Raw genomic sequence first — 115,343 nt, 5'->3', positions numbered from 1 at the left:
CCGTCGGCTCGACCGCTCCACGAGCCGGGTCCCGATCCGCCGCTCCAGGTCCCTCAGGAGCTGGCTGACGCGGCTCTGCGAGACGTAGAGCCGCTCGCCCGCGCGGCCGAAGTGCAGTTCGTCGGCGAGCGCGATGAAGCACTCCAGCTCCCGTATCTCCAGCACCGGTGTCCCCTCATCCATGAGCCCCGCTCATTCAAGGATGAGATCTTCGCCGTTGTTCCCGACAGGGCCCCGGCGAAGGCTTGACCTCATGAAAGCCACCTCGGTTCCACGCTCCCTGCCTCTCCCCGTCCTCACCGTCGCCGCCACCACCTTCTCCGTCGTCACCACGGAGATGCTGCCGGTCGGCCTCCTCACCTCGCTCTCCTCGGGGCTCGGCGTGTCCGACGGGACCGCGGGCCTGACCGTCACGCTGCCCGGCGTGGTCGCGGCGCTCGCCGCCCTGCTGCTGCCCGTCGCCGTGCGGCGCGCCGACCGGCGTACGGTGCTGTGCGTCCTGATGATCCTGCTCGCCGCCGCCAATCTCCTCTCCGCGCTCGCGCCCGCCTTCGGCGTGCTGCTCGCCGCGCGGGTCCTCGTGGGGGTCTGCATCGGAGGCGTGTGGGCGATCGCCGCCGGGCTGGGCCCGCGGCTCGTGCGCGAGGAGGCCGCGGGACGGGCCACCACAGTGATCTTCAGCGGGATCGCCGTGGCGTCCGTGCTGGGCGTCCCCGCAGGTACGTTCCTCGGTGAACTCGCGGGCTGGCGCTGGGCGTTCGCCGTGATGGGCGCGTTCGCGCTCGCGGTCGCCGGGCTGCTCGCCGCCGTGCTTCCCGCACTGCCCGCGTCTGCGGCCGTACGACTGGGCACGTTCCCCGGGCTGCTGCGGAACGCGCGGCTGCGGGCGGGGCTCCTGGTGGTGCTGCTCCTGGTGACCGGGCACTTCGCCGCGTACACCTACGTACGACCCGTCCTGGAGCGGGTGCCCGGCCTCGGCGCCGGGCTGATCAGCGGGCTGCTCCTCGTCTACGGGGTCGCGGGCATCGCCGGCAACTTCGCGGGCGGCGCGCTCGCGGCCCGCGACCCGCGCCGGGCGCTGCTCGCCATCTCCGCGGGACTCGCCGCCGTGGTCCTGCTGCTCGGGCCCGCGGGCGGCTCGCTCCTCGTGTCGGTGGCGCTGCTCGTCGGGTGGGGCCTGGCCTACGGCGGGGTCTCCGTCTCCGCCCAGCAGTGGGTCCTGGCCGCCGCGCCCCGCGCCCGCGAGGCGGCGTCGGCCCTCTTCGCCGGGGTGTTCAACGCGGCGATCGCCCTGGGCGCGCTGACCGGCGGCCTGGTCGCGGACGGCCTCGGGACCACGGACGTGCTGTGGCTCGGGGGCGGACTCGCGGCGCTCGCGCTGCTCGTCGTGGCGTACGCGAAGGGGGCGGGCACCGACCGGATGTCAGTGCCCGCCCCCGACGGCGTACGTACCGGGAAGCGCGTCAGCCCTTGAGCTCGGCCGCCACCAGCTCCGCGATCTGCACCGCGTTCAGCGCGGCGCCCTTGCGGAGGTTGTCGTCGGAGATGAAGAAGGCGAGGCCGTTCTCCACCGTCTCGTCGTTCCGGATGCGGCCCACGAACGCGTCGTCCTTGCCCGCGGCGACCAGCGGGGTCGGGACGTCGGTGAGGACGACGCCTTCGGCCTTCGCGAGGATCTCGGCGGCGCGCTCGGGGCTCAGCGGACGCTCGAAGCGGGCGTTGACCTGGAGGGAGTGTCCGGTGAAGACCGGCACGCGGACGCAGGTGCCGGAGACCTTGAGGTCCGGGACCTCGAGGATCTTGCGGGATTCGTTGCGGAGCTTCTGCTCCTCGTCGGTCTCGTTCAGGCCGTCGTCGACGATGGAGCCGGCCATCGGCAGGACGTTGTACGCGATCGGCGCCACGTACTTGTTCGGCGCCGGGAACTCGGTGGCCGAGCCGTCGTGCGTGAGCTTGGGGCCGTCGTCACCGACCTTCTTGACCTGGTCGAACAGCTCGTCGACACCGGCGAGACCCGAGCCGGACACGGCCTGGTAGGTCGCCACGACGAGCGCGGTGAGCCCGGCCTCCAGGTGCAGCGGCTTCAGGACCGGCATCGCGGCCATCGTCGTGCAGTTCGGGTTGGCGATGATGCCCTTGGGGCGGTTCGCGATCGCGTGCGGGTTGACCTCGGAGACGACGAGGGGGACCTCGGGGTCCATCCGCCAGGCCGAGGAGTTGTCGATCACTACGGGGCCCTGCGAGGCGACCTTCTCGGCCAGCGCCTTGGAGGTGGCGCCGCCCGCCGAGAACAGGACGATGTCGAGGCCGCTGTAGTCGGCCGTGGAGGCGTCCTCGACCGTGACACCGTCGAGCTGCGAACCGGCCGAGCGGGCCGAGGCGAACAGACGCAGCTCGTCCACCGGGAAGTCCCGCTCGACGAGGATCTTGCGCATGACCGTGCCGACCTGACCGGTGGCTCCGACGATTCCGACCTTCACAGGGACTTCCTCCGTATGTGCATGGGCATAGGCATTGGCCTGTGCGTTCCATCATGCGTCTGTCCACGGCCGCCTTGTCCAATCCATTGTCCGGAGTTCGGGATGTCACATTCCCGTGGCCCCCGCGTCGAACGTTTCGGCCGCTCCCGGCGTCCTAGGGGAAACGCGGGGACGGGAGGGTGTCTTGCTGCGCGGAAAAACGCGACGGGACCGGCGGGACCATACAGATCGGCCTGATCCGCTCGACGCGGCCCAGGAGGACCGGGTGCGGGCGGTGCTCGCGCTCGGCGGTGTGCCGCACGCGGATCTGCCCGACGGGGTCCAGCAGGTCAGGCTCAAGCTCCTGGAGCGGGCGGCGGACGGGCGGGACGCGCCGCGTGACGTGTCCGCGTGGGCGGCGGTGGTCGCCTCGAACCTCGCCATGGACTGGCACCGGGCGCGCCGCAGGCAGGAGCGGCTCGGTGAGCGGCTCGCCGTGCTGTGGCGGGAGGCGACGGACGAGGACGGGGCGGAGTCACGGGCGCTCTCGATGGCCGTGACCCAGGGCCTGGACGCGCTGCCCGACACCCAGCGGCAGGTCGTCGTGCTGCGTTTCTACGCCGATCTGCCGGTCCGGGCGATAGCGGATGAACTGGGCATCCCGGAGGGCACGGTCAAGAGCAGGCTGCATACGGCGGTACGGGTCCTGCGGACGCGGCTGCACGAGGGCGAGGTGGTGTGAGGGTGTCCCAGGACGACCACGAGGAGCGCGGCATGTACGACGCGCTGATGCTCGCTCTCACGGACGAGCCCCTGCCCGAGGCCGCGCGCCAGGACCCGGAGCTCGCGGCGGAGCACGCCGCGGCCGTGGCGGACGTCGCACTGCTCCGGGAGCACATCGGGGTGGCCGGCCGCGCGCTCGCGGCTCCCGCACCGGAACCGGAGCCGGACCGGCCGGCGGCGGTACGCCCCGCGGGCGTCCGACGGCGGCGCGTCACGATGGCGCTGGGCCTCGCCGCGGCCACGGCGGCCGTCTCGCTGGTGGGCGGGGCCGCCTGGCTCGCGATCGAGAGCGGGGGCGGCCTCAGCAAGAGCGCCGACTCCGACGCGGCGAAGGGGGCGGCGCCGGAGGCCGGGGACGACGACGGGGCGGGGAGCGCGGACGGGGACGGGGGCGGCAACGCGGACCAGAAGTCCGGGGCCTACGTGCCCTGCGCCCGGCTCATCGTCGAGGGCACGGTGGAACGGGTCGAGCCGGTGCCCGGCGGTGTCCAGGAGCGGATCGTCCTGGACGTGACCCGCTACTACAAGCCGAGCCGGGGGGCCGGGCAGATCACCTTCGTGATGGACGTGAACGTGGACCCGCGCCTGCGGCCCGGCGACCGGACTCTGATCGGCATCCCGAAGGGGGAGGCGTCGCCGGACATCTGGTCCAACAAGAAGGCGGACATCGCCACCGACCGGGCGTGGATCGAGCGCGAACTGCGCCAGGAGAAAGACCAGGGGAAGGGCAAGGAGACGACGTGCTGAGCGGGAGCCGAACACGCACGTCGGCCGGGCCGGATACCTCCGGCCCGGCCGACGTTCTCGGCAGGAAGGGGACCGCTACGGGGTGACCTTCTCGATCAGCACGCTGCCGGTGCCCGCCACCGTGCCGCGCCCGTTCAGGAGGGACACCTCGCCGAACAGCTGACGCCCCTCGGCCGCGGGTGCGTCCGCCGCGACCTCGGCGGAGACCTGCGCCGAGGCGCCGTTCGCCAGCTTCACCGGCGCCGACTCGTCGACCTTCACCGAGCCGAGCGCGCCCGAGAAGAAGACGTCACGGTAGTCGTACGCGGTGGTGCCGGACGGGATCGAGTAGCCGGCCACCTCGATCTCGTACGTGCCCGCCGCGGGCTTGTTGATGCTGACCGACTCCTCGGAGTCGCCGTCCGCCGACGAACCGACGACCGCCCCGTCCTTGGAGACCGACAGGTCGAGGTCGGCGGCGGTGTCCGCGGGCGAGCCGATGGCGACGTCGAGCCGCTCCGCGCCCTCGGGCACGACCACGGTCGTCGTCTGCGTCTCACCCTGCTTGATCGACGGCTTGGCCGCCTTCGCGGAGCCGAGCGGGCCGCCCTTCAACTTGCCGTCCACCGCGGCGAAGTCGTTGGTGACCTTCCAGGAGACGGGCGCCGGAGTACCGACCTTCGCCTCCGGAACCGTCTGCACGGCGGGGTCGAAGGCGACACCCAGCGTGGAGACGTCCAGCTTGTAGGGGTTGTCCAGGAGCGGGGACGTCCTGCGCGACTCGACCTCGATCTCCCACACGCCCGGCTGCGGCTCGGGGTACGAACGCAGGTCGGGGCGGCAGGTGTTGGCCGGGTTGTCGTAGTTGGCGTAGCACGTCAGCGACGACGTCGAGTCTACCGGGACGCCGTACGGGTGCACCGCGATGAACCGCGTCTGGCTCTTGTCCTTCAGGCCGCCGAGCGCCACCTCCAGGGACTTGGCGCCCTTGGGGACCGTCACGAAGTACGACTCGGTGCTGTTGCGCTGCACGGAGTCGGACGCCGAGAAGGTGTACGCGGGCTTGGCGAGCGGCTTCGAGACGACGACCGTCGACATGATCTGCTGGTCGATGCCCTCGGCGCGCTCGTCGTCGACGGTCAGGATCGCGCTGTGCAGACCGGCGGACTTGGCCTTCGCCTGCACCTTGACGGTGACCGGCTTGTTCAGGGGCAGCGTCACCGCGCCCTTGCCGAGCAGCTTGAAGGTGCCCTCGTGGTTGTTGACGAGGTCGAGCTCGTGGCGGACACCGCGGTCCGGGCCCGAGGTGCGGGTGATCGTGACGTCGTACGTCCGCTTCTGGCCGGTCTTCAGACCGCCCTCGCGGTCGTAGATGCCGGTGCCGGGCTTCTTGAGCTCCTGCTCCAGAGCGGTGTCGACCGGGGCACTCACCGTGTACGTGTGCGCCTTCGCGTCGTCCTCGATGGCGTTCCAGGCGTCGACCACGTTGATCAGGCCGGTGCCCTGCGCGTACGCCTGCTCGCCGCTGATGCGGTCCGCGGTGGAGGTGAGGGCGGTGCGCAGCTTCGCCGGGGTGAGGTCGACCTTCTCCCGCTTCGCGGCGGAGAGCAGCAGCGCGGACGCGCCCGCGGCCTGCGGGGACGCCATCGACGTACCCTGCAACATCGAGTAACCGGCGGGCAGTTGGTAGCCGGCCTCGGCGACCGGGGAGCCCGGCAGCCAGGTCTGCGTGGTGTTGATGGCCGAGCCGGGCGCCGAGATGATCGGCGCGAAGCCGCCGTCCTCACGCGGGCCGCGCGAGGAGAACGGCATCATCGCGTACTTCTTCTCCACGGCGGAGCCGTAGTTGGCGGCCCAGGTCTCCTTGGAGATGGCAGCGCCGACGGAGATGACCTTGTCCGCGAGGCTGGGGTCGCCGATGGTGTTCGCGCCGGGGCCCGAGTTGCCCGCGGAGATCACCAGCTGCACGCCGTAGGTGTCGATGAGGCGCGTGTAGAGCGCGGCGCGCGCGTTGTTGCCGTCGTTCAGCGCGGGGAGGCCGCCGATCGACATGTTCACGATGTCGACGCCGCGCTTCGTCACGAGGTCGATCATGCCCTCGGTGAGCGCGACGTTCGTGCAGCCGCCGCTCCAGGTGCAGGCGCGCGAGGAGACCAGCTTGGCGCCGGGCGCCGCGCCGTTCATCTTGCCGCCGAACAGGCCGTTGGCCGCGGTGATGCCCGCGACGTGCGTGCCGTGCTCGGACTCGATGACGCCGATGTTGACGAAGTCGGCCTTCTTGCCGACCCAGTCGCCGCCGTACGGGTCGGTCGGGACGTCCTTGCGGATCTCGACGACGAAGGGGACGCGCTCGACGACGTCGGTCGCCGGGTCGTCCTTGCCGAAGTAGGCGACCTGGTGGCCGTCCTTGTACGGCTTCATCGTCTCGTCGTCGGTGAAGTCGTTGTTGTCGTTCAGGTCGACCCGCACGGTGCCGGCGGCCGGGTCGTACAGGACGCCCCAGCTGTCGGTGGTGTCGCCGTCGCGGTTGATGTCGCCCTTGGCGTCGCCGCCGGTGGTGGCCGACTCGCGGAAGCGGTTGACCTGGAAGGTGCCCGCGGGGGCCTTCCACGTCTCGCTGTCCCAGGTGAAGACGGGGCCCGTGACGGGGTTGGTCATCCGGCGCCAGGTGCCGTCGGCGTCCACGATCGGGTCGGTCGCGGTCACCCAGTCGGTGATCTTCCGCTCGCCCGTGGTGGTCTTCTGGAGCGCCGGGTGGCCGAGGTCGACGCCGGAGTCCAGGATGCCGATGGTGGTGCCGCGGCCGTCCGCCTTCGGGTGCTTCTTCACGAAGTCGACGGCGCCCGTCTCGGAGGACGGGTTGTACGGGTTCTTCGCCGGGGTGTTCCTGCCGGGCCCGGCGTACGTCCCCTCGGCCGCCTTCTTCGCGCCCTTGGCGCGGTCCGCGGCGGGTGTCGGGTCGTCCAGTTCGATCTCGTGCCGCAGGTCGATGCCCTGCACGGACGACAGCTTGCCCGCCGCCTCGATGGCGGCCTCGGCCTTGCCGGTGGGCACGGTGGCGCGTACGTAGCCGAGCTTGTCGTACGTCCGGCCGACGGAGCCGCCCTTGACGGCGTCGAGCTGGTCGGCGACCTGCTCGGTGGCGCCCGGCGCGGTGGCGACCATCATCGTGACGGTCTTCTCGCCCTCCGCCTGCGCTTCGGCGAGGAGGTCGGCGTCGGCCGAACCCAGCTTCTTCGCGGCGGACTTGGGGGTGGTCTGGCCCCCGGGATCGCCGGGGCCCCCGTCGGCCGCGAGGGCCATGGGTATGGGCCCGGCGGCGGAGAGCGCGGCGGTCAGGCCGACGGCTATCGCGAGACGGGTCGTGCGTCTAGCACTGGATCTGTGCATCAGCATCCCTGTACGTAAAGGTCGAAAAGGTCCGGAATCCGGAACCGGATGACCGCTCAGCTTTACGTAAGTGACAGCTGTTTGGGGAGAGTTGTCGGGCCACGATCGTCGCGTGACGCAATCCCGCCATGCGCCATCGGCGACATAGCGGGTGATTTTCCCCGGGACCCTAGGCCTCGCGGCCGCGCGCGTAGTGGCGCGAGGCCTTCGCCCGGTTGCCGCAGGCGGCCATGGAGCACCAGCGGCGCGTGCCGTTCCGTGACGTGTCGAAGAAGTGCAGGATGCACGCGTCGTGGGCGCAGGGCCTGATCCGGTCCGGCGCGGTGGCCAGCAGCGTCAGATAGTCCCGTGCCGCCAGCCAGGCGGCGCCCCAGGCCTGGTCCTTGAACTCGGGCTCCTCGCCAGGGCCTTCGGCGGACAGGGTCGCCCGGATCCGGCCGTGCCCGAGGATCTTGTTGACGCGGGTGATCCCCGCGGCGGCGTCCGGTCCGTCCACGACGGCGGAGATCGCGTCGCGCGCCCGCACCACGTTCCGCAGTGTGGCCTCGTCCGCGCCGAACCGGTCGAGTCCGTTGGCCCCGAGCCAGAGGGCAAGTCCCTCGGTGTCGGTCAGCAGGTCCTGGCGTGCGCCGTCCGCCATCCACCGGGTGTTGAGCAGGTCGAGGGAGAGCGGCTCGCCGACGAGCGGGCGGGGGTCGCGGGGCGTGGCGGTCATGGTGACTCCCTTCGAAGCTAACCAGTAAAGGGTACGTGACCGGTTGACGCTTCCGAGTCTAACCACTAACGTCACACTCAACGGTTAGCCCGCGTGGGGCGGGCCACCGTCGACAAGGGGAGAGTCATGACCGCGACCAGCACGCTGCGCACCGGCCACGTCGGTCTGAACGTCACGGACATCGAGCGCTCGCTCGCCTTCTACCGCGACGTCATCGGCTACGGCGTGCTCGGCGAGGGCAAGGAGGAGGGCCGCAGGTACGCCTTCCTGGGGCAGGACGGAACCCTCGCGCTCACGCTCTGGCAGCAGGCCGACGCGGCGTACGCGGCGGGAAATGCCGGGCTGCACCACCTGGCGATCGAGGTCGAGACCGCCGACCAGGTCCGCGAGCACGAGCGGGCCCTGCGTGCGTACGGCGTGGAGTTCGCCTACGAGGGAGTCGTGCCGCACGGCGAGGGCGCCGCGTCCGGCGGCATCTTCTTCCACGACCCGGACGGCACCCGCCTGGAGATTTTTTCCGGCGTGGGCGCCTCGGGGTCGGCTCCGGTGGCGGATGCGCCTACCTGCGGGTTCTTCTAGGACCTGACCCGCCCGCTGCGCGGCGGAGTGTGGTCGTCTGCGGGCTGTCCCCGGCTGGTCGCGCAGTTCCCCGCGCCCCTTCGGGCGTCGTTCCCCCCGTGCCCCTTCGAGCGCTCACCCGGCAGGAGTGTCATGACCCCGAACGCCCCCTATCACCAGGGCTCCCGCGCCGTTCAGGACCTCGTCGGCGTGCGGGAACTGGCCGACCACGTGGGCCGGTCCATAGGTGACGGCATCCGGCCCGTCGCCGCCGCCTTTCTGGAGCTGCAGCCCATGCTGGTGATCGGCGGGGCGGACCCGGCGGGCGCCGTGTGGGCCTCGCTGCTCACCGGCGCCCCCGGGTTCGTGCGGGCCACGGGACCGCGGCAGATGTCGATCGCGGGCGGCCCCGGCGCCGCCGACCCGCTCGCGGCGGCCCTCACCCTGGAAGCAACCCCCGTGGGCACCATCGCCCTCGACCCGCGCACCCGGCGCCGCATGCGCCTGAACGGCCGGGCCCGCCCGACGGCGCGCGGCCTGGCGATCGAGGCCGACCAGGTCTTCTCGAACTGCCCCAAGTACCTCCAGAAGCGGGAGCCGTTGCCCGGCAGGCGCGCGGCCGGACCCGAAGCTCCCACCCGAGGCGCGGCACTCACCCCGGAGCAGCGCGCCCTCGTCGCCGCCGCCGACACCTTCTTCATCGCCAGCGTCCACCCGCACGGCGCCGACGCCAGCCACCGCGGCGGCAACCCCGGCTTCGTCCGAGTCCTCTCGCCCACCGAACTCACCTGGCGGGACTATCCCGGCAACGCCATGTTCCTGACCCTCGGCAACCTCACCGCCGACCCCCGCGCCGGCCTCCTCTTCCTCGACTGGACGACCGGCACCACGCTCCAGCTCACGGGCACGGCCCGCACCACCCACGCCGACGACGGGTCCCGCACGCTCCGCTTCACCCTCACCGAGGCGGTGGAGACCCTCGGCGCGAGCCCCTGGAGCTGGACCACTCCGGAGTACTCCCCTGCCAATCCCACCCAAGGGGACTAGCGTCACTCTGTGCACAAAGAGCTCCGGGTGGCGGCCTACGCCGTATGCGTGCAGGACGGGCAGCTGCTCCTCGCTCGCTGGGTGGCGGGCGACGGCAGCAAGCGCTGGACGCTGCCCGGCGGCGGGATGGACCACGGGGAGGACCCGTACGACACGGTGATCCGCGAGGCCGACGAGGAGACGGGGTACGTCATCGAGCCCCGCGCACTGCTCGGCGTCGACTCGCTGCGCCGCCGCTACCCCCGCAAGCTCGGAGCCGTCGCCGACTTCCACGGCCTGCGGATCGTCTACGAGGCGCGGATCACCGGCGGCGAGCTGCGCCACGAGCAGGACGGCTCCACCGATCTCGCGGCCTGGCACGCGCTCGACGCCGTCGCCGGTCTCGACCGGGTCGGCCTCGTCGACATCGGGCTCGACCTGTGGCGGACCCGGCCCGCCGACGGACACCTGGCGGCGCCCTCCTGAGACTCCGCAGCGCCTCCCCTTCCCCGGAAGATGAACGTGGAGTGACCGCCTCCTCTCGCCCCGGAGAGGGGTGCGTGACCGCGGAGGGTGCCCGCTGATCCACGTACGGTGATCGGCGTTGCCCGTTGCGGTCTCGTTAACGTGCAGGTCATCCCCGATGCCAACGATCCAGTACGAGCGGGAAATTCGCCTGGTGCGCAGCTCCCGCGACCACTGCCGACGCGTTCGCAACCGGGGAGACCGCGCCATGTCGCGCACACGCACCGTGGCCACCGCCGCCCAGACCGCCGCCCACAACGCCCTGTCCGCCGTGGACCGCCGGGCCTTCCTGGCGACCACCGGAGCCGTCTCCCTCTCCGCGGGCATCGGCTACGCCCTGCGGCCCGGCACCAGCCATGCCGCCCCCAGCAGACCCGCCCCCGTCGCACTCTCCCGGCAGGCGCCCGCCGCACCCCTGGCGCCCTACCGGGGCGGCACCACCCTGGGCGCCGTCGCCACGCCCCGCGGCGTCTCCGGCTACCGGCGGCTCGGCGACGGCCCCGCCTGGGACCGTGTGGTCCGCGGTGATCTGGCCGCCGCCAAGAACGGCCGCGAGGGCCGGCGCACCCCGCTCGCCGCGTTCGTCCAGTTCACCGACCTGCACCTGGTCGACGTACAGCATCCGCTGCGGTACGAGTATCTGCGCGCCCAGACGGCGAGCGCCTGGCGCCCCCAGGAGGCCCTCTCGGTGGCCGGCGCGGTCGCGCTCGTCGAGCGGGTCAACGCGCTGCGCGGCGCGCCCGCCACCGGATCGCCGCTGCACTGCGTGGTCACGACGGGCGACAACACCGACAACAACTCCCGCTCCGAACTCGACTGGTTCCTCAAGACCATGAGCGGCGGACGCATCAACCCCAACACCGGTGACCCGCGCCGCTACGAGGGCGTCCAGGACAGCGGCCTGAAGCTGTACTGGCACCCGGACGACGACCTCCGCGACTCCGACAAGGCCCTCGGCTTCCCGCGCGTCGACGGCTTCCTCGAAGCCGCGCTCCGCGAGGTCAACAGCCCCGGCCTCGGGCTCCCTTGGTACTCGACCGTCGGCAACCACGACGCGCTGCCCGGCGGCTGCTGGGGCCCCGGCGACTCGTACTTCTCCGAATTCGCCGTCGGCGGGCGGAAGTTGATGTCGCTCGACGAGCCGCGCGGCGCCGCCCTGTGGAAGGCCGTCAAGAAGGGCCGCGACCCCAAGGGCGCGCAGTTCAAGGAGCTCCTGAAGAGCGAGGCGCGCCGGATGCGCTCGGTCACCCCGGACGAGAGCCGCGCGCCCTTCACCCCAGCCGAGTACGTCAAGGCCCATCTCGACCCGGCGTACAAGGGCCACGGTCCCGCCGGGCACGGTTACACGCAGGAGAACCTCGACGCGGGAACGCAGTACTACTCCTTCCGCATCAGCGACGACGTACTCGGCATCAGCCTGGACTCGACGGACCCCGGCGGCCATTACGAAGGCTCGCTCGGCACATCGCAGATGGACTGGCTCGAACGTGAGTTGAAGGCGAACGAGGAGAAGGACGGCGGCGGGTCGTACGTCATCGTCTTCAGCCACCACACCAGCCGGACCATGCGCAATCTGCGCCAGGACCCGGCGCGCCCGCGCGAGGGCAGGCACGGCGGCGACGAGATCATCGCCCTGCTCGCCCGCCACCGTTCCGTCCTGGCCTGGGTCAACGGACATAGCCACAAGAACGACATCACGGCGCGCCAGACCCCGGACGGCTCCTTCTGGGAGATCTCCACGGCCTCGCACATCGATTTCCCGCAGCTGGCCCGCGTCGTGGAGCTGAGCGACAACCACGACGGCACGATCTCCCTCTTCACCACCCTCATCGAGTCGTCGGCCCCGCACCGCACGGATTACGCCGACCTCTCCCAGACCGGCCTCGCCGCGCTCTACCGCGAGCTGTCCTTCAACGCCCCTGGTGCCAAGCCCGCACTGGGCGGCGACCCGGGCGACCGGAACACGGAACTCATCCTCAAGAAGGGCTGAAACCAGCTCAACCCGCGTGCGTCGGTCAACCTCCCCACCCGGCCCGCGAGTCCCTCCGGCCGTCCGAACGGCTTGATCAGAGCCGTGAACAGATGGGGGAGACATGTCAGCAGCACGCAGGAGAGGGCTTACGGGCGTGGCAGCGGGGGTGGCCATGGCCGTCGCCGCGGGGGCGTTCGCGGCACCCGCCCTCGCCGGGGCGCCCGGCAGCGGGCAGCACGGCGGCGGCCACGGCGACCGGCACCGGGCGACGCAGAAGGCGATGGAAGCGGCGGTCAACGAGACCGCCCCCGGCGTGACCGCGCAGGTCGGGGACAAGCACGGGACCTGGGACTCGGCCGCGGGCATCGGCGACCTCCGACGGCAGAGCCCGCGCGGCGCCCACGACCGCTACCGCGTGGGCAGCATCACCAAGACCTTCGTGTCGACGGTGCTGCTCCAGTTGGAGGCCGAGGGGGAGCTGAGCCTCGACGACAAGGTGGGCCGGTGGCTGCCGGGCGTGGTCGAGGGCAACGGCCACGACGGCGACACCATCACGGTGCGTCAACTGCTCAACCACACGAGCGGCATCTACGACGTCCTGACCGACCCCGGCTACCAGGAGAAGATGTTCACCGAGAAGTTCCTGGCGCACCGCTACGACACCTGGACCCCCGGACAGCAGGTCGCCATCGCCATGCGCCACGAGCCGGACTTCGACCCCGGCGAGGGCTGGAACTACTCCAACACCAACTACATCCTCGCCGGCATGATCATCAAGAAGGTGACCGGGAAGTCGTACGCGCACGAGATCAAGCGCCGCATCATCGAGCCGCTCGGCCTGGACGCCACCAGCGTGCCGAAGACGGACTCCTCGATGCCGGAACCCAGTTCGCGGGCGTACATGAAGCTGTCGAAGGCCCCGGACGCCAGGTTCCACGACGTGACGGAGCTCAATCCGACCATGGCGGGGTCGTCGGGCGGGATGATCTCCGACGCGGACGACCTGAACCGCTTCTACACGGCCCTGCTGCGCGGCAGGCTGCTGCCGAAGAAGCAGCTCGCCGAGATGAAGACGACCGTTCCGCGGGACGAGAACGATCCCGACGGCGACGGGTACGGGCTCGGCCTGGTGAGCCGTGAGACTCCCTGCGGCACCGTGCTCTGGGGCAACGGGGGCGACATCCAGGGCTCGACGTCGATGACGCTGGTGACCGAAGGCGGCGGTCACGCGCTCTCGGCGAACTTCAACAGCCTGGACGGGGACCTGTTCGCGATCCGTGACGCGGAGTTCTGCGGCAAGTGACGTGGCCGGCGGGGCCCGGCGTGCGGGTCCCGCCCCCCCTGCTGCGGCGGCTATCGCGGCAGCACGACCACATACGCCGCCGGGTCACGATCACCTGACGCCATCAACGCGGTCCGTACGACGGTCGCCTGCTGCTCCAGCGACTCACGCAGCTTCTTCGGCGTCAGGTGCACGACGGTGATGCCGAGCCGCTCCAAGTGCTCGCGCTTGCGGGCGTATTCGGACCACAGGGCGTCGTCGTCCTGCCGGAACCCCTGCCGGGGCGCCCGCGTGTCCAGTTCGACGGCGACGGCCAGATCCGGCCAATAGGCGTCGACGCCCCCGAGGTGTGGTCCGCCGGGCAATCGCAGGTCCACGTTCCACAGCGGATCGGGCAGGGCGTGCTCAGTCACCATCTGGTACAGCCGGTCCTCTGCGATGGCCCGGCCCTCGGCGAGGAGCGAGTCCACCGCGTCCACGACGTGCGGCCGGGTGAGCAGCTTCGCCTGGTTCAACTCCCGGACGACGGCCGCCGGTTCGCAGTGCCCGCCGCGCACCGCCTCGGTGAGCAGTCTGCGCACGGCGGCCGCCTCGGTGAGTCCCGCCACGGCGTCGGCGAGCGCGCGCGGCACCGGGGCCACCGGAACTCCGCCGATCTGTACGGCGGTCGGCAGGGCCGGGGTCCGCACGAGGCGGGTGAAGCCGGTGGAGCGCAGCCGCCGGGTGCGCGGGATCAGGACGTCGATGCGGTCCAGGGAGAGCAGCGGGGGAGCCGACGAGAAGCGGTGCAGGGCGAGCGCCGCGAGCCCGGTGATCAGGGCGTCGGCGTACGGGGCGTGGGGCTCGCCGGCGCCGGGCTGGGCGGGCACCGTCCTGGCGGCCTTGGCCGGCGGCCGCCCGGCGAACAACAGGGCGCCGTGCAGACGCTCTTCACTGGTCGGCGGGCCCGGGTGCAACAGGCAGACCCCCGGGAGCAGTTGCTGCCAAGGGCCTTCCGGGCGGCAGTGGGCGGCGACATCGGCGGGGGAGATGCCGTGGGCGCGGAGCTGGGCGGTGCTCATCACGCGGCGCTGGACGTCGGCGAGGTGACGGAGGGGGCGGGGGGAGAGCGGGGTGTTGTGGTTCATGACCGGGCCATTCCCGCTGCTGATCCGCCCCCTAACCGCTGTTACACGCCCGTCGACATAACCGGACAACCCCGCACTAAAGTCCAGACGTTCGACTGCCGAAAAGGTCCGTTTGTGTTTGGTACGTTCCGGTGCGCCGCCCGCCCCGCGGCGGGCGGCGCACCGGGTCGGCCTAGGAAGCGGCAGCCGCGTCGCAGCCCTGTGCCCGCAGCGACCGCGCCAGATCGTCCCGGGCCTCCAGCACGAGCCGCCGCAGGGCGGGCGCGGCCGACTCGTGCGACGCGAGCCACAGATCCGTCGCGTCCAGCGTCCCCTGATCGTCCTGGAGGTGCGGGAAGAGACCCCGCACCACGTCCATCCCGATCTGGATGGACCGCTCGGCCCACACCCGCTCGATCGCCGCGAAGTACCGGGGCGCGTACGGAGCGGTCAGCTCCCGCTGCGAGGACTGCGCGAAGCCCGAGATCGTCGCCCCCGCCAGCGCGTTCGACAGGGAGTCGGACTCCACCACGGAGGCCCACGCCTGCGCCTTGACCGCCTCGGAGGGCCGCGCCGCCAGGCAGCGCACCTGATGCCGCTTGCCCGAAGCCGTGTCGTCCCGGACCAGCTCGGCGGCGAGCACCCGCTCGTCGGCGACGCCGTGCGCGGCCAGCGGGCCGAGGAAGGACCAGCGCAGCTCCTGGTCGACGTCCAGGCCGTCGATCTTCGCCGTCCCTTCGAGGAGGCCCTGCAGCAGCTGGAGATCGGCCGCGGACGAGGCCACCGCGGCGAAGAACCTCGCCCACGTCAGCTGGTTCTGGCTTCCGGGCTCCGCGATCCGCAGCTCCCGAAGCGCGCCCTCGGCGAGCGCGCGCCCGCCCTCCTCGCGCCACTCGGGGGCCGCGTAGAAGGTGAGGGCCGAGTCCGCCCAGGTGTGCAGCATCTGCAGCACCCCGATGTCGCTCTCGCGCCCCGCGAACCGCAGCACGAGGCCGATGAAGTCCCGCGCGGGCATCAGCGCGTCCCGCGTGAGGTTCCACAGCGCGGACCAGCACAGTGCGCGCGCGAGCGGGTCGGTGATGTCACCCAGGTGCGCCCGCAGCGTGTCGAGGGAGTTCTCGTCGAAGCGGATCTTGCAGTACGTCAGGTCGTCGTCGTTGACCAGGACGAGGTCCGGGGCCTCCTCGCCGGCCAGCTCGGAGACCACCGTGCGCGGTCCCTCGACGTCGAGCTCCGCGCGTGCGTACCGCGTCAGCTCGCCCTCGGGCGTGCGGCGGTACAGGCCCACCGCCACGCGGTGCGGACGCAGTTCGGGGTGCGACTCGGCGGCCTCCTGGAGCACGGAGAGCTCGGTGATCCGGCCCTCCGCGTTCAGGATCACCTGCGGGGTGAGGGAGTTGACCCCCGCCGTCTGCAGCCAGGACTGCGACCAGGACGCCATGTCGCGCCCCGAGGTCTCCTCCAGGACCGAGAGCAGGTCACCGAGCCGGGTGTTCCCGTACGCGTGCCGCTTGAAGTAGCGCCGGGCGCCTTCGAGGAACGCGTCACGTCCGGCGTAGGCCACGAGCTGCTTCAGGACGCTGGCGCCCTTGGCGTACGTGATCCCGTCGAAGTTCAGCTTGGCGTCCTCCAGGTCACGGATGTCGGCCGTGACCGGGTGCGTGGAGGGCAGCTGGTCGGCGCGGTAGGCCCACGCCTTGCGGTTGTTGGCGAAGGTGATCCAGCCGTTGGTGAAGCGCGTCGCCTCGGTCATCGAGAAGGCGCCCATGAAGTCGGCGAAGGACTCCTTGAGCCACAGGTCGTCCCACCAGCGCATGGTGACCAGGTCGCCGAACCACATGTGCGCCATCTCGTGCAGGATGACGTTGGCCCGGCGCTCGTACGACGCCTGGGTCACCTTGCCGCGGAAGATGAACTCCTCGCGGAAGGTCACGAGGCCGGGGTTCTCCATCGCGCCCAGGTTGTACTCCGGGACGAAGGCCTGGTCGTACTTGCCGAAGGGGTAGGGGTAGTCGAAGTTGTCGTGGAAGAAGTCGAGGCCCTGCTTGGTGACCAGGAAGACGTCGTCCGCGTCGAAGTGCTTCGCCAGGCCCTTCCTGCACATCGCGCCGAGCGGGACGTGCAGCGTCGTGCCGTCGTCGAAGGTGCGGCTGTAGGAGTCCGTCACGTAGTGATAGGGACCCGCCACGACCGCCGTGATGTACGTCGAGATCGGCTTCGTCTCGGCGAACTTCCATACGCCGTCGACCGGTTCACCGGCGCCGTTCGACCAGACGTTCCATCCCTCTGGTGCCTGCACCTCGAAACGGAAGGGCGCCTTCAGGTCGGGCTGCTCGAAGTTGGCGAAGACGCGGCGCGAGTCCGCGGGCTCGTACTGCGTGTAGAGGTAGACCTCGCCGTCCTCCGGGTCGACGAAGCGGTGCATGCCCTCGCCGGTGCGGCTGTAGGCGCACTGGGCGTCCACCACCAGCTCGTTCTCCGCGGCCAGGTCCTCCAGCGTGATCCGGGTGCCGTCGAAGACCTCTGACGGGTCCAGATCCTTGCCGTTCAGGGAGAGTGCCGTGACGCTCGGGGCGATCAGGTCGGCGAAGCTCGTGGCGCCGGGGTCGGCGCAGCGGAAGCGCAGGGTGGTGACGGAGCGGAACGTGCGCGGCTCCTGGTCGCTCTCGCCGATCGCGGAGCGCAGGTCGAGAAAGACCTCGTACCCGTCGACGGACAACAGCGCGGCCCTCTCCTGGGCCTCGTCGCGGGAAAGATTCTCACCGGGCACGGGCGGTACTCCCTTGTACTCGCAGGTGGAAGTCGTGGATCGCACGACCTGTACGAATGTCTACGATCCTCGCATGTGCCCTCAGCGGGCGGTATCGGGGAATGCCCGGGTAGATCACTGACGTTCCCCTGGCCAAGCGCGCACGCATTCCCCAGGGAGAGACATGTCCGAGAACGGCAAGCCCGGCACGACCAAGACCCCCGTCGACTTCTGGTTCGACCCGCTGTGCCCGTGGGCCTGGATGACCTCGCGCTGGATGCTCGAGGTGGAGAAGGTCCGCGATGTCGAGGTCCGCTGGCATGTCATGAGCCTCGCCGTGCTGAACGAGGACAGGCTCGACGAGCTGCCCGATGAGTACCGCGACATGCTGGAGAACAAGGCCTGGGGCCCGGTCCGCGTGGTCATCGCCGCCCAGCAGAAGCACGGCGACGAGTACACCGGCAAGCTCTACACCGCCCTCGGCACCCGCTTCCACAACCAGGGCGAGGGCCCGACCCGCGAGGCGGTCGCCGCCGCGCTCAAGGACGTCGGCCTGCCCGAGGACCTCGCGGCCTACGCGGACTCGGACGAGTTCGACGCCGAGCTGCGCGCCTCCCACCAGGAGGGCATCGACAAGGTCGGCCAGGACGTGGGCACGCCCGTCATCGCCGTCCCCGGCGCGGACGGCGAGCAGGTCGCCTTCTTCGGCCCCGTCGTGACCCCCGCCCCCAAGGGCGAGGCCGCCGCCAGGCTCTGGGACGGCACGCTCCTGGTCGCGTCCACGCCGGGCTTCTACGAGATCAAGCGGACGCGTACGCAGGGCCCGATCTTCGACTGAGCTAGCCGAAGGACGGGGGAAGGTCGAAGCCGTCCCGGTAGGCCCAGTAGTTCTGTACCCGCAGGCAGCCCTGGCGGCCGCACCGCCAGTATTTGCCGGCGTCGGCGGGGCCCACCCGGGCGACGACGACGTCCAGTGCGTCGCCCGTGGGCTTCTGGAAGTTTTGGTGGCTGTCGCCACAGTTCAGGCAGCGCCGCCAGGGATCTGACATGGCCTTACCGTCCCCCGGAACCCCGCATACCGAAAGACCCCCGTGAGTCATGTCCTCACGGGGGTCTTCCGTCTATCCGCCTGCTTCGGTGAAGGTTGAGAAGACGATCACGAGGCAGGACGTTCTCAGGGGGCGAGCAGCAGACTGTTCACGCGCTGCTTCGCGGCGGCGTAACGCTTGCTCACGTCCTGCCAGTTGACGACGGCCCACATGGCGTCGATGAAGTCCACCTTCTGGTTCTTGTACTGAAGGTAGAAGGCGTGCTCCCAGGCGTCGAAGACCAGGATCGGCGTCGAGCCCTGGCCGACGTTGCCCTGGTGGTCGTAGACCTGCTCGACGATGAGGCGGTTGCTGAGCGGCTCGTAGGCGAGCACGCCCCAGCCCGAACCCTGCGTGGTCGCCGCGGCCTTGGTCAGCTGGGCCTTGAACTTGGCGAAGGAGCCGAAGGACTCGGTGATCGCGTCCGCGAGGTCACCGACACCGTCGGCGGCCAGCGGCTCGCCGCCGCCACCGTCCTTCGGGCTGTTCATGTTGTGCCAGTAAATGCTGTGCAGGATGTGGCCGGAGAGGTGGAAGGCCAGGTTCTTCTCCAGCCCGTTGATGGCGCCCCACGTCTCCTTGTCGCGCGCCTCCTCCAGCTGCTCAAGGGTGTCGTTCGCGCCCTTCACGTACGCCGCGTGGTGCTTGTCGTGATGCAGCTCGACGATCTGGGGGTTGATGACCGGCTCGAGCGCCGCGTAGTCGTACGGAAGTTCAGGAAGCGTGTAAATGGCCATGTCCGAGCCCTCCGACTGCTGCTCTGCTGTAGTGCAACGCTTATTGCAACCTATATGCAAGTGCAGGCTAGCAGCAGGAGCGCCCCGGAGTTGATCAGCCCTTCGACCTAGGACCGGAGGCCGGGGGGCTCAAAGGAAGCCGGGGAGGCCGGACGAACGCGAAAGGGCCCCGAGTCCGTCGACCCGGGGCCCTCTCGTACGCAGGTGTCGCTACTCGGCGGCGACCGCCGCCCGCTTCTCCGCCGTCTTCTGCCGCACGAAGCCGATCACCGCGAGCACCAGCGTCAGCGTTCCCGTGGCCAGGAGCTGCTTGCGGGTGTCGGGCTGTTCCGTCATCAGATAGAAGATGTACGCCATCGCGGCCAGGGCGATCCACGTCAGGAACGGGTACGCCCACATCTTCACGACCAGCTTCTGCGGCTCCTCGCGCTCCGTCCTGCGGCGCAGGATCAGCTGCGAGACGGCGATGAAGATCCAGACGACCAGGATCATCGCGCCGATCATGTTCAGGAGCCACGGGAAGACGTCGTCCGGGCGCCAGTAGCTGAGCAGCACGCAGACGAAGCCGAAGACCGAGGAGGCGAGCACCGCCAGGCGCGGGACGCCGCTGTGGACGCGGCCGAGCACCTTGGGGCCCTGGCCGCGCGCGATCAGGGAGTACGACATGCGCGAGGCGCCGTAGATGTTGGCGTTCATCGCGGAGAGCAGGGCGATCAGGACGATGACGTTCATGATCTGGCCGGCGCCGGGGATGCCCAGGTGGTCGAGGGTGGCGACGTACGGGCCCTTCGCCACGACCTCCTTGTTGTCCCAGGGGAGCAGCGTGACGACGACGAGCATCGAGCCGACGTAGAACAGGGCGATGCGCCACATCGCCGTGCGCACGGCCTTGGCGACGCTCTGGACCGGCTTCTCGGACTCCGCGGCCGCGATCGTGACGGTCTCCAGACCGCCGTACGCGAAGACGGACGCGAGGAGGCCGATGATCAGGCCGTCCGTGCCGTTCGGCATGAACCCGCCCTCACCGGTGAGGTTGGCCGTGCCGGGGGCGGAGACGTCCGAGCCGGGCAGGATGCCGAGGATCGCCAGGACGCCGATGCCGAGGAAGAGCGCGATCGCGCCGACCTTGAGGGCGGCGAACCAGAACTCGAACTCGCCGAAGTTCTTCACGGCCGTCAGGTTGGCCCCGCAGAACACCAGCATGAAGAGGGCGACCCAGGCCCACTCGGGGCTGTCGGGGAACCAGCCCACCATGATCTTCGCGGCGCCGATGCCCTCGAGGCCGACCGCGACGCAGAGCAGGAACCAGAAGCCCCAGCCCGCGGTGAAGCCCGCCCACGGGCCGATCGCCCGCTCGGCGTGCACCGAGAAGGAGCCGGACGCCGGGTTCGCCGCCGACATCTCGCCGAGCATCCGCATCACGAGCATGACGAGCGCGCCGGATATCGCGTAGGCGAGGACGATCGAAGGTCCCGCCGCGGCGATGCCTGCTCCGGAGCCCACGAACAGGCCCGCTCCGATGACACCACCGAGGGCGATCATGGAGAGGTGGCGCTGCTTGAGGCCGTGCACGAGCGGTGAATCGACCTTGGGCGCCTCGTCGGGTGATGCGCCGGGCGATGCGTCCTGGGGGGTGGACGTCCGAGACATGGGCGTGCCCTGTTCAGTAGCTGAGACGGGGGAGAGAGCGGCCCACAGTCTGAAGTCCGGTACCGCTGACAGGGAACACCTGACCGCTATACGGACACGACGCTCACACTTTGTGAAGGTATGGACACGGGATGTTCACGCACGTTTCAAGCGCGCCTCACGCCACTCCCGTAGCCCGGCGACCGCGAGGACGAGGCCCGTCGCACCCGCCGACCACAGCAGCTGCGGCCGCGCCGTGTCGTCGGTCAGCATCAGGCCGAGCACGGCCGCCATCGCCGCGAGCGCCGCCCAGGTCAGGTAAGGGAACGCCCACATCCGCAGGACGAGCCGCTCCGGCGCCTCGCGCTCGATGCGGCGGCGCAGCCGCAGCTGCGAGACCGCGATCAGCGCCCACACGAAAAGGAGCACGGCGCCGACCGAGTTGAGCATGTAGAGGAAGACCGAGTCGGGCCACTTCAGATTGAGCACGACGGAGACGAAGCCGAAGGCCACCGAGGCGAGCACCGCCCGGCGCGGCACCCCGCCGCCCGACACCTTCAGCAGGGCTTTGGGTGCCTCGCCGCGCTCGGCGAGCGAGAAGACCATCCGGGACGAGCCGTAGAGGTTGGCGTTCAAGGCCGAGAGCAGCGCCACGAACACCACGATGTTCATGATCGTGCCGGCGGACGGCACCCCGATCGAGTCGAGCACCGTGACATACGGGCTGACGCCGCCCTTCTGGGCCGTCCACGGCAGCACCGTCACGATGACGAGCATCGAGCCGACGTAGAAGAAGAGGATGCGGTAGACGGCGCTGCGCACGGCGCGCGACACCGAGCGCACCGGGTCGTCGGACTCGGCGGCCGCGATCGTCACGACCTCCAGGCCGCCGAAGGCGAAGACGACGGCGAGCACGCCGGACGTCACGCCCTCCCAGCCGTTGGGCAGAAAACCGCCCTGCCCGGTGAGGTTGGTGAGACCGGCGGGATCGGTGTCGGGCAGTACCCCGAAGACCGCGAGAAGGCCGAGCACCAGGAACGCGACGATCGCGAAGACCTTCAGCGCGGCGAACCAGAACTCGAACTCGCCGAAGTTCTTCACCGCGGCCAGGTTGGCCGCCGTGAACACCAGCATGAAGATCAGCACCCAGGCCCACTGCGGCACACCCGGCGCCCAGCCGTTGGCGATCTGCGCGGCGCCGGTCGCCTCCACGGCGAGCACGACCACGAGCAGGAACCAGTAGAGCCACCCGACGCTGAACCCCGCCCAGCGGCCGAGCGCACGCTCGGCGTGCACGGAGAAGGACCCGGACGCGGGCATCGCGGCCGACATCTCGCCGAGCATCCGCATCACGCACATCGCGAGCGCTCCGGCGATGAGATACGAGACGATGATCCCGGGCCCGGCCACGGCGATCCCGGCCCCCGAGCCGACGAAGAGCCCGGCCCCGATGACGCCGCCGAGCCCGAGCATCGTCAGATGCCGCTGCTTGAGACCACCGCCGAGAGGCTCGGGTTCCGTTGCCGTCGTGGGCGGGGGTGCGTCGCGCATGGTGCTCAGGCTGCTCTCGGGCTCACAAAGGCTTTGGCGGGAACCTACAGTCTCCCCGGGCAGGAGCCCCCCGCGCAAAACGGCCCCCGATGGCCCCCACCTCAGTGACGCGCATCACGCCCTCCACAGGGGTACACCGGTCGCTTTGTGCAAAGCCCACCACCGGGGCACCCGGTGCCTTGTCGCTCACCGCCGGTGTCACGCGCCCCCGCCTGAGATAGCGTCGCGGGGTCCCACCTGCCCGTCCCAGAACCCGCGGAGTCCCGATGAGCATCGCCGCCGTCTCTTCCCGTCCCGGCCAGGTCCTCGCGGACCTGCTGCCCGCGTCCCGCGCGAAGGACGCGGCGTTCGTCCTCGGCGGCGCCGCCCTCACCGGCATCGCGGCCCAGATCGCGGTGCCCGTGCCGGGCTCCCCCGTACCGGTGACGGGACAGACCTTCGCCGCCCTCCTCGTCGGCACCGCCCTCGGCGCCCGCCGCGGTTTCCTCTCCCTCGCCCTGTACGCCCTGGTGGGCATGGCGGGCATGCCGTGGTTCGCGGAGGCGGGCTCCGGCGTCGCCGCACCGTCCCTCGGCTACGTCCTCGGCATGCTGCTCGCCGCCACCGTGGTCGGCGCCCTCGCGCGCCGCGGCGGCGACCGCTCCGTCCTGCGTACCGCGGGCACGATGGTGCTCGGTTCGGCGATCATCTACGCGGTCGGCGTCCCGTACCTCGCCGCCGCGACCGGCATGTCGCTGACCCAGGCCGTCGCCGCCGGGCTCACGCCCTTCCTGATCGGCGACGCCCTCAAGGCCGCGCTCGCGATGGGCGCGCTGCCCACGGCGTGGAAGCTGCTCGACCGCTAGCTCAACCAGTTCAACCGGCGTTCCCCACGCCGTAGTTCCGCCTGAAGAGGTTCGCCGGGTCGTACGTGGCCTTCAACCCGGCGAGCCTCTTCCGCGTTTCCGCGTCGTACAGGCCATCCGCCCGGTCCCCGGCGGCGAACGCGAAGTTGAGAAGCCGCCCCTCGCCCGCGAACGGCCCGAACGCCCGCGCCTGCACGGACCGCACCGCGTCGAGGTCCGTGCCCTCCAGCGGCGAGAGCACCCGCACCAGCCACCCCGCGTCCCGGTGGGGCACCGCGTTGCCCGCGGGCTTCGCGAGGGCCCCGCCCAGCTGGTTGATCTGCACGACGTGCATCGTCTCGGCGGCCGGACCGGTCAGCGCGAGCAGCTCTTGCGCCGCCGCCAGGTCAAGCTCCCGCACCACCACGCTGTCCCCGTGGTAGGAGTGCGGGAAGTCGGGGTCGCTGTGGATGGTGTGGCTGTCGGTGTACGGCATCTCCCGCAGCGAGTCCGACACCGTGGGTCCGATCTCCCGCAGCGGCGCCACGAGCCGCTCGCCCGCGGCCTCGGAGCCGGTGTACGCGACGCGCACCGTGACGAGATAGCGGCCCCGCAGACGGGGCGGCAGCTGCGGGATGTCCGGATAGACGAGGGCCGCCACCGACGAGGTCAGCTCGTCGGGCACCGTCCGCGTCCACGCCTCGTACGCCCGCAGCACGTGACCCGGATCCACCGCGCGGCCGTCGAACTCGATCGCCCCGCCGTACAGCCGCGCCACCGGCACGAGCCCGATCTCCAGGGCCGTCACCACCCCGAGGTTCGCGCCGCCGCCGAGCAGCCCCCAGAAGAGGTCGGGCTCGCTCTCCGCCGTGACGTGGCGCAGGGTGCCGTCCGCAGTGACGAGGTCGAGCCACCGGACGTGGTCGGCCGCGTACCCGAACTCCCGCGCCAGGATGCCGAGTCCACCGCCCAGCGTGTAGGAGACGGCGCCCACGGCCGGTGCCGATCCGTTCAGCGGCGCGAGCCCGTGCACCGCCGCGGCCTCGACGACCTGGCCCCACCGGACACCCGCGCCGATGGTGGCCGTGCGCGCGCCGGCATCGATCCGGACGGAGTCCATCCGCCGGGTGCTGATCAGTACGCCGCCCTCCGACGCCCCCGGCAGCCCGTGACCGGTGGCCTGGACCCCGACGGGCAGTCCCGCCTGCGCGGCGTACGACACGGCGGCGACGACGTCATCGGCGCTCCCGGCCCCGAACACGATCGCGGGGCGCTGCGTGAAGCCGGTCTGGAACCCGGCGATCTCCTCGTCGTACCCGTCGTCGCCGGGCCGGAACACGAGTCGCTGAGCGGTGAAGTCCACGGTGATCCTCCAAGAAGGGCTGCTGACGCGACAGAGCCTCCCCGGAAAACCTGACATCCGCCGTCAACTTTTTTCTGACCCTTCCCCGAAGCCTTTCCGTGCCTTCGGAAATTCGTGCGAACTGTGCTGTCATGAAAGGGGACTTGGGGGTGGGCACCCATGCCGGATCTTCACGTGGTGGCGGGCCGCTACCGCCTGCTCGACGTCATCGGCCAGGGCGGCATGGGCCGCGTGTGGCGGGCGGCCGACGAGCTCCTCGACCGCCGGGTGGCGGTGAAGGAGATGCGGGTCGACGGGGCCTTCGAGGGCCCCGACGCGCCGGACGCCCGGGTCCGCAGGGAACGCGCGCTGCGCGAGGCGCGGGCCATCGCGCGCATCGACCACCCCGGTGTCGTACGCGTCCATGACGTCGCCGAGGAGGACGGACGCCTCTGGATCGTCATGGAACTGGTCGACGCGCGCTCGCTCGCCCGGTATGTCGACGAGGAGGGGCCCCTGGACGAGCACGCGGCGGCGCGCGTGGGCCTGGCCCTGGTGGCGGCGCTGCGGAAGGTGCACGCGGCGGGTGTCGTACACCGCGACATCAAGCCGGAGAACGTCCTGCTCGGCCCCGGGGGACCCGCCGACCGGGTCGTCCTCACCGACTTCGGCATCGCGGCGCTCCAGGACACCGGCCGTCTCACCCAGACGGGCCTGCTGGTGGGCTCGCCCGAGTACATGGCGCCCGAGCGGGTCTCCGGCGCCGCGCAGGGGCCGCCGTCGGACCTCTGGTCCCTGGGGGCGACGCTCTGCACGGCGCTGCGCGGCAGCTCACCGTTCGCCCGCGCCTCGGCCCTGACCACACTGGTCGCGGTCCTGCACGATGCGCCCGAACTGCCGCCGGAATCGAGCGGGTTACGTCCGCTTCTGTCGGCGCTGCTGGCCAAGGAGCCGGAGCGCAGGCCGGGCCTCGACGAGACGGAGGCGGCCCTGCGGGCGGTGCTCGCGGCGCCCGTGCCGTCACCGCGTCAGGCGGACGGTCGCCCCCGGACCGACTGGCGGCCGCACGTGCTGACTGCCGTGGTGCTCCTTGTCGCGGCCGCCGTGGCGGCCGTCATGTTCCTCACCGCGCGCGATCCCGGCGGCGGCACGCCGGGCCCGAGCACGCCTGTGCCGACGGTGGCGGGTACGTCGACCGCGCCACCGTCGGACGGGACCGGCTAGGCGTCGACGCCGGCGTCGGCCGTGCTGGTGTCGGTCTCGACCTCGGCGCGGGGCCGCACCTTCTCCCGGACGAGGGAGAACGCCACCACGAACGCCGCGGCGAGCAGCGAGAGCAGCACCTGCTTGCGCCCGGTCTCGTCGGTCAGCATGTAGACGAGCACGAACGAGATCATCGCGATCGTGACCCAGGTCAGGTACGGGAAGAGCCACATCTTCACGACGAGCTTCTCCGGCTGCTCGCGCAGGATGATCCCGCGCATCCGCAGCTGCGTGAAGGCGATCATCAGCCAGACGAACAGGGCCACCGCGCCCGAGGAGTTCAGCAGGAAGTCGAAGACGGTGTCCTTCCACTGGTAGTTGAACCAGACGGCGACGAAGCCGAAGACGACCGACCCGAGGATCGCGGCCATCGGCACACCGCGCGCGTTGGTGCGCGCGAAGGCCTTGGGCGCGTCACCGCGCTGGCCGAGCGAGAAGGCCATGCGGGAAGCGGTGTAGAGGCCGGAGTTGAGGCAGGAGAGCACGGCCGTCAGGACGATGACGTTCATGACCTGACCGGCGTGCGGGATGCCGATCGAGTTCAGCGCGGCAACGTACGAACCGTCCTTGACGATCGACTTGTCGTTCCACGGCAGCAGCGTGATGACGACGAAGATCGAGCCCAGGTAGAAGACACCGATACGCCAGATGACGCTGTTGGTGGCCTTGGTGACGGCGCGCTGCGGGTCCTCGGACTCACCGGCGGCCAGCGTGACGATCTCGGAGCCCATGAACGAGAAGACGACCATGAGCACACCCGTGAGGATGGCGCCCGCGCCCTGCGGCATGAATCCGCCGGCGTCGGTGAGGTGCGCGAATCCGGCGCCCGGGTTGTCGGAGCCGGGCAGCACGCCGAAGACGGCGAGCAGACCGATGATCACGAAGCCGCCGATGGCGACGACCTTGATCCCGGCGAACCAGAACTCGAACTCACCGTAGGAGCCGACCGAGACGAGGTTCGTCGCGGTGAGCACCACCATCACGATGAGCGCCCAGCCCCACTGCGGGACGGCCGGTATCCACCCGTTGAGGATGACGGCACCGGCGGTCGCCTCGACGGCGAGCACCACGACCCAGAAGAACCAGTACAGCCAGCCGATGGAGAAACCGGCCCAGCGGCCGAGCGCCTGGTCCGCGTAGGTGGAGAAGGAGCCGGAGGTGGGCCGTGCGGCGGCCATCTCGCCGAGCATCCGCATCACCAGGACGACCATCGTGCCGACGAGGGCGTACGAGACGAGGATGGCGGGCCCCGCGGCGGCGATGCCGGAGCTGGAGCCGACGAAGAGACCGGCTCCGATGACGCCACCGATGGCGATCATGGAGAGGTGGCGGTTCTTCAGCCCGGCCTGCAGGCCGTCACCGGTGTCTCCAGACTGCGATTCCCCAGGTTCGATGGGGTTGCGGTCTGCCTTCGCAAGGGAGGGTTGCGAGGTCATGGACGAATCCTTAAGTTCTCGGGTCACGAGCCCCCGCATTCAAACTCAGGGGTGAACGTGACGGAAGACCCGACTCCGGATCGTTGTATTCCGGCCCGATGGCTCAGACCTTGTGGGCCAAAGGCCCAGACCAGGGTGGCCGCGGTCCGGCCCCCGGACGCCGCTACCCGCCTCGCGACGTGCCACACTCAGACGCATGCGCGTGTACCTCGGCTCGGATCATGCCGGCTACGAACTGAAGAACCACCTGGTCGAGTGGCTCAAGAGCCACGGCCATGAGCCCGTCGACTGCGGGCCCCACATCTATGACGCCCAGGACGACTACCCCCCCTTCTGCCTCCGCGCCGCGGAGAAGACGGCGGCGGACCCCCAGTCGCTCGGCATCGTGATCGGGGGCTCCGGCAACGGGGAGCAGATCGCCGCGAACAAGGTGAAGGGGGTGCGGGCCGCCCTCGCCTGGAGCGAGCAGACGGCCGCGCTCGGCCGCGAGCACAACGACGCGAACGTGGTGTCGATCGGCGGCCGGATGCACACGCAGGAGGAGGCGACGAAGTTCGTCGAGATCTTCCTGTCGACGCCGTACTCGGGTGAGGAGCGCCACACCCGCCGGATCGACATGCTCTCGGCTTACGAGACCACGGGCGAGCTGCCCGCGATCCCGGCACATCACCCGCAGGGCTAGGCCCCGCCGCCCCACCGCACCGTCGATCACCGGCTCCGCCGAGTTCGTCCTCAATCGCCGGACGGGCTGAAAATTCAGCCCGTCCGGCGATTGAGGACATCTTGCACGGGGTCTGGGGCGGAGCCCCAGGCAGGTCCGGGGCGCAGGCACGGTTTTCGGGAAGGGGCGGGGTTGGGGAAGAATCCCTGTCCTCACCGACCCCAGGAGGTCCCCGTGCCGGAGGGGCACACCATTCACCGGCTGGCAGCCGACCACCGGGAACGCTTCCAGGACCGCGGCCCTCTCCGCGTGACCAGCCCTCAAGGCAAGTTCTCCGACAGCGCCGCCCTCCTGAACGGTCAGGAGATGGACACCGCCGAGGCCCACGGCAAGCACCTCTTCCTGGGCTTCGCGGACACCGGCTGGGTCCACATCCACCTCGGCCTCTTCGGCAAGGTGAACTTCGGCACCGCGGCCGCCGCGAACCCGCCCACGGACACCGTCCGCCTCCGCATCGCCACCGAGGACGCATACGTAGACCTCCGCGGCCCCACCACCTGCGCGCTCATCACGGACCAGGAGAAGCAGGCGATACACGCCCGCCTCGGCCCCGACCCCCTCCGGGAAGCGGACGACCCCGGCGAGGCCTACGCCCGCATCGCCCGCAGCCGCACCACCATCGCCGCGCTCCTCATGGACCAGAAGGTCATCGCGGGCGTCGGCAACGTCTACCGCGCCGAGGTCCTCTTCCGGCACGGCGTCGACCCGTACACCCCGGGCAAGGACATCGGCCCCGCCCTGTGGACGGCGATGTGGGAGGACCTGGTCGCCCTGATGCGCGAGGGCGTACGCCTCAACCGCATCGACACCGTCAGGCCCGAACACACGCCGGAGGCGATGGGCCGCCCGCCGCGCGTGGACGACCACGGCGGCGAGGTGTACGTGTACCGCAGGGCCACGATGCCCTGCCACATCTGTGGCGGCGAGATCCGCACCGCCGATCTCGCCGCCCGCAATCTCTTCTGGTGCCCCAAGTGCCAGCGGCCCCGCCGATCCCGGCGAAAGGGCGGCTGACCATGTTCGGCGGCATCGGCCTGCTGGGCGCCACTCTGTTCGCGCTGCTCGGCCTGGTGGTCTTCCTCCTGCCGTCCCTCATCGCCTTCAACCGGGGGATCGACAACCGCTGGCTCGTCCTGGTCGTCAACCTCGTGTTCGGCGTCTCCGTCCTCGGTTGGCTGATCGCCCTGTACCTGGCCACCCGCAAGCCCAAGGTGGCGCTGCCGGGGCCGTCCGGGGCCCCCGGCTAGAACCCGTGCGGCAGCCACGGCGCGACGTCCGAGCCGAAGGCCGTCGTCGCCTCGGCCAGTGCGCCCGGCCGCAGTTCCCGTACGCGGCCCGCTGCCGCCAGTGACGTCAGGGACACGCCGCCGAGGTAGGCGGAGCCCAAGTCCCGTACGGACAGGGCGAGATCGGCGTCGTCGTCCGTGCGCTCGCAGGTCGCGTCCTTCAGGTCGCCGGTGAGCCGCCAACGCCCCGCGTTCCAGGGGCAGAAGGCGTCCTCCACGTCGAGCACCAGGTTCACCGGCGTCCGGTAGGTGCGCGACGCGAGGGCGGCTCCCACCTCCACCAGACGTACGTGGAGCGAGTCCTTCACCTGCATCCGGCAGCGCCGCACGTCCGAGACGAGCTGGAAGACCGCGTCGTCCGTCGGGCGGCTGTGCGCGTCGATCGTCGACGTCAGGTCGATGCCGAAGAGGAATCGCCACAGCGCCGCGTACGCAGCGGGGTCCTCGGCCTCCAGATCGCGCAGCCGGACCGTGCCGTTGGGTCCTGCCGCGTCCCACTCGGGCTTCACGTGGAAGCGCGCGTACCCGACGAGCTCCCCGTCGCGCTCGGCGACCACGCACTGCAGCGGTGACGAGCCCTGCCGCTCGCTCTCCGGGTCGAGCAGCCCGAGCCGCTCCCAGCCGGGCTGCCTGGCCAGCATTCCCGGCCGCTCGCTCACCCGTCGCGCGTACAGCTCCTCGCACGCCTCGTGGACGTCGGCGGGCTTGGCGTACCGAAGGCGTACGTCATCCGTACCGGCCGGCACCGACAGGCTCACGCGTGCCGTGTCGATCTCGGCCTTCGTCCCGAACGTCGCCGCGCCGTACCCGAACCGTCCGTAGATGACGGGCTCGGAGGCGGTGAGCACCGCGAGGCACTCGCCCTTCGCGCGCACGTCGTCGAGCTGGCGCCGCATCATCGATGTCAGGATGCCCCGCCGCCGGTGCGTCGCCGCGACGCTGACCATCGTCACTCCGGCCGCGTCCACCAGGGAACCGCCCGGCACGGAGAGGCGGAAACTGAACGCTCCCGTCGTGCCGACGCAGGTCCCGCCCTCCCAGGTGCCGAAGAAACGGTCGAATTCGGTCAGGGCGTTCCAGAGCTCGTGCTCCTCCCTGGCCTCGGCCACGCCACCGAAGGCGAGCTCCAGCGTGCCGTAGTACTCGTCCCAGTCTTCCTGCCGCAACTCCCGCAATTCCGTCGTCATATGCCATGCCTACCAGGGAGAAGCGGGCGGAGCGACAGGATTTACGCGGGCTGACGGCGTGCCCCTGACGGGGGACAACCGGCACCTCCCGTGCGAAGTGCCTGGCCCGGTGGATAGGGTCCGGGAGCAATGGAAGGCAGTCGAGCGGAAGCCGAGACGTTTACAGCCCGGATGAACAAGCGGATCCACCGGGTGCGCATAGGGCTGCGCAAATCCGGGGTGGACTACTTCCGGGGCGACGGTTCGGACTGGATCGCGCTCGCGGGCCTGCTCGTCACCATCCCGGTGATCACCTTCTGCACCATCGTCAACCCCGTCTGGTGCGCGCCCGCCGCGCTCGTCCTGCCCATCGTGGCCGGCGGCCTGCTGCTCCGGCCCTCCAGCCTGCTCGGCCTGTACGCGACGGCCGCCGCCGCGCTCATCGTGGAGTCCGTCCAGCTCGGCCCGTACACGCAAGGGAGCTCGCGGGTCACGCCCGGAGTGGTCCTCGTCGTCGCGGCCTGCGGCTTCTTCGGGCTGATCATCGCGCAGTTCCGCAGCAGGGTCGGCGTGCCGTGGCGCGGCGGCGGCACGATGCTCTTTGACCTGCGTGAACGTATCCGCGTACAGAGCAAGTTGCCGAAGCTGCCCCGCGGCTGGCACCGCGAGATGGCCCTGCGGCCCGCGGGCGGCCAGTCCTTCTCCGGGGACTTCGTGGTCGCGGCCCGCACGAACGGCGGCCGCACCCTGGAGGTCGTCCTCACCGATGTCTCCGGCAAGGGCATGGACGCGGGCTCCCGCGCCCTGCTCCTGTCGGGTGCCTTCGGCGGCCTGCTCGGCTCGCTGCCGCCGCACGCCTTCCTGACCGCGGCCAACGGCTACCTCCTGCGCCAGGACTGGGACGAGGGCTTCGCGACCTCCATCCACCTGGTCCTCGACCTGGAGAGCGGCGACTACGAACTCTTCACGGCGGGCCACCCGCCGGGCCTCCAGCTCAGCGCGGGCAGTGGCCGCTGGGAGCAGAAGGCCGCCGAGGGGCCGCTCCTCGGGGTGTACGACGGGGCGCAGTTCGACCCGGTGAAGGGCTCCCTGCGCCCCGGCGACGTCCTGATGCTGTTCACGGACGGCCTCGTCGAGACCTCCGACCGGGACATCAGCGAGGGCATCGACCGCCTCACCGGGGAAGCCGACCGCTATGTGGCGGGCGGCTTCCACGGCGCCGCGTGGCACCTGATCGAGGCGGTCGCGAAGGACGTCAACGACGACCGGGCGCTGCTGCTGATCTGCCGGGAGCCGTCAGCGAACACCTGACAGCTCGGGTTCCGGCTCCCGTACGGGATCGCGCCCGCCCGGCAGGATGCGGGCCAGCCACTTCGAGCGTCCCGCGGCCAGCGGTCCGAGCACCGCGAGCAGCAGCACGTACCCCGCGATGAACGGGGAGAGCCGTTCGTCGAGGCCCGCGGTGGCCGCCATGGTCGCCAGGATCAGGGCGAACTCGCCGCGGGCCAGCAGGGTGGTGGAGATGTTCGCCGCGGGGCCCGCCCCGAAGCCGTAGATGCGCGCCGCGCCGAGTCCCGCGAGGACGTTCATCAGGAGCGTCACGGCCACGGCGGCGAGCACCGGCCACAGCACCGTGGGCAGGTCGCCCGGGTCGATGGAGAGGCCGAAGCCGAAGAAGAAGATCGCCCCGAACGCGTCCCGCAGCGGGTGCACCAGCTTGCGGACGCGCTCGCCGGACGCCGTGCTGCCCACCATCAGACCGACCATGAACGCGCCGATCGCGTCCGCGACCCCGAACCACTCCGAGACCCCGGCGACGAAGACCGCGGCCCCGAGGAAGGAGATGACGAGCAGTTCGTCGTCCCGGGTGTCCATGAGCCGCCCGACGACCTTCGTGCCGAAGCGCGCCACGAGGGCGAGAAGCAGCAGGAACCCGAATGCCTTGCCGCCGTCCATGACGGCCGCCGCGAGGCTGTCGGCGCCGGACAGGACGGGCTGAAGGGCCGCCAGGTAGAGCGCCAGGAAGATGTCCTCGACGACGATGATGCCGAGGATCGGCTTCGTCTCCGGATTGCCGAGCCGTCCGGTGTCGACGAGCACCTTGGTGACGATCGCGGACGACGAGATGCCGAGCACCCCGGCGAGGACCAGAGCCTCGGAGGTGCCCCAGCCGAGGGCGAATCCGAAGCCGAGGCCCGCGCCGACGTTCAGCGCGAGGTACGTCCCGCCGGCGAGGGCCATCTTGCGGCCGCCCGTCTTGAGGTCGTCCATGTGGAACTCGAGGCCCAGGTAGAAGAGCAGGAGCACCAGGCCGAGAGCCGAGAGCATCTCCAGGTCGTGCGGGTCGGAGAGCAGGACCACGCCGGGCGTGTGCGGGCCGAGGAGGATCCCGGCCAGGATGAAGAGCGGAATGGTGGGGAGTCCGATGCGGCCGCCCACGCGGGCGAGCACGGCGGCGGCGAGAAAGGCGCCGCCCATGGCTATCAGGGTGTCTGCGTGTCCGATGGGCCCGTTCCTCCTGGTAGTCGGCGACGCACCCACCGCACACGGATGGCAAAGGGGGCGTCAAGAAAGCGTCAATAGTTAGCTTACCAAACGATCTCGGTGGCGCCCGGAAGGGCAACCATCCGCTCCCTGCGGGGGATACCCCCACCCCCGATGCGCCGGGGGACCTCATGGTCCACAGAGCCCACGAATCCGTACGTTCGAGGCATCACCTACGGAAGGCGGAGAGGGCCATGGGGCTGCGGCGCAAGAAGCGATCCGAGGGGTCGGGGGACACGGCCGGGGGAGCGCTGCCCCCGATGCCGGGCGAGGCCCCCCGCGGCTCCGACCGGGCCGTGGAACTGCACGGCGTACGACGCAGGTACGGCCGGGGGTCCGGCGCCGTGCACGCCCTCAGCGGCATCGACCTCGCCCTGGAGCGAGGCAGCTTCACCGCCGTCATGGGGCCATCGGGCTCCGGCAAGTCCACCTTCCTGCAGTGCGCGGCCGGACTCGACCGGCCCAGCGAGGGCACGGTGCGCCTGGGCGGCACGGAGATCACCTCCATGAGCGAGAACAAGCTGACCGCGCTGCGCCGCACCCGCCTCGGCTTCGTCTTCCAGGCGTTCAACCTGCTGCCCTCGCTGACCGTCGAGCAGAACGTCGTCCTGCCGATGCGCCTCGCGGGCCACCGCCCCGACCGCCGCAGGGCCGCCGAACTCCTGGCCCGCGTCGGCCTCGGCGCCGACAAGCACAAGCGCCGCCCCGGCGAGCTCTCCGGCGGCCAGCAGCAGCGCGTCGCGATCGCCCGCGCCCTGGTCACCGACCCGGACGTGATCTTCGCGGACGAGCCCACCGGCGCCCTGGACACCACCACCGCCGCCGAGATCCTCGCCCTCCTGCGCTCGGCCGTCGACGGCATGGGCGCCACGGTCGTCATGGTCACCCACGACCCGGCCGCCGCGGCGTACGCGGACCGGGTCCTCTTCCTCGCCGACGGCGCGATCGTGGACCGCCTCGAACGGGCTTCGGCAGGTCAGATCGCGGCCCGCATGACGGCGCTCACCGCACCGGCGTACGCGACAGCGGCGGCCTAGCCCCGCGCCCCCGCCCCTTTCACGACTCCGGAGAATCCCCATGCCCAACGGCCTCGCCCGCGCCGCCGTCCGCTTCAAACCCGCCGCCTTCGTGGGCACGTTCGTCGCGCTGATGATGGCCGCGCTGATCGTGTCCGCCTGCGGCATCCTCCTGGAGACCGGAGTACGCGCGTCAGTGCCGCCCACCCGGTACGCGGGCGCCCCCGTGGTGGTCGCCGCCGACCAGCGGGCCCACTTCGTCTCGGGCAGCGGTGACAGCCGCTCCGAGTCGAACACGCCCCTGCCCGACCGGGCCCGCATCGACAACTCCCTGCTGGCGAAGGCGGGTTCGGTGCCCGGAGCGCGCACCGCCGTCCCGGACGTCACCTTCCCCGTGCAGTCCGGCGGCAAGGGCGTCACCGCGCACGGCTGGGGCTCCACGTCCTTCACCGGCGAGAAGCTGAGCGCGGGCCGCGCCCCGCAATCCGGTGAGGTCGTACTCGCCGCGCCCGGCGCGGCCGTCGGCGAACACACCACGCTCACCACGGCCGACGGCCCGCGCGACTTCCGGATCTCCGGCACCGTACGAGGCCAACAGGGCACGCCCACGGCCTGGTTCGCCGACTCCGACGCCGTACGCCTCTCCGGTCACCCGGGCCGCGTCGACGCCGTCGCCGTGCTGCCCAAGGACGGCGTCACGGACGAAGCCCTCAGGTCGCAGGTGGCGCACGCCGTCGGCGGCAAGGCAGATGTCCACACCGGCGACGACCGCAGCGAGGCCGAGGGCTCCGAGCTCGCCTACGCACAGGAGATGCTCACCGGTCTCGGCGGCTCCTTCGGCGGTATCGCCGCCATGGTCGCCATGTTCACCGCGGCGGGCACGGTGGCGCTCTCCGTCGGCCAACGGGCCCGTGAGTACGCGCTGCTGCGGGCCATCGGCACGACGCCACGCCAGATCCGCCGCACCATCGCCACCGAAGCCCTGCTCGTGGCGCCCCTCGCGGGAGCGGTCGGCGTACTGCCCGGAATCGCCCTGGCCGGCTGGTGGTTCGGCCAGCTCAAGGACAAGGGCGCGATCCCCGAGGCCCTGGACCTCTCCATCTCGTTCATCCCGCTCGTCTCGGCCGTCGGCGTCGCCGCGCTCACCGCACTGGTCTCCGGCTACATGGCGGCCCGCCGCCCCTCCCGCATCAGGCCGGGCCAGGCCCTGAGCGAGTCCTCGGTCGAACGCCTGCGCTTCGGCTGGATCCGTACGCCGCTGGGCATCGCGGCAGCCGTCGGCGGCTGCGTCCTCGCCGGGATCGCCTCCTCCCTGACGGGGGACGACGCGGCCAACGTGGCACTCGGCATCGTCATGCTGTTCATGCTCGCCGTGGCCCTGCTCGGCCCGCTGGTCGCCCGCGCCTGCGCGGCCCTGTTCGGACTCCCGCTGCGCGGCGCCGGCGCGTCCGCCTCGCTCGCCGCCGCCAACTCCCGTACGAACGCGCGCCGACTGGCCTCCGCGATCACCCCGATCGTCCTCGCCATGGCGTTCTCCTCGACCCTCGTCTTCATGCACACCAGCCAGGACCGGGTTGCGGCCGACCAGCAGAGCGCGGGCATCACGGCCGACCACATCCTCACCGCGTCGGGCGCGGGGGTGACCCCCGACGGGGTGACGCGGGCGGGCAAGGCTCCAGGCGTCACCTCGGCCGTAGGACTCCTCAAGACCTCCGTCCTGGTCCCGGTGGGCTCGGGCGGTGACCGCTGGCTGGAGTCGGCGTCAACACAGGGCATCACGGGCTCACCCCGCGACCTGGCCGAAGTCCAGAACCTGGGCGTCAGGACGGGCACGATGAACTCGCTCGGCAAGGGCGAGATCGCCGTCGACGCGAAGCTTGCGGACTCCGCGCACGTGAAGACGGGCGAGCGCATCGCCCTGCGCATGCCCGACGGCACGAAGGCGACACGGAAGGTGGTCGCCACGTACGACCGAGGGCTCGGCCTGTCCCAGGTCACGCTCCCCGCAGCGGACTTGAAGGCGCACCTGACCTCGTCCTTCTCCTCGGAGATCTGGACGAAGGGCAAGGCCCCGCAGGCCCTCACCGCCCTGGGCACCCTCCAGGACCGCGACGACTACGCCACCGCACAGTCCACCGACCGTGAGGTCAACGCCTGGGCGAACACCGTGATGGCCGCGGTGCTCGGCGGCTTCGCGGCGATCGCCGCGGTCAACACCCTGGTGATGACGGTCCTCGACCGCCGCCGCGAACTCGGCACCCTGCGCCTGATCGGCTCCACCCGGCGCCAGGTGATGCTGATGGTGCGATGGGAGGCGCTCCTGGTCGCCGGCGCGGGCATCGTGATCGGCTCGGCGATCGCGCTGGCGACGCTGAACCCCATGATGAAGGGCCTGACGGGGGAGGGGCCGTACATCCCGCCGCTGCTGTACGGGTCGTTCGTGGCCGCGACCCTGGCCCTGGGCCTGGCGGCGACGGCGCTTCCGGCGAGGGCGGCGCTGAAGCGCTTCAGCGCGTCCGGCGTTTGAGGACGAACTCGGCGGAGCCGGTGATGGCGGCACCCAAGGCCCCCGCGCCAGCGCGGGTTTCCGGGAAGGGGCGGGGTTGGGGAAGATCTCCCCATGAACCCCGGCCCCCTCCTGACCCTCCCCGAGGTAGAGGCAATCGCCCGCCAGGCCCACGCCACCCAGAAGGACAAGGCGGGCCGCCCCTACACCGAGCATCTGCAAGCCGTGGCGGACGGAGTCCGAGCCCGAGGCGGCTCGCCCGAACAGATCGCCGCGGCCTGGCTCCACGACGCCATCGAGGACAACGCCCTCACCGAGGAATGGCTGCGGGACGCGTCCCTGACGCGACGTACGAAGGGCATCGTGCGAGCCCTCACCAAGAGGGCGGGCGAACCCCCCGAGGCCTACGCCGCCCGCATCCTCGAAACCCCCGGCGCCCGCCTGGTCAAGGAGGCGGACCTGGCCCACAACGCAGATCCGGCCCGTCTAGCAGAGCTAGACGGGCCGACGCGCACCCGCCTCACGGCGAAGTACGCCCACATGCGCGCCCTGTTGGGCACCCAGCAGCAGGGCTAGGAAGAAGCCTTGGCCCGCTCCCGGGCCAGGGCGGCGGCATCCCGCTTGAACGCCCACTCCATCTTCGGCTCCATGGCGAAGCGGAACATCCGCTGCACCGGAGGCGTACAGAGAAGCGTCACCACCGCCGCGGCCACCAGCGACACGATCACCTGACCGACGGGCGTGTGCATCCACTCGTAGTTCTCGAACCAGCCCCAGAAGCGAGAGCCCTTGGCGAGGAAGCCGTGCAGCAGGTAGCCGTACAGCGTGCCGGCGCCGAGCACCGTGAACCACATCTTCCGGCGCGGGACCCACGCGAAGAAGCACGCGGTCAGGATGGCGGAGCAGCCGAAGAGCGCCAGCGTCATCACGACACCGGCCCACCACGGGGCGCCCAACTCCTGCGCGCTGTCCCGGCGGTAGAACCAGGCCGACGTCATCCGCGGCCCTGCCCAGTACGCGAGGAGCAGTGCGCTCGCGAAGATCGGGACGGAGAGCAGCCGCACCTCGCGGCGCCGCACCAGCTGGAAGTGCTCGGGCTTCATGAACAGGCCGAGCACGAAGAAGGGCAGGAACTGCAGCACGCGCTGCAGATCGAGGTCGTCACCGATGTCGGGCGAGATCGTCGCGAGGACGGCGATGGCGAGCGCGAGCGGAATCGGCCAGCGGACCAGCTTCCACAGCGGGGTCGTCAGCCGCCAGACGAAGAGCGCGACCAGGAACCAGGTGAGGTACCAGGGGTCGAGCAGGCTGATCGGCTGCGTCGGATCGTCGTCCGCGTAGCGCTTGAAGAAGGTGTACGCGACCTCGAAGATGACGTACGGCACGGCGACGCCGGTCACCAGGCGCTTGAGCCGGTCGGACCGCATGTCGAAGCTGCGTGAGAAATAGCCGGAGATGAGGATGAACGCCGGCATGTGGAAGGTGTAGACGGTCATGTACAGCGCCTCGGCGGCGCGGCTGCCGTCCGTCAGCGGCTCCCAGGCGTGCGCCATCGCGACCAGGACGATCGCCAGGTACTTGGCGTTGTCGAAGAACGCGTCGCGCTGCTTGGTGGGTTGACCCGTGGATGCGGGTCTGCCCGTGGAACCGGGGTGGCCCGTGGAGCCGGAGAGGCCCGGAGAACCGGGTCGAGCGGTGGTGCCGGCCGGGGCGTGGGAAACGGTCGCGGCCATCGTGGACTGGGGGGCGCGGGGGCCGGGTACTCCGTCCGCGGGCACATGTGCCGGGGGGAGCGGCGCCCGGTGGCGGCCGTGCGGTTGAACCGAGTTCGTCACAGGCCCTCCCACCATGAGCTCGGTGGGACGAACCTGGACCGCACTGCGCCTGCGGGGATGGTGGCAGCGTGGAACATCTGAGGCACCCTAGCGTCGCTTGTGTGTATTCGTAAAACCCCCAACTCGGCTGTCTTCTCAATCACAGACGGACCAGGGGTATTGCGGTCCGAGTACCCAGAAATCATCGGAGTTGACATGGAGATTCACCTCCTGTCATCCCTAGTTACATCGGCTCGTATGCCCAGTACGTCACCACTCATCCCCCTTAAACGCCGCATAACGCCCGCAGGCGACTCTGGCGAAATGTCCGATTGATTGGGTCTTTGTGTGGCCCGTGGTGTGGGTCCGGCAACAATTCGAATTTCTGGCGAACGAGTTGTGTGGCGATGGAAACGATCAAGCCGAATTAGTGGCCTTGCGCGGCCCTCGAATTGCCGTGCGGAGGTGCGGTGTTCATGTGCCCCAAGGGCATCCCCGTGTGCCGGACCCGCGCCGGGCGTGTGCGGCCCTGGCCGACGATGTGTCACCGGCCGCATACAGGCGGCGTGTTGGTGGCACGATGGTCCTGGCGGGGGTGTGCGGGGTCGTACCCCCCGGGCCGGGGAGAGACCGACCTAGGGTGTGATCAGTGTGGCCATTTCGCTGTCAGTGGTGTTGCTGTTGGCGATCATCCTCATCGTGCTTATCCGCGGTGGATCGATCAAAGCGGGGCCCGCCATCGTCGCGGTGCTCTTCGGGTTCTTCCTCGCCTCAACCGGAATGGCCCCCTCCATAAATCGCTTCCTCAATGAGGTGGCCGAGACCATCAACTCGATCAGCTTCTGAGGACGGCGCCGCGCGGACTGGCTCCGGGCGGCGCCTCGCGCTGCCCGGACGCATGAGAAATGCCTCAGGCCCGGTTCCGGGGAACCGGGCCTGAGGCCACAGAGAGCGGGTGACGGGAATCGAACCCGCGTAGCTAGTTTGGAAGACTAGGGCTCTACCATTGAGCTACACCCGCACAGCTCGCGCCGCCGTACATCCTGCGATACATCGAGGACGCTGCTGGTCAGCGACCGCGGCACGGCAAGCATCGTAGCGGGTCGGACGCCCTCCGCGCACACCCCGTACGTACTCGCGATTAAGCGGGCGCCGCACTGCCTGGGTGCATGTACCCTACGTGTCGCACCGACGGGGTGTGGCGCAGCTTGGTAGCGCGTCCGCTTTGGGAGCGGAAGGCCGTGGGTTCAAATCCCGCCACCCCGACCAGCAGGATCTCCCTCACAAGATCGCATTGTGGCTCGGCTCCCGCTTGCCGTTACTATGCAAGCTGTGTGCCCGTGTGTCTCTGAGCCGGGCTCAATCCCAAGAAGTCAGCCCCAAGGAGACCGAACCGTGAAGAGCGCCGTGGAGACCCTGAACCCGACCCGGGTTCGGCTCACTGTTGAGGTGCCCTTCGAGGAGCTCAAGGAAAGCCTCGACGCGGCCTACAAGAAGATCAACCAGCAGGTCACGGTGAAGGGCTTCCGCAAGGGCAAGATCCCGGCCCGAGTCATCGACCAGCGGTTCGGCCGCGGCGCCGTCCTCGAAGAGGCCGTCAACGACGCGCTCCCGAAGTTCTACACCGAGGCCGTGAACGAGGCCGAGCTCAACGTCCTGGGCCAGCCCGAGGTGGACATCACCGAGCTGAAGGACAACGAGACCCTCAACTTCACCGCTGAGGTCGACATCCGTCCCGCGATCGAGATCCCGGACTACTCCGGCATCGAGGTCGAGGTCGACGCGGTCGAGGTCAGCGACGAGGACGTCGAGAAGGCCGTCGAGGAGCTCCGTGAGCGCTTCGCGTCCACCTCGCCGGTCGAGCGTGCCGCCGAGGACGGCGACGTCGTGACGATCGACCTGGAGGCCAAGGTCGACGGCGAGGTCCTGGAGGACGGCGTCGCGTCCGGCGTCTCCTACACGATCGGCTCCGGCGAGCTCCTCGAGGGCATCGACGACGCCGTCAAGGGCCTGGAGGCCGGTGGCGAGGCCACCTTCACCTCCGAGCTCAAGGGCGGCTCGGCCGCGGGCAAGGAGTCCGAGGTGACCGTCAAGGTCACCCAGGTCGCCGCCCGTGAGCTGCCCGCGCTCGACGACGACTTCGCGCAGCTCGCGTCGGAGTTCGACACCCTCGACGAGGTCAAGGCCGACAGCCGCAAGCGCCTCGAGAACATGAAGCAGTACGACCAGGCCACGCAGGCCCAGGAGCGCGTCCTGGAGAAGCTCCTCGAGCTGGTCGAGGTCCCCGTCCCCGAGAAGCTCCTCGCGGACGAGATCGAGACCCGCAAGCACAACCTGGTGAACCACCAGCTCGGCCAGATGGGCCTCGACCTCGCGAAGTACCTGGAGATCCAGGGCAAGACCGAGGAAGAGTTCGACGCCGAGACCAAGGAGCAGGCCGAGAAGGGCATCAAGACGCAGTTCGTCCTCGACGAGCTCGTCAACAAGGAGAAGCTGAACGTGAACCAGGAGGAGCTCACCGAGCACCTCATGCGTCGCGCGCAGTCCTCCGGCATGTCCCCCGACCAGTTCGCCCAGGCCGTCGTCGAAGGCGGCCAGGTCCCGATGCTGGTCGGCGAGGTCGCCCGCGGCAAGGCCCTCGCGGTCGTCGTGGAGGCCGCGACGGTCAAGGACACGAACGGCGAGGTCGTGGACCTCGACGACGAGGACGAGACCGCCGAGACGGTCGAGGCCTCCTCCGAGGAAGCGGCCGCCGAGCCGGCCGAGGCCGAGGAGAAGAAGACCGAGGCCTGAGCCTCGCTCTGACACACGCACGACGAGGCCCCCAGGAGTCATCCTGGGGGCCTCGTCGTGCCCCGTCAGGGGCGCGGGGAACTGCGCGCTCAGCCCCCGCAGGGCCGCAGTCGCGTCTGCCTCGTCAGTCCCATGGCGGGTGCGGCTTGTACGGGGTTGCTCGCGCAGTTCCCCGCGCCCCTGACGGGGCACCCCGGCAGCTGACGAGGCGCCCCCGCCAGAACCTGCGCTCACAGCGAACAGTCGCCTTTGCGGGATTCCCCGGACGGGGCTGAGCGTTAGGGTCCATGAATACGAGGGCAGGGGAGTCCCCGAAGCCGCCCCGGAGCGGCGAGCACGCGGGGTCCCAAGCCTCAGAAGAAGACGTGAGACGGCCCGGCGCCGTCGTAAGACGAGCAGGTGGATACGTGACGAATCTGATGCCCTCCGCCGCCGGCGACCCCTCCATCGGTGGTGGCCTCGGCGACCAGGTCTACAACCGGCTGCTCGGCGAGCGGATCATCTTCCTCGGCCAGGCCGTGGACGACGACATCGCCAACAAGATCACAGCGCAGTTGCTGCTCCTTGCCGCAGAGCCGGACAAGGACATCTTCCTTTACATCAACAGCCCTGGTGGATCCATCACGGCCGGCATGGCGATCTACGACACCATGCAGTACATCCAGAACGACGTGGTGACGATCGCGATGGGCATGGCGGCCTCGATGGGCCAGTTCCTGCTCAGCGCCGGCACCCCCGGCAAGCGTTTCGCGCTGCCGAACGCCGAGATCCTGATCCACCAGCCCTCGGCCGGACTCGCGGGCTCCGCGTCGGACATCAAGATCCACGCCGAGCGCCTCCTTCTCACGAAGAAGAAGATGGCCGATCTCACCGCGTTCCACACGGGTCAGACCGTCGAGCAGGTCACCCGCGACTCGGACCGCGACCGCTGGTTCGACCCGCAGGAGGCCAAGGAGTACGGCCTCATCGACGACATCATGCCCAACGCGGCCAGCATGCCGGGCGGCGGCGGCACCGGAGCCTGAGCCTCAACCGCTCAGCCCTTCAGAAGCCGACCGAGCCCACGCTCCTCAGGAGACCTACAGAGATGAAGAACTTCCCCGGCAGCGGCCTCTACGAGGGCGCCCAGGCCGAGTACACCGGCCCGAGCGCCGAGTCCCGCTACGTCATCCCGCGCTTCGTCGAGCGCACCTCGCAGGGCGTGCGTGAGTACGACCCGTACGCGAAGCTCTTCGAGGAGCGCGTGATCTTCCTCGGCGTGCAGATCGACGACGCGTCCGCCAACGACGTCATGGCGCAGCTCCTGTGCCTGGAGTCGATGGACCCGGACCGTGACATCTCGATCTACATCAACAGCCCCGGCGGCTCCTTCACGGCGCTCACGGCCATCTACGACACGATGCAGTTCGTGAAGCCCGACGTGCAGACGGTCTGCATGGGCCAGGCCGCGTCCGCCGCCGCCGTGCTCCTCGCGGCCGGTACGCCGGGCAAGCGCATGGCGCTCCCGAACGCTCGCGTCCTGATCCACCAGCCCTACAGCGAGACGGGCCGCGGTCAGGTCTCCGACCTGGAGATCGCCGCGAACGAGATCCTCCGGATGCGCGCGCAGCTGGAGGAGATGCTGGCCAAGCACTCCACGACGCCGATCGAGAAGATCCGCGACGACATCGAGCGCGACAAGATCCTCACTGCCGAGGACGCCCTGGCGTACGGCTTGGTCGACCAGATCATCTCCACCCGGAAGATGAACAACTCCTCGGTCGTCTGACGCAGCGCTGTAGCATCTGCCGTTCCTTGGCACGGTTCACCTCGAAGTGAACCGTGCCAAGGGGGGCCCGAACGGGGGGCCGGGCAAGGTACCGTCAGATAGAGGCACCAGGAGTCGCTGAACGTGGCGTCTCCCAGGCGAAGGGGAAGCACCTCGTGGCACGCATCGGTGACGGCGGCGATCTGCTCAAGTGCTCGTTCTGCGGGAAGAGTCAGAAGCAGGTCAAGAAGCTCATCGCAGGTCCCGGTGTGTACATCTGCGATGAGTGCATCGACCTCTGCAACGAGATCATCGAGGAAGAGCTCGCGGAGACGAGCGAGGTGCGGTGGGAGGAACTCCCCAAGCCTCGTGAGATCTACGAATTCCTCGAGGGGTATGTCGTGGGCCAGGAGCCCGCGAAGAAAGCCCTCTCGGTGGCGGTCTACAACCACTACAAGCGGGTCCAGGCCGGTGAGACCGGCGGCGCGCAGGGCCGTGACGACGCGATCGAACTCGCCAAGTCCAACATCCTGCTGCTCGGCCCGACCGGTTCCGGCAAGACGCTGCTCGCGCAGACGCTCGCGCGCATGCTGAACGTCCCGTTCGCCATCGCCGACGCGACGGCGCTCACGGAGGCGGGCTATGTCGGCGAGGACGTCGAGAACATCCTCCTGAAGCTCATCCAGGCCGCTGACTACGACGTCAAGAAGGCCGAGACGGGCATCATCTACATCGACGAGATCGACAAGGTCGCCCGCAAGAGCGAGAACCCCTCGATCACGCGCGATGTCTCGGGAGAGGGCGTCCAGCAGGCCCTGCTGAAGATCCTGGAGGGCACCACGGCCTCCGTTCCGCCGCAGGGCGGCCGCAAGCACCCGCACCAGGAGTTCATCCAGATCGACACGACGAACGTGCTCTTCATCGTGGGCGGCGCCTTCGCCGGCCTCGAGAAGATCATCGAGTCGCGGGCGGGCGCGAAGGGCATCGGCTTCGGCGCCACGATCCACTCCAAGCGCGAGCTCCAGGAGAAGGACCGGTTCGAGGACATCATGCCGGAGGACCTGGTGAAGTTCGGGATGATCCCGGAGTTCATCGGCCGCCTCCCCGTGATCACCTCGGTCCACAACCTGGACCGCGAGGCCCTGCTCCAGATCCTGGTGGAGCCGCGCAACGCGCTCGTGAAGCAGTACCAGCGCCTGTTCGAACTCGACGGCGTGGAGCTGGACTTCGAGCGCGAGGCCCTCGAGGCCATCGCCGATCAGGCGATCCTGCGCCAGACCGGCGCGCGTGGCCTGCGCGCCATCATGGAGGAAGTCCTCCAGTCCGTGATGTACGAGGTCCCGTCCCGCAAGGACGTGGCCCGCGTGGTCATCACGGCGGACGTCGTCCACTCGAACGTGAACCCGACCCTGGTGCCGCGTGACGCGCGGGGCCCGGGCGCGGGGGAGCAGAAGTCCGCGTAGTTCCCGGACCCACGTGAAGGGGGCGCCCGGCGATTCGATCGCCGGGCGCCCCCTTTCTCGTTCCCTTACCGCCTACTTGACCTCGACGCGCACGTCGTCACGCAGGTTGGTCACCAGGCTGGCGACGTCCTCCAGCTTGATGTCGCCGCCCGCGGCCGTCACCGCGACATCGGAGTAGGCCGCGTACGCGACCGTGCTGTGGTCGCCCCAGACGCACATCGGCGTCTTGAAGGTGTTCGGGACGCCCTCGTCGCCGGCGCCGGTCTCACCCATCTTGAACTCGGCCTGCTGGCACTTCATGACGCCGTTCTCGAAGCCGTCCGGGGTGAACTCCTCGGGGCTGCCGATGAGCTGGATGCTCCCGGCCTCCTCGGTGGACTTCTTCTTCATCTCGGCGAACATGGCGTCGACGACCTTCTCCGGGTCGTCGATCTCGCCGTACACGCCGGAGTAGTTGAGGGACTTCATGGCCGAGCCCTCGCCGTAGTTGTACGCGGCGAAGACGTCCTTGGGGTCGCTGACGCCCTGCTGCTCCAGCTCCTTGAGGTCGCTGGACGACATGCCGCCACCGCCGCCGGAGTCGGCCTTCTTGTACTCGCCGCCGAGGACGGACGCGGGCGTCGTCAGCTTGTACGTCTTGCCGTCGTCGGCGACGGAGCCGCCGTCCTTGCCGGCGGTGAACCACCAGACACCGGCACCGATCGCGGCGACCGCGACGACGGCGGCGACGATGATGCCGGCCTTCTTGCCGCCGCCACCCTGCGGCGGAGGCGGAACCTGCCCGTAAGGAGCCTGCGGCTGCTGCGGGTAGCCGTACCCGGGCTGCGGCGCGGGCGGCTGCTGGGGGCCACCGTAAGGCCCCTGCCGGCCATAGGGCCCGGGCTGCTGCTGCGGCTGACCGCCGTACGGGCCCGGCTGGTTGTAACTCATGTGCGGATTCCCCTCCGGCGTCAGAGCTTGACGCGAACTTCCTTGCGGAACTTGGCCGACGTCTCAGCGGCCTCGTCAAGGTCGGCGCTCTTGCCGCCCATCGCGTTCGCCACGTCCGTGGTGATCACGATGCCGAGCGTGCTCTTGTCGCCCCAGATGCAGGTGGCCATCGACATGTCGCTCGGGCCCGCGCTGCTGCCGCCCGTCGTCGACGAGCCCAGGTTGAACTTCATCTCCTGGCACTTCATCACCGCGCCGTCGAGCCCGGCGGGGGTGTACGTCTTGGGGCTGCCGACCAGGGTCATCGACTCGCCGCTGCTGTCGCTCTCCTTGGCGTTCTTCTCCGCCTCGCCGAACATCGCGTCGACGACGCTCTCGGGGTCCGCTATGTCGCCGTAGACGCCGTTGAACTGGAGGATCTTCTGCGACAGCGGGTTCTCCTTGTCCCCCGCCTGGTACTGCGCCGCGACGTCCTTGGCGTTCTTCACGCCGTGCTTCTCGGCCTGCCTGATGTCCTCGGAGGTCATGCCGCTCTCGCCGGCGCCCTCCTCGCCCTTCTTGTACTCGGTGAGGACCGTCGCCGGGGTGATCAGCTTGTGCGGCCCGTCGTCCTTGATGCCGGCCTCGTCACTTCCGCCGTCCGCCACGTTCGACGAGTCGCCGCCCTTGCCCTTGCCGTTGTCGTCGTCACCGCCCGCGAGAACGAAGTAACCGCCCACGGCCACCGCCACGACCGCGACCACGGCGGCGATGATGATGCCGGTCTTCTTGCCGCCGCCCTGCGGGGGCGGGGGCGGCGGGACCTGGCCGTAGGGAGCCTGGGGCTGCTGCCCGTACGGGCCCGGCTGCTGCGGGGCCTGCGGGGGGTAGCCGTAGCCGGGCTGCGGGGCCGGCGGCTGCTGGCCGTAGGGGCCGGGCTGTTGGCCGTAGGGGCCGGGCTGCTGGGGCTGCTGGCCGCCGTACGGGCCGGGCTGGTTGTAGCTCATGCGTGGGTTCCCCCGTGAGTGTTCTTATGTGATGCCGACATCCTGACGGAAGCAGCCCCGGCCGAAGTGACCGGGGCTGCTGTGCGCGAAGAGGCGCCGTCAGGGCGTCACGACTTGACGCGTACTTCCTTGCGGAGCTTGGACGTGGTGTCCGCGGCGTCTTCGAGCGAGGCGCTCTTGCCGGTCATGGCGCTCGCCATGTCGACGGGGATCACGACACCGAGGGTGCTGTTGTCGCCCCAGATGCAGACCGGCATGCGGATCTCCTTGGGGCCGGCGCCGCCGCTCTTGACCTTGGTCTCCTGGCACTTGACCACGGCGCCGTCCGCGTCGTAGCTCTTCGGGCTGCCGACCAGCTCGCCCGTGTCGGTGCTCTCGTTCACCGACTCCTTCTTCATCTTGGCGAACATCCCGTCGACCACCTTGGACGGGTTGTCGATCTCGCCGTAGACGCCCATGAACTTGATCATCTTCTGGGCCAGCGGGTTGCTCTTGTCGCCCGACTGGTACTCGGCGTCCACAGGGGTGCCGTTCTTGACGCCGTCCTTCTCGGCTTCCTTCATGTCCTCGTCGTCGAAGCCGTCGCTGCTCCCGGCCTGCTTCTTGTACTCGGAGAGCACCGTCTCGGGCGTGACCAGCTTGTGCGCCCCGTCGTCCGCCACGGCCGAGTTGCCCGCCGACGAGCTGTCGTCCTTGCCCGCCGTGAACCACCAGATGCCGCCGCCGATCGCGACGAGCGCGACGACCGCGCCGATGATGATCCCGGTCTTCTTGCCGCTGCCGCCACCCGCGGGCGGGGGCGGCGGGACCTGCCCGTACGGGCCGCCCTGCTGGTTGTGGTCGTACGGGCCCGGCTGCTGCGGCTGGCTGTAGCCGCCCTGCTGCGGGGGGACTCCCTGCGGGGCCTGCTGGGGGTAGCCGTAGCCGGGCTGGGGAGCCTGCGGCTGCTGGCCGTAGGGCCCAGGCTGGCCCGGCTGCTGCCCGTAAGGACCGGGCTGCTGGGGCTGCTGCCCGCCGTACGGGCCAGGCTGGTTGTAGCTCATCGCGTGGGTTCCCCTCCGAACGCTTATGTGATGCCGACATCCTGACCGAAGGCGAAGCCCCATGGGGCGCACGGCCGCAACCGTTACTCAAGAATCCGGTTTCGGGACGGGACTGTGACACCTCTAAACTGGCCCGGTGACCGAGAACACTCAGCAGCAGACTCCAGCGCCCACCACCGAACTGCCGACCCAGTACGCGCCGGCCGAGGTAGAGGGGACGCTGTACGAGCGCTGGGTGGAACGCGGCTACTTCTCCGCCGACGCGGCGAGCGAGAAGCCCCCGTACACCGTCGTCATCCCGCCGCCGAACGTCACCGGCTCCCTGCACCTCGGGCATGCCTTCGAGCACACGCTCATCGACGCCCTCACCCGCCGCAAGCGCATGCAGGGCTTCGAGACGCTGTGGCAGCCGGGCATGGACCATGCCGGCATCGCCACGCAGAACGTCGTGGAGCGCGAGCTCGCCAAGGAGGGCAAGTCCCGCCACGACCTGGGGCGCGAGGAGTTCATCGAGCGCGTCTGGAAGTGGAAGGGCGAGTCCGGCGGCCAGATCTCCGGGCAGATGCGCCGCCTCGGCGACGGCGTCGACTGGGACCGTGAGCGGTTCACGATGGACGAGGGCCTGTCCCAGTCCGTCCAGACCATCTTCAAGAAGCTCTACGACGACGAGCTGATCTACCGCGCCGAGCGCATCATCAACTGGTGCCCGCGCTGCCTGACCGCGATCTCCGACATCGAGGTCGAGTACCAGGACGACGACGGCGAGCTCGTCTCCCTGAAGTACGGCGACGGGGACGAGACCCTCGTCGTCGCCACCACCCGCGCCGAGACGATGCTCGGTGACACCGCCATCGCCGTCCACCCGGACGACGAGCGCTACAAGCACCTCGTCGGCAAGCTGATCAAGCTGCCGCTGACCGACCGCTCGATCCCGGTCGTCGCGGACGAGCACGTCGACCCCGAGTTCGGCACGGGCTGCGTCAAGGTGACCCCGGCCCACGACCCGAACGACTTCGAGATCGGCCAGCGCCACGACCTGCCGAACATCGCGGTCATGGACGAGCACGCCGTGATCACCGTGCCCGGTCCCTTCCAGGGGCTCGACCGGCTCGAGGCCCGTAGCGCCATCGTCGGCGCGCTGCGCGCCGAGGGCCGCATCGTCGCCGAGAAGCGCCCGTACACGCACTCGGTCGGTCACTGCTCGCGCTGCAAGACCACCATCGAGCCGCGCCTGTCGATGCAGTGGTGGGTCAAGGTCGGCCCGCTCGCCAAGGCCGCGGGTGACGCGGTCCGTGACGGCCAGGTCAAGATCCACCCGCAGGAGATGGAGAAGCGCTACTTCGACTGGGTCGACAACCTCCACGACTGGTGCATCTCGCGCCAGCTGTGGTGGGGCCACCGCATCCCGGTCTGGTACGGGCCCAACGGTGAGGTCGTCTGTGTCGGGCCCGACGACGAGGCGCCCACCGGTGAAGGCTGGACGCAGGACTCGGACGTCCTGGACACCTGGTTCTCGTCCGGCCTGTGGCCCTTCTCCACGCTCGGCTGGCCCGAGCAGACCGAGAGCCTGGCGAAGTTCTATCCGAACTCCGTCCTGGTCACCGGCTACGACATCCTCTTCTTCTGGGTCGCCCGGATGATGATGTTCGGCCTGTACGCGATGGACGGCACCCCGCCGTTCCACACGATCGTGCTGCACGGCATGGTCCGCGACCAGTTCGGCAAGAAGATGTCGAAGTCCTTCGGCAACGCGGTCAACCCGCTCGACTGGATGGACAAGTACGGCTCGGACGCCGTCCGCTTCACGCTGGCCCGCGGCGCCAACCCCGGCGTCGACGTGCCGATCGGCGAGGACTGGGTCCAGGGCTCGCGGAACTTCGCCAACAAGATCTGGAACGCCACGCGCTTCGCGCTGATGAACGGCGCCACGATCGAGGGCGAACTCCCGCCCGCCGAGCAGCTGTCGGCGACGGACCGCTGGATCCTGTCCCGGCTGAACGCGACGGTCGCCGAGGTCGACGCGCTCTACGACGACTACCAATTCGCCAAGCTGTCGGACGCCCTCTTCCACTTCGCGTGGGACGAGGTCTTCGACTGGTACGTCGAGCTGTCCAAGACGACCTTCATGGGCGGCGGCGACGCGGCGAAGGTCTCGGGCCGCGTCCTGGGCGAGGTCCTCGACGTGACGCTGCGCCTGCTGCACCCGATCGTCCCGTTCGTGACGGAGACGCTCTGGACGACCCTCACCGGCCGCGAGTCCCTCGTGATCGCCGAGTGGCCCTCCGACAGCGGCTTCCGTGACCGCGGCGCCGAGCAGGAGATCGAGACCCTCCAGCAGGTCATCACCGAGGTCCGCCGCTTCCGCGCCGACCAGGGGCTCCAGCCGGGCCAGAAGGTCCCGGCCCGCCTCTCCCTGGACGGCACGGCGCTGGCCCCGCACGAGGCGGCCATCCGTCAGCTCCTGCGCCTCCAGCCGGAGGGCGAGGGCTTCGCGGCCACCGCCACGCTGCCGGTCTCGGGCGCCACGGTCGCGCTCGACCTGTCCGGCACGATCGACGTCGCGGCGGAGCGCAAGCGCCTCGCCAAGGACCTCGCGGCGGCCGAGAAGGAGAAGGCGCAGGCCACGGCGAAGCTGGGCAACGAAGCGTTCCTGGCGAAGGCGCCGGACAACGTGGTCGACAAGATCCGGGGCCGCCTCACCAAGGCGGACGCCGACATCAGCCGGCTGCAGGCCCAGCTGGAGGGCCTGCCGCAGGCCTAGCCGCTCCGGCTCATGCCGTGGGGACAGGGCCCATGGAACCGACCGGTTCCATGGGCCCTGTCCCGTTCTCCTGTCCTCCCGTCTCCTGCACGGGGATGTACACCTGCTCGGGGATGCGCAGCCCCAGGCGCACAAGCTCCGCCTCGGCGAGCGCGTCGATGATGGCGGGGTCACCGCCGCGCCAGCCCTCGGCGAGGCTGCCCGCGGTGGCGTCGGGGAACTCGTTCGCTGTCCGCGCGACCTCGTCCAGGGGGCGCAGCAGGGCGCGCAGGGCGAGCAGTTCACGGCCGTCGTCGCTCGCGGCGAGTTCGTGGGCGGCCGCGGCCTGCCGGATCCAGCGCAGGCGGCGGGGGAGCCAGCTGTTGAGCACGAGACCCACGGGCACGAGGAAGACGACGACGGCGCCCACGATCACCGCGGCGCGTACGGTCACCGGGTCCCCGGCTCCGGCGATGTCCGCGGCCGCCCGCAGCACGGCGTCGACGCGATCACCGACCAGGGGCAGGCGTGAGGGGTCGCCGAGGGGTGGGGGCGGGGTTTCCGGAGCGGGGCGGGTGAGCAGACAGGCCAGCCGGTAGGCGACGACGGCGGCGCCGGTCCACAGGGCGGTCCAGAGCAGGACCGCTCCGTCGCCGAGCAGTTGGCGGGTCCGTCGGCCGGGATTCTGGGCATACCACATGGTCTGATTTGACCCCCGGTTACGGCCTTTCGGGGACCGCCACGCCGGCGTGGCGCCACGTGTCACACTTCACGAAATAAAGGTCATAAGTCTGATGATTCGGGCAGAAGGACCTTGGATGATGGAGGGCATGCACGATCAGCCCGTCGCCCAGGCGATCCGCGGGGCGGCGGCCGCGGGTCGTCGTCTGGCCGGGCGCTGGGCGCGTGCGCCCCGGGTACTGGACGCTCTCACCGCACTCAGCTGCCTCGCCCTGATGAGCCTGGACATCCCCGGCCTCGCCGAGGCGGACAACTCCCTCAACGGTCCGCTCGCCGCCCTGGTCCTCGCCTGCGGCGCCTCGTCCCTGCTGGTACGCCGGTCCGCGCCCTGGGTGACGTTCGCGGTGGCTCTCGTCTTCATCGGCTGGCTGCACGAACTGACGCTCGCGCAGTTCGCGCTGTACTCCCTTGGCAGGTACCGCGGACGTCTCGCCGGCACGTTCGGTGTGATCGGGTACGTGACTTTCGCGTACGTGATGTTCACCCTGCCCGGCTGGCCGGTGCACCGCGGGGACACCCTGGGCTCCTTCCTCGGCCTGGTCGTGCCGATCGGGGTGCTCGCGGCGGGGGTGGGGGTCGCGGCCAACCGCCAGGACCTGGTGCGTGCGTTGCAGGCGCAGCGGGCCGAGACGGACGCGTTGCACGCGGTCCAGCAGGAGCGGGCCCGTATCGCACGGGACGTGCACGACTTCGTCGGCCGCGAGCTGACGCTCCTGAGCGTGCGCTCGCAGGTGCTGGCCCGCCGTGCGGCGGGCGGGGCCTTCGAGCCCGGCTTCGAGGAACTCTCCGAGACGGCGCGGTCGGCGCACCGGATGCTGAACGAGATCATCGTGCGGCGGGGCGTGGACGGTGCTCCGACGCCGGGTCTCGACGCCCTTCCGGGACTGGCCGAGCGCAGTGAGCGCGCGGGCACGCCGGTCGATCTCCTGATCGACGGGGCCGCCTGCCGTCTTTCGCCCATTCGGCAGGCGGCCGTGCATCGGGTGGTGCAGGAGTGTCTGACGAACGCGGCGAAGCATGCGCCCGGGGGGCGGGTGGAGGTGCGGGTGCGGGTGGCGGACGGTCACCTGCACGTGAACGTCCGCAACGCCTTGCCCGGGGCCGGCCCGTCCCCGTACCCGTCCCCGTCCCCGGTCTCCGCGGGGACCGGTACCGCGGGCATGTCCGAACGGGTGCATGCGATGGGCGGCAGTTTCTCGGCGGGGCCGCGGGGCGGGGTCTACGAGGTTCTGGCGACGCTGCCTGCGGGGGACTTGGCCTGAGGAGCCCGCGGCGGGGTGAATGTGGGGTCGAAGGCACCCGGCAGCGAACAGCGATTGCCCGCAGTCGGCCTACGGCCTACGCCGCCGTCATCACCCGCTCGAGTCCGTCGAAGTCCTCCACGCACTTTCCGCAGCCCAGTGCCACGCTGTCCAGTGGATCGTCCGCCACGAAGACCGGAATTCCGGTGGCCGAGGCCATGCGCAGGTCGAGGCCCGGCAGGAGTGCGCCGCCGCCCGTCAGGATGATGCCGTGTTCCATCACGTCGCCGGACAGCTCCGGCGGGCATTCCTCCAGCGTCGTCCGCACCGCGGCGATCACCGCCTCCACCGGCTCGTCGAGCGCCGTCCGCACCTCACGTACCGTCAGTTCCACCGTCTTCGGCAGGCCCCGCACCTTCTCCCGGCCCCGCACGGTGAACGTCCGGGACTCCAGGGCGTCGTCCCCGGGCACCGGCCACGCCGAGCCGATCGCGACCTTGATGTCCTCGGCGGTGCGCTCGCCGATGAGCAGCCCGTGCTCCTTGCGCACGAAGTTCGTGATCGCCTCGTCGAAGCGGTCCCCGCCCACCCGCAGCGACTGCGCCGTGACGATCCCCCCGAGGGAGATGACGGCGACCTCCGTCGTCCCGCCCCCGATGTCGACCACCATCGAACCCCGCGGCTCCGACACCGGAAGCCCCGCCCCGATCGCCGCCGCCATCGGCTCCTCCACCAGATGCACGGCGCGGGCCCCCGCCCGCTGCGCCGCGTGCACGATGGCCCTGCGCTCGACCTGCGTGACACCGCTCGGCACGCACACCACCATCCGCGTACGAGGACGGCGCCCCGGCACGGCCTTGCGCACGAAGTGCCGGATCATCTCCTCGGCGGCTTCGTAGTCGCTGATCACGCCGTCCCGCAGCGGGCGGATCGCGGTGATGGACCCTGGAGTACGTCCGATCGTCTCCTTGGCCTCCGTACCGACGGCGAGGGCGGTCTTCGCGCCCTCCTTGACGGCGACCACGGACGGCTCGTTGAGCACGATGCCCTGGCCGCGTACGTAGAGAAGGGTGTTCGCTGTGCCGAGGTCGATACCTATGTCCATGATCGCCAAGTTTGCCCGGCGATTGGCCGGATCGGAGGGACCAAGGTCCTGAATCGGACGGGACCAAAGTCCCGAGCGGGCCCGAGCAGGTCCCGACGGCGGCTGTCACACCCCGTCCGTAGACTGGCGTACGTGAGTGACCTCCCCCCGCCTGACAGCGAGCACCCCGACCGCGACGACCACGATGCGAGCGACGACCGTTTCGCCGAGATCGTCGAAGCCGAGACCGACCGTGACCCCGACCTCGCCGTGATCGAGGCGGGCAGCCGCACCCTGCGCACCCAGGCGGGCCCGCCCCAGGGCGACATCCCCTCCCGCCCCACCGACCCGGAGGTGGACAAGGCGCTGCGCGAGGTCGAGACAGAGCTCGCGGGCCGCTGGGGAGAGACGAAGCTGGAGCCCTCGGTCAGCCGGATCGCCGCGCTGATGGACGTCCTGGGCGAGCCCCAGCGCGCGTACCCCTCGATCCACATCACCGGCACGAACGGCAAGACGTCCACGGCCCGCATGATCGAGGCCCTGTTCAGCGCCTTCGAGCTGCGCACCGGGCGTTACACCTCGCCGCACGTCCAGTCGATCACCGAGCGCATCAGCCTGGACGGCGCCCCCATCGAGGCCGAGCGCTTCGTGGAGACGTACAACGACATCAAGCCCTACGTCGAGATGGTCGACGCCCAACAGGAGTACAGGCTCTCCTTCTTCGAGGTGCTCACGGGCATGGCGTACGCGGCCTTCGCGGACGCCCCCGTGGACGTCGCCGTCGTCGAGGTCGGCATGGGCGGCAGCTGGGACGCGACGAACGTGATCGACGGCTCCGTCGCCGTCGTCACGCCCATCGACCTGGACCACACCGACCGCCTGGGCGGCACGCCGGGCGAGATCGCCGCCGAGAAGGCCGGCATCATCAAGCAGGACGCGACGGTGATCCTCGCCCAGCAGCCGGTGGACGCGGCGCAGGTGCTCCTGAAGAAGGCCGTGGAGGTCGACGCGACGGTGGCGCGCGAGGGCCTGGAGTTCGGCATCGTCTCCCGCACGGTCGCGGTCGGCGGCCAGCTCCTGACGTTGCGCGGTCTCGGCGGGGAGTACGAGGAAGTCTTCCTGCCGCTGCACGGCGCCTATCAGGCGCACAACGCCGCCGTCGCGCTCGCCGCGGTGGAGGCGTTCTTCGGCATCGGCTCGCAGCACTCGCGCGTGCTCGACATCGACACCATCCGCAAGGCCTTCGCCTCGGTCTCGTCGCCGGGCCGCCTCGAGGTCGTGCGCACCTCGCCGACCGTCGTCCTGGACGCCGCGCACAATCCGGCGGGGGCTCGCGCCACCGCCGAGGCGGTCAGCGAGGTCTTCGACTTCAGCCGCCTGATCGGTGTGGTCGCGGCGAGCGACGGCAAGGACATGAAGGGGCTGCTCGAAGCCTTCGAGCCGATCTTCGCCGAGGTCGTCATCACGCAGAACTCCAGCCACCGGGCCATGGACGCGGACACGCTGGCCGGGATCGCCGTCGAGGTCTTCGGCGACGACCGCGTCCAGGTCGAGCCGCGCCTGCCGGACGCGCTGGAAGCAGCGATCACCCTCGCCGAGGAAGAGGGCGAGTACGCGGGCGGTGGCGTCCTGGTCACCGGCTCCGTCATCACGGTCGGCGAGGCCCGACTGCTCCTGGGGAGGGGCTGACTCCTGTGCGTACGCTCTGTGCTTCGACACTGATCGGCGAGTTCTTCGTCATCGGTTTCGCCGGTCTGGTCGCCATGAAGGACCCGGACCTCACGATGGGCACGGTCTGGACGGTCTGCGGCATCGCGATGCTGGTCAGCGTCCTGCTGTGCGGAATGATCACCAGGCCCGGCGGGGTGCAGCTCGGCTGGGCGCTGCAGATCGCGCTCATCGCGAGCGGCTTCATCGTGCCGATCATGTTCTTCATGGGGGCGGTGTTCGCCGCGCTGTGGTGGGCCTCGATCCACTTCGGCCAGAAGATCGACGAGGCGAAGGCCAGGTTCGCGGCGCAGGCCGAGGCCGAGGCCGGGGCGTGAAGTGCCGGGCCTGAGGTAACGCGGTGTAGTGGGTGCCGGTATTCTGCCGGGCAACCCACACGCTCGTAGAAAAAATGCTTGGAGCCGCACATGACCCAGCGCACTCTCGTCCTGCTCAAGCCCGACACCGTCCGTCGTGGCCTGATCGGCGAGATCATCGGCCGCATCGAGCGCAAGGCGGGCTGGACGATCTCCGCCCTCGAACTGCGCTCGCTCGACCAGGAGACGCTGGAGCAGCACTACGGCGAGCACAAGGGCAAGCCCTTCTACGAGCCGCTGGTCGACTTCATGTCCTCGGGTCCGGTCGTCGCGCTCGTCGTCGAGGGTGAGCGTGTCATCGAGGGTGTGCGCGGCCTCGCGGGCCCGACCGACCCGATCGCCGCCACGCCCGGGTCCATCCGTGGCGACTTCGGCACCATCGTCCGGGAGAACCTGATCCACGCCTCGGACTCCGAGGAGTCCGCCGAGCGCGAGCTGAAGATCTTCTTCCCGGGTCTCATCTGACGGACGCTTGTAAAGAGTTCCGTAAAGACTTCTGACGCCTAGTCAGCAGGGCACCGCCCTGACCAGGGGTGGCCGAGAAAACCGGCCGCCCCTTGGCATATGCGCCCCAATTGGGGGAACCCGTGCCTCCGATGGCACGTCTCCAAGAGCGAGGCGGCGCATCATCTGCTGACAATGGCGAAGACCCTAGCGCCGTGTTCGTGCAGGCGAGACTACGATGGAAGCCTCCACGCCACACAGCACCCACCTCGCCTACCTAAAAAGCCATCAGAAGCTCCAGGGAAGGCCAGACGCATCCTCATGGGGAACAACATGTCGTTCATCGGCCGTGACATGGCTGTCGACCTCGGGACCGCCAACACGCTGGTGTACGTCAGGGGTCGCGGGATCGTTCTCAACGAACCGTCCGTGGTCGCGATCAACACCAACACCGGTGGCATCCTCGCTGTCGGCGCCGAAGCCAAGAAGATGATCGGTCGCACGCCGGGCAACATCGTTGCCGTGCGACCGCTGAAGGACGGCGTCATCGCCGACTTCGAGATCACCGAGCGGATGCTCCGCTACTTCATCCTGAAGATCCACAAGCGGCGGTACCTCGCCCGCCCGCGTGTCGTCGTCTGTGTGCCCTCCGGCATCACCGGAGTCGAGCGCCGCGCCGTCATCGAGGCCTCCTCGCAGGCCGGCGCCCGCCAGGTGCACATCATCGAGGAGCCCATGGCCGCGGCCATCGGTTCCGGCCTGCCGGTCCACGAGGCCACGGGCAACATGGTGGTCGACATCGGCGGCGGCACCACCGAGGTCGCCGTCATCTCGCTCGGCGGAATCGTCACGGCACAGTCGATCCGCGTCGCGGGCGACGAGCTGGACAACGCGATCATCCAGCACATCAAGAAGGAGTACTCCCTCCTCCTCGGTGAGCGCACGGCCGAGCAGATCAAGATCACCATCGGTTCGGCGTACGACATGGACGCCGACGAGCACACCGAGATCCGCGGCAGGGACCTGGTCTCCGGGCTGCCCAAGACCGTGGTCATCTCCGCCGCCGAGGTCCGCAAGGCCATCGAGGAGCCGGTCAACGCGATCGTGGACGCGGTCAAGACGACCCTCGACAAGTGCCCGCCGGAACTCTCCGGTGACGTGATGGACCGCGGCATCGTTCTCACCGGAGGCGGCGCCCTGCTGCGCGGCCTCGACGAGCGTCTGCGCCGCGAGACGGGCATGCCGATCCACATCGCCGAGGACCCGCTGGACAGCGTGGCGCTCGGCTCCGGCAAGTGCGTCGAGGAGTTCGAGGCGCTTCAGCAGGTCCTTGACGCATCGCCGCGCCGCTGACGTGGCGCGAACCCGCTGAAAGGGTGTCCGCCGTACGAGTGCCTGTCACCTCGTGCGGCGGATCGTTGATATAGAGGGCTTTAAAGGGCACGCGCAGTTGCCCGTCGCCCGGACATAAGTAAATGCTCAGAATTCCAAAGATTTCCAACTGAGGAAGGCACGGCCGCCGCACGTGAGGGACACACGAGAGAGCCGGCTGCTCCTGGTGCTGCTGATCGCCATCGCGTTCGCTTTGATCACGGTGGACATCCGTGGTGGCGAGGACTCGCCGGTCGACGGTGCCCGCCAGGCCGCCGCCACGGTCTTCGGCCCGGTCGAGAACGGCGTGTCGTCCGCCGTCGACCCGATCGGCAACGCCATCGGCGCGGTACGGGACTCCGGCGACCGGCATGACCGGATCGCCGAACTCACGCGGCAGAACGCCGCGTTGAAGGCGAAGCTCGGCAGCGACGACCGCAACCGCAGTCGGGTCAGACAGCTGGACAGCATGCTCAAGAGCGCCGGCGCCGGTCAGTACGGCATCAAGGGCGCCGAAGTCATCGGCATAGGAGCGGCCCAGGGCTTCTCCTGGACCGTCACCATCGACGCGGGCGCCAACGACGGACTCAAGCGCGACATGACCGTCCTGAACGGCGACGGTCTGGTCGGCCGCGTCACCACGGTCGGCCCGAGCACCGCGACCGTCCTGCTCGCCAACGACCCCGACTTCACCGTCGGCACCCGCATGGAGAAGACCGACGAGCTCGGCTTCGCCACCGGACAGGGCGACCGCCCGCTGTCGGTGCAGATGCTCAACGGCAAGGCGGAGATCAAGAAGGGCGACCGCCTGGTCACCTTCGGCTCGCAGAAGGACAAGCCGTTCGTGCCCGGCGTACCGGTCGGCAAGGTCGTCCGCGTCGATCCGTCGGGCGGTGACCTGACGCGCAACATCTACATCAAGCCGTACGTCGGCTTCACCAAGCTGGACATCGTCGGAGTCGTCGTCGAAGCGCCCCGCGAGGACCCGCGCGACACGGTCCTGCCGAAGAAGCCCGCCAAGCCGAAGCCGACCCCGACGGTGACCGTGACGGCCACCCCGTCAGGACAGGCCCCGGCCGACGGCGTCGACAACGGCAACGAGCAGTAGGAGCACCGGAACCATGCGCTTCAACCGAATCCTGCTCTCCACCACCTTGGTCGTCGTCGCCCTGGTCATCCAGGTCAGCGTCCTGGCCCGGCTGCAACTGCCGGGCGCGGTCCCCGACCTCGTGCTGCTCACGGTGCTCGGCCTCGCCCTGGTCTACGGCCACGTGGGCGGCGCCCTCGTCGGCTTCGGCGCCGGACTCCTCGCGGACCTGGCACCGCCGGCCGACCACGCCGCCGGGCGGTACGCCCTGGTGCTGTGCGTCGTCGGCTACCTCGCGGGCCTGGCCAAGCCGGAGACCGGGCGGCTCAGGTCGGCCACCGGGCCGCTCGTCGTGGTCGTCGGCGCCGCCATCGGCTCGACCCTGCTGTACGCGGGCGTGGGCGCCCTCGTGGGGGACACCGCCGCCCGCCACGTGGGCCTGGGCGGGCTCCTCTTCACGGCCGCCCTGTACGACCTGCTGCTCGCGCCGTTCACGGTGCCGCTGATCATCGCCGTCGCCCGCAGAGCCGAGAACGACCCGCTGGGGGAGACCTCTCCCGCCAACAAGGCCGCCACGGACGTCGCGTCCGGCTGGCTCTCCTCCGGCACCGGGCTGCGCATCGGCAACCAGCGCGGCGGCCTGCGGATGAAGGCGGCCAAGGCCCGCGTCGCGCGCGCCGGACGCATCAAGGGGGTCAAGCGCCTGTGACCGCAGCGCAGTTGGCTTCGTACGCGACCGGCAGGACACACCGGCCGGTCGTGTACACGTACCACTCGTACACACACTGAGAGGGGGAGGAAAAGCAGTGACCAACATCCCCGAGACCGGACGGACCCCACGGGTCCAGATCCGTCTCATCGTCATCCAGATCCTTGTGCTCTCCCTCCTCCTCACCCTCGGCGGCCGCCTCTGGTACCTCCAGATCCGCAACGGCGAGGAGTACGCCGAGGAAGCCTCCGGCAACCACGTCCAGCAGGTCGTCGACCCCGCCGTACGCGGCTCGATCCTCGACGCCCGCGGTGTGCCGATCGCCGACAACGAGACCCGCCTGGTCGTCTCCGCGTCCCGCACGGACCTGATGAAGATGAAGGACGACGGCAAGGCGGCCCTCGCCAAGCTCGCCGACGTCCTCGGCATGACCACGAAGGAAGTCTCCGACAAGGTCCGCCTCTGCGACTCCAAGACCCCGCAGCCCTGCTGGAACGGCTCGCCCTACCAGCCGATCCCGATCACGGACGAGGCCTCGCCCAAGCAGGCCCTCCAGATCCGCGAGCGCGCCGAGGACTTCCCCGGCATCACCGCCGAGCCCACCGCCGTCCGCCGCTACGCCGCGCCCGGCAAGTCCAACACCGCCCAGGTGCTCGGCTACCTCTCGCCCGTCACCGACGAAGAGATCAAGAAGGCCGAGCACACCAACTCGCCGTTCCTGCGCTCCGACCAGGTCGGCCGCTCCGGCCTTGAGCGGACCTACGACGCGCAGCTACGCGGCAAGGCCGGCGTCACCCGCTACGAGGTCGACAACCTCGGCCGCGTCATCGGCAAGGCCAAGGACGACCCGGCCCAGCCCGGCGCGAACGTCGTCACCAGCATCGACGCGCGCGTACAGGCCCTGTCGGAGTACTGGCTGAACGACGCGATGAAGAAGGCCCGCCAGGAGTTCGACAAGAACACCAACGAGAACTACAAGGCCGACGCGGGCGCCGTCGTCGTCATGGAGAACAAGACCGGACGCATCGTCTCCATGGCGTCCAACCCGACCTACGACCCGAACGCCTGGGTCGGCGGGATCTCCGGCAAGGACTACACGCGGCTCACCGGCAAGAGCTCCAACTATCCGCTCCTGAACCGCGCCATCCAGGGCCAGGCGGCCCCCGGCTCGATCTTCAAGGTCATCCCGACCACGGCGGCGGTCAACGCGGGCTACGACTTCAACGGGCGCTACCCCTGCCCCAGCTCGTACTCCATCGGCGGCCAGACCTTCAAGAACTTCGAGTCCCAGGGCCACGGCAGCATCACCCTCGGCCAGGCCCTGGAGGTCTCCTGCGACACCGTCTTCTACAAGCTCTCGCACGACCAGTGGGCCAAGGACGGCGGCAACAAGCCGAAGAAGGACGCCAAGGACTGGTTCTACAAGACCGCCCACCAGTTCGGCCTCGGCAAGGAGACCGGCATCGACCTGCCGAACGAGGTCACCGGACGCGTCCCGGACCGCCAGTGGAAGAAGGACTACTGGAAGGCCAACAAGGACGGCTGGTGCAAGCAGGGCAAGAAGGGCGGCGACTACGTCGAGCAGATCGCGTACGAGAACTGCCTCGAGGGCATGAAGATGCGCGCCGGTGACTCCGTCAACTACTCCATCGGTCAGGGCGACACCCTCGTCACGCCGATACAGATGGCGACGATCTACTCCGCCATCGCCAACGGCGGCACCCTCTACGACCCGACCGTCGGCAAGGCGATCATCAGCGCCGACGGCAAGCAGGTCCAGGAGATCAAGCCGAAGTCCCACGGCAAGCTGCCCATGGACGACAAGACGCGCGCCGACATAGACGGTGCCCTCGCCGACGTCGCCACCAAGGGCACGGCCGCCTGGCGGTTCGGCGGCTGGCCGCAGGACAAGATCCCGATGCACGCCAAGACGGGTACGGCGGAGGTCCACGGCAAGCAGACCACCTCGTGGTTCGCGACGTACACCAAGGACTACTCGATCGTGATGACGATCTCCCAGGGTGGTACGGGTTCCGGAGCGTCGGGCCCCGCCGTCCGCAAGATCTACGACGGCATCTACGGCCTGGACGACAGCGGCAAGCAGGACCTCAAGAAGGCCCTGCTGCCCCAGCCGCAGAAGGACCTGCCGAAGATCGAGACCGACGGCTCGATCGACTCCCCGAAGATCAAGCCGTACAAGCCCGAGGCACCCAAGCCGTCAGAGGCGCCGCAGGAACTGGCGGGCGCGCCCGCGAACGGGAGGCGCGACTAGTGGCCGGCAACAATGGCTTCTCCGTCTCCGGCTACGGGCCCGAGCGCTCGTCGATGACGTCCCGCCTGTTCGCCCGCGACTCGCTGGTGCGCAGGATGGACTGGCCGATACTGCTCTCCGCGATCGCGCTCTCCGCGATCGGCTCCGCGCTCGTCTACTCCGCGACGCGCAACCGCACCGAGCTGGTCGGCGACGACCCGTACTCCTTCCTGCTCAAGCACCTCCTGAACACCGGCATCGGCATCGCCCTGATGGCGGGCACGGTGTGGCTCGGCCACCGGACGCTGCGGACGGCCGTGCCGATCCTCTACGGCATCTCCGTCTTCCTCGTCCTGCTCGTCCTCACCCCGCTCGGCGCCACGATCAACGGCGCGCACGCCTGGATCGTGCTCGGCGGCGGCTTCTCGCTGCAGCCCTCCGAGTTCGTGAAGATCACGATCATCCTGGGCATGGCGATGCTGCTCGCCGCACGGGTGGACGCGGGCGACCGGGTCCACCCCGACCACCGCACGGTGCTCCAGGCCCTCGGCCTGGCCGCCGTACCGATAGTGATCGTGCTCCTCATGCCCGACCTCGGGTCGGTCATGGTGATGGCGATGATCGTGCTCGGCGTGCTGCTCGCGTCGGGCGCCTCCAACCGCTGGGTCTTCGGACTCCTCGGCACGGGCGCCGCGGGCGCCATCGCCGTCTGGCAGCTCGGCGTCCTTGACGACTACCAGATCGCCCGCTTCGCGGCCTTCGCCAACCCCGCGCTCGACCCGGCGGGCGTCGGCTACAACACCAACCAGGCGCGCATCGCGATCGGTTCCGGCGGCCTGTCGGGCACCGGCCTCTTCAAGGGCTCGCAGACCACCGGGCAGTTCGTGCCCGAGCAGCAGACGGACTTCGTGTTCACCGTCGCGGGCGAGGAACTCGGCTTCGCGGGCGCGGGACTCATCCTCGTCCTGCTCGGCATCCTGCTCTGGCGGGCCTGCCGCATCGCCCGCGAGACGACCGAGCTGTACGGCACGATCGTCGCCGCCGGGATCATCGCCTGGTTCGCCTTCCAGTCCTTCGAGAACATCGGGATGACGCTCGGCATCATGCCGGTGGCGGGTCTGCCGCTGCCCTTCGTCTCGTACGGAGGGTCATCGATGTTCGCGGTCTGGGTGGCCGTCGGCCTGCTCCAGTCCATCAAGGTGCAGCGACCGATGTCGGCCTAGACGCGTCTCCGGGGCGACAGGGGGTCTGCCCAGCGCCCCGGATCCCGTCTAGATTCGGTTCATGGCGCAGACGAAGCGGGAGATCGAACGAAAGTACGATGTCGGGGCGGACGCGGAGCTGCCCGACCTGACCGGTGTCGCCGGGGTGACCGACGTCGTGGACAAGGGCGTCGTCGCACTCGACGCCGTCTACCACGACACCACCGACCAGCTCCTGCTCTCCGACTCGATCACGCTGCGCCGCCGCACGGGCGGCGACGACGAGGGCTGGCACCTGAAGCTGCCGGTGTCCCTCGCACAGGGCGCGCGGGACGAGATCCAGGCCCCGCTGTCGGACTCGGTGCCGCACGAGCTGTCGTCGCTCGTGCGATCCCGGGTGCGTGATGCCGCCCTGGTGCCCGTCATGCGCCTGTTGACCGCGCGGGACCTGCGCCACCTCCTCGACGGCAAGGGCGAGCTCATCGCCGAGCTGAGCATCGACCGGGTCAGGGCCGAGCGGCTCACGGAGGGCGGCGGCACCGCAGAGTGGGCCGAGATCGAGGTCGAGTTGGCGGACGGCGCGGACCCCGTGCTGCTCGACCGGATCGAGAAGAAGCTGAAGAAGCTGGGCGTCGAGCGGTCGACGTCCGCGTCGAAACTGGCCAAGGCGCAGGCGGGGACGGCTCCTGGCGCTGCCGGGCAGCGGTTCGCGGCGGGCGGCCCGACGTCTGCCAAGGCCACGAAGGGGAAGAAGGGTGAGCACGCCGCCGTCATCCATCTGAAGGACCCCGCCGTGCGACCTGACCCCGTCACCGCTGCCGACCACGTCCTCGACTACATCCGCACCCAGCGCGACGCCCTCGTCGCCCTCGACCCCGACGTCCGCCGTGACGTGCCGGACTCCGTGCACCAGATGCGGGTCGCCACCCGGCGGATGCGCAGCGCGTTCCGCTCGTACGGCAAGCTTCTCGACCGTTCCGTCACCGACCCGATCGGCGACGAACTGAAGTGGCTCGCGGGCGAGCTCGGCGTCGACCGTGACCAGGAGGTCCTGGCCGAGCGGCTCACGGGCCGCGTCGACGCCGTGCCCGGGACACTGCTCCTCGGCCCGGTCCAGGCCCGCCTGCAGATCTGGTCCGTCGCCGGCGCAGGCGACTCCCGGACCAGGACCGTCGCAGCGCTCGAGGCCAAGCGGTACGTGGCGCTCCTGAACTCCGTCGACGCACTGCTGGCCGACCCTCCGCTGCGCAAGGCCGCCGCCGCGTCCCCCGCCAAGGCGCTCCCCAAGGCCATGCGGAAGGACTACGCCCGCCTCGCGGGCCGCATCGAACACGCCCTCGCGCTTGAGCCGGGGGAGGAGCGTGACGTGGCGCTGCACGGCGCCCGCAAGGCCGCGAAGCGTGCCCGGTACGCGGGCGAGGCGGCCAGGCCCGCGCTCGGCAAGCCCGCCAAGCGGTTCGCGAAGCGGATGAAGGCCGTCCAGAAGGTCCTCGGCGACCACCAGGACAGCGTGGTCGCCCGCGAAGCACTCCGGAACCTGGCGATCCAGGCCCACGCGGCAGGCGAGACCGCCTTCACCTGGGGTCTCCTGTACGGCCAGGAGGAGGCGGCGGCAACGGACAGGGAGCGGGAGCTGCCGGGGGTATGGGCCAAGGCGTCCAAGGCGAAACTGAGGTCGTCATTGGGCGGGTGAGTGGCGGGGTACGCTGGATGGTCACCCCTGCCAGATCATGAGAACCCTGCCGAAAGACGCTGTGATGCCTGTCGAGTCCGTCTTCCCACGCCTGGAAGCGCTTCTCCCGCACGTCCAGAAGCCCATCCAGTACGTCGGCGGAGAGCTCAACTCCACCGTCAAGGACTGGGACGAGTGTGACGTCCGCTGGGCGCTCATGTACCCCGACGCGTACGAGGTCGGGCTGCCCAACCAGGGCGTCATGATCCTGTACGAGGTGCTGAACGAACGCGAGGGCGTCCTCGCCGAGCGCACGTACAGCGTCTGGCCGGACCTCGAGGAGCTGATGCGGGAGCACAAGGTCCCGCAGTTCACCGTGGACAGCCACCGCCCCGTCGGCGCCTTCGACGTGTTCGGGCTCAGCTTCTCCACGGAGCTCGGGTACACGAACATGCTCACGGCCCTGGACCTCGCGGGCATTCCGCTGGAGTCCAAGGACCGCACCATCGACGACCCGATCGTCCTGGCCGGCGGCCACGCCGCCTTCAACCCCGAGCCGATCGCGCAGTTCATCGACTGCGCGGTCATCGGTGACGGCGAGCAGGCCGTGCTCGACATGACGGCGATCATCCGCGAGTGGAAGGCCGAGGGCCGCCCCGGCGGCCGCGAGGAAGTCCTCTTCCGCCTCGCGCGCACCGGCAACGTCTACGTCCCCGGGTTCTACGACGTCGAGTACCTCCCGGACGGCCGCATCGGCCGCGTCGTGCCGAACAAGTCCGGTGTCCCGTGGCGCGTGTCCAAGCACACCGTCATGGACCTGGACGAGTGGCCCTACCCCAAGCAGCCCCTCGTGCCGCTCGCGGAGACCGTCCACGAGCGCATGTCCGTGGAGATCTTCCGCGGCTGCACCCGAGGCTGCCGCTTCTGCCAGGCCGGCATGATCACGCGCCCCGTGCGGGAGCGAAGCATCACCGGCATCGGCGACATGGTGGAGAAGGGCCTGAAGGCCACCGGCTTCGAAGAGGTCGGCCTGCTCTCCCTGTCCTCCGCGGACCACACCGAGATCGCGGACGTCGCCAAGGGCCTCGCGGACCGGTACGAGGAAGACAAGATCGGCCTCTCGCTGCCCTCGACCCGCGTCGACGCCTTCAACATCGACCTGGCGAACGAGCTGACGAGAAACGGCCGCCGCTCGGGTCTGACGTTCGCCCCCGAGGGCGGCTCCGAGCGGATGCGGAAGGTCATCAACAAGATGGTCTCCGAGGAGGACCTGATCCGCACCGTCGCGACCGCGTACGGCAACGGCTGGCGCCAGGTGAAGCTCTACTTCATGCTCGGCCTGCCCACCGAGACCGACGAGGACGTCCTGCAGATCGCGGACATGGCGGCGAACGTCATCGCCAAGGGCCGCGAGGTCGCGGGCAACGACATCCGCTGCACCGTCTCCATCGGCGGCTTCGTGCCCAAGCCGCACACGCCCTTCCAGTGGGCCCCGCAGCTGTCGTCCGAGGAGACGGACGCGCGCCTCGCGAAGCTGCGCGACAAGATCCGCGGCGACAAGAAGTACGGCCGCTCGATCGGCTTCCGCTACCACGACGGCAAGCCCGGCATCGTCGAGGGCCTGCTCTCGCGCGGCGACCGCCGCATCGGCTCCGTCATCCGCGCCGTGTACGAGGACGGCGGCCGCTTCGACGGCTGGCGCGAGCACTTCAGCTACGACCGCTGGATGGCCTGCGCCGAGAAGACGCTGCCCGCCTTCGGCGTGGACGTCGACTGGTACACCACGCGTGAGCGCACGTACGAGGAGGTCCTGCCCTGGGACCACCTGGACTCCGGTCTCGACAAGGACTGGCTCTGGGACGACTGGCAGGACTCGCTCGACGAGACCGAGGTCGAGGACTGCCGCTGGACCCCCTGCTTCGATTGCGGCGTGTGCCCGCAGATGCAGACCGAGATCCAGATCGGCCCGACCGGCAAGAAGCTCCTTCCGCTGTCGGTAGTGAAGTAAGTGACCCGGCAGGAGCCGGTGGACGGGTCGAGCGGTCCTCGACTCGTCCCGCCCACCGGCCTCGTGCACCACTCCTTCATCGCCGCGATGGAGGAGTTCCGCGCCGAGGGGCGGGGCGGCGACGCCGACGACACGACGCTCGGCCGCACCCTGCGCGACTACGGCGACAAGTGGCACGACCCGGTGGTCTTCGAGCGCTATGTGGCCGAGGTCCACGACGCCGTGCACCCCGCCGAGCCGCTCTCCGTCCCCGTGACGACGCTCTGGTACGCGGACGGCGCCGACTACTTCGGCCGTCTCGCCATCCGGCACAACGTCAACACGCGCTTCCTGCGCGAGTACGGCGGCCACATCGGCTACGACGTACGCCCCACCGCCCGCCGCCGCGGCCACGCCACGGCGATGCTGATCGGCGCACTGCCGTACGCACGCGCGCTGGGCATCGGGTCGGTCCTGGTCACCTGTGACACCGACAACACCGGTTCGCGCAAGGTGATCGAGGCCGCGGGCGGCGCCTTCGAGGACGAACGCGGCGGAAAGCTGCGCTACTGGATCCCGACCGGCGCCTGACCGAACCACATCCCTCCCTTCACGCGTCTAGGACGGCATGGACCTGGGAAAGCGGCCCCCACAGGCCGAGGGCTGTCTCGCCGTGGCGATCCGCATCCCGGTGCGGATCGTCGTGCTCGTGCTCGTCGTCCCGGTGCGCCTCGTGTGGGACGCCCTGGCCGTCTGCGGCCGCTTCGTGTACCTCAGAGGCCTGCGGCCCGTGGGGCGCGCGTTGGCATGGCTGGGGCGGACGCTGATCGTGACGCCGCTGAGCTGGCTGTACGAGTACGTCATCGCACCGGTCGCGCTCGGCGTCACCACCGCCACGATGTGGCTGCTCAAGGCCGTGTTCGTGTGGCCGTGGGTGGGGCTGTGGCGGTACGTGGTGGTGCCCGTCGGCAAGGGCCTCGCATGGCTGGGGCGGGTGCTGCTCGTGATCCCCGCCGAGTGGCTGTACGTCTCCGTCCTCACCCCGGTCGGGCACGCGATCGCCTGGCTGGCGCGGGTCGTCGCCGCGGCGGCGGCGGTGGCCGGACGTGGCATCGGCGCCGCTGTGATGTGGCTGCTCAAGGCCGTGTTCGTGTGGCCGTGGGTGGGGCTGTGGCGGTACGTGGTGGTGCCCGTCGGCAAGGGTCTCGCGTGGCTGGGGCGGGTGCTGGTGGTGATCCCCGCCTGCTGGCTGTACGCGTCCGTGCTCACCCCGATCGGCCACGCGATCGCCTGGCTGGCCAAGGGAACGTGGGCGGGCATCGCCTGGACGGCCCGGGGGATCGGGGCGGTGCTCGGCGCGCTGGGGCGCTGGATCTTCGTCGTGCCCGCCGTCGCCCTGTGGCGCTGGGTGCTCGCGCCCATCGGGCGGGGCATCGCCGTCGTCGGACGCGAGATCGGAGCAGCGTTCGGACACGCCTGGCGTATCGCCGGGTATGTCTCGCTGGCCGTGGGCCGCTTCATCGGCCGGCTCCTGCGGTGGCTCTTCGTCGAGCCGGTGCGCTGGGTGTACCGCGCGGTCCTCACTCCCGTGGGCCACTTGGTGCGCGACACCATCTGGCGGCCCGCGGCCAAGGTGGTGAAGGACACGGGCCGCGCCACCCGGCACGCCCTGGCAGCAGCCCGCCAGAGCGTGCGGGACGCCCGCGCCGACGTACGCCGCATGCTGTTCGGGGCGCCGAAGGTACCGGCGCCGGTGGCGGCGGCCCCGATGGAACCCGCGCCGGTGCCGGTGGCCCGGCGGGAACCGGACACGCCCGCGGCACGTACTCTAGGTAGCAGTACGACCGCACTCACGAAGGACTAGAACACTGGGCAAGCGACAGCCCGAAGGCCCGCCGCCCGCTCCCGCGGTGCAGCGCATCCGACTGCGCTACACCAAGCGCGGCCGCCTCCGGTTCACCAGCCACCGTGACTTCCAGCGCGCCTTCGAGCGGGCGCTGCGCCGCGCCGAGGTGCCCATGGCGTACTCGGCGGGGTTCACACCGCACCCGAAGGTGTCGTACGCCAATGCCGCACCCACCGGCACGGGCAGTGAGGCCGAGTACCTGGAGATCGCGCTCACCGAGCCGCGTGACCCCGACAAGCTGCGCGAGCTGCTCGACGAGTCGATGCCGACCGGCCTCGACATCATCGACGCCGTCGTGTCCCACACCTCGGGACTCGCCGACCGGCTCACCGCGTCGATCTGGGAGCTGCGCCTGAACGGCGTCGAGCCCGCGGACGCGCAGCGAGCCGCCGAGGCCTTCCGGGCCGCGGAGACCGTCGAGGTCCAGCGCCGCACGAAGAACGGCATGCGGACCTTCGACGCCCGCGAGGCCGTCGTGAGCCTTGAGGCCCTGGCCTCCGACGAGGCACTCAGCCGCGACGCTGATAGGCCGACCGACCAGCCCTGTGCGATACTGCGGCTGGTTGTTCGGCACGTGACACCTGCCGTACGACCCGACGACGTCCTGTCCGGTCTCCGAGCTGTGGCCGACCTGGCGCCGCCGGTCCCCGCAGCGGTGACCAGGCTGGCGCAGGGGCTTCTTGACGACGAGACCGGCACGGTGACCGACCCGCTCGCGCCCGACCGCGAGGCAGCCACGGCCCCACTTGAGAACCAAGGGGCCGCCGCAGCCACCGCGAAGGCGCCGGCGCAGGAAGGTCCCGTGTAGGGACAAGCGTCGAAGCGCCGCCCTGGTACTCGGGAGCCACCTGGGTCGGGCAGCGCACTGACCGAGACTTTCGCCAGGCCGTCCGCATTTGGGCGTACGGAACCGGCGAGACAGACACATAGAGCTCCCGTGCGGCGCCCACGCCCCCGGATGGCGGCCCCGCGTAGCTGAGCGAGGGCCGCGGACATCACCGGACCAGGCGCGGCGCCCGGGAGCGTGACGGGAGAACCGCCCGCATGCATGAGCCGAACGAACCCACTGAGGGCTCGGACAACAACACGCCCAGCGACACCCTGCCGCCGCGCCGCAGGCGCCGTGCGGCGTCGCGGCCCGCGGGTCCGCCCGTGGGGGCCACCGAAGCCGCGGCTCCGGCCATACCGGCCACCCCCGCCGCCGAAGAGCCCGCCAAGGCCGTGACTCCGGAGCCCGCAGCGGCCGAGGAAGCCGCTCCCGCCCCGCGCCGCCGCCGTGCCACCCGCCGTGCCTCGGCTCCCGCCGGTGCGCCGCAGGGTGCCGAGACGCCCGTCGAGACCCCGGCCGCCGAGCCCGCCGCTGCCGTGGCCGAGGCTGAGCCCGAGGAAGCCGCTCCCGCCCCGCGCCGCCGCCGCGCCACCCGCCGTGCCTCGGCTCCCGCCGGTGCGCCGCAGGGTGCCGAGGCCCCCGCGGAGACGCCCGCGGCCGCGGAGCCCGCCGCCGCGTCCGCCGCCGAGGAGCCCGCCGCCGAGGCCGCGGCCGAAGCGCAGCCGGAGGCCGCCGAAGCCGCCCCGCGCCGTGCCCGTCGCCGTGCGACCCGTGGCTCGTCCGCGCCCGCCGGCGCACAGACGCAGGCCGCCGAGCAGGCCCCCGCCGCCGAGCCGAAGGCCGCCGCCGTGCCCGCCGAGGCCGAGCAGGCCCCCGAGCCGGAGACCGTCGAAGAGGACGCGCCCAGTGGCCGCCGTCCCCGCCGTGCCACCCGTAAGGCCGCCGCCGGATTCTCGGCGCCCGCCCCGGCGCGGGCGCGCAAGTCGCGTGCCGGTGACAGCGAGGAGGGTTCCGGAAGGAAGCCGCGCCCCGCCGTCGCCGTCTTCCAGGCGCCGGTGTTCGCCGCGCCGATGTTCCAGACCCCCGAGAGCGCCGCGGCCGCTGCCGCCGCCGAAGCGGCCGACGAACCCGCCGAAGAGGTCGAGGCCGAGCCCGTGGCCGCCGCCCCCGTGGCGGAGGAGGAGACGGGTCCGCGCCGTCGCCGCCGCCGTGGCCGGGCCGCCGACGAGCAGCCCGCCGCCGAGCGCGAGCCCGCCAAGGCCGCTCCGCAGCCCGCCGAGGCCGAGGTTCCCGAGGCCGAAGAGGCCGAGGACACCGCCGAGGACAACGACAACGACAACGACGAGTCCGACGACTCCGGTGAGCGACACGGCCGCCGTCGCCGTCGTGGCGGCCGTCGCCGCCGCCGCGGCGAGTCCGCCGACGACTCCGGCGACCAGCAGGACGCGGACGCCGAAGCGGACTCCGACACGGACGCCGCCGAGCAGGACGCCGAGCCGGCCGCCGAGGAGTCCGACGAGGACGCCGACGACAACGGCTCGGGCTCCGGTTCGAGCAGCAGCCGGCGCCGTCGTCGCCGCCGTCGCCGGGCCGGTGACTCCGGTGAGGGCGAGAGCGCGGCCGACGGCGACCCGGAGCGTACGGTCGTCAAGGTCCGCGAGCCCCGCAAGAAGGAAGAGCGCGAGCTGGGCACCGGCGTCGACGAGGTCACGTCCATCAAGGGCTCGACCCGCCTGGAGGCCAAGAAGCAGCGCCGCCGCGAAGGCCGCGAGCAGGGCCGCCGCCGCGTCCCGATCATCACCGAGGCCGAGTTCCTGGCCCGCCGCGAGGCCGTCGAGCGTGTGATGGTCGTCCGCCAGAACGGCGAGCGCACCCAGATCGGCGTCCTCGAGGACAACGTGCTCGTCGAGCACTACGTCAACAAGGAGCAGGCCACCTCGTACGTCGGCAACGTCTACCTGGGCAAGGTCCAGAACGTGCTGCCGTCCATGGAGGCCGCCTTCATCGACATCGGCAAGGGCCGCAACGCCGTCCTGTACGCCGGTGAGGTCAACTTCGAGGCGCTCGGGATGGCCAACGGCCCCCGTCGCATCGAGTCGGCCCTGAAGTCGGGCCAGTCGGTCCTCGTGCAGGTCACGAAGGACCCGATCGGCCACAAGGGCGCGCGTCTGACCTCGCAGGTCTCGCTGCCCGGCCGCTACCTGGTCTACGTGCCCGAGGGCTCGATGACCGGCATCAGCCGCAAGCTGCCCGACACCGAGCGCGCGCGTCTGAAGACCATCCTCAAGAAGATCGTCCCCGAGGACGCGGGCGTCATCGTGCGCACCGCCGCCGAGGGCGCGAGCGAGGACGAGCTGCGCCGTGACGTCGAGCGTCTGCAGCAGCAGTGGGAAGAGATCCAGAAGAAGGCGAAGAACGGCGGCGCCGCGCCGACCCTTCTGTACGGCGAGCCGGACATGACCGTCCGTGTCGTCCGCGACATCTTCAACGAGGACTTCTCGAAGGTCATCGTCAGCGGCGACGACGCCTGGGAGACCATCCACGGATACGTCGCCCACGTCGCCCCCGACCTGGCCGACCGCCTGCAGCGCTGGACCTCCGAGGTCGACGTCTTCGCGACGTACCGCATCGACGAGCAGCTGATGAAGGCGCTCGACCGCAAGGTCTGGCTGCCCAGCGGCGGCTCGCTGGTGATCGACAAGACCGAGGCGATGATCGTCGTCGACGTCAACACCGGGAAGTTCACCGGTCAGGGCGGCAACCTCGAAGAGACCGTGACGAGGAACAACCTCGAAGCGGCCGAGGAGATCGTGCGTCAGCTCCGGCTGCGCGACCTGGGCGGCATCGTCGTCATCGACTTCATCGACATGGTCCTGGAGTCCAACCGGGACCTGGTCCTGCGCCGTCTGCTCGAATGCCTGGGCCGCGACCGCACGAAGCACCAGGTGGCCGAGGTCACCTCGCTGGGTCTCGTGCAGATGACCCGTAAGCGCGTCGGCCAGGGCCTCCTGGAGTCCTTCTCCGAGACCTGCGTCCACTGCAACGGCCGCGGCGTGATCGTGCACATGGAGCAGCCGACCTCCGCCGGTGGCGGCGGCAAGCGCAAGAAGCGCGGCCGCGGTGGCTCCGAGCAGGGCCAGGAGCACACGCACGAGCACGACCACGAGGCCCTCGAGGTCACGGACGAGACCGAGACCGAGACCGAGGCCGAGGTCGCCGCGGAGGCCGCCGCTCCCGTGGCGCTCCCCGAGCCGGAGTTCGTGCCGGACGAGGAGCTCTACAGCAGCGCGTCCGAGGCGGAGGCCGCGGCGTCCCGCGGTGGCCGTTCGCGCCGCAGGGCGACCCGTCGGGCCTCGGCTCCGGCCGGCGCCCCGAAGACGGAGACCGCGCCGAAGGCGGAGAAGCGGGGCAGGTCCCGCAAGGCCGCCACGGCCGAGGACGAGGCTCCGGTGGTCGAGGCCCCCGTGGTCGAGACTCCGGCCGCCGCGGAGGACCCGGTCGTCGAGGTGGCCCACGAGGCGCCGGTGGACGACGCGGCCCCCAAGGGGCGTACGCGCCGTCGTGCGACCCGCAAGGCGACCTCGCCCGCCGGTTCCCCGAAGAGCGCCGAGAGCGCCGAGCCCCAGGCCGCCGAGGTGATCGTCGCCGAGGCGCCCAAGGCGGAGCCCGTGGCCGAGCCCGTCGTGGCCGAGCCGGTGGCCGAGGCGCCTGCCGACGCCGCCCCGGCCCGTCCGCGCCGCCGTGCGGTCCGCAAGGCCACCGCGCCGACCGCGTCCGAGGAAGCGGCCGTCCTGGTCGTCCCGTCGGCCGAGAAGGCCGCACAGGCCCCGGAGAAGGCCACCGAGAAGGCAGCGGAGAAGCCCGAGGCCGAGGCCGAGGAAGCCGCTCCGGCCAAGAAGACGGCGCGTAAGACCGCCGCCAAGAAGGCGCCCGCGAAGAAGGCCGCCGCCAAGAAGACCGCGGCCAAGAAGACGGCCGCAAAGAAGACGACGGCCAAGAAGGCGTCCAAGACGACGAAGAAGACCGCCGCGGCGGAGCAGACGCTGTCCGGCGTCAAGGCCTCCGCGGCCGACGAGGGCTGACCCCCTCCTTCGTAGTCCGCACATATGACCGGGTGCCCCCGGCGTGGTGATCTGGCCACGCCGGGGGCACCTCTCTGTTGGAACACAGAGAGCTGTTTGTAAAACTCATGCGGTTGTTGGAAGAGCACACGCGCGGGGCGTTCGGGAGACGCTCCGCTCGTGTCAGGGAGGGGACGCACGATGGCGCACGGTCGCCTGAGGGGCACGGGACGTCACCGTGCCGTGAAACAGATCAAGGGCGGACGCCAGGCGGTCGCCCTGGCCACGGTCCTGTCGGCGGCAGGGATCCAGACCGTCAGCGCCATGGGGACGGCAGCGGCCGACGGGGAGCCGCCGCTGGTCGAGGCGCCGCTCTTCAACGACCCGCTGGGCACCCCCGAGCAGCAGTACGCGATCAGGACCCGGCTGATCGAGCTGACGAACGCCGCGGTGCCCGGCTCGACCATCAAGGTCGCGGTCTACCACGTGTGGGAGGCCTCGGTCGTCGACGCGCTCCTGGCGGCCAGGGACCGCGGGGTGAACGTGCAGATCCTGCTGGACGAGACCAGCAGGAGCGACCGCCCAGCGAACACCTCGTACAGCAGGCTCGCGGCGGCGCTCGGCACCGACAAGAACAAGCCGTCCTTCGTGTCGCTCTGCCCGACCGGCAAGTCCTGCCTCGGTGATCCCAGGTACGGCAAGTCGATCATGCACAACAAGTTCTGGCTGTTCTCGGAGGTGGAGGGGGCCAGGGACGTCGTCGTGCAGACCACGTCGAACTCGACGCCCTCCGCCCACACGAAGTTCTACAACGACGCGCTGCAGCTCCCGAACAACCCCACGATGTACGAGGCGTACGCCGACTACTTCGCCGACATGATCCGCAAGGACTGGCGGAACTGGGACTACCGCACGGTGAGCGACGGCCTCTACAAGGCGTACTTCTTCCCGCGCTCCGGCACGGTCAACGAGACCGACACCATGTACTCGGTCCTGAACAACGTGCAGTGCAACTACAAGGACGCGGCCGGAGTGGCCCGTCACACCAACATCCGCGCCTCGATCTTCAAGATCACCCGGAAGCAGATCGCCGACAAGCTCGTCTCGCTCAAGAAGGCCGGCTGCACGGTCAGCATCGTCTACGCCGAGACCGACAGCGCCAAGAGCCAGGGCGGCACCCCGGGCACCTGGGAGGCCCTGCACAAGGCGGGCGGGCCCACCGTGCGCTGCTTCAACGACGACCGGGACCCGCTGCACCCCGGGACCAAGCTGGTGACGCCCTACATCATCCACTCGAAGTACCTGCTCATCGACGGCAAGTACGACGGCAAGCAGAACAAGCTCTCCTTCACCGGCTCGCAGAACTACACGGCGCCCGCGCTGCGCGAGAACGACGAGGCGATCGTGAAGATCGACGACGACTCCGTGCACGACGCCTACCGCGGCCATTTCGACCGGGTGCGGATGATCGCCTGGCCTGGCAAGGCCGACGGCACCGACCTGTGCAAGGGCGTCAAGCCGCTGCCGCCGGACGGCGAGAAGCCGGTTTGACCCTTGTGGCCCAGCCCCGTAATCTTGACCGTCGGCGTGTCACTGGGCACGTCCTACCCCTGTAAACCTGATTTCCTTCCGGCGCACAGCGCTCGGAAGAGGCCGCCCGTGCATACGGACGGCTGGACTGCGGGGGTCCCGTTCCGAGCGAGAGAGAGATCCGCGTGTACGCCATCGTGCGCAGCGGTGGTCGCCAGCACAAGGTTGCTGTCGACGACATCGTTGAGGTTGACAAGATTTCCACTGCCAAGGTTGGCGACACGGTCGAGCTCTCGACCCTGCTCGTTGTCGACGGTGACGCCGTGACGAGCGACCCGTGGGTGCTTGCCGGTATCAAGGTCACGGCCGAGGTCGTGGACCACCACAAGGGCGCGAAGATCGACATCCTTCGCTACAAGAACAAGACCGGCTACCGCCGTCGCCAGGGTCACCGCCAGCAGTACACGGCGATCAAGGTCACCGGTATCCCCACGGCTGCGAAGTAAGGGACTGAGACAAGATGGCACACAAGAAGGGCGCATCGTCCACTCGGAACGGGCGCGATTCCAATGCTCAGCGGCTCGGCGTGAAGCGCTTCGGCGGTCAGACCGTCAACGCCGGTGAGATCCTGGTCCGCCAGCGTGGCACCCACTTCCACCCCGGCTCGAGCGTCGGCCGTGGCAAGGACGACACGCTGTTCGCGCTGGCCGCCGGTGCGGTCGAGTTCGGCACGCACCGTGGCCGCAAGGTCGTGAACATCGTTCCGGTCGCCTGAATCAGGCTTCCGTAGAACAGGTTCTTCGCGAGGGCGGACCTCACTTCCCTGTCGGGAAGCGGGTCCGCCCTTCGCGTGTTACACCTAGGGGCATTTCGCCCCTTAACTTTCGTCGTTTCTGGAGGCACATCCCATGACCACCTTCGTGGACCGCGTCGAGCTGCATGTCGCCGCGGGTAGCGGGGGCCACGGCTGTGCCTCCGTCCACCGTGAGAAGTTCAAGCCGCTCGGCGGCCCGGACGGCGGCAACGGCGGCCGTGGCGGTGACGTGATCCTGGTCGTCGACCAGTCGGTCACGACGCTGCTCGACTACCACCACTCCCCGCACCGCAAGGCCACCAACGGCGCTCCCGGTGCCGGTGACAACCGCTCCGGCAAGGACGGCCAGGACCTGGTCCTGCCCGTGCCGGACGGCACCGTCATCCTCGACAAGGACGGCAACGTCCTCGCCGACCTGGTCGGCGAGGGCACGACGTACGTCGCCTCGCAGGGCGGCCGCGGCGGCCTCGGCAACGCGGCGCTCGCCTCGGCCCGCCGCAAGGCCCCCGGCTTCGCGCTGCTCGGTGAGCCGGGGGACGCGGGCGATGTCGTCCTGGAGCTGAAGACCGTCGCCGACGTCGCCCTCGTGGGCTACCCGAGCGCCGGCAAGTCCTCGCTGATCTCGGTGCTGAGCGCCGCCAAGCCGAAGATCGCGGACTACCCCTTCACGACGCTGGTCCCCAACCTCGGTGTGGTGACGGCCGGTTCGACTGTCTACACCATCGCCGACGTACCGGGCCTGATCCCCGGCGCCAGCCAGGGCAAGGGCCTCGGCCTGGAGTTCCTGCGGCACGTCGAGCGGTGCAGCGTCCTGGTGCACGTCCTGGACACGGCGACCCTCGAGTCCGACCGTGACCCCGTCTCCGACCTCGACATCATCGAGGCCGAGCTGCGTGAGTACGGCGCCGGCCTGGAGAACCGTCCGCGCGTCGTCGTCCTCAACAAGATCGACGTACCGGACGGCCAGGACCTGGCCGACCTGGTCCGCCCCGACCTGGAGGCCCGCGGCTACCGCGTCTTCGAGGTGTCGGCCGTGGCGCACAAGGGGCTCAAGGAGCTCTCCTTCGCGCTCGCCGAGGTCGTGGGCGCGGCGCGTGCCGCGAAGCCGAAGGAGGAGGCGACCCGTATCGTCATCCGGCCCAAGGCCGTGGACGACGCGGGCTTCACCGTCAAGCTCGGCGACGACGGCATCTACCGCGTGCGCGGCGAGAAGCCGGAGCGCTGGGTGCGCCAGACCGACTTCAACAACGACGAGGCCGTCGGCTACCTCGCCGACCGCCTGAACCGCCTCGGCGTCGAGGAAGAGCTCATGAAGGCGGGCGCCCGCACGGGCGACGGCGTCGCCATCGGCCCCGAGGACAACGCGGTCGTCTTCGACTGGGAGCCCACGGTCATGGCCGGCGCGGAGATGCTCGGCCGGCGTGGCGAGGACCACCGTCTCGAGGCGCCCCGCCCCGCGGCTCAGCGCCGCAGGGACCGGGACGCGGAGCGTGACGAGGCGGAGAAGGCGTACGACGACTTCGAACCGTTCTAGGCCCGTAAGGGGCGCGGGGAACTGCGCGACAAGCCACGAAGCACCCGCAGTCATGCATGAAGAGAAGGGCCCCGGAGCCGAAGCTCCGGGGCCCTTCTCCGCGCCGGGGGCGCCTTACTGGGCTACGCCGTGACGGAGTCCTCCGCGCCGTTCGGGTTCGGTTCCGTCGGGTCGGACTCCATCTCCTCCGCCGCGTCCTCTGCCGCCCGCTGGCCGGGGATCTCCGCGTCGATGCGGGTGGCCATGCGGACACGGCGCTCGTCGGCCTTGGCCGAGAGGGCGAGGACCGCCTCGTTGAAGCGGACCAGGGAGGGCGGGTCCGAGGGGCCCAGGAGGTGCTCCTTGAGGGCCGCGCGGGCCTCGGCGTGGGTGTCCTTCTCCGGGGAGCGGACGGCCTCCAGGAGGGCCGGGACGCCCTCGGCGGTCGGCGAGAGGATCGCCGCCGCGCTCACCGTCGGGAAGCCCGTGCGGAAGTCCGCCTCGGACATGCCTGACGTGTTGGCGACCGCGTACGGCTTCTCGCTCGACAGCCAGTCGGAGACGACCGAGGAGACGTCGCTGATCAGCAGGTCGGCCTGGTTGAAGCAGGAGAAGATCGCGGGGCGCGCGGTGGTGATGATCTGGTGCTCCCACTCGGGGAACGAGGCCCAGTACGCCGCCTCCCACGCGGCCGTCGCCTCGGCGACCGCCGTCTGCTGGTCGCCGTCGGGCGTGCCCTGGAGCATCATCCGCTCCATCTCGTCCACGCTCTTGCGGAACGCGGTTGAGGTCAGCCGGTCCAACTCGGCGGTGCGGCGCGCCAGTTCGGCGGTCGCCTCCGGGCCGGGACGCTCGCCCGAACGCTTGGCGGCGGCCTCGCGGATCATCGCCTTGATGCGCAGGTCGGCGGCGCCGGCGCGGGGGTCCTGCGAGCCGGTCATCGGGTGCGGCTTGTAGATGAGCCGGACGCCGGGGTCGGCGAGGAGGTGCCGGACGATGTTCTCGCCCGCGAGGGTCACCGACGTGTTGCCGGGGTTGCCGTCCCAGCCCTCCCAGGTGGGGGCGTAAAGGACGGTCGTGAACGGGCCCGTGGGGGTGCCCGTCGACGGCAGGATCGGGGACAGCTGGGGGCGGCCGACCTCGACCACGTCCTTGTCCTCGACGCCGACGTCGGCGGCCTGGTAGCGGTCGCGCGCGGCGGGGCCCGCCACCCACACCTCGTCGTACGCCTTCGCGTACGGGTTGCAGGAGGACAGCTTGTCGCTCTCGCCGTGGTTGATGAAGGCGTGCTTGATCGTGGGGATGCGAAGCACCTGCGAGGTCTTCGCGGCGTTCGCCGGGTGCAGCATCATCTTCAGCGTCGAGGTCTCCAGGGAGAACATCGTCGCGACCTTCGGGAAGCAGATGATCGGGACGTCCGTCGCGTCGATCTTCTGCACCATGAAGCGCTCACGCAGCACGATCAGCGGATTGCCGTCGAGCTTGGAGAGCGTGGAGAGCCACATGTTCGCCTGGTACGCGGACGTGGAGCCGCCCGAGAAGTACATGGCGACGGACGGCTGGTAGTCGGCCAGCCAGTTGTCCAGCCACTCCATGACCTTCTCGTCGTTCTTCGCGCGCTTCTTGGGGAGCAGCCACGTGGCGAGGTAGATCGCGCCGATGCCCATCAGGGCGATGGAGATCCCGAGGCCGATGCCGCCCCAGTACGCCTCGGTGGTGGCGGCGGTGACCAGGAGGCCCGCCGTGCCGGGGACCGAGAACGTCAGCAGGCGGTGGGCCTGGCGGCGCGAGAGGATCCGCGGCGGGGCGGCGGTCAGGTGCAGCGCGGAGGCGTCGATGTTGCGCGTGACGATCGGCAGCTGGCGGCTGCGGCGCACCAGTATGGCGGTGGCCTGGCAGCCGAAGTGCAGGAAGTAGAAGGCGAGCAGCGAGATCGTCAGCGGCGACTGCTCGGCCAGCGGCTCGATGCCGTCGATGCGCAGCAGGCCGACCAGGATCAGCATGTCGCGCAGGAGCTGCCTGACGGTGACATCGAACCGGATCTTGCCAAGGAGGGAGAGGAGCCCCGGCTGCTTGTACTGCAGATACACGTCGAGCGCGAGGTTCGCCGCGGACGCGGCGACGAACACCGGTACATACGGGACCAGCGCGCTGACGAGCTGGGCCGTGAAGAGCGCGAACATCGCGAACAGCGCGGTGAGCTGCACGATGCGGCGGGGGGCGAGTCCGGCAGAGGGCACGGGCTTGGGCTCCTGGCGGGGGATCGGGGGGGGGATCGGACGGGGGGAAGTCAAGGAAAGCGACCACTGACCGTATGACGTGCGGTGGCCCTGTAGCAATCTTCCGTGACGACAATCACCGGATAAAGGGGCAAAGGTACTGAACCCCGGGGCGCGGTTTCGCCTCGGGGGAGTGTTCGGTCCGCCCCTCGAAATGGATGGGCGTTCCGCGCGCTCACTCGCGTAGATTCCTTGTCCGGCAGGGAATGGGATCTTCGGGATCATTGGGGAAGTACGATGGCTGGGGCAAGGCAGGGCATCGCAGAGGCCCACAGGGTTGTCGTCAAGGTCGGGTCCTCGTCCCTGACCACCGCGGCGGGGGGTCTGGACGCCGATCGTGTTGACGCCCTCGTCGACGTGCTCGCCAAGAGCCGCAGCGGTGGCGAGCGCGAGATCGTGCTCGTCTCCTCCGGCTCCATCGCCGCGGGGCTCTCGCCGCTGGGGCTGCGCAGGCGCCCCAAGGACCTGGCGAGGCAGCAGGCGGCCGCCAGCGTCGGCCAGGGCCTTCTCATGGCCCGCTACACCGCTTCCTTCGCGCGTTACGGCGTACGCGTCGGGCAGGTGCTCCTCACCTCCGACGACATGGCCCGCCGCGCGCACCACCGCAACGCGTCCCGCACCTTCGACCAGCTCCTGGCGATGGGCGCGCTGCCGGTCGTGAACGAGAACGACACCGTGGCGACGGACGAGATCCGCTTCGGCGACAACGACCGGCTCGCCGCCCTCGTCGCGCACCTCGTCCACGCCGACCTCCTCGTCCTGCTCTCCGACGTGGACGGCCTCTACGACGGCGACCCGGCCAGGCCGGGCACCTCCCGGATCTCCGAGGTCACGGGCCCCGCCGACATAGCGCACGTCCAGATCGGCAGCGCGGGCAAGGCGGGCGTCGGCACCGGCGGCATGGTCACCAAGGTCGAGGCGGCGCGGATCGCGGCGGGCGCCGGTATCCCGGTGGTCCTGACCTCCGCGAGCCAGGCCGCCGACGCCCTCGCGGGCCGCGACACCGGCACGTACTTCCACCGCACGGGCCGCCGCTCCGGCGACCGGCTCCTCTGGCTTCAGCACGCCTCCGAGCCGCAGGGCGCGCTGACACTCGACGACGGGGCGGTGCGCGCGGTCGTCGAGGGGCGCAAATCGCTGCTGCCCGCCGGGATCGCCGGGGTCGAGGGCGACTTCGCCGCGGGCGACCCCGTCGAGCTGCGGGACACCGCGGGGCGGGCCGTGGCGCGGGGTCTGGTGAACTTCGACGCCAAGGAGCTTCCGCAGCTCCTCGGCCGTTCCACCAGGGATCTCGCGCGCGAGCTCGGACCGGCGTACGAGCGGGAGGTCGTCCACCGCGACGACCTCGCCCTGCTGCACGACTGAGCTCCTCGCGGGCTTCGGCCGCGGCCGAAAACAAGCGCGAACGCCGTGCGCCGCCCGGCCCGTGCGAGGTGAAACTCCCCAAAACCGCCCCGCGGGGGCGCTTGGCCTGCTCAACTTTGTTCCAGACACTTCCGCACGACCATTGCGTATCCGCACCACCATTGCGTAGAGGAGGCCGTCGTGAGACGAGTGCGCCCGGGAGCGTCGTCCCGCGCGCCGGCTGAGCGGTCCCTGACCAGCGTCGCCGCGGGGGCGACGTACACCGGTGACACGCAAGCGGCGGGCGATACGGACGAGAGCCAGGAGGGCGAGACGGTGGACGCGCCCCGTCTGTGGCACGTCACCCTGAGCGTCTCGGGGAGCGAAGCCCCGCTGAAGGAGGTCCGGCGCGGCCTCGAACAGCTCGCCCACGACCACCCTTTCCTGCTGACCAGCAGGTACGCGCCCGACCACGCGGAGATCCGGTACTGGGAAGAGGCCCGCGACCTGCACGACGCCGCCGCGGTCGCGCTGCGGCTCTGGGGGGAGCACCGGCAGAGCGCGCAGCTCCCGCCGTGGGAGATCGTCGGTCTCGAGGTCATCGACCGCGACACGTACCACCAGCGCATCGCCGAGGGGTACGGCCCGCTGCCGGCGACCCCCGTGGGCGTGCACCCTTTTTGAGCCGACGTGAGCACCGTGGTCTCGGCTGCTGAAACAGTGGGTGGACCGTGGCCGCTCCCCATTACGCTGCGGTCATGACGTCCCTCACGCCGGTCTCTCCGTACGACAACCTCTCGCCGGTCGCCCAGGCCGCCTACCGCGCCCGTGGCGCGGCCGCGACGCTCGCGCCGCTGCCGCGTGCCGCGAAGGACGACGCGCTCCTGGCGATCGCCGACGCCCTCGAGGTCCGTACGGCCGAGATCATCGAGGCCAACGGCAAGGACACCGCCCGCGCCCGCGAGGCCGGGACCAGCGAGACCGTCGTGGACCGTCTGACGCTCACCCCGGAGCGGGTCCGCGCCATCGCCGCCGACGTGCGCGACGTGGCCGCCCTGCCCGACCCCGTCGGCGAGGTCGTCCGCGGCTCGACCCTGCCGAACGGCATCGACCTGCGCCAGGTCCGCGTCCCGCTCGGCGTCGTCGGGATCATCTACGAGGCCCGCCCGAACGTCACCGTGGACGCCGCCGCCCTCTGCCTGAAGTCCGGCAACGCCGTGCTCCTGCGGGGTTCGTCATCGGCGTACGAATCGAACACCGCGCTCGTGCGCGTACTGCGCGACGCCGTCCACGGAGCGGGCCTGCCCGCCGACGCCGTCCAGCTCGTGCCGGGCGAGAACCGTGACTCCGTGCGCGAGCTGATGCGCGCCCGCGGCCTCGTCGACGTCCTCATCCCGCGCGGCGGAGCCTCGCTGATCAAGACCGTCGTCGAGGAGTCCACCGTCCCGGTCATCGAGACCGGCACCGGCAACTGCCACGTCTACGTGGACGCCGAGGCCGACATCGACATGGCCGTCGACATCCTCGTCAACTCCAAGGCCCAGCGCCCCAGCGTCTGCAACGCCGCCGAGACGCTCCTGGTGCACGCGGACATCGCCGACGCCTTCCTGCCGCGCGCCCTGGACGCTCTGGCCGAGGCCGGGGTCACCGTGCACGCCGACGAGCGGGTCGTCGCGTACGCCGACGGCTCGAAGGCCACCGTCGTGCCCGCGACCACGGAGGACTGGGAGACCGAGTACCTCTCGTACGACATCGCGGCGGGCGTCGTCGACTCCCTGGAGCAGGCCGTCGAGCACATCCGCCTGTGGACCTCCGGGCACACCGAGGCGATCGTCACCACCTCGCAGCAGGCCGCGCGCCGCTTCACCCAGCTGGTGGACTCCACGACGGTCGCCGTGAACGCCTCCACGCGATTCACGGACGGCGGCCAGTTCGGCTTCGGCGCCGAGATCGGCATCTCCACGCAGAAGCTGCACGCCCGGGGCCCGATGGGGCTTCCCGAGCTGACCTCGACGAAGTACATCGTCACCGGCGACGGCCACACCCGCTGAATTCCCGCACGGGCCGAATTCCCGTACCGTCTGCCCAGATTGCCCCTTCCGGTCTACGCTGGAAGGGTGCCGGAGGACGTGGGGGGCACGCCGTCGTTTCCTGACGGCGGGGAGCCCGACGACGACCGCGACCGCGGGGGTGCGGACGAAGAGTTCGCCTCCGTGGTCTTCGACGAGGCCTTCGTCAAGGCCGCCGAGATCCATGAACCCACCGCGGTGGAGCGGCTGTTGGCCGCCGCCCAGGCGCGCGCGGAGGCTTCCGAGGCCGAGAGCCGCCGGGCCCGCACCCGGGGTTCGGGCCGCGACTCACCGGAGGACGACCTCTACGACGAGGGATTCGGCCCTGACGACGCCGGCGAGTTCGGCCACGACGCGGACCTCGACGACGTGTACGACCGTGAGTTCACCGAGTACGGGTACGGCAGGCAGGGCTACGCGGGCCGCAACCGCTGGCACCGCCCCGTCGCCTGGATGCTCGCCCTCCTGATGGGCATCGGCATGGTCGCGCTCGCCTTCACCGCGGTCTACCGAGGCGCGTCGACAGGCCGCCAGGACCCGGCTCCGCCCCCGATGTCCACGGAGCCGTCGGCCTCCGCGGAGTACGGCAGGCCACCGGTGTCCGCAACGCCCCGCGTCCCGTGAGAAGTTGTCAGAACTTGTCGTGCACCAGGGCGTTTACCTGACCGTGCTGAGACCTACCCTGAAGGTATGGGCGGGCCAGGAGAACCACCCGAGGGGACATCCGAGGGCGCTCCCGCCGGTGGTGAGGACGAGTACCGATCCGTCGTCTTCGACGAGTCGTTCGTCCGCGCCGCGCGGCTCCAGGAGTACTCCGCGCAGGAGCGCATGAGTGACCACACGCACGCGGTGCGCCGCACTCCCGCGCACCACAAACACCTCTCCAAGCAGGCCGTGATCCTCGTCCTGCTGATCGCCGTCGCCTTCGGCACCGCGATCTACATGGGCGTGCGCCACCCGTACCAAAACCCTGTCGCCCAGCGCCCCGAGCCGCTGCGGATGACGGTCATCCCGCTCGCCCCGCCGGGGCCCGTGCCCGGCGCCGGAAAGCCCGCCGACCTGTTCGCGCACAGCCCGGCCGCGCAGTTCCGGGTGGGCGCGTCAGGCATCAACCTCCCCGCGGCGCACCGGACCCCGCACTTCTCGGACGGTCAGGTGATGACCGCGCTGACCACCGCCAAGGACTATCTCGTCGAGTCCTCGCTCGACCCGGACGTCCTCACCGGCGGCGCCGTGCGCTCCGCCCGCATCCTGCTCGACCCGCGGCAGCTCGACCAGTTCGACGAGAGCTTCGCGCACCCGGCCGCGGACGGGCGGCACGCGCCCACCGGCTGGCTCGTGCGCTTCGACCCGACGAAGACGTCCCTCGCCTCGCCCGGCATCCGCGTCCACGGCACGCTGCACGCCACCGAGACGGACAAGAACACCCTCGAGGTGACCTCGGACCACACCTTCGTCTACGCGCTGCGGCCGGCCGGCAAGAGCGAGCACGCCAAGGCCTCGCTCTTCACCGTCCGGCGTGAGCTGCAGTTCCGCTTCGACCGGGACGACCTGCGGATGCGCCAGGCCGAGCTGCTGGTGTCGTACATGCAGGCGGGCCCGCTCGCCTGCTCCGCCGACGCCGCCCGTCATCTGCGGCCGCTGCTCGCCGGGCAGAAGGCGAAGGCGGGCGGCCCCGCGGGCACCGACCCGTACGCGACGGGTGATGCCACGGCGCTGTGCGGATCGCTCTCGGCGACCGCCCAGCCCTCGCTCTGAGGGCTACTTCTCGCCGGAGGGCGGGGGGTCGTTCCGGTCGCCGCCCTGCCCGGTGAACCTCCCGCGCAGCTTGCCGCCCAGGTCGCCCGCGCCGCCCGCGATGTCGTTGACCAGCTTCATCAGCGGGTCCTTGCTGTTGCGTACGTCGTCGGCGTAGCTGGAGGCCGACTGGCGGAAGGAGTCGGACACCGAGGTGTCCCCGTCCTCGTCACGGCGGGGGTAGTGGCCGTCCATGATCCGCTGGAAGTCGCGGGACTCGGCCCACTTCTTCAGCTCGGCGGCGCGCACGGTGGTGAAGGGGTGCGTACGCGGGAGTACGTTCAGGATCTTCAGGACCGAGTCGCGCAGGTCGCCCCCGGCCTCGTACTCCTTGGCCTGCTCCAGGAACGCGTCCACGTTCATCTCGTGCAGGTGGTTGCCGCCCGCGATCTTCATCAGGCCGCGCATCGACGCCTTGAGGTCCTGGCCCACCAGGAGGCCCGCGCGGTCCGCCGACAGCTCCGACTTGCGGAACCACTCACGCAGGGCGGTCACGATGGCCATGATCGCCATGTTGCCGAGCGGGATCCAGGCGACCTTGAGCGCGAGGTTGGTCAGGAAGAGCAGAATCGTGCGGTACACCGAGTGGCCGGAGAGCGCGTGGCCCACCTCGTGGCCGACGACCGCGCGCATCTCCTCCTCGTCGAGGAGCTCGACGAGGCCCGTGGTCACCACGATGATCGGCTCGTCGAGGCCGATGCACATCGCGTTCGGGTTCGGGTCCATGTTCACGTACATCGGCGGGACCTTCTCCAGGTCCAGGATGTAACAGGCGTCCCGCAGCATGGTGTTGAGGTGCGCGAACTGTGCGTCGGAGACCCGTACGGAGTCCGAGAGGAACAGGAGTCGAAGGCTCCGCTCCGGGAGCAGCCCGCTCAGCGCCTTGAAGACGGTGTCGAAGCCGCTGAGCTTGCGCAGGGCCACCAGGGCCGAACGGTCGGCCGGGTGTTCGTACGCCCGTGACGAGATGCCGGGGAAACGCCTGCGCTGCCTGCTCGGCACGTGTTCGTGGCCACCGCCCTGCAGGCCGTGGTCGTTGTCGTCGGTCATGCCCCATCCCCCATGCTCGTCCAGTCATGCCCCCGAGGTGGGACCCAGCCTAGGCGGAGATACCGTGACAGGGCAGCACAGCGAATGGAGTCGCCCGTCATGGCCGTCATGGAGCACAGCGCCGCAGCCCACCACTGGGTCACGGAGGCGGCCGCGCTGGCCGCGAAGGAGCAGGGGGCGGGCAATCTGCTCCGCGTCGTGCTGATCGTCATGGTCGTCGGCTGTGTGCTCGTGGCGTGGTTCCTGCTGCGCGGCTACCGCCAGGGGGCCGACGCGGAGCGCCGTGACACGGACGCGGGCGCGAATGCCGGACGTCCGGGCGAGGGTGACGAGGACGACCGCGCGGACCACAACGGCTGAGTCGGCGTGAGCTCTGCCGGTGCCCCCGCATACGATGGCCCGGAAGTCCTTGTTCCCGCCCACCTCCGGATAGGTCCTGCCGACGATGAGCCTCCACAGCACCGCCTCCCAGCTGGTCACTCTCGCCTCCGAGGGCAAGCACGTCGACGAGCACGCAAGCCTCAGCCCCTACCTCACCGGCGGTGGCGCGTTCGTCGTGCTCATGCTGCTCCTGTGGATCACCACGCGCTTCAACCGGGACCGCTGAGCGGTCCACCGGACGGACACTGAAACAGAGCCCGTCCACCGGGCCGGTAGGGTCTGCACGCATGGGAGAGCAGGACATGCCTACCGGTCCCGGTACCGGCCCGGCCAGCAAGGGCAAGCGCCGCCTGGGCGTCATGGGCGGAACGTTTGACCCGATCCACCACGGACACCTGGTGGCGGCCCAGGAGGTCGCCGCGCAGTTCCACCTCGACGAGGTGGTGTTCGTGCCGACCGGGCAGCCGTGGCAGAAGAGCGACAAGGCGGTGTCCCCGGCCGAGGACCGTTATCTGATGACGGTCATCGCGACGGCCGAGAACCCGCGGTTCTCGGTGAGCCGGATCGACATCGACCGCGGCGGACCGACCTACACGACGGACACGCTGCGCGATCTGCGCACGCTCAATCCCGACACGGACCTCTTCTTCATCACGGGCGCCGACGCCCTCGGCCAGATCCTCACCTGGCGCTACACCGAAGAGCTCTTCTCCCTGGCGCACTTCATCGGCGTCACCCGGCCGGGCCATACGCTGGCCGACCCCGGACTTCCCGAAGGCGGCGTCTCCCTCGTGGAGGTCCCGGCCCTCGCCATCTCGTCCACGGACTGCCGTGCGCGGGTCGCCAAGGGTGACCCCGTCTGGTATCTGGTGCCGGACGGCGTGGTGCGTTATATCGACAAGCGCGAGCTGTACCGCGGCGATTGAGCCGAGAGGGGCACCGGTGAACGACCGACAGTACGACCCGTATGCGGGCGGCGACCCGTACGCGGGCGAGTACGCGGCTGATCAGTACCAGATCGTCGGGTACGACGAGTACGGGCAGCCGGTGTATCAGCAGGTCCCGCAGCAGGCTCAGCAGGCACAGCCGTCGGCCTCGTACGACCAGTACGGGTCGCAGGCCCAGGCACAGCAGCAGTACCAGCAGCAGCCGCAGGGCTACGGCTACGACCCGTACGCGACGGGGCAGCAGGCGCCTGTCCCGCCGTACGACCCCGGTTCGTACGGCACTTACGACCAGCCCCAGCAGGCGGCGCAGCCGCAGCCCCAGGCCGCTCAGCAGACGCAGGCCGGCTGGATCCCGCAGCAGTCGCGGCAACCGGAGCCGGTGCAGGAGCAGGAGCCGGAGCCGGAGTACGAAGCCGAGCCGCGGCGGGAGCCCCAGCGCCGCGATCCCGCGTACGAGACCCAGCAGTTCTCCTTCATCGAGGAGCCGGACGAAGAGTCCGAGGACGTCATCGACTGGCTGAAGTTCACCGAGAGCCGCACCGAGCGGCGCGAGGAGGCCAAGCGGCGCGGGCGTTCCCGGGTCGTCGCCCTCGTCGTGGCGCTCGCGCTCGTCATCGCGGGCGGCGTCGGCTACCTCTGGTACGCGGGCAAGCTGCCCGGCCTGTCGGACGACGCGGCCGGCGGCGGCGACGCGGCGGCCGGACCGCAGAACCGCGACGTCATCGTCGTCCACCTGCACAACACCAAGGGGGGCGGCACCTCCACGGCGCTCCTGGTGAACAACACCACCACCAAGCGCGGCACCACCGTCCTGCTGCCCAACGCCCTCTCCGTGACGAACGACGAGGGCGCGGGGACGACGCTCGGCAAGTCGGTCGACGACGACGGCTCCACCGGCACCCGCGAGTCGATCGACAGCCTGCTCGGCACCCAGGTCGAGGGCACCTGGCGCCTTGACACCCCCTACCTGAACAACCTCGTCGAGCTGGTCGGCAACATCGACATCGACACGGACGCGAATGTGCCGGACCCCAAGGCCAAGAAGGGCCAGGCGCCCCTCGTGACGAAGGGGGAGCAGCAGACCCTGAGCGGCCCGATGGCCGTCGCGTACGCCACCTACCGCGCGTCCGGCGAGTCCGAGACCGCGCAGCTCGACCGGTTCGGGCAGGTCATGCAGGGTGTCCTGCGGAAGCTGTCGTCCGACCCGCAGGCCGCGACGACCACCGTCCAGTCGCTGGCCCAGATCCTGGACCCGTCCCTCGAGGAGAAGGACCTCGGCGCCTTCCTCGCCAAGCTCGCCGACCGTGCGAAGGGCGGCGACTACTCCACCCGGACGCTCCCGGTGCAACAGGACGGGACGCTCTCGGAGAAGGCCGGCGCGAGCGTGGTCAAGGACGTCCTGGGCGGCGCGGTCAAGAACCCGGACAAGGACGCGGCCGTACGGGTCGGCGTCAAGAACGCGACCGGCAGCAAGGGCGCCGGGCAGGACGCGCGGATCTCGCTGGTCAACGGCGGCTACACCTTCGTGGACAGCGGCGCGGGCTCCACGGCCCAGGCGGCATCGCAGGTCACCTACGCCGACGCGGACAAGAAGGCGCAGGCCACCGAGGTCGCCAAGACCCTCGGCCTGCCGGACGGCGCGGTCCGCAAGGGCAAGACCGCACCGAACGCGGATGTGTCGGTCGTCCTCGGTCAGGACTACGACGCGGGATGACGGCAGCGGCCCCGGCCGGGGGTTCTCCCGGCCGGGGTGACGCAGCAGACAGGGCCTTCGCGTAATCGGCGGGAGGTCTCTCGGCGGTCCGTGAGACCCTTGGGGTGTCTTGACCACCTGAAGGAAAGCTCACTGTGACCGCCACGGACCGCTCCATCGAGCTCATCAAGGTCGCCGCTCAGTCGGCCGCCGACAAGCTCGCGCACGACATCATCGCGTACGACGTCAGCGACGTGCTGTCGATCACGGACGCCTTCCTGCTCGCCTCCGCGCCCAACGACCGCCAGGTCAAGTCGATCGTCGACGAGATCGAGGAGCGGCTCAGCAAGGAGCTCGGCGTCAAGCCGGTGCGCCGCGAGGGCGACCGCGAAGCCCGCTGGGTCCTCCTGGACTACGTCGACATCGTGGTGCACGTCCAGCACAGCGAGGAGCGTGTCTTCTACGCGCTCGAGCGCCTGTGGAAGGACTGCCCCGAGATCGACCTCCCCGCGGACGCCGTCGCGACCCGCGGCAAGGCCGCCGAGCACGCCGAGCAGCGCGCCGCGGAGGAGGCAGCCGACCTGGACGGTGAGCTTCGGTGACCAGCCGCGGCTGCCGGATCATCCTGTGGCGGCACGGCCAGACGTCCTGGAACCTGGAGCGCCGCTTCCAGGGCTCCACGGACATCGAGCTGACCGACACCGGAGTCGCCCAGGCCAGGCGCGCCGCCCGGCTGCTCGCCTCGCTGAAGCCGAACGCCATCGTGGCGTCCGACCTGAAGCGGGCGGCGGCCACGGCGAACGAGCTCGCGGACCTCACCGGGCTCCCCGTCACGCACGAGCAGGGTCTCCAGGAGACGTACGCCGGTGAGTGGCAGGGCCTGACGCACGACGAGATCATCGCGCGCTTCGGCGACCAGTACGCCGCGTGGAAGCGCGGCGAGTCGGTGCGCCGCGGCGGCGGCGAGCTGGAGACCGAGGTCGCCGACCGTGCCGCGCCGATCGTGCTGCGCCATGCCGAGAAGCTGCCGGAGAACGGCACGCTCGTGGTGGTCAGCCACGGCGGCACGATCCGCACCACCATCGGCCGCCTCCTCGGCCTGGAATCCCACCACTGGGAGGGCCTCGGCGGGCTCTCCAACTGCTGCTGGTCCGTGCTCGGCCAGGGCGCGCGGGGCTGGCGCCTTCTTGAGCACAACGCCGGCACGCTGCCGGAGCCGGTGCTCGGCGACGACGACTAGCCCTGGCGGGTGGGTGGCGAGAGCCGCTGGTCGGAGGGCCTGAGAGGGTCCCCCGGAGGCTCCGTCACCCGGATTTCACAATCCGGCTGGTCGCAGGCTAAAGTTCTTCTTGTTCGCCCGCCGAGCGGGACAGAACACACGGGGCTATAGCTCAGTTGGTAGAGCGCCTGCATGGCATGCAGGAGGTCAGGAGTTCAATTCTCCTTAGCTCCACAATTCGGATCCCGTCCTCATCAGAGGGCGGGATCCTTCCGTTTCCGGAGAACCTTCCGCTTCCGGTGGCCTGAGCTCGCGGAGCTCGGCCGCCCGACGGCGGCTCTCCTCGTCGTCCGGGGTGTACGCGACGATCCGGCACTCCGGCATGCCGTTGATGGACAGCGAGACCGACGTCATCCGCAGCTCCCCGACCGCCTCGTGCCGGAACGTCTTCACCCGGGGCCCCGGCGGCGCCACGTCGCCCCTCTCCCACAGCTCGGCGAACAGCGCGCTCGCGGCGGACAGCCGGGCTATGAAGTCCTCCCAGGCGGGCTCGCCCACATGCCGTCCGTACGAATTGCGCAGCGTCGCCACCATCACCGGCAGCTCCTCGTCGCGGAAGACCAGCGGGCAGACCGGATCGGGGGCGATGAACAGCGTCCACAGCACGTTCGGTGCGCCCAAGGCCGCCAGCTGCGGGACGAAGAAGAGATCGCGGTAGGCGGGGTTGGTGGCGAGGATGTCGTACCGCGCGTTGTAGACCACCGCCGGGTGGGGGTCGAGCGCGTCGATGATGCCCTGGATCTCCGGGCCGACGGCCGCGGGAGATGTGGTCCTGCGGACCGGCTCGTACGGCACCTCCGCCAGGTGGTACAGGTGCTCGCGCTCCGCCTTGTCGAGGCGGAGCGTGCGCGCCACGGCGTCCAGGACCTGCGCCGACGCGTTGATCGGGCGGCCCTGCTCCAGCCACGTGTACCAGGTGACGCCGACTCCGGAGAGCTGGGCGACCTCCTCGCGGCGCAGCCCTGGCGTACGGCGGCGCAGGCCCGGCGGCATGCCCACGTCGGCCGGTGTCACCCTGGCCCTGCGGCCCCGCAGGAAGGCGGCGAGCTCCGGCCTCCGTCGCTGAGTCGTCCCCATCGTCGTCACATCCCCCATGGTCGGTCCTCGCCCCGGGCCTTGCCAGGTGCTGCCAGTACCAGCATCGGCGGGCTCTCGTTACCCGTACCAACTCGCCGCCACGCTCGGTGTCATGACAACCACATCCCCGCCCACCGCGGCGGATCCCGCTGGTTCGAGCCCCGCATCCAGTAAAGCCCCCGGCACCGACAGTCGCCCCGGGCGGCTGCTCGCCGTCGTCATCGCCGCCCAGTTCATGGCGCTGCTCGACGTATTCATCGTCAATGTCGCCGCGCCCACCATCCGCACCGAACTGGGCGCGTCCGGCGCGGGCCTGCAACTGGTGATCGCCGGCTACACCATCACGTACGCCGTGCTCCTGATCACCGGTGCGCGGCTCGGCGACCGCCTCGGACACCGGCGCGTCTACCTCATCGGCCTCGCGGTCTTCACCGTCGCCTCGCTCGCCTGCGGACTCAGCCGCGGGACGGGCGAGTTGATCGCCTTCCGGCTGTTGCAGGGCGCGGGCTCGGCGCTGCTCATCCCGCAGGTGCTCAGCCTGATCCAGCGCAACTTCACCGGGGAGGCGCGGACGAAGGCGCTCGGCGCGTACGCGGCCACGCTCGCCGTGGGGGCCGCCGCGGGGCAGGTACTCGGCGGTGTCCTCGTCAGCGCCGACCTGTTCGGCACGGGATGGCGACCGGTGTTCCTGGTGAACGTGCCGGTGGGGCTGGTCCTGCTGATCATGGCGGGGCGCGTGCTGCCTCGTGACGCCGCGCGGGAACCGGGGGAGGGCCGGCGGGCGCGTGGGCTCGATCTGCCGGGGCTCGTGCTGCTCGGCGCCGCCGTCTCGCTGATCACCGTGCCGCTGGTGCTCGGTCAGGAGGAGAACTGGCCGCTGTGGTCCTGGCTCTCGCTGGGGTCCGCGCTGCCGCTCTTCGCCCTCTTCTGCGCGTACGAGTCCCGGCTCGCCCGCGACGGCGGCGCACCACTGATCTCGCCGAGGGTCCTGCGCATCCCCGGCATGGGCCTCGCCGTCTTCCGGATCGCGGCGGTGATGGGGGTCAACGCGGGCTTCCTGTTCGTGCTCACGCTGCACATCCAGGGCGGCCTCGGCTACAGCGCGCTGCGCGCCGGTCTGACGTTCGCGCCGACCGCGGTGGTCTTCGGCGCGGTCGGCCTGACGTGGCGCCGCTGGCCCGCGGTGCTCCAACGGGCACTGATCCCCGGCGGGTTCGCGCTCACCGCGGTCTCGTCGGCCGCCGTGGGGCTGCTGCTCCGGGACGGCGGGGAGGGCGGGCCGTGGCTGTATGTGGCCTTCGTGGGCATCGGGGCCGGCCTCTCCCTGGGGTTCAGCCCGACGCTGACCCGGGCGCTCTCCACGGTGCGGCCCGAGGACGCCGCGGACGCCAGTGGTCTTCTGTCGACGGTCGCTCAGCTCGGCCAGTTGATCGGCGTCGCGTGTTATGGCGCACTTTTTCTCAACCGGCTTGAGTCACAAGGGGCTCCGGGGGCGTATTCATCCGCGGACGCCCTCCTGGTGTGCACATACGCCCTGGCCGGGGCGGCCGCACTGGGCGCCGTGTCCGGACTGGTACGACTGCGTCGCTGACCGGGTCGCTCAGGCCGTGGCAGAATCGGACAGCCGGAAGGGGACCGCACCAGACCACCGATTGTGACCCGACGGGAGGGAGAGCGATGCCTGCGAGCATCCTCGATGGGGCCGACGGCCCCATCGCAGTGGCCGCGCCACGACGCGCTGCCGCTCCCTTCGCGGCGATCCCTCTCCTCACCTGTCCGTCCTGCGGTTCGTCCCATGTCGCCCAAGTTCTCGGCGACAACGGCGGTGTCTCGTACGTGTGCACGGCCTGCGGCCGCAGCTGGAGCTGATTGATGGGTGCACACAGGCGGAAGTGCGACTGGTGCGGCAGTGGCACGCCGATCGTCCGCGACATGGAACCGGTCAACCAGGACTACCAGTACTGGTGCGAGGAGTGCGCGCGGGCGCTGATCATAAAGGGCGACCCCATCGAGACGTACCGCGAACTCGAAGGGGAGCCGATCTATGGCCGGCTGCTCGACGAACACTGCACGCTGAAGCGCTTCTACTCCTTCGCCACGGCTTGACCTCGCCTCATCCTCAGGAGGGCCCGGCCTCCGGCTCCTTGCAGCAGGAACGCGAAAGCGGTCCCTACGTAGAGGGCTGACAGCGTCATCTCGCCATGGTTCTGGTCGAGTTCGAGCCGCCCCACGCCGTGCGGGACCCACCACAGGGCGTACGAACAGAAGACGAGGACCGTCGCGCCGGTGGCCGCCCACCGGGCGCGGCCGCCCCGGCGCACCGCCTCCGTCCACATGAGCAGCGCCATCGGTACGCACCACACCCAGTGGTGCGACCACGACACCGGGCTCACCAGGAGCGCCGTCGCGGCGCAGCTCACCGCCGCCCGGGCGCGCTCCCCGCGGAGCGCCGCGCGCACCGCGACCGTCAGCCCGAGCGCGCCGGCCGCCGCCGCGGCCACGATCCACCAGATGCCGGGCTCCTCGGTGTGCAGGAGCCGGGCGAGCACCCCGCGCAGAGACTGGTTCGCGGTGTCCTCGGGGAGACCGACCCGACCCGCCTCGAAGACCATCCGGGTCCAGAAGCGCCGCGAGTCGTACGGCAGGACGGCGGCCGCGAGCAGCGTCGCGCCGGCGAAGGAGGCGGCCGCCACGCACGCGTGCCGTACGGGTACGCGCCACTGCCCACGCCGCGCGGCCTCCGCGGCCCCGGTGAGCAGCAGGAACACCGCGAAGAGCGCGGGCGTGAGCTTGATCGCGGCCGCGATGCCGATGCCCAGGCCCGCCCAGCGGTGGCCGGGGCGGCGGCAGAGATCCCACAGGACCAGGACGGCGAGCAGCAGATTGATCTGGCCGTACCGCAGGGTCGTCCACACCGGCTCGGCCCAGACCGCGAGCGCGGCCACCCACAGGGCGGTCTCCACGCGCGCGTGCCCCATGAGCCGCAGGGCGAGCTGCGTGAAGGTCACCAGGAGGAGCAGGTTCCCCAGCGTCGCCAGGGTGCGCATCTCCGCCGTGTCCAGGAGCGTCAGCGGCGTGAACAGCAGGGCGGCGAACGGCGGGTAGGTGGTGGGCAGATGAGCCTCGGTGGTCCGCAGCGCGTAGAGATCACCGCCCGCGCGCACGGTCTCGCCCTCGGCCCGGTAGACCATCAGGTCGATCATCGAGACGTCCGCGGCGCGCTGCGCGAGCCAGAAGGCCGTGAAGGAGAGCAGGCAGGCCCCGGCGGCGAGGGGCACGCGGCGGCGGGCGCCGACAAGCGCGATCACGGTCACGAAGGCAGACAGTACCGGCCGTATCGGTACAGACCGGAAACGATTTGGTGGAGCACGGGGAGGACCGTGTAATGTTGGCGAAGCCGCCGGGGGAACCGGGCGGACAAGCAAGGGGCTATAGCTCAGTTGGTAGAGCGCCTGCATGGCATGCAGGAGGTCAGGAGTTCAATTCTCCTTAGCTCCACAGAAGATGAGAGCGGGCCACCCGGATCGGGTGGCCCGCTTTCGTGTGTCCGACCAGGTATCCAGGTGTGGGTCACTGCCGTCCGCTGCCGAGTGCCCTGCGGCCACGGCCGCGGCCCGGCGGCAGCGCGAGCGGCAGCGCCGTGCGCGGCGAGGGCTTGGACGGGTCTTCCTCGATGCGCAGGGCGAGCGCCGGGCAGCGGCGTACGGCACGCTCGGCACGCGCTTCGGAGTACCGCGGTACGGACGCTTCCGCCACACCGGGGAAGCCGTCGGGGCCCAGCTGGATCAGCTCGGGGACGATGTCCGCGCACAGCCCGTGGCCCTGGCACAGCGTCCAGTCGACGGCGAGCCTGCGGCCACTGGGGGCCTCGGCCTGCGGCACCTCCTCCTGGAGCGGCAGGACGCCCTCCACGGGACGCCCGCAGCCGCCGCCGAGGACGTGCGCGGCGAGGTCGTCGGTGAACGCGGAGATCGTGGACTCGATGAACGCCGCCGTCCCGTCCGGGTGCTTGCAGGCCCCGCGTCGCTTCACGGCCCGTGTCACCTCGCGCAGCGCCTCCAGAGCCGTGGGACCGCCGCCGTCCAGGACGTCCGCGAGGCCGCGGGCCGCCGCGGGAAGGCCCAGATAGCAGGGGCCGCACTGTCCCGCGCTCTCGGAGGCCAGCCAGTTCGCCACGTGCAGCGCCTCCCCGAGAGGACAGGTGCCGGCGCCGATCGGCAGGATCGCGCCCGCGCCGAGCGCGCCCCCGCAGGCCTCCAGGGAGGCGCGTGAGACGACCGCGTCGTGAGCGGTGACCGCGTCGAGCCACTTGCCGTGATAGCCGCCCGTCAGGACGCCCTGGGGGAGCGGCGGGGCGCCTGCCAGCTGCAGTACGTACCGCAGGGGCACTCCGGTGGGGACCTCGACCACCATGGGCCGCGCGACGGCTCCGGAGACGGTGAGCAGCACCGTGCCGGGCTCGTCCCGCAGGCCGGTGCGGCAGTAGCGGTCGGGGCCTATCCGGGCGGCGACCGCGAGCTGGGCGAAGGTCTCCGCGTTGGACAGGAGCGTGGGGGCGCCGCCCACCCCGGAGTCGGAGGTCCGCACCTTGCGGCCCGGCGGCATGGGCGGGCCGCCGTCCGCCGAACGCACCAGGGCCGACGATTCGCCCGTGACCATGCGCACCGGATTGCGCTGCACGCGCGCGCGGATGCTCGATCCGCGCCGGTTGGTCAGGCCGCGCTCGGCGAGGGCCGCCAGCATCGAGGACTCGGTGGAGTCCCGCGTGACGCCCACGACGAGCGTGCGGGCGCCCAGTGCCTCGGCGGCGAGGAGAGCGCCGTCGAGGATGAGGTGCGGGGCCCGGTTGATCAGGACGGTGTCCTTGCGGCAGGCCGGTTCGTCCTCGCTGCCGTTGATGACGACCACGGGGCGCACGCCGCGACGTATCGCCGCGTCGGCGACCGAGCGCAGCTTCTTGGCGAACGGGAAGCCAGCGCCGCCCCTGCCGCGCAGCGAGATGGACTCGGAGAGGGAGGCGAGCGACTCGCCCGCCATGGGTTCGAGCGGGCCGTGCACCTTCAGGTGCATCGCCAGATCGAGGCGCTCGACCAGGTCGAAGCCCGAGGTCAGGAGCGGAAGCCCGACGACTCGGACTTCGGGGACGTCGGGCAGCGACGCGTTCACTTGGGGCCTCCGGAGGCGGCGTTCCAGGGTTCGCCCGAACTCGGCGCCTGGAAGGTGTGGGGCAGCGGTTCAGTGGCGGGACCGTTGTCGTACGGGGCTTGGTAGGGGGCCTGGTACGGAGGGTCGGTGGTCGCGCCGTACAGCGGGTCGTAGGCGGTGTCGTGGGAGCGGTAGCCGGGGTCCTCCGAGCCGTACGCGGTGGAGTGGGTGTCGTACGCGTACGAGGTGTCGTCGTACGGGATGTGCGGGGCCTCGGCCGGGGGCGGCGGGGACGGGGACGGCCAGCGGGGCGCCTGGGGCTCGGTGTGCGGCTCGGTGTGCGGCAGCACCTCCGTGACCTCCGTGGGCTGGTTGGTGGAGGCGAGGACGCGGTAGGCCGCCGCGATGCCGACCACCGGGGTGGTGTCGGGCCCGTCTTCGGGGGCACGGCCGGGAGCGGCGGCCGTGCCGGGGAGCGGGGACTCGGTGGTGTCCCGGCGCACGGCGTCTCGGCCGCCCGCCCTGCGCTCCGGTTCGAGGACGGCCAGGATGCGGGCGGCCACCTTCCGCTTGATCGGGAGCGGGGACGCGCGTAGCGCGACCGCGCCCGCGACGGCGACCAGGCAGAGGCTGTAGAGGACGATCACCCACGGCTTGGGGGCGCGTCCCGCGTACAGGCCGTGGATCAGCGCCGAACACCAGGCCGGGTAGGCGAGCATGTGCAGCGCGCGCCAGCGCGACGCGACCTGGGCCGGGGAGGCGAAGGCGCTGCGCAGGGCTCCGGTGACGCCGGTGACCACCATGAGGAGCCCGGCGAGTGAGCCGAGGCCGATGAGCCCGTCACTGCCCGAGAAGCCCATCCCGAAGGGGATGAAGGCGCCGACCGGGGACACGTGGTCGAGCGCGAGCTTGACGGTGACGTGCAGCAGCAGAAAGCCGATCGAGGCGACCGCGGTGGCCCGGTGCACGGCCTGGGCGAGCAGTCGCTGACGGGAGTGCAGGAAGAGCCGGTCCGTGGCGACCAGGCCCCAGACGACGGCGGCGGTCAGGGAGACCAGGGACAGGACGCCGGTGGTGAAGTCGAGTGCGGCGCGGAAGGCGTCGCTCCCGATGACCACCAGCAGGGGTATGAGAAGCAGCGCGGCGGTCATCAGGACTCCGCGCGTGGTTCTGCTCGGTTCGGGGAAGGCTGCGAACGAACGGCTCTTGCGGGCGGTGCGGTTGGAGCGGCTCTTGCGAGGAGGATTCAGAGGGTTCATGGGGGCGACTCCGAAATGGCTCGATCGCCGCATGCTAAGTGTCCTCATACCGGCGAGTACGCGGTTTGAGTTATTGCGTCGTTATCTAAAAGCGATGCGATCTTGGTGTTGCCCCGATAGCGGTCGGTACGCGGAGTAACCCTTGGCCAAAGGTGGGCCTTCGGTTCGCCGGCACACCGCGCGGCGGCGTCGAGCGGTGCGGTGGAACCTCGTCGCGGGCCGCGCGGGCGCTGCGGTACCCTGACGCCATGCGTGCCGTACGCCTTCTGCTTAGCGGGCCGCGCTGATCAGTCCCGACCGCCGGAAAATCGCGGTCGGCATCGGCGCGGCGTCCCCTCCTGTGTGAGGGGCTTTTTCATTTGGCCGGGACGGTCATTTCCGCAGGCAGAGACGATCGATGGAGCTTTGAGGATCATGAGCGAGACGAATTCTGCTGCCGCCTCCGAGGTGGCCGCACCGCACCGCTACACGGCCGCCCTGGCCGCCGAGATCGAGGCACGCTGGCAGGACTTCTGGGACGCCGACGGCACGTACGAGGCGCCCAACCCGAGCGGTGACCTGGCGCCCGGCGACGACGCGCAGGCCGCGCTGGTCGCCAAGCCCAAGAAGTTCATCATGGACATGTTCCCGTACCCCTCCGGAGCGGGCCTGCACGTCGGGCACCCGCTGGGTTACATCGCCACGGACGTCTTCGCGCGCTTCCAGCGGATGAACGGCCACAACGTCCTGCACACCCTGGGCTTCGACGCGTTCGGCCTGCCCGCCGAGCAGTACGCCGTGCAGACGGGCACCCACCCGCGGGCCTCCACCGAGGCCAACATGGAGAACATGAAGGCGCAGCTGCGCGGCCTGGGCCTGGGCCACGACAAGCGCCGCTCCTTCGCGACGATCGACCCGGACTACTACAAGTGGACCCAGTGGATCTTCGTACAGATCTTCAACTCCTGGTACGACACCGACGCGAAGAAGGCCCGCCCGATCGCCGACCTGGTCGCGCAGTTCGACAGCGGTGAGCGTGCCGTACCGGGCACCACGCGCGCGTGGAGCGAACTGGACGCCTCCGAGCGCGCGGAGGTCCTGGGCGAGTACCGCCTGGCGTACGCCTCGGACGCGCCCGTCAACTGGTGCCCCGGCCTGGGCACCGTCCTGGCCAACGAGGAGGTCACCGCCGACGGACGCTCCGAGCGCGGCAACTTCCCCGTCTTCAAGGCCAAGCTGCGCCAGTGGAACATGCGCATCACCGCGTACGCGGACCGCCTGCTGGACGATCTGGACGCGCTGGACTGGCCCGAGGCCATCAAGCTGCAGCAGCGCAACTGGATCGGCCGCTCCGAAGGCGCCCGTGTGGCCTTCCCCGTCGGCACCGAGGACGGCGACGCGATCACCGTCTTCACCACCCGCCAGGACACCCTGTTCGGCGCCACCTACATGGTCCTGGCGCCCGAGCACGAGCTGGTCGACAAGGTCATCCCCGACGCCTGGCCCGAGGGCACCCACGAGACGTGGACCGGCGGGCACGCCACGCCGGCCGAGGCCGTCGCCAAGTACCGCGCGTTCGCCGCGTCCAAGTCCGACGTCGAGCGCCAGGCCGACGCCAAGGAGAAGACCGGCGTCTTCACCGGTGTCTACGCCACCAACCCGGTCAGCGGCGAGCAGGTCCCGGTCTTCATCGCCGACTACGTGCTGATGGGCTACGGCACCGGCGCGATCATGGCCGTCCCGGCGCACGACAGCCGTGACTTCGCCTTCGCGCGCGCCTTCAACCTGCCGATGCGCTGTGTCGTCGAGCCCGCGGACGACCGCGGCACCGACCCCTCGACGTGGGACGACGCCTTCTCCTCGTACGAGGCGAAGCTGATCAACTCCACGAACCCGGAGATCTCCCTGGACGGCCTGGACGTCGCCGGTGCCAAGGCGCGCATCACCGGCTGGCTGGCCACCCGCGGCATCGGCGAGGGCACCGTCAACTTCCGCCTGCGCGACTGGCTGTTCAGCCGTCAGCGCTACTGGGGCGAGCCGTTCCCGATCGTCTACGACGAGGACGGCGTCGCCCACTCGCTGCCCGAGTCGATGCTGCCCCTGGAGCTGCCGGAGGTCGAGGACTACTCCCCGCGCACCTTCGAGCCGGACGACGCGGACACCTCCCCGGAGACGCCGCTGTCCCGCAACGAGGACTGGGTCAACGTCGAGCTGGACCTGGGCGACGGCGTGAAGCGCTACCGCCGCGAGACCAACACCATGCCCAACTGGGCGGGTTCGTGCTGGTACGAGCTGCGCTACCTGGACCCGCACAACGACCAGAAGCTGGTCGACCCGGAGGTCGAGCAGTACTGGATGGGCCCGCGCGAAGGACAGCCGACCGGCGGCGTCGACCTGTACGTGGGCGGCGCCGAGCACGCGGTGCTGCACCTGCTGTACGCCCGCTTCTGGTCGAAGATGCTGTTCGACCTGGGGCATGTCTCGTCCAGCGAGCCGTTCCACAAGCTGTTCAACCAGGGCATGATCCAGGCCTACGTCTACCGCGACAGCCGCGGCTTCCCGGTCCAGGCGACCGAGGTCGAGGAGCGCGACGGCCAGTACTTCTTCGAGGGCGAGCCGGTCAAGCGCGAGCTGGGCAAGATGGGCAAGTCCCTGAAGAACGCCGTCACTCCGGACGAGATCTGCGAGGAGTACGGCGCGGACACCCTGCGCCTGTACGAGATGGCGATGGGCCCGCTGGACGTCTCGCGCCCGTGGGACACGCGCGCGGTGGTGGGCCAGTACCGCCTGCTGCAGCGGATGTGGCGTCTGATCGTCGACGAGTCGACCGGTGAGGTCACCGTCGCCGACGTCGCGGAGTCCGACATCGCCGAGGGCACGCTGCGCGCCCTGCACAAGGCGATCGACGGCGTGCGCCAGGACCTGGACGGCATGCGGTTCAACACCGCCATCGCCAAGATCACCGAGCTGAACAACTACCTGACCAAGGAGGGCGGCACGCTGCCGCGCTCGGTCGCCGAGCGCCTGGTGCTGCTGATCGCTCCGCTGGCCCCGCACGTCGGCGAGGAGCTGTGGCGCAAGCTGGGCCACACCGACTCGGTCGTCCACCAGGACTTCCCGGTGGCCGACCCGGCGTACGTCGTGGACGAGAGCGTGACCTGCGTCGTGCAGATCAAGGGCAAGGTCAAGGCGCGCCTGGAGGTTTCCCCGTCCATCTCCGACGAGGAGCTGGAGAAGGTGGCCCTGGGTGACGAGAGGGTGCTGGCCGCGCTGGACGGCGCCGGGATCCGCAAGGTCATCGTTCGGGCGCCGAAGCTGGTGAACATCGTTCCGGCGTAACGCCGGGCACTGAGCGCGCGCCGGGGGCATGAGGGTAGTCCCCTACGGGCAGGTTGGGGGTTCCGTCGGAACCCTCGGCCTGCTCTTTGCGTTTACCGTTGAAGAGTCGGTGCGGAACTCGCCGCAGGACCTGAGAGGAGCGTCATGGAAGCCGTGGGCGTGATCGTGGCACTGCTCGTCCTGCTGTTCGTCGTTTTTGGTGCGTACATGACGGTGAAGGCGGTCGGAGCCGCCAAGCGCGGCGTGGACCGCACGATCTCGCAGGCGCGCCGCTCGGTGGAGGACACGACGCTCCGCGCCAGGAGCTTCGCGCAGGTGGGCACGGCCGGCGAACTGGCCCAGCTGCGGCTCAAGTTGCGCACGTCGATGCGGGCCACGCAGGACGCCCTGCAGGCGGGCGTGGTCGAAGACGCCTCGCTGAAGGAGTCCCTGGGCCTCTTCGAGCGGCTCAGCGCGCACGGGCACGAGCTGGACGACGAGCTCAGGCGCCTTGAGCGGGACCCCGACAAGACGTCCCTGGCATCGCGGCTCCCCGCGCTGCGAGAGCGTACGGCGCAGATCACGAAGTCGGCGGACTCGCTCCGGTGGGCGGTGCGCGACAGGTCCCACCGGTTCGCCGACGACGACCTGGACTCGCTGAGTTCGCAGATCGACCTGGAGACGGGCGCCCTGCGGCACTGGACGAAGGAGCCCGCGCCCACGCAGGCACCCGCCGCGTGGCCCGAGCCCGAGCCGGCGGCGGACGCGGGCAAGGGGGCCGAGCAGACGTGGACGGAGCCGTCGGCGCAGCCGGAGCGGGCGAAGCCGGCGGATCAGGCCGAGCCGTCCGCGGCGGCGGAGGGGTCGGCGCGGCCGGCCATCACGCCGCCCACGCCGCGGCCCACCTATCCCTGGGAGAATCAGGCCAGGCCCGAGAGCACGACGTGACCGCACGGGTGAGTGACCGCACGGGTGACCTGGCACGGCCGCGAGCGCGACTGGCAGACTGACGCCCAACAGGTCCGGCAGGGACGCGGGCAAGGGGCCGGGCTGCCGCCGTCGGGCCCAGGCAGGTAATCTCCACCGCATGTCCCGTCATGTCGCGATCGTCACGGATTCAACGGCCTATCTGCCGCAGCGGACGATGGAGCGGCACGGCATCACGTCGGTACCCCTGACCGTGGTCCTCGGCGACCAGGCTCTCGAAGAGGGCACGGAGATCTCAGCCCGTTCCCTGGCCCTGGCGCTGCAGAAACGGCGCTCCGTGACCACCTCGCGGCCGAGCCCGGAAGTCTTCGCGCAGACCTATCGCAAGGTCGCCGAGTCGGGCGCGAGCGCCATCGTCTCGCTGCATCTGTCCGCCGAGTTCTCGGGCACGTACGACGCGGCGGTCCTCGCCGCGAAGGACGCGCCGGTGCCGGTACGGGTGGTGGACACCGGGATGGTCGCGATGGCCCTCGGCTTCTGCGCCCTCGCGGCGGCGGAGGCGGCCGAGGCTGGCGGCTCGATGGACGAGGCGGTGACCGCGGCGGAGAAGAGAGCCGCGAACACGTCCGCGTACTTCTACGTCGACACGCTGGACTACCTGCGCCGCGGCGGCCGGATCGGCGCCGCACAGGCCCTGTTGGGCTCGGCCCTCGCGGTGAAGCCGCTGCTCCAGCTGGACGGCGGACGCATCGAGATGCTGGAGAAGGTGCGGACGGCCTCCAAGGCCATCGCCCGCCTCGAGGAGATCGTGGTGGAACGGGCCGGGTCGAACCGCGTGGACATCGCGGTGCATCACCTGGCGGCCCCGGACCGCGCAACAACCTTGGCGGACCGCCTCAGGGACCGGGTGCCCGGCCTGGCGGAGCTGCATGTGAGCGAGGTGGGCGCGGTGATCGGGGCGCATACGGGGCCGGGGTTGTTGGGGGCTGTGGTTTCGCCCTGGTGAGGGGTGAGGGGTGAGGGGTGAGGGGTGAGGAGTGGGTGTGAGGGGCGAGGGGTGAGCGTGAGGGTGAGGGTGAGGGTGAGGGTGAGGGAGTTTTCCACAACCCTTGGGTAATCCACGGGAATTGACCAAGATCAACGCGGTTCCGCTGCAGTGCCTAGCGTCGTCGGCATGGCACTTCGATCACTTTCACGGACATCCGCCGCGACGAGCGGACCGGGGCGAGACCCCGCGTCAGACGGTCGCGCGCGATACGGGCATGCCCGCGGGCGGGCGCTCCGGCGCGGACACGCTTCGGCGGAAGCGCGGGCACAGGCGGTGCGGCGGCGCGCGGAGGTGCTTTTCCCTGCTGGGGGCGAACGGGTCGAACGGGCCGAAGGGGGCGGAACCGGCGGGGGGTTGAGGTCGGGGGCGCCGCCGGGGCCGGGGCCCGAGCTTGGATCGGAGCCCGAGCCGGGGGTGAAGGCTGGGGGGCGGGGATTTTCTCGGACGTACGGTGCGGCGCGGGCGCAGGCGCAGCCGCGGGTTGTGCGGTGGCGGCAGCTGGAGTTGGACGCCGTGGGGCATGGGGCGCCGGTGCCGGCGCCGGAGCGGGCGCCGGAGCCGGAGCCGTTGCCGGAGCCGGTGCTTCAGTCGCAGGCTGCGCCGACGGCGCAGGGTGTGGGGGCAGCGCAGGGCGTGCGGGCGGTTCGGTCGGTGTCGCAGCAGCCGGAGGCCGTGACGCTGCCGCGGGCCGTGCGGGGGCAGTCTCGGGGCGTGTCAGGGGCGGATGGTGTGGCTGTGCCGCGGGTTCAGGCGCGGGCCGTAATTGCGGAGTCCCGAGGGGCTCAGCAGGCGGAGGCTCCTGGGGTCCGGGAGGGGGCGCGGGCGGATGCTGGGGCTGTGCCGCGGGTTCAGGGGCGGGTCGGCGTTTCGGAGCACCGGGGGACTCGGCAGGCGGAGGCTTCCGGGGCCGCCGATGGCGAGGGCGGGCCGCCGTTGCCGGGGCGGGTGGGGCTTGCGGTGCGGGAGCGGTTGCCGCTGTGGCTGCAGCTGCGGTGTGGCCTTGAGCGGCGCAGCCTGGTCGCGCTCCTGGTGGTCCTCGCCCTCGCGGCGGTCTTCGCCGCCCAGCACTTCTGGGCGGGGCGGACGCAGCCGGTGCGGGCGCCGGACGTGGTCGGGGCGGCGCCCGATCGGGGCGCGCAGCCGTCTCCGTCACCAGGGGCCCCGCCTCCCGCGGAGGGTGATGGCCGACAGGCGGCCGGTCCCGGCGGGGGTCGGATCGTCGTGGATGTCAGCGGAAAGGTCCGCAGTCCCGGGATCTTGCGGATGCCCGCGGGTTCCAGGGTCGCCGACGCGCTCAAGGCCGCGGGCGGTGTGCGCCCCGGTGCCGACACGGACGGCCTCAACCGCGCCCGACTCCTCATCGACGGCGAACAGGTGGTGGTCGGCGCTCCGGCAGCCGCACCGGCTGCTCCGGCGGCACCTGGCGCGGGGGCGGGGGCGTCCGCGGGGGCGACGGGAGCGAGCCCCACCGCTCCGGTCGGCCTGAACACGGCTACCGCCGAGCAACTCGACGAACTGCCGGGCGTCGGCCCCGTGTTGGCGCAGCACATCATCGACTACCGCACGGAACACGGCGGTTTCCGCTCTGTGGACGAGCTGCAAGAGGTCAATGGGATCGGCGACAAGCGTTATGCCGACCTGCAGAATCTCGTACGGCCATGAGAGCGCCGAGCCGGGCGGCCGACGCACCGGAGCCTTCAAGGGCCCCGGGAACCCCCGCTGTTCGCGCCCCGGACGGCCACCGGCTCACGGGCCCCCGGCCGCGTCCGGAGGGCCCGCTGGACCTGCGCCTCGTGCCACCGGCTCTCGCGGCGTGGGGCACCGCGGCCCTGACGCTGGACGCCCCGCCTCGGTGGGTGATCGCGGCCGTAGTGGTCTGTGTGGCGGTGGCCGGCGTCCTGATGGTGACGTGGACGGTGAGGGGGCGACGGGGCCTGTGGGACCTGCGGGATGCGCGGGGTGTGCGGGATGCGCGGGGTGTGCGGGACGAGTCAGAGCCGTCCGCCGGCCGGCGGCAGCGGCACTCCTGGCAGCGGGTGTCGGTGGCCGCCGTCCTCCTCTGTGCAGCGGCGGGCGCCACCTCTGCGGCATTGCACGGGGCCGACCTGCACCGGGGGCCGGTACCTGCCCTGGCGCGTCAATACGCCGAGGCGGAGGTCGAGTTGGAGGTCACCTCCGACCCCCGGCTGACCCGACCGCGCATCACGGGGGCGCATGCGTTGCCGCCCTCCGTCATGTTGAACGCGGAGATCGTCCAGGTGAAGTCACCGGATGGCAGTACCTCCGTGACACGCACTCCGGTGCTGGTCTTCGCTGAGAGCGGGGGTGGGGGCAGGGACGAGAAGGCGGGAGGGAGTGGGCCCGGGGATTTCGTCGGGCCAGGGTCGAAGGGCCACGAGGCCTTCGCTGTGCCCTGGGCCAGGGCACGCTGGCTTGCGCTGCTGCCTTCGACCAGGCTGCGGGTTCATGTGAGCCTTTCGCCTTCCTTGCCGCGGGGTGACCGGGTCGCGGCGGTGCTGCGGGTGGCCGGGGAGTCGGTGCCGCGGGTGATCGAGGGGCCGTCGGGGCCGCAGCGGGTGGCGGGGCGGTTGCGGGGTGGATTGCGGGAGGCCACGGACGGCTTGCCGCCCGACGCGCGGGCGTTGTTGCCAGGGCTGGTGGTGGGGGACACCTCGCGCGTGCCGCCCGAGCTGGAAGAGGCATTCAGGGCGACCGATCTGACGCACCTTCTGGCGGTGAGCGGGGCCAACCTCACGATCGTCCTTGCCCTGCTCATCGGTCCGCCCAGCCTTGCCCAGCGTGCTGAACGCCGGGGCATCGCGCCGCGGCTCGGGATTTCGCTGCGGGCGACCGCGTTGCTGGGCGGCGTCCTCACCCTCGGCTTCGTCATCGTCTGCCGACCGGACCCCAGTGTGCTGCGGGCCGCGGCCTGTGGGCTGATCGCGCTGCTCGCCATCGGCACGGGCCGGCGCCGTTCGCTGATCCCGGCCCTGGCCGCCGCCGTACTGCTGCTCGTCCTGTACGACCCGTGGCTGGCCCGGAGCCCCGGCTTCCTGCTCTCCGTCCTGGCCACCGGAGCGCTGCTCACCCTCGCCCCGAGGTGGAGTGCTGCCCTGCGCAGACGCCGGGTTCCGCCGCGGCTGGCGGAGGCGTTGGCGGCCGCGGCCGCGGCGCAGGCGGTGTGCGCGCCCGTCGTCGCCGTCATCGCGGCACGGGTGAGCCTGGTGGCGGTGCCCTGCAACCTCCTGGCGGAGGTGGCCGTGGCGCCCGCCACGGTCCTCGGCTTCGCCACGCTCGCGGCCGCGCCGGTCGCGATGCCGGTGGCCAAGGCTCTGGCGTGGTGCGCGAGTTGGCCGACGGGGTGGATCGCGGACATCGCCCGCACGGGGGCGGGCCTGCCCGGCAGCGGGGTCGACTGGCCCGGCGGTTGGCGCGGCGGTCTGCTGCTGGCCCTCGCCACGGTCGGCGTGGTGTTGGTCGGCCGCAGGCTCATCAGGCACCCGTGGCTCAGCGCGGCCTGCGCCCTGCTGCTTCTCCTCGCGGTCGTGCAGCCTCCGCCCCTCACCCGGGTGATCGCGGGCTGGCCGCCGCCGGGGTGGCGGTTCGTGATGTGTGACGTGGGCCAGGGGGACGCGACGGTGCTCGCCGCCGGTGACGGGGCGGGAGTGGTCGTCGACGCGGGCCCCGATCCGGTGCTCATGGACCGCTGTCTGCGTTCACTGGGCGTGACGCGTGTGCCGCTCGTGCTGTTGACGCACTTCCACGCTGATCACGTGGCGGGTCTGCCGGGGGTGCTGCGGGGGCGTTCGGTCGGCGCGATCCAGACGACGGGGTACCAAGAGCCGCCCGAGCAGGCGCGGTTCGTACGGGCGCAGGCGGCCGCTCATCGGGTCCCGGTGAGTCACGCCGTGGCGGGGGAGCGGCGCCGCGCGGGTGCGGGCGCCCTCGACTGGCAGGTGCTCTGGCCCACGACACCAGGCCCGGGGGCGGGGGCGGGGCCGACTCCCGATGGTGCGAACGACGCCAGCGTGACGCTGCTCGTCCGGGCGATGGGGGTGACCCTGCTCCTGCTCGGTGATCTCGAACCGCCCGCCCAGCGAGCCCTGACGCGTACCCCGGCCGTGGCGGCGCTGCCACCCGTGGACGTGCTCAAGGTCGCCCACCACGGCTCGGCCTACCAGGACCCCGAGCTCCTGCGGCGGGCCGCGCCGCGCCTCGCCCTCATCTCCTGCGGGCGGGACAACTCGTACGGACACCCGGCACCCCGCACGCTCGCGGCGCTGCGGGCCGGGGGAGCGGAGGTGCTGCGAACGGACACGAACGGCTCGATCGCGGTGTCGGGCCCAAACAACAGGTCGGCGGCCGAACCGAGGAACGATTCGGCGGCCGAGCCGAGGGACGGACCACCCTTGAAGGTGACCACCCGGCCCCCGTGACGGGCGGGCCGCAGAGGTCGCCCACCCCTCCTCGCAGCCGCCCCGAGCTGCCAAACCCCCACTCAGGAGGCCCCATTCGGTTGCTCACGACGGTTTCAGCGCTATCGCGGGATTTCAGTGCAGTGGGTTCATGTTGCATCGAATGCCGCAACGGTGATCGAATGCCTCTTCGTGACCAGAGTTGTCAAGGTGCGCGGGGGTGTGTCGCAAATGTTCGGCCGTTGGCTGGGAGACCGTACGAACCGAGCCGGTCGGATGAACCGAGCCGGTCGGATGAACCGAGCCGGTCGGATGAACCGAGCCGGTGGGGCGGGGCACGCCGGTGGGGTGGGCCGTGCCGGTCAGGCCGGGCGAGCGGGGCGAGGAGGCGGGCCTCTTTCCGCGGTGGCGGTTCCGCCCAGTGCGGGCGTGCTCAGTTGCCGGGTGCTCGACCCCGTCAATGAACCCGTGCGGCACGCGGAGTTCGCGGTCAGCGATGCCATGGGGCGCAAGGTCGTCGGTGGGGGACTTGATCCTTACGGTTCGTTCGTCGCGACCGTTCCTGCCGGGGACTACCGCCTGGCGGTCTCGGCGGAAGGGTTCACCCCGTACCGGGCCAACGCCACCGTCGGGGAGAGCGCGCACGCCTCGCTCGGTGACGTCATGCTCCAGATAGCCCCGCCCCCGGCGCTGCCCGAGCCCGGTGACTGGGAGATCGACCCCCTGCACTCGTCGGTCGCCTTCACCGCGCGGCACATCGGTCTTGCCCGTATCCACGGCCGGTTCAACAGCTTCGCGGGGGCCATCCGGCTGGGGGAGCGCATGGAGGACTCCGCGATGCACGTTGTCATCGACGCCGCCTCCATCGACACCGCGGTGGGGATGCGCGACGACCACCTGCGGTCCAAGGACTTCCTCGACGTGGAGCGCTTCCCCACGATGGAGTTCTACGGCGACCGCTTCGTGCACAAGGGCGGCACCCGTTGGGCGATCACGGGCGGCCTGACGCTGCACGGCGTGACGCGCACGGTGACGCTGGAGACGGAGTATCTCGGGGTGGGCCAAGGCCTGGAGGGCGAGACCCGGGTGGCCTGCCGGGCCTCCACCGAACTGCATCGCGACGACTTCACGATCAACTGGCAGACGATGCTGGCCCGTGGCATCGCGGCGGTCGGACCCAGCATCTCGATCGACCTCGACATCCAGGTCCTGCCCAAGAGCTGACGCCGGCCTCCCGCGCGCCGCGGGCCGTCACGGAGCCTCGAGCCAGCCCTCGTGCTCCGCCGCCAGATCGTCCAGTGCCGTCCGGTCAAGGCGCCGCTCCGGGTCCTCGATCACGACCAGCCACTGGGCGTCCTCGGCGTCGTCCTCGCCGGCCAGGGCGTCCCGGACGAGCTGGGGCTGCTCGCGCACGCCGAAACGGTCGGGGAGCTCTTCGGCGACTTCCTCCGCGGCATCGCGGTCGGGCAGCACCAGGACATGTCGTACGTCGGTCACCCGCCCATTCTCCGGTACAGGGGGAGGCGGTCGGGAACCGGCCGTACGGGACGGGTTGTCAGTGCCGCGTGGGATGCTTTACCGCGATGGCCAGGAAGACAGATACCGCCGACCCGCTCGTTCCTCTCACGCTCGCCGTGGGTCAGGAGGACCTCCTCCTCGACCGTGCCGTGCAGCAGGTGGTCGCGGCCGCCCGTGCCGCGGACGCCGACACGGACGTGCGCGACCTCACCTCCGACCAGCTGCAGCCCGGCACGCTCGCCGAGCTGACCAGTCCCTCGCTCTTCGCCGAGCGCAAGGTCGTGGTCGTACGCAACGCGCAGGACCTGTCGGCCGACACGGTCAAGGACGTGAAGGCGTATCTCGCGTCGCCGGCCGAGGAGATCACCCTCGTCCTGCTGCACGCGGGCGGTGCCAAGGGCAAGGCCCTGCTCGACGCCGCCCGTAAGGCGGGGGCCCGTGAGGTCGCCTGCCCCAAGATGACGAAGGCCGCGGACCGGCTCTCGTTCGTACGGAGCGAGTTCCGCGCGCTGGGGCGTTCGGCCACGCCCGAGGCGTGCCAGGCCCTGGTCGACTCGATCGGCAGCGATCTGCGGGAGCTTGCCTCGGCGGTGTCCCAGCTGGTGGCTGACGTCGAGGGCACGATCGACGAGGCGGTCGTCGGGCGCTACTACACGGGCCGGGCCGAGGCCTCCAGTTTCACCGTGGCCGACCGGGCGGTGGAGGGGCGGGCCGCGGAGGCGCTGGAGGCGTTGCGGTGGTCCCTGTCCACCGGGGTCGCTCCCGTACTGATCACCAGTGCGTTGGCACAGGCCGTGCGGGCGATCGGGAAGCTGTCCTCCGCGCGGGGCGGGCGGCCGGCGGATCTTGCCCGGGAGCTGGGGATGCCGCCGTGGAAGATTGACCGGGTCCGGCAGCAGATGAGGGGGTGGACCCCCGACGGGGTCGCGGTGGCCCTGCGGGCCTGCGCGGAGGCTGACGCGGGGGTCAAGGGTGGGGGCGATGATCCCGAGTACGCCCTGGAGAAGGCTGTCGTCGCGATTGCCCGTGCGGCGAGGTCCCGACAGGGGTAGTCGCTCCGCGGGCGGTGCGGGTGCCTGCGGGCCGCTTGTGGCTGGTTGCGCAGTTCCCCGCGCCCCTGAAAGTGCGTCTGCCCGCTGGAAAGCCGCGCCTGCATCGTGGCTGCTCGCGCCGTTCCCCGCGCCCCTGGAACAGCGTCTGTCCGTCTGGAAAGCCGCCCGTGCGTCGTGGCTCGTCGCGCAGTTCCCCGCGCCCCTGATGGGGCCCGCCGTCGGTTGTCGTCCGCGGGTCGCCTGTGGTCGCTCGCGCAGTTCCCCGCGCCCCTTGCGGAACGCCCCCGTGCCCCCGGACACAGCAATGCCCCCGGAGTGGGCCGGGGGCATCGTCGCAGCGTGGCGTACTGCGTGGTCTGTCCGCGATTCGAGGTAGAGGGCTCGAATTACCCTCGCGGGAAGGATTGATCAGCGCCCCGGCGGACCGGGGCAAGGGGTTCAGCCCTGGAGGGTCGCAACCTTCGAAGCAAGCGCCGACTTCTTGTTGGCGGCCTGGTTCTTGTGGATGACACCCTTCGAGACAGCCTTGTCGAGCTGACGCGAAGCCTCACGCGTCGCCTCGACGGCCTTCTGGGTGTCGCCTGCGGCAACGGCCTCGCGGGCCTTGCGGATCGCGGTCTTCAGCGAAGACTTGACCGCCTTGTTGCGCTGACGCGCCTTCTCGTTGGTCTTGATCCGCTTGATCTGGGACTTGATGTTCGCCACGAAAGAGCCTTTTCAGGTTCAGGTACTGACTGCAGAGGTACTGCAGATGAATTTTCTTTGACACGTGCCTCAGGTCCGAGAGGGCCAGGAGACACAGCTGCCCAGATTACCAGCCGGTCCCCGACCGGCCCAATCCGGGCCCCGCCGCCCACCCCGACCGGCCCACACCGGGTCCAGTGCCTCACCCATGGGACCATGGAACCTACGTATAGATCCGACCCGAGGCGACAGGCGCCTCAAGAGACAGGACCCTGCGTGCCCGCGACCCCTAAAAATGTGCCCGAGCCGAGCCGTACCGACCCGGCTCTGATCCGTAATTTCTGCATCATCGCGCACATCGACCACGGCAAGTCCACGCTTGCCGACCGGATGCTCCAGCTGACCGGCGTGGTCGACCAGCGCCAGATGCGTGCTCAGTACCTCGACCGCATGGACATCGAGCGCGAGCGCGGCATCACGATCAAGTCCCAGGCGGTGCGTCTGCCCTGGGCCCCCACGGAGGGGCCCGAGAAGGGCAGTACGCACGTTCTCAACATGATCGACACCCCGGGGCACGTGGACTTCACGTACGAGGTGTCGCGCTCGCTGGCCGCCTGTGAGGGCACGATCCTCCTGGTCGACGCGGCGCAGGGCATCGAGGCTCAGACTCTCGCCAACCTCTATCTGGCGATGGAGAACGACCTCAAGATCGTTCCGGTGCTCAACAAGATCGACCTGCCGGCCGCCCAGCCGGAGAAGTTCTCCGAGGAGCTCGCCAACCTCATCGGTTGCGACCCGGAGGACGTGCTGAAGGTCTCCGCGAAAACCGGTATGGGCGTCGAGGCGCTCCTCGACAAGGTCGTCGCCGAGGTCCCGCCGCCGGTCGGTGTCGCCGACGCGCCCGCGCGCGCGATGATCTTCGACTCGGTGTACGACTCGTACCGTGGCGTCGTGACGTACGTCCGTGTGGTCGACGGCCAGCTCAACAAGCGTGAGCGGATCCGGATGATGTCCACCGGCGCCACGCACGAACTGCTCGAGATCGGTGTGTCGTCCCCCGAGATGACCCCGGCCGACGGCATCGGCGTCGGCGAGGTGGGCTACATCATCACCGGCGTGAAGGACGTCCGTCAGTCCAAGGTCGGTGACACGATCACCTCCCTGCACAAGGGCGCCACCGAAGCCCTCGGCGGTTACAAGGACCCGAAGCCGATGGTCTTCTCGGGTCTCTATCCGCTGGACGGCTCGGAGTACCCCGACCTCCGCGAGGCCCTGGACAAGCTGCAGCTCAACGACGCCGCGCTGGTCTACGAGCCGGAGACGTCGGCCGCGCTCGGCTTCGGCTTCCGCGTGGGCTTCCTGGGGCTGCTCCACCTCGACGTGATCCGTGAGCGGCTCGAGCGCGAGTTCGGGCTCGACCTCATCGCCACCGCTCCGAACGTGGTCTACCGCGTGGTCATGGAGGACGGCACCGAGCACCAGGTCACCAACCCGAGTGAGTTCCCCGAGGGCAAGATCGACGAGGTCTTCGAGCCCGTCGTACGCGCCACGCTCCTCGCGCCCAGCGAGTTCATCGGCTCGATCATGGAGCTGTGCCAGAACCGGCGCGGCACCCTGCTCGGCATGGACTACCTCTCCGAGGACCGCGTGGAGATCCGCTACACGCTGCCGCTCGCCGAGATCGTCTTCGACTTCTTCGACCAGCTGAAGTCCAAGACCCGCGGTTACGCCTCCCTGGACTACGAGCCCACCGGCGAGCAGTCCGCCCAGCTCGTCAAGGTCGACATCCTGCTGCACGGCGACAAGGTCGACGCCTTCTCCGCCGTCACCCACAAGGACGCCGCGTACGCGTACGGCGTGCGCCTGGTGGCCAAGCTGCGCGAGCTCATCCCGCGCCAGGCCTTCGAGATCCCCGTCCAGGCCGCGATCGGCTCCCGGGTCATCGCCCGCGAGACCATCCGCGCCATCCGCAAGGACGTCCTCGCCAAGTGCTACGGCGGTGACATCTCCCGTAAGCGCAAGCTCCTGGAGAAGCAGAAGGAGGGCAAGAAGCGCATGAAGATGGTCGGCTCCGTCGAGGTGCCGCAGGAAGCCTTCATCGCGGTGCTCTCCAGTGACGACAGCGGTCCGGGCAAGGCGAAGAAGTAGCTCACGCCTCGGCTGCCGTCCCGTTTGCCACGGGCGTCACACCGGCATCTCAGCGGGTCCGTCGCGCTCTTGCGCGGCGGACCCGTTCTTGTAGGAAGTGACAGGCAGAAGCCCCTTACGCACCGGGCTCCGGCGCTCTACTCTGATCACTGCTCGTAGGTTACTCGCAAGTTAAACAAGACCCTCGCACGTTGAACAAGACCAGCAGCCGCCAGCCAGTCGCCGCATAGTCGCGGGTCCGGAGGATGTCGTGAGCGACACACAGACCTTGATCGAGAACCGTCCGCCGTCCGTGGCCCAACTCTTCCTGGAGCGCGTGGCGGCCACGCCCGACGCGGAGGCCTACCGCTACCCGGTGCCTGCCGCCTCCGGCGAGGGCCCCGACGACTGGAAGTCGCTGAGCTGGGGACAGGCCGCCGAGCGCGTGTACGCCATCGCGGCCGGCCTGATCGAGCTCGGGCTCGCGCCCGAGGACCGGGTGGCGCTCGCCTCGTCCACGCGGGTCGAGTGGATCCTCGCCGACCTCGGCATCCTCTGCGCGGGCGCGGCCACCACCACGGTGTATCCGCAGACCAACGCCGAGGAGTCCACCTACATCCTGGCCGACTCCGACAGCCGGGTCCTGATCGCCGAGAACGCCGAGCAGCTCGCCAAGGCGCGCGAGAAGCGGGCCGAGCTGCCCGACCTGCGGCACGTCGTGGTGATCGACGCCGAGGGCGCGGGGCCCGCCGAAGGCGACCCCGACGGCTGGGTGCTCACCCTCGCCGACCTGGAGGCACGCGGGGCCGCCCATCTGGAGAAGAACCCCGAGGCGGTCAAGGAGCGGATCGCCGCGATCACCAAGGACCAGCTCGCCACGATCATCTACACCTCCGGCACCACCGGCCGCCCCAAGGGCGTGCGCCTGCCGCAGGACAACTGGTCGTACATGGCCAAGGCCATCGCGGCGACCGGACTGCTCGGACCGGACGACGTGCAGTACCTGTGGCTGCCGCTCGCGCACGTCTTCGGCAAGGTGCTGACCTCCGGCCAGATCGAGCTCGGGCACGTCACCGCCGTCGACGGCCGCGTCGACAAGATCATCGAGAACCTGCCGGTGGTGCAGCCGACGTACATGGCCGCAGTGCCGCGCATCTTCGAGAAGGTCTACAACGGGGTCGCGGCCAAGGCGCGGGCCGGCGGCGGCGCCAAGTACAAGATCTTCCTGTGGGCCGCCGAGGTCTCCCGCGAGTACGCGAAGGTCAGCCAGGACAACTTCCGCAGGACCGGCAACGCGTCGGTGCCCTTCGGGCTGCGCGCCAAGCACAAGGCCGCCGACGCGCTCGTCTACTCCAAGCTGCGCGAGGCCTTCGGCGGACAGCTGCGCGCCGCCGTCTCCGGGTCGGCCGCGCTCGCCCCCGAGATCGGCTACTTCTTCGCCGGCGCGGGCATCCACATCCTGGAGGGCTACGGCCTGACGGAGTCCTCGGCCGCCTCCTTCGTCAACCCCGGCGAGGCCTACCGCACCGGCACCGTCGGCAAGCCGCTGCCCGGCACCGAGGTCCGGATCGCGGACGACGGCGAGATCCTGCTGCGCGGCCCCGGCATCATGGAGGGCTACCACGGCCTCGCCGAGAAGACGGCCGAGGTCCTTGAGTCCGACGGGTGGTTCCACACCGGTGACATCGGCGAGCTGTCCGCCGACGGCTATCTGAAGATCACCGACCGCAAGAAGGACCTCATCAAGACCTCGGGCGGCAAGTACATCGCGCCCGCCGAGGTCGAGGGCCAGTTCAAGGCGGTCTGCCCGTACGTCTCCAACATCCTGGTGCACGGCGCCGACAAGAACTTCTGCACCGCTCTGATCGCGCTCGACGAGCCGTCGATCCTGGCCTGGGCCAAGGACAACGGTCTTGACGGCAAGAGCTACGCCGACGTGGTCGCCGCCCCGGCGACGATCGCACTGGTCGAGGGCTACGTGAAGGAGCTCAACGAAGGCCTCCAGCGCTGGCAGACCGTCAAGAAGTTCAAGCTGCTGCCCCGCGACCTGGACATCGAGCACGGCGAGCTGACGCCCAGCCTGAAGCTGAAGCGCCCGGTCGTCGAGCGCGAGTACCAGCACCTGATCGACGAGATGTACACGGGTTCGCGCGAGGCCTGAGCCCCGCTTCCCGTACGCGGGTGGGGTGGTGCCCGACGCATGCGTCAGCCGCCGCCCCGCCCGCGCCGCATCTCCTTCACCAGCTCCTCCATGTGCGTCACGTGGTGGCGCAGTTCGAGGATGTCCCCCAGGCTGCTGGCCGCCATGTGCGTCTCGATGGCCGAGAGGCGGGCCGCGAGCTCGTCGAACTGCTGCTGTTCGCGGGCCAGGATCTTCTCCAACTGCTGGTTCTTGCGGTGCAGTTCGAGGAAGACGGTGACCTTGGCCCGCAGCACCCAGGGGTCGAACGGCTTGGTGAGGTAGTCCGCGGCACCCGTCGCGTAGCCCCGGAAGGCATAGCCCGCGTCGTTGTCGGTGCCCGTCAGGAAGATGATGGGCACGTCCTTGGTCTGGTCGAGCCGTTTGATGTTCGACGCGGTCTCGAAGCCGTCCATCCCCGGCATGCGTACGTCGAGGAGGATCACGGCGAAACGTTGGCGCAGGAGGGCCTTCATCGCCTCCTCGCCAGAACGGGCGCGTACCAGTGGTTCGTTGAGTGACCCCAGGACGGCTTCGAGCGCCATCAGGTTGTCCTCCATGTCATCGACAAGGAGGATGCTCGCGCGGTTGTCGGTCAGGACCTCTGTGCTCATGGTGACGGTGCCTCACTCGATCGTCGGCGGAACAGCGGCCTCCCCATGAGCGCCTGCCGGTTCCGCTGCGACGGTCGTATCTGTGGTGGTGGGGGTGTCCGGCTCTGCCCTGTCCGCGCTCTCGGGTGCCAGAAGCGCGCAGGCGACGGTGAGCAGCTGGTCCACGTCCACCGGCTTGGGTACATAGTCGTTGGCGCCCTGCTCGATGGCCTTCTCGCGGTCGCCGGGCATCGCCTTGGCGGTCAGCGCGATGATGGGAAGGCCGGTCCAGCGCGGGGTGCGGCGAATCGCGGCGATGGTCTCGTAGCCGTCCATCTCCGGCATCATGATGTCCATCAGGATGAGGTCGGTGTCGGGGTTGCGCTCCAGGGTCTCGATGCCTTCGCGGCCGTTCTCCGCGTAGAGAACGGGCATGCCGACGCGGCTCAGCACATGGGTGAGCGCGAAGACGTTGCGGATGTCGTCGTCCACGATCAGGACGCGGCGCCCGCGCAGTATGCGGCCCGCGGGGCCCTCGCGGTACTCCTCCAGCTTGGTCGGCGTCGGCCAGCTGTCGTTCTGTTCGTGGAAGGTGTGCGGGGACATGGTGACCCGCTCCTCCTGCGGCTCCGGCGTGGTCAACGACCTGGTCGCCGCGTACGCCGCCGCCGCCGGGCCGTGGCCGGGGTGCACCACGGGGACGTAGAGCGAGAAGGTGGAGCCCTGCCCCGGGCTGCTCTC

Annotated in this window: 96 protein-coding genes and 4 tRNA genes (2 of these 100 cut by a window edge); 69 read left to right on the top strand and 31 right to left on the bottom strand. The window is 70.4% G+C overall.

Annotation, left to right across the window (positions count from 1 at the left end; all coding sequences use genetic code 11):
- On the bottom strand, positions 1-183 hold the start of the coding sequence (locus ACWD02_RS02790) for a LysR family transcriptional regulator (protein WP_451203727.1). 738 nt of this gene lie to the left of the window's left edge; only the first 183 of its 921 coding nucleotides appear in the window; the start codon lies at positions 181-183; the stop codon falls past the left edge of the window.
- A gap of 70 nt (positions 184-253) precedes the next feature.
- Between ACWD02_RS02790 and ACWD02_RS02785 the strand changes: the two genes are divergently transcribed.
- Positions 254-1,474, top strand: coding sequence for an MFS transporter (locus tag ACWD02_RS02785; RefSeq protein ID WP_451203725.1), 1,221 nt, complete (start codon positions 254-256; stop codon positions 1,472-1,474).
- Here the strand turns inward: ACWD02_RS02785 and ACWD02_RS02780 are convergent.
- A complete protein-coding gene (locus ACWD02_RS02780) occupies positions 1,464-2,480 on the bottom strand; it encodes an aspartate-semialdehyde dehydrogenase (protein ID WP_451203723.1) in 1,017 nt (338 codons plus the stop codon). The two genes, ACWD02_RS02785 and ACWD02_RS02780, sit on opposite strands and share 11 nt — an antisense overlap.
- Before the next feature lie 184 nt (positions 2,481-2,664).
- Here ACWD02_RS02780 and ACWD02_RS02775 point away from each other — a divergent pair, with 184 nt between their 5' ends.
- Positions 2,665-3,201 (top strand): sigma-70 family RNA polymerase sigma factor, encoded by a 537-nt coding sequence (locus ACWD02_RS02775; protein WP_451203721.1) that lies wholly within the window; start codon positions 2,665-2,667, stop codon positions 3,199-3,201.
- A gap of 2 nt (positions 3,202-3,203) precedes the next feature.
- The gene (locus ACWD02_RS02770) at positions 3,204-3,989 is read left to right on the top strand and encodes a hypothetical protein (RefSeq protein WP_451203719.1); all 786 of its coding nucleotides are present in this window, start codon (positions 3,204-3,206) and stop codon (positions 3,987-3,989) included.
- Positions 3,990-4,064: 75 nt separating this feature from the next.
- Here ACWD02_RS02770 and ACWD02_RS02765 read toward each other — a convergent pair whose 3' ends face one another.
- Positions 4,065-7,364 (bottom strand): S8 family serine peptidase, encoded by a 3,300-nt coding sequence (locus ACWD02_RS02765; protein WP_451203717.1) that lies wholly within the window; start codon positions 7,362-7,364, stop codon positions 4,065-4,067.
- Between the two features lie 163 nt (positions 7,365-7,527).
- On the bottom strand, positions 7,528-8,073 hold the full coding sequence (locus ACWD02_RS02760) for a CGNR zinc finger domain-containing protein (protein WP_451203715.1): 546 nt from the start codon (positions 8,071-8,073) through the stop codon (positions 7,528-7,530).
- Between the two features lie 126 nt (positions 8,074-8,199).
- Here ACWD02_RS02760 and ACWD02_RS02755 point away from each other — a divergent pair, with 126 nt between their 5' ends.
- From ACWD02_RS02755 to ACWD02_RS02735, 5 genes are all read left to right on the top strand, one after another.
- The gene (locus ACWD02_RS02755; protein ID WP_451203713.1) at positions 8,200-8,652 is read left to right on the top strand and encodes a VOC family protein; all 453 of its coding nucleotides are present in this window, start codon (positions 8,200-8,202) and stop codon (positions 8,650-8,652) included.
- A 132-nt stretch (positions 8,653-8,784) separates the two neighbouring features.
- Positions 8,785-9,678, top strand: coding sequence for a pyridoxamine 5'-phosphate oxidase family protein (locus ACWD02_RS02750; protein ID WP_451203711.1), 894 nt, complete (start codon positions 8,785-8,787; stop codon positions 9,676-9,678).
- Positions 9,679-9,687: 9 nt separating this feature from the next.
- Entirely contained in the window at positions 9,688-10,143 is a 456-nt protein-coding gene (locus tag ACWD02_RS02745; protein WP_451203709.1) for an NUDIX hydrolase, read from the top strand.
- A 247-nt stretch (positions 10,144-10,390) separates the two neighbouring features.
- On the top strand, positions 10,391-12,172 hold the full coding sequence (locus ACWD02_RS02740) for a TIGR03767 family metallophosphoesterase (RefSeq protein ID WP_451203707.1): 1,782 nt from the start codon (positions 10,391-10,393) through the stop codon (positions 12,170-12,172).
- 136 nt (positions 12,173-12,308) lie between these two features.
- Positions 12,309-13,457, top strand: a complete 1,149-nt coding sequence (locus ACWD02_RS02735; RefSeq protein ID WP_451203705.1) for a serine hydrolase domain-containing protein — start codon at positions 12,309-12,311, stop codon at positions 13,455-13,457.
- Positions 13,458-13,507: 50 nt separating this feature from the next.
- Here the strand turns inward: ACWD02_RS02735 and ACWD02_RS02730 are convergent, their stop codons facing one another.
- Both ACWD02_RS02730 and pepN read right to left on the bottom strand, forming a co-directional pair.
- Entirely contained in the window at positions 13,508-14,563 is a 1,056-nt protein-coding gene (locus tag ACWD02_RS02730) for a hypothetical protein (RefSeq protein WP_451203703.1), read from the bottom strand.
- A 172-nt stretch (positions 14,564-14,735) separates the two neighbouring features.
- Positions 14,736-17,312, bottom strand: a complete 2,577-nt coding sequence (pepN, locus tag ACWD02_RS02725) for an aminopeptidase N (protein ID WP_451203701.1) — start codon at positions 17,310-17,312, stop codon at positions 14,736-14,738.
- A 163-nt stretch (positions 17,313-17,475) separates the two neighbouring features.
- Here pepN and ACWD02_RS02720 point away from each other — a divergent pair, with 163 nt between their 5' ends.
- Positions 17,476-18,129: a mycothiol-dependent nitroreductase Rv2466c family protein gene (locus tag ACWD02_RS02720; RefSeq protein ID WP_451203699.1), complete on the top strand. Its 654-nt coding sequence runs from the start codon at positions 17,476-17,478 to the stop codon at positions 18,127-18,129.
- 1 nt (position 18,130) lies between these two features.
- On the opposite strand, the gene ACWD02_RS02715 is transcribed toward ACWD02_RS02720, so the two are convergent.
- From ACWD02_RS02715 to ACWD02_RS02700, 4 genes are all read right to left on the bottom strand, one after another.
- On the bottom strand, positions 18,131-18,340 hold the full coding sequence (locus tag ACWD02_RS02715) for a hypothetical protein (protein WP_451203697.1): 210 nt from the start codon (positions 18,338-18,340) through the stop codon (positions 18,131-18,133).
- A 125-nt stretch (positions 18,341-18,465) separates the two neighbouring features.
- The gene (locus ACWD02_RS02710; RefSeq protein ID WP_363211215.1) at positions 18,466-19,116 is read right to left on the bottom strand and encodes a superoxide dismutase; all 651 of its coding nucleotides are present in this window, start codon (positions 19,114-19,116) and stop codon (positions 18,466-18,468) included.
- A 210-nt stretch (positions 19,117-19,326) separates the two neighbouring features.
- Positions 19,327-20,766, bottom strand: a complete 1,440-nt coding sequence (locus tag ACWD02_RS02705; protein WP_451203695.1) for an amino acid permease — start codon at positions 20,764-20,766, stop codon at positions 19,327-19,329.
- Positions 20,767-20,901: 135 nt separating this feature from the next.
- A complete protein-coding gene (locus tag ACWD02_RS02700; RefSeq protein WP_451203693.1) occupies positions 20,902-22,296 on the bottom strand; it encodes an amino acid permease in 1,395 nt (464 codons plus the stop codon).
- 266 nt (positions 22,297-22,562) lie between these two features.
- On the opposite strand from ACWD02_RS02700, the gene ACWD02_RS02695 reads away from it, so the two are divergent.
- Positions 22,563-23,141 carry a biotin transporter BioY gene (locus ACWD02_RS02695; protein ID WP_451203691.1) on the top strand — a complete coding sequence of 193 codons (579 nt, stop codon included), beginning with the start codon at positions 22,563-22,565 and terminating at the stop codon, positions 23,139-23,141.
- A gap of 10 nt (positions 23,142-23,151) precedes the next feature.
- On the opposite strand, the gene ACWD02_RS02690 is transcribed toward ACWD02_RS02695, so the two are convergent.
- Entirely contained in the window at positions 23,152-24,483 is a 1,332-nt protein-coding gene (locus tag ACWD02_RS02690; RefSeq protein ID WP_451203689.1) for an FAD-binding oxidoreductase, read from the bottom strand.
- 159 nt (positions 24,484-24,642) lie between these two features.
- Between ACWD02_RS02690 and ACWD02_RS02685 the strand changes: the two genes are divergently transcribed.
- Positions 24,643-25,686, top strand: coding sequence for a serine/threonine-protein kinase (locus ACWD02_RS02685; protein WP_451203687.1), 1,044 nt, complete (start codon positions 24,643-24,645; stop codon positions 25,684-25,686).
- Here ACWD02_RS02685 and ACWD02_RS02680 read toward each other — a convergent pair.
- Positions 25,683-27,161, bottom strand: a complete 1,479-nt coding sequence (locus ACWD02_RS02680; RefSeq protein ID WP_451203685.1) for an amino acid permease — start codon at positions 27,159-27,161, stop codon at positions 25,683-25,685. The genes ACWD02_RS02685 and ACWD02_RS02680 overlap by 4 nt on opposite strands.
- A 196-nt stretch (positions 27,162-27,357) precedes the next feature.
- On the opposite strand from ACWD02_RS02680, the gene ACWD02_RS02675 reads away from it, so the two are divergent.
- From ACWD02_RS02675 to ACWD02_RS02665, 3 genes are all read left to right on the top strand, one after another.
- Positions 27,358-27,843 carry a ribose-5-phosphate isomerase gene (locus ACWD02_RS02675; protein WP_451203683.1) on the top strand — a complete coding sequence of 162 codons (486 nt, stop codon included), beginning with the start codon at positions 27,358-27,360 and terminating at the stop codon, positions 27,841-27,843.
- A 213-nt stretch (positions 27,844-28,056) separates the two neighbouring features.
- Positions 28,057-28,896 (top strand): Fpg/Nei family DNA glycosylase, encoded by an 840-nt coding sequence (locus ACWD02_RS02670; RefSeq protein ID WP_451203681.1) that lies wholly within the window; start codon positions 28,057-28,059, stop codon positions 28,894-28,896.
- A gap of 2 nt (positions 28,897-28,898) precedes the next feature.
- Complete coding sequence (locus ACWD02_RS02665; RefSeq protein WP_451203679.1) at positions 28,899-29,129, top strand: superinfection immunity protein; 231 nt, start codon at positions 28,899-28,901, stop codon at positions 29,127-29,129.
- On the opposite strand, the gene ACWD02_RS02660 is transcribed toward ACWD02_RS02665, so the two are convergent.
- Positions 29,126-30,355 (bottom strand): GNAT family N-acetyltransferase, encoded by a 1,230-nt coding sequence (locus ACWD02_RS02660; protein WP_451203677.1) that lies wholly within the window; start codon positions 30,353-30,355, stop codon positions 29,126-29,128. The two genes, ACWD02_RS02665 and ACWD02_RS02660, sit on opposite strands and share 4 nt — an antisense overlap.
- 129 nt (positions 30,356-30,484) lie before the next feature.
- Between ACWD02_RS02660 and ACWD02_RS02655 the strand changes: the two genes are divergently transcribed.
- The gene (locus ACWD02_RS02655) at positions 30,485-31,645 is read left to right on the top strand and encodes a PP2C family protein-serine/threonine phosphatase (protein WP_451203675.1); all 1,161 of its coding nucleotides are present in this window, start codon (positions 30,485-30,487) and stop codon (positions 31,643-31,645) included.
- On the opposite strand, the gene ACWD02_RS02650 is transcribed toward ACWD02_RS02655, so the two are convergent.
- Complete coding sequence (locus ACWD02_RS02650) at positions 31,631-32,812, bottom strand: cation:proton antiporter (RefSeq protein WP_451203673.1); 1,182 nt, start codon at positions 32,810-32,812, stop codon at positions 31,631-31,633. The two genes, ACWD02_RS02655 and ACWD02_RS02650, sit on opposite strands and share 15 nt — an antisense overlap.
- A 326-nt stretch (positions 32,813-33,138) precedes the next feature.
- Here ACWD02_RS02650 and ACWD02_RS02645 point away from each other — a divergent pair, with 326 nt between their 5' ends.
- The 3 genes from ACWD02_RS02645 (at position 33,139) to ACWD02_RS02635 (ending at position 36,976) form a co-directional block, all read left to right on the top strand.
- A complete protein-coding gene (locus ACWD02_RS02645; RefSeq protein WP_451204370.1) occupies positions 33,139-33,915 on the top strand; it encodes an ABC transporter ATP-binding protein in 777 nt (258 codons plus the stop codon).
- Positions 33,916-33,955: 40 nt separating this feature from the next.
- Positions 33,956-36,421: an FtsX-like permease family protein gene (locus tag ACWD02_RS02640; protein ID WP_451203671.1), complete on the top strand. Its 2,466-nt coding sequence runs from the start codon at positions 33,956-33,958 to the stop codon at positions 36,419-36,421.
- A 93-nt stretch (positions 36,422-36,514) separates the two neighbouring features.
- The gene (locus ACWD02_RS02635) at positions 36,515-36,976 is read left to right on the top strand and encodes an HD domain-containing protein (RefSeq protein ID WP_451203669.1); all 462 of its coding nucleotides are present in this window, start codon (positions 36,515-36,517) and stop codon (positions 36,974-36,976) included.
- On the opposite strand, the gene ACWD02_RS02630 is transcribed toward ACWD02_RS02635, so the two are convergent.
- Positions 36,973-38,235, bottom strand: a complete 1,263-nt coding sequence (locus tag ACWD02_RS02630) for an acyltransferase family protein (protein WP_451203667.1) — start codon at positions 38,233-38,235, stop codon at positions 36,973-36,975. The two genes, ACWD02_RS02635 and ACWD02_RS02630, sit on opposite strands and share 4 nt — an antisense overlap.
- Positions 38,236-38,865: 630 nt before the next feature.
- On the opposite strand from ACWD02_RS02630, the gene ACWD02_RS02625 reads away from it, so the two are divergent.
- Positions 38,866-39,060: a hypothetical protein gene (locus tag ACWD02_RS02625; protein ID WP_160505028.1), complete on the top strand. Its 195-nt coding sequence runs from the start codon at positions 38,866-38,868 to the stop codon at positions 39,058-39,060.
- A 104-nt stretch (positions 39,061-39,164) separates the two neighbouring features.
- Here the strand turns inward: ACWD02_RS02625 and ACWD02_RS02620 are convergent.
- Positions 39,165-39,235: transfer RNA gene (locus ACWD02_RS02620), tRNA-Gly, on the bottom strand.
- A gap of 171 nt (positions 39,236-39,406) precedes the next feature.
- On the opposite strand from ACWD02_RS02620, the gene ACWD02_RS02615 reads away from it, so the two are divergent.
- The 5 genes from ACWD02_RS02615 (at position 39,407) to clpX (ending at position 44,217) form a co-directional block, all read left to right on the top strand.
- Positions 39,407-39,483: transfer RNA gene (locus tag ACWD02_RS02615), tRNA-Pro, on the top strand.
- 126 nt (positions 39,484-39,609) lie between these two features.
- On the top strand, positions 39,610-41,007 hold the full coding sequence (tig, locus tag ACWD02_RS02610; RefSeq protein ID WP_451203665.1) for a trigger factor: 1,398 nt from the start codon (positions 39,610-39,612) through the stop codon (positions 41,005-41,007).
- 419 nt (positions 41,008-41,426) lie between these two features.
- Entirely contained in the window at positions 41,427-42,032 is a 606-nt protein-coding gene (locus ACWD02_RS02605) for an ATP-dependent Clp protease proteolytic subunit (protein ID WP_202122057.1), read from the top strand.
- A gap of 62 nt (positions 42,033-42,094) precedes the next feature.
- The gene (locus tag ACWD02_RS02600) at positions 42,095-42,775 is read left to right on the top strand and encodes an ATP-dependent Clp protease proteolytic subunit (RefSeq protein ID WP_451203663.1); all 681 of its coding nucleotides are present in this window, start codon (positions 42,095-42,097) and stop codon (positions 42,773-42,775) included.
- 155 nt (positions 42,776-42,930) lie between these two features.
- The gene (clpX, locus tag ACWD02_RS02595) at positions 42,931-44,217 is read left to right on the top strand and encodes an ATP-dependent Clp protease ATP-binding subunit ClpX (RefSeq protein WP_160505024.1); all 1,287 of its coding nucleotides are present in this window, start codon (positions 42,931-42,933) and stop codon (positions 44,215-44,217) included.
- Between the two features lie 72 nt (positions 44,218-44,289).
- On the opposite strand, the gene ACWD02_RS02590 is transcribed toward clpX, so the two are convergent.
- The 3 genes from ACWD02_RS02590 to ACWD02_RS02580 all read right to left on the bottom strand — a co-directional run bounded on the left by ACWD02_RS02590 (position 44,290) and on the right by ACWD02_RS02580 (position 47,176).
- On the bottom strand, positions 44,290-45,147 hold the full coding sequence (locus ACWD02_RS02590; protein ID WP_451203661.1) for a hypothetical protein: 858 nt from the start codon (positions 45,145-45,147) through the stop codon (positions 44,290-44,292).
- Between the two features lie 20 nt (positions 45,148-45,167).
- On the bottom strand, positions 45,168-46,133 hold the full coding sequence (locus tag ACWD02_RS02585) for a hypothetical protein (RefSeq protein ID WP_451203659.1): 966 nt from the start codon (positions 46,131-46,133) through the stop codon (positions 45,168-45,170).
- A gap of 107 nt (positions 46,134-46,240) precedes the next feature.
- Entirely contained in the window at positions 46,241-47,176 is a 936-nt protein-coding gene (locus tag ACWD02_RS02580) for a hypothetical protein (RefSeq protein WP_451203657.1), read from the bottom strand.
- A gap of 136 nt (positions 47,177-47,312) precedes the next feature.
- Between ACWD02_RS02580 and ACWD02_RS02575 the strand changes: the two genes are divergently transcribed.
- Entirely contained in the window at positions 47,313-49,937 is a 2,625-nt protein-coding gene (locus ACWD02_RS02575; protein ID WP_451203656.1) for a valine--tRNA ligase, read from the top strand.
- Positions 49,938-49,947: 10 nt separating this feature from the next.
- Here the strand turns inward: ACWD02_RS02575 and ACWD02_RS02570 are convergent, their stop codons facing one another.
- Positions 49,948-50,616: a hypothetical protein gene (locus tag ACWD02_RS02570; protein ID WP_451203654.1), complete on the bottom strand. Its 669-nt coding sequence runs from the start codon at positions 50,614-50,616 to the stop codon at positions 49,948-49,950.
- A gap of 130 nt (positions 50,617-50,746) precedes the next feature.
- On the opposite strand from ACWD02_RS02570, the gene ACWD02_RS02565 reads away from it, so the two are divergent.
- Positions 50,747-51,919, top strand: a complete 1,173-nt coding sequence (locus ACWD02_RS02565; RefSeq protein ID WP_451203652.1) for a sensor histidine kinase — start codon at positions 50,747-50,749, stop codon at positions 51,917-51,919.
- Between the two features lie 76 nt (positions 51,920-51,995).
- Here ACWD02_RS02565 and ACWD02_RS02560 read toward each other — a convergent pair whose 3' ends face one another.
- On the bottom strand, positions 51,996-53,003 hold the full coding sequence (locus ACWD02_RS02560) for a rod shape-determining protein (protein WP_451203650.1): 1,008 nt from the start codon (positions 53,001-53,003) through the stop codon (positions 51,996-51,998).
- Positions 53,004-53,135: 132 nt separating this feature from the next.
- Between ACWD02_RS02560 and folC the strand changes: the two genes are divergently transcribed.
- The 18 genes from folC to obgE all read left to right on the top strand — a co-directional run bounded on the left by folC (position 53,136) and on the right by obgE (position 76,463).
- Positions 53,136-54,671 carry a bifunctional tetrahydrofolate synthase/dihydrofolate synthase gene (gene folC, locus ACWD02_RS02555; protein WP_451203648.1) on the top strand — a complete coding sequence of 512 codons (1,536 nt, stop codon included), beginning with the start codon at positions 53,136-53,138 and terminating at the stop codon, positions 54,669-54,671.
- A 5-nt stretch (positions 54,672-54,676) separates the two neighbouring features.
- On the top strand, positions 54,677-55,027 hold the full coding sequence (locus tag ACWD02_RS02550; protein ID WP_451203646.1) for a DUF4233 domain-containing protein: 351 nt from the start codon (positions 54,677-54,679) through the stop codon (positions 55,025-55,027).
- 90 nt (positions 55,028-55,117) lie between these two features.
- Positions 55,118-55,531: a nucleoside-diphosphate kinase gene (ndk, locus tag ACWD02_RS02545; RefSeq protein WP_451203644.1), complete on the top strand. Its 414-nt coding sequence runs from the start codon at positions 55,118-55,120 to the stop codon at positions 55,529-55,531.
- 312 nt (positions 55,532-55,843) lie between these two features.
- A complete protein-coding gene (locus ACWD02_RS02540) occupies positions 55,844-56,863 on the top strand; it encodes a rod shape-determining protein (protein ID WP_160505014.1) in 1,020 nt (339 codons plus the stop codon).
- A gap of 172 nt (positions 56,864-57,035) precedes the next feature.
- Positions 57,036-57,989, top strand: a complete 954-nt coding sequence (gene mreC, locus ACWD02_RS02535) for a rod shape-determining protein MreC (protein ID WP_451203642.1) — start codon at positions 57,036-57,038, stop codon at positions 57,987-57,989.
- Positions 57,990-58,002: 13 nt separating this feature from the next.
- The gene (mreD, locus tag ACWD02_RS02530; protein WP_451203640.1) at positions 58,003-58,677 is read left to right on the top strand and encodes a rod shape-determining protein MreD; all 675 of its coding nucleotides are present in this window, start codon (positions 58,003-58,005) and stop codon (positions 58,675-58,677) included.
- A 97-nt stretch (positions 58,678-58,774) separates the two neighbouring features.
- Positions 58,775-60,949, top strand: a complete 2,175-nt coding sequence (gene mrdA, locus ACWD02_RS02525; protein WP_451203638.1) for a penicillin-binding protein 2 — start codon at positions 58,775-58,777, stop codon at positions 60,947-60,949.
- Positions 60,949-62,151: a rod shape-determining protein RodA gene (rodA, locus tag ACWD02_RS02520; protein WP_451203636.1), complete on the top strand. Its 1,203-nt coding sequence runs from the start codon at positions 60,949-60,951 to the stop codon at positions 62,149-62,151. The genes mrdA and rodA overlap by 1 nt, the downstream gene beginning before the upstream one ends.
- A gap of 61 nt (positions 62,152-62,212) precedes the next feature.
- Entirely contained in the window at positions 62,213-63,823 is a 1,611-nt protein-coding gene (locus ACWD02_RS02515; RefSeq protein WP_451203634.1) for a CYTH and CHAD domain-containing protein, read from the top strand.
- A gap of 64 nt (positions 63,824-63,887) precedes the next feature.
- Entirely contained in the window at positions 63,888-65,810 is a 1,923-nt protein-coding gene (locus ACWD02_RS02510) for a TIGR03960 family B12-binding radical SAM protein (protein WP_451203632.1), read from the top strand.
- Entirely contained in the window at positions 65,811-66,380 is a 570-nt protein-coding gene (locus tag ACWD02_RS02505) for a GNAT family N-acetyltransferase (protein ID WP_451203630.1), read from the top strand.
- A 37-nt stretch (positions 66,381-66,417) separates the two neighbouring features.
- Entirely contained in the window at positions 66,418-67,653 is a 1,236-nt protein-coding gene (locus ACWD02_RS02500) for a hypothetical protein (RefSeq protein WP_451203628.1), read from the top strand.
- A gap of 46 nt (positions 67,654-67,699) precedes the next feature.
- The gene (locus tag ACWD02_RS02495; protein ID WP_451203626.1) at positions 67,700-68,503 is read left to right on the top strand and encodes a TIGR03936 family radical SAM-associated protein; all 804 of its coding nucleotides are present in this window, start codon (positions 67,700-67,702) and stop codon (positions 68,501-68,503) included.
- Positions 68,504-68,739: 236 nt separating this feature from the next.
- The gene (locus tag ACWD02_RS02490) at positions 68,740-72,606 is read left to right on the top strand and encodes an Rne/Rng family ribonuclease (protein WP_451203624.1); all 3,867 of its coding nucleotides are present in this window, start codon (positions 68,740-68,742) and stop codon (positions 72,604-72,606) included.
- Between the two features lie 180 nt (positions 72,607-72,786).
- Entirely contained in the window at positions 72,787-74,136 is a 1,350-nt protein-coding gene (locus ACWD02_RS02485) for a phospholipase D-like domain-containing protein (protein ID WP_451203622.1), read from the top strand.
- Positions 74,137-74,300: 164 nt separating this feature from the next.
- The gene (gene rplU, locus ACWD02_RS02480) at positions 74,301-74,621 is read left to right on the top strand and encodes a 50S ribosomal protein L21 (protein ID WP_363211177.1); all 321 of its coding nucleotides are present in this window, start codon (positions 74,301-74,303) and stop codon (positions 74,619-74,621) included.
- 14 nt (positions 74,622-74,635) lie between these two features.
- On the top strand, positions 74,636-74,890 hold the full coding sequence (gene rpmA / locus ACWD02_RS02475; protein ID WP_160505003.1) for a 50S ribosomal protein L27: 255 nt from the start codon (positions 74,636-74,638) through the stop codon (positions 74,888-74,890).
- Positions 74,891-75,023: 133 nt separating this feature from the next.
- Entirely contained in the window at positions 75,024-76,463 is a 1,440-nt protein-coding gene (gene obgE, locus ACWD02_RS02470) for a GTPase ObgE (protein WP_451203620.1), read from the top strand.
- A 122-nt stretch (positions 76,464-76,585) separates the two neighbouring features.
- Here the strand turns inward: obgE and ACWD02_RS02465 are convergent, their stop codons facing one another.
- Positions 76,586-78,682 (bottom strand): hypothetical protein, encoded by a 2,097-nt coding sequence (locus ACWD02_RS02465; protein WP_451203618.1) that lies wholly within the window; start codon positions 78,680-78,682, stop codon positions 76,586-76,588.
- Between the two features lie 276 nt (positions 78,683-78,958).
- Here ACWD02_RS02465 and proB point away from each other — a divergent pair, with 276 nt between their 5' ends.
- The 5 genes from proB (at position 78,959) to ACWD02_RS02440 (ending at position 83,892) form a co-directional block, all read left to right on the top strand.
- The gene (gene proB / locus ACWD02_RS02460) at positions 78,959-80,086 is read left to right on the top strand and encodes a glutamate 5-kinase (protein WP_451203616.1); all 1,128 of its coding nucleotides are present in this window, start codon (positions 78,959-78,961) and stop codon (positions 80,084-80,086) included.
- Positions 80,087-80,266: 180 nt separating this feature from the next.
- The gene (locus tag ACWD02_RS02455; protein WP_451203614.1) at positions 80,267-80,749 is read left to right on the top strand and encodes a hypothetical protein; all 483 of its coding nucleotides are present in this window, start codon (positions 80,267-80,269) and stop codon (positions 80,747-80,749) included.
- Positions 80,750-80,823: 74 nt separating this feature from the next.
- Complete coding sequence (locus tag ACWD02_RS02450; protein WP_451203612.1) at positions 80,824-82,116, top strand: glutamate-5-semialdehyde dehydrogenase; 1,293 nt, start codon at positions 80,824-80,826, stop codon at positions 82,114-82,116.
- 66 nt (positions 82,117-82,182) lie between these two features.
- Positions 82,183-82,758: an SCO2584 family spore wall biosynthesis protein gene (locus tag ACWD02_RS02445; protein WP_451203610.1), complete on the top strand. Its 576-nt coding sequence runs from the start codon at positions 82,183-82,185 to the stop codon at positions 82,756-82,758.
- Between the two features lie 66 nt (positions 82,759-82,824).
- Positions 82,825-83,892 (top strand): SCO2583 family membrane protein, encoded by a 1,068-nt coding sequence (locus tag ACWD02_RS02440; RefSeq protein WP_451203608.1) that lies wholly within the window; start codon positions 82,825-82,827, stop codon positions 83,890-83,892.
- A gap of 3 nt (positions 83,893-83,895) precedes the next feature.
- Here the strand turns inward: ACWD02_RS02440 and ACWD02_RS02435 are convergent, their stop codons facing one another.
- Positions 83,896-84,981: a M48 family metallopeptidase gene (locus tag ACWD02_RS02435; RefSeq protein ID WP_451203606.1), complete on the bottom strand. Its 1,086-nt coding sequence runs from the start codon at positions 84,979-84,981 to the stop codon at positions 83,896-83,898.
- A gap of 99 nt (positions 84,982-85,080) precedes the next feature.
- On the opposite strand from ACWD02_RS02435, the gene ACWD02_RS02430 reads away from it, so the two are divergent.
- The 7 genes from ACWD02_RS02430 (at position 85,081) to ACWD02_RS02400 (ending at position 89,455) form a co-directional block, all read left to right on the top strand.
- Positions 85,081-85,341, top strand: a complete 261-nt coding sequence (locus tag ACWD02_RS02430; protein WP_451204406.1) for a hypothetical protein — start codon at positions 85,081-85,083, stop codon at positions 85,339-85,341.
- Between the two features lie 85 nt (positions 85,342-85,426).
- Positions 85,427-85,588, top strand: a complete 162-nt coding sequence (locus tag ACWD02_RS02425) for a hypothetical protein (protein WP_365817031.1) — start codon at positions 85,427-85,429, stop codon at positions 85,586-85,588.
- 61 nt (positions 85,589-85,649) lie between these two features.
- A complete protein-coding gene (nadD, locus tag ACWD02_RS02420) occupies positions 85,650-86,288 on the top strand; it encodes a nicotinate-nucleotide adenylyltransferase (RefSeq protein ID WP_351160496.1) in 639 nt (212 codons plus the stop codon).
- Between the two features lie 16 nt (positions 86,289-86,304).
- Positions 86,305-88,023 carry an LCP family protein gene (locus tag ACWD02_RS02415; RefSeq protein ID WP_451203604.1) on the top strand — a complete coding sequence of 573 codons (1,719 nt, stop codon included), beginning with the start codon at positions 86,305-86,307 and terminating at the stop codon, positions 88,021-88,023.
- Between the two features lie 134 nt (positions 88,024-88,157).
- Positions 88,158-88,604 carry a ribosome silencing factor gene (rsfS, locus tag ACWD02_RS02410; protein ID WP_160504993.1) on the top strand — a complete coding sequence of 149 codons (447 nt, stop codon included), beginning with the start codon at positions 88,158-88,160 and terminating at the stop codon, positions 88,602-88,604.
- Positions 88,601-89,242: a histidine phosphatase family protein gene (locus ACWD02_RS02405; protein ID WP_451203601.1), complete on the top strand. Its 642-nt coding sequence runs from the start codon at positions 88,601-88,603 to the stop codon at positions 89,240-89,242. The genes rsfS and ACWD02_RS02405 overlap by 4 nt, the downstream gene beginning before the upstream one ends.
- Positions 89,243-89,382: 140 nt before the next feature.
- Positions 89,383-89,455, top strand: a tRNA-Ala gene (locus ACWD02_RS02400).
- Here ACWD02_RS02400 and ACWD02_RS02395 read toward each other — a convergent pair.
- Entirely contained in the window at positions 89,447-90,376 is a 930-nt protein-coding gene (locus tag ACWD02_RS02395) for a helix-turn-helix transcriptional regulator (RefSeq protein WP_451203599.1), read from the bottom strand. The genes ACWD02_RS02400 and ACWD02_RS02395 overlap by 9 nt on opposite strands.
- 94 nt (positions 90,377-90,470) lie before the next feature.
- On the opposite strand from ACWD02_RS02395, the gene ACWD02_RS02390 reads away from it, so the two are divergent.
- The 3 genes from ACWD02_RS02390 to ACWD02_RS02380 all read left to right on the top strand — a co-directional run bounded on the left by ACWD02_RS02390 (position 90,471) and on the right by ACWD02_RS02380 (position 92,464).
- Positions 90,471-91,949: an MFS transporter gene (locus ACWD02_RS02390; protein WP_451203598.1), complete on the top strand. Its 1,479-nt coding sequence runs from the start codon at positions 90,471-90,473 to the stop codon at positions 91,947-91,949.
- 86 nt (positions 91,950-92,035) lie between these two features.
- Complete coding sequence (locus ACWD02_RS02385) at positions 92,036-92,227, top strand: hypothetical protein (protein ID WP_451203596.1); 192 nt, start codon at positions 92,036-92,038, stop codon at positions 92,225-92,227.
- A 3-nt stretch (positions 92,228-92,230) separates the two neighbouring features.
- Positions 92,231-92,464, top strand: coding sequence for a hypothetical protein (locus ACWD02_RS02380; RefSeq protein WP_006137425.1), 234 nt, complete (start codon positions 92,231-92,233; stop codon positions 92,462-92,464).
- On the opposite strand, the gene ACWD02_RS02375 is transcribed toward ACWD02_RS02380, so the two are convergent.
- Positions 92,443-93,672, bottom strand: coding sequence for a glycosyltransferase 87 family protein (locus ACWD02_RS02375; RefSeq protein WP_451203594.1), 1,230 nt, complete (start codon positions 93,670-93,672; stop codon positions 92,443-92,445). The genes ACWD02_RS02380 and ACWD02_RS02375 overlap by 22 nt on opposite strands.
- Before the next feature lie 111 nt (positions 93,673-93,783).
- Here ACWD02_RS02375 and ACWD02_RS02370 point away from each other — a divergent pair.
- Positions 93,784-93,856, top strand: a tRNA-Ala gene (locus ACWD02_RS02370).
- 72 nt (positions 93,857-93,928) lie between these two features.
- Here the strand turns inward: ACWD02_RS02370 and ACWD02_RS02365 are convergent.
- A complete protein-coding gene (locus ACWD02_RS02365) occupies positions 93,929-95,524 on the bottom strand; it encodes an NADH-ubiquinone oxidoreductase-F iron-sulfur binding region domain-containing protein (RefSeq protein ID WP_451203592.1) in 1,596 nt (531 codons plus the stop codon).
- Positions 95,521-96,762, bottom strand: coding sequence for a cytochrome b/b6 domain-containing protein (locus ACWD02_RS02360; RefSeq protein ID WP_451203590.1), 1,242 nt, complete (start codon positions 96,760-96,762; stop codon positions 95,521-95,523). Before ACWD02_RS02360 ends, ACWD02_RS02365 begins: the two co-directional genes overlap by 4 nt.
- A gap of 414 nt (positions 96,763-97,176) precedes the next feature.
- On the opposite strand from ACWD02_RS02360, the gene leuS reads away from it, so the two are divergent.
- From leuS to ACWD02_RS02330, 6 genes are all read left to right on the top strand, one after another.
- On the top strand, positions 97,177-100,080 hold the full coding sequence (gene leuS, locus ACWD02_RS02355) for a leucine--tRNA ligase (RefSeq protein WP_451203588.1): 2,904 nt from the start codon (positions 97,177-97,179) through the stop codon (positions 100,078-100,080).
- 144 nt (positions 100,081-100,224) lie between these two features.
- The gene (locus ACWD02_RS02350; protein WP_451203586.1) at positions 100,225-101,007 is read left to right on the top strand and encodes a hypothetical protein; all 783 of its coding nucleotides are present in this window, start codon (positions 100,225-100,227) and stop codon (positions 101,005-101,007) included.
- Between the two features lie 139 nt (positions 101,008-101,146).
- Positions 101,147-101,992, top strand: coding sequence for a DegV family protein (locus ACWD02_RS02345; RefSeq protein ID WP_451203584.1), 846 nt, complete (start codon positions 101,147-101,149; stop codon positions 101,990-101,992).
- A gap of 804 nt (positions 101,993-102,796) precedes the next feature.
- On the top strand, positions 102,797-103,696 hold the full coding sequence (locus ACWD02_RS02340) for a helix-hairpin-helix domain-containing protein (protein ID WP_451204367.1): 900 nt from the start codon (positions 102,797-102,799) through the stop codon (positions 103,694-103,696).
- Positions 103,693-106,470, top strand: coding sequence for a ComEC/Rec2 family competence protein (locus ACWD02_RS02335; protein WP_451203582.1), 2,778 nt, complete (start codon positions 103,693-103,695; stop codon positions 106,468-106,470). The genes ACWD02_RS02340 and ACWD02_RS02335 overlap by 4 nt, the downstream gene beginning before the upstream one ends.
- Positions 106,471-106,680: 210 nt before the next feature.
- Complete coding sequence (locus ACWD02_RS02330) at positions 106,681-107,673, top strand: YceI family protein (protein ID WP_451204365.1); 993 nt, start codon at positions 106,681-106,683, stop codon at positions 107,671-107,673.
- Positions 107,674-107,700: 27 nt separating this feature from the next.
- Here the strand turns inward: ACWD02_RS02330 and ACWD02_RS02325 are convergent, their stop codons facing one another.
- Positions 107,701-107,946, bottom strand: coding sequence for a hypothetical protein (locus ACWD02_RS02325; protein WP_399386554.1), 246 nt, complete (start codon positions 107,944-107,946; stop codon positions 107,701-107,703).
- Positions 107,947-108,032: 86 nt separating this feature from the next.
- On the opposite strand from ACWD02_RS02325, the gene holA reads away from it, so the two are divergent.
- A complete protein-coding gene (gene holA / locus ACWD02_RS02320; RefSeq protein ID WP_451203580.1) occupies positions 108,033-109,019 on the top strand; it encodes a DNA polymerase III subunit delta in 987 nt (328 codons plus the stop codon).
- A 438-nt stretch (positions 109,020-109,457) separates the two neighbouring features.
- On the opposite strand, the gene rpsT is transcribed toward holA, so the two are convergent.
- Positions 109,458-109,724 (bottom strand): 30S ribosomal protein S20, encoded by a 267-nt coding sequence (rpsT, locus tag ACWD02_RS02315; protein WP_135334171.1) that lies wholly within the window; start codon positions 109,722-109,724, stop codon positions 109,458-109,460.
- 255 nt (positions 109,725-109,979) lie between these two features.
- Between rpsT and lepA the strand changes: the two genes are divergently transcribed.
- Both lepA and ACWD02_RS02305 read left to right on the top strand, forming a co-directional pair.
- On the top strand, positions 109,980-111,851 hold the full coding sequence (gene lepA / locus ACWD02_RS02310) for a translation elongation factor 4 (protein WP_451203578.1): 1,872 nt from the start codon (positions 109,980-109,982) through the stop codon (positions 111,849-111,851).
- 250 nt (positions 111,852-112,101) lie between these two features.
- On the top strand, positions 112,102-113,991 hold the full coding sequence (locus ACWD02_RS02305) for an AMP-dependent synthetase/ligase (protein ID WP_451203576.1): 1,890 nt from the start codon (positions 112,102-112,104) through the stop codon (positions 113,989-113,991).
- Between the two features lie 44 nt (positions 113,992-114,035).
- Here the strand turns inward: ACWD02_RS02305 and ACWD02_RS02300 are convergent, their stop codons facing one another.
- Both ACWD02_RS02300 and ACWD02_RS02295 read right to left on the bottom strand, forming a co-directional pair.
- Positions 114,036-114,623, bottom strand: a complete 588-nt coding sequence (locus tag ACWD02_RS02300) for a response regulator (RefSeq protein ID WP_365817067.1) — start codon at positions 114,621-114,623, stop codon at positions 114,036-114,038.
- A gap of 12 nt (positions 114,624-114,635) precedes the next feature.
- Positions 114,636-115,343 carry the 3' portion of a HAMP domain-containing protein gene (locus tag ACWD02_RS02295; protein WP_451203573.1) on the bottom strand. Its footprint extends 3,390 nt past the window's final position, so 708 of the gene's 4,098 nt are visible here — the last part of the coding sequence; its start codon lies off the right edge, out of view; the stop codon is at positions 114,636-114,638.

The sequence above is a fragment of the Streptomyces sp. NPDC002853 genome (assembly GCF_053591915.1).
This window is presented reverse-complemented; position numbering and strand designations above follow the sequence as displayed.

Excerpts from the sequence above, each read along its gene's own strand:
- ACWD02_RS02785 (WP_451203725.1), top strand. The coding sequence starts at position 254 with ATGAAAGCCACCTCGGTTCCACGCTCCCTGCCTCTCCCCGTCCTCACC.
- ACWD02_RS02765 (WP_451203717.1), bottom strand. The coding sequence starts at position 7,364 with ATGCTGATGCACAGATCCAGTGCTAGACGCACGACCCGTCTCGCGATA.
- ACWD02_RS02760 (WP_451203715.1), bottom strand. The coding sequence starts at position 8,073 with ATGACCGCCACGCCCCGCGACCCCCGCCCGCTCGTCGGCGAGCCGCTC.
- ACWD02_RS02755 (WP_451203713.1), top strand. The coding sequence starts at position 8,200 with ATGACCGCGACCAGCACGCTGCGCACCGGCCACGTCGGTCTGAACGTC.
- ACWD02_RS02750 (WP_451203711.1), top strand. The coding sequence starts at position 8,785 with ATGACCCCGAACGCCCCCTATCACCAGGGCTCCCGCGCCGTTCAGGAC.
- ACWD02_RS02740 (WP_451203707.1), top strand. The coding sequence starts at position 10,391 with ATGTCGCGCACACGCACCGTGGCCACCGCCGCCCAGACCGCCGCCCAC.
- ACWD02_RS02730 (WP_451203703.1), bottom strand. The coding sequence starts at position 14,563 with ATGAACCACAACACCCCGCTCTCCCCCCGCCCCCTCCGTCACCTCGCC.
- ACWD02_RS02720 (WP_451203699.1), top strand. The coding sequence starts at position 17,476 with ATGTCCGAGAACGGCAAGCCCGGCACGACCAAGACCCCCGTCGACTTC.
- ACWD02_RS02715 (WP_451203697.1), bottom strand. The coding sequence starts at position 18,340 with ATGTCAGATCCCTGGCGGCGCTGCCTGAACTGTGGCGACAGCCACCAA.
- ACWD02_RS02710 (WP_363211215.1), bottom strand. The coding sequence starts at position 19,116 with ATGGCCATTTACACGCTTCCTGAACTTCCGTACGACTACGCGGCGCTC.
- ACWD02_RS02705 (WP_451203695.1), bottom strand. The coding sequence starts at position 20,766 with ATGTCTCGGACGTCCACCCCCCAGGACGCATCGCCCGGCGCATCACCC.
- ACWD02_RS02700 (WP_451203693.1), bottom strand. The coding sequence starts at position 22,296 with ATGCGCGACGCACCCCCGCCCACGACGGCAACGGAACCCGAGCCTCTC.
- ACWD02_RS02695 (WP_451203691.1), top strand. The coding sequence starts at position 22,563 with ATGAGCATCGCCGCCGTCTCTTCCCGTCCCGGCCAGGTCCTCGCGGAC.
- ACWD02_RS02685 (WP_451203687.1), top strand. The coding sequence starts at position 24,643 with ATGCCGGATCTTCACGTGGTGGCGGGCCGCTACCGCCTGCTCGACGTC.
- ACWD02_RS02680 (WP_451203685.1), bottom strand. The coding sequence starts at position 27,161 with ATGACCTCGCAACCCTCCCTTGCGAAGGCAGACCGCAACCCCATCGAA.
- ACWD02_RS02675 (WP_451203683.1), top strand. The coding sequence starts at position 27,358 with ATGCGCGTGTACCTCGGCTCGGATCATGCCGGCTACGAACTGAAGAAC.
- ACWD02_RS02665 (WP_451203679.1), top strand. The coding sequence starts at position 28,899 with ATGTTCGGCGGCATCGGCCTGCTGGGCGCCACTCTGTTCGCGCTGCTC.
- ACWD02_RS02660 (WP_451203677.1), bottom strand. The coding sequence starts at position 30,355 with ATGACGACGGAATTGCGGGAGTTGCGGCAGGAAGACTGGGACGAGTAC.
- ACWD02_RS02655 (WP_451203675.1), top strand. The coding sequence starts at position 30,485 with ATGGAAGGCAGTCGAGCGGAAGCCGAGACGTTTACAGCCCGGATGAAC.
- ACWD02_RS02650 (WP_451203673.1), bottom strand. The coding sequence starts at position 32,812 with ATGGGCGGCGCCTTTCTCGCCGCCGCCGTGCTCGCCCGCGTGGGCGGC.
- ACWD02_RS02645 (WP_451204370.1), top strand. The coding sequence starts at position 33,139 with ATGCCGGGCGAGGCCCCCCGCGGCTCCGACCGGGCCGTGGAACTGCAC.
- ACWD02_RS02640 (WP_451203671.1), top strand. The coding sequence starts at position 33,956 with ATGCCCAACGGCCTCGCCCGCGCCGCCGTCCGCTTCAAACCCGCCGCC.
- ACWD02_RS02635 (WP_451203669.1), top strand. The coding sequence starts at position 36,515 with ATGAACCCCGGCCCCCTCCTGACCCTCCCCGAGGTAGAGGCAATCGCC.
- ACWD02_RS02605 (WP_202122057.1), top strand. The coding sequence starts at position 41,427 with ATGCCCTCCGCCGCCGGCGACCCCTCCATCGGTGGTGGCCTCGGCGAC.
- ACWD02_RS02600 (WP_451203663.1), top strand. The coding sequence starts at position 42,095 with ATGAAGAACTTCCCCGGCAGCGGCCTCTACGAGGGCGCCCAGGCCGAG.
- ACWD02_RS02590 (WP_451203661.1), bottom strand. The coding sequence starts at position 45,147 with ATGAGTTACAACCAGCCGGGCCCGTACGGCGGTCAGCCGCAGCAGCAG.
- ACWD02_RS02585 (WP_451203659.1), bottom strand. The coding sequence starts at position 46,133 with ATGAGCTACAACCAGCCCGGCCCGTACGGCGGCCAGCAGCCCCAGCAG.
- ACWD02_RS02580 (WP_451203657.1), bottom strand. The coding sequence starts at position 47,176 with ATGAGCTACAACCAGCCTGGCCCGTACGGCGGGCAGCAGCCCCAGCAG.
- ACWD02_RS02570 (WP_451203654.1), bottom strand. The coding sequence starts at position 50,616 with ATGTGGTATGCCCAGAATCCCGGCCGACGGACCCGCCAACTGCTCGGC.
- ACWD02_RS02565 (WP_451203652.1), top strand. The coding sequence starts at position 50,747 with ATGCACGATCAGCCCGTCGCCCAGGCGATCCGCGGGGCGGCGGCCGCG.
- ACWD02_RS02560 (WP_451203650.1), bottom strand. The coding sequence starts at position 53,003 with ATGGACATAGGTATCGACCTCGGCACAGCGAACACCCTTCTCTACGTA.
- ndk (WP_451203644.1), top strand. The coding sequence starts at position 55,118 with ATGACCCAGCGCACTCTCGTCCTGCTCAAGCCCGACACCGTCCGTCGT.
- ACWD02_RS02540 (WP_160505014.1), top strand. The coding sequence starts at position 55,844 with ATGTCGTTCATCGGCCGTGACATGGCTGTCGACCTCGGGACCGCCAAC.
- mreD (WP_451203640.1), top strand. The coding sequence starts at position 58,003 with ATGCGCTTCAACCGAATCCTGCTCTCCACCACCTTGGTCGTCGTCGCC.
- ACWD02_RS02515 (WP_451203634.1), top strand. The coding sequence starts at position 62,213 with ATGGCGCAGACGAAGCGGGAGATCGAACGAAAGTACGATGTCGGGGCG.
- ACWD02_RS02510 (WP_451203632.1), top strand. The coding sequence starts at position 63,888 with ATGCCTGTCGAGTCCGTCTTCCCACGCCTGGAAGCGCTTCTCCCGCAC.
- ACWD02_RS02500 (WP_451203628.1), top strand. The coding sequence starts at position 66,418 with ATGGACCTGGGAAAGCGGCCCCCACAGGCCGAGGGCTGTCTCGCCGTG.
- ACWD02_RS02490 (WP_451203624.1), top strand. The coding sequence starts at position 68,740 with ATGCATGAGCCGAACGAACCCACTGAGGGCTCGGACAACAACACGCCC.
- ACWD02_RS02485 (WP_451203622.1), top strand. The coding sequence starts at position 72,787 with ATGGCGCACGGTCGCCTGAGGGGCACGGGACGTCACCGTGCCGTGAAA.
- rpmA (WP_160505003.1), top strand. The coding sequence starts at position 74,636 with ATGGCACACAAGAAGGGCGCATCGTCCACTCGGAACGGGCGCGATTCC.
- obgE (WP_451203620.1), top strand. The coding sequence starts at position 75,024 with ATGACCACCTTCGTGGACCGCGTCGAGCTGCATGTCGCCGCGGGTAGC.
- proB (WP_451203616.1), top strand. The coding sequence starts at position 78,959 with ATGGCTGGGGCAAGGCAGGGCATCGCAGAGGCCCACAGGGTTGTCGTC.
- ACWD02_RS02450 (WP_451203612.1), top strand. The coding sequence starts at position 80,824 with ATGACGTCCCTCACGCCGGTCTCTCCGTACGACAACCTCTCGCCGGTC.
- ACWD02_RS02440 (WP_451203608.1), top strand. The coding sequence starts at position 82,825 with ATGGGCGGGCCAGGAGAACCACCCGAGGGGACATCCGAGGGCGCTCCC.
- ACWD02_RS02435 (WP_451203606.1), bottom strand. The coding sequence starts at position 84,981 with ATGACCGACGACAACGACCACGGCCTGCAGGGCGGTGGCCACGAACAC.
- ACWD02_RS02430 (WP_451204406.1), top strand. The coding sequence starts at position 85,081 with ATGGCCGTCATGGAGCACAGCGCCGCAGCCCACCACTGGGTCACGGAG.
- ACWD02_RS02425 (WP_365817031.1), top strand. The coding sequence starts at position 85,427 with ATGAGCCTCCACAGCACCGCCTCCCAGCTGGTCACTCTCGCCTCCGAG.
- nadD (WP_351160496.1), top strand. The coding sequence starts at position 85,650 with ATGGGAGAGCAGGACATGCCTACCGGTCCCGGTACCGGCCCGGCCAGC.
- ACWD02_RS02395 (WP_451203599.1), bottom strand. The coding sequence starts at position 90,376 with ATGGGGGATGTGACGACGATGGGGACGACTCAGCGACGGAGGCCGGAG.
- ACWD02_RS02390 (WP_451203598.1), top strand. The coding sequence starts at position 90,471 with ATGACAACCACATCCCCGCCCACCGCGGCGGATCCCGCTGGTTCGAGC.
- ACWD02_RS02385 (WP_451203596.1), top strand. The coding sequence starts at position 92,036 with ATGCCTGCGAGCATCCTCGATGGGGCCGACGGCCCCATCGCAGTGGCC.
- ACWD02_RS02380 (WP_006137425.1), top strand. The coding sequence starts at position 92,231 with ATGGGTGCACACAGGCGGAAGTGCGACTGGTGCGGCAGTGGCACGCCG.
- ACWD02_RS02360 (WP_451203590.1), bottom strand. The coding sequence starts at position 96,762 with ATGAACCCTCTGAATCCTCCTCGCAAGAGCCGCTCCAACCGCACCGCC.
- leuS (WP_451203588.1), top strand. The coding sequence starts at position 97,177 with ATGAGCGAGACGAATTCTGCTGCCGCCTCCGAGGTGGCCGCACCGCAC.
- ACWD02_RS02350 (WP_451203586.1), top strand. The coding sequence starts at position 100,225 with ATGGAAGCCGTGGGCGTGATCGTGGCACTGCTCGTCCTGCTGTTCGTC.
- ACWD02_RS02345 (WP_451203584.1), top strand. The coding sequence starts at position 101,147 with ATGTCCCGTCATGTCGCGATCGTCACGGATTCAACGGCCTATCTGCCG.
- ACWD02_RS02335 (WP_451203582.1), top strand. The coding sequence starts at position 103,693 with ATGAGAGCGCCGAGCCGGGCGGCCGACGCACCGGAGCCTTCAAGGGCC.
- ACWD02_RS02330 (WP_451204365.1), top strand. The coding sequence starts at position 106,681 with ATGTTCGGCCGTTGGCTGGGAGACCGTACGAACCGAGCCGGTCGGATG.
- holA (WP_451203580.1), top strand. The coding sequence starts at position 108,033 with ATGGCCAGGAAGACAGATACCGCCGACCCGCTCGTTCCTCTCACGCTC.
- ACWD02_RS02300 (WP_365817067.1), bottom strand. The coding sequence starts at position 114,623 with ATGAGCACAGAGGTCCTGACCGACAACCGCGCGAGCATCCTCCTTGTC.